At 63.4% G+C, this 112,137-nt stretch carries 107 protein-coding genes and 2 tRNA genes (1 of these 109 only partly in view); 54 read left to right on the top strand and 55 right to left on the bottom strand.

Annotation, left to right across the window (positions count from 1 at the left end):
- Positions 1–238, bottom strand: the 5' portion of a protein-coding gene (locus tag BKY26_RS05660) for a 5-carboxymethyl-2-hydroxymuconate Delta-isomerase (RefSeq protein ID WP_071689420.1). Its footprint begins 95 nt before the window's first position; only the first 238 of its 333 coding nucleotides appear in the window; its start codon is at positions 236–238; the stop codon falls past the left edge of the window.
- A gap of 12 nt (positions 239–250) precedes the next feature.
- The gene (locus tag BKY26_RS05655; RefSeq protein ID WP_071689419.1) at positions 251–988 is read right to left on the bottom strand and encodes an N-formylglutamate amidohydrolase; all 738 of its coding nucleotides are present in this window, start codon (positions 986–988) and stop codon (positions 251–253) included.
- A 143-nt stretch (positions 989–1,131) separates the two neighbouring features.
- Here BKY26_RS05655 and pyk point away from each other — a divergent pair, with 143 nt between their 5' ends.
- The 5 genes from pyk (at position 1,132) to BKY26_RS05630 (ending at position 4,634) form a co-directional block, all read left to right on the top strand.
- Positions 1,132–2,577: a pyruvate kinase gene (gene pyk, locus BKY26_RS05650; RefSeq protein WP_071689418.1), complete on the top strand. Its 1,446-nt coding sequence runs from the start codon at positions 1,132–1,134 to the stop codon at positions 2,575–2,577.
- Positions 2,574–2,804 carry a hypothetical protein gene (locus tag BKY26_RS05645; RefSeq protein ID WP_071689417.1) on the top strand — a complete coding sequence of 77 codons (231 nt, stop codon included), beginning with the start codon at positions 2,574–2,576 and terminating at the stop codon, positions 2,802–2,804. Before pyk ends, BKY26_RS05645 begins: the two co-directional genes overlap by 4 nt.
- Before the next feature lie 111 nt (positions 2,805–2,915).
- Positions 2,916–3,116: a 50S ribosomal protein L35 gene (rpmI, locus tag BKY26_RS05640; protein WP_071689548.1), complete on the top strand. Its 201-nt coding sequence runs from the start codon at positions 2,916–2,918 to the stop codon at positions 3,114–3,116.
- A gap of 12 nt (positions 3,117–3,128) precedes the next feature.
- A complete protein-coding gene (rplT, locus tag BKY26_RS05635) occupies positions 3,129–3,491 on the top strand; it encodes a 50S ribosomal protein L20 (RefSeq protein WP_071689416.1) in 363 nt (120 codons plus the stop codon).
- A 123-nt stretch (positions 3,492–3,614) separates the two neighbouring features.
- Complete coding sequence (locus BKY26_RS05630; RefSeq protein WP_071689415.1) at positions 3,615–4,634, top strand: NAD-dependent epimerase/dehydratase family protein; 1,020 nt, start codon at positions 3,615–3,617, stop codon at positions 4,632–4,634.
- 6 nt (positions 4,635–4,640) lie between these two features.
- Here BKY26_RS05630 and BKY26_RS05625 read toward each other — a convergent pair whose 3' ends face one another.
- The 3 genes from BKY26_RS05625 to BKY26_RS05615 are packed head-to-tail and all read right to left on the bottom strand — an operon-like array spanning position 4,641 to position 6,153.
- Positions 4,641–5,177, bottom strand: coding sequence for a GNAT family N-acetyltransferase (locus BKY26_RS05625; RefSeq protein WP_071689414.1), 537 nt, complete (start codon positions 5,175–5,177; stop codon positions 4,641–4,643).
- A gap of 20 nt (positions 5,178–5,197) precedes the next feature.
- Positions 5,198–5,518, bottom strand: a complete 321-nt coding sequence (locus BKY26_RS05620) for a DnaJ family domain-containing protein (RefSeq protein WP_071689413.1) — start codon at positions 5,516–5,518, stop codon at positions 5,198–5,200.
- Positions 5,515–6,153, bottom strand: a complete 639-nt coding sequence (locus BKY26_RS05615) for a hypothetical protein (protein ID WP_071689412.1) — start codon at positions 6,151–6,153, stop codon at positions 5,515–5,517. The genes BKY26_RS05620 and BKY26_RS05615 overlap by 4 nt, the downstream gene beginning before the upstream one ends.
- A gap of 305 nt (positions 6,154–6,458) precedes the next feature.
- On the opposite strand from BKY26_RS05615, the gene BKY26_RS05610 reads away from it, so the two are divergent.
- Positions 6,459–7,379, top strand: coding sequence for a LysR family transcriptional regulator (locus BKY26_RS05610; RefSeq protein WP_071689411.1), 921 nt, complete (start codon positions 6,459–6,461; stop codon positions 7,377–7,379).
- Between the two features lie 2 nt (positions 7,380–7,381).
- Here BKY26_RS05610 and BKY26_RS05605 read toward each other — a convergent pair whose 3' ends face one another.
- From BKY26_RS05605 to BKY26_RS05570, 8 genes are all read right to left on the bottom strand, one after another.
- Positions 7,382–8,494: a dimethylsulfoniopropionate demethylase gene (locus BKY26_RS05605; protein ID WP_071689547.1), complete on the bottom strand. Its 1,113-nt coding sequence runs from the start codon at positions 8,492–8,494 to the stop codon at positions 7,382–7,384.
- 17 nt (positions 8,495–8,511) lie between these two features.
- Positions 8,512–8,853, bottom strand: coding sequence for a hydroxyisourate hydrolase (locus BKY26_RS05600; protein WP_071689410.1), 342 nt, complete (start codon positions 8,851–8,853; stop codon positions 8,512–8,514).
- On the bottom strand, positions 8,850–10,580 hold the full coding sequence (locus BKY26_RS05595; RefSeq protein WP_071689546.1) for a thiamine pyrophosphate-binding protein: 1,731 nt from the start codon (positions 10,578–10,580) through the stop codon (positions 8,850–8,852). The genes BKY26_RS05600 and BKY26_RS05595 overlap by 4 nt, the downstream gene beginning before the upstream one ends.
- Positions 10,581–10,597: 17 nt before the next feature.
- Complete coding sequence (locus BKY26_RS05590; RefSeq protein ID WP_321184865.1) at positions 10,598–11,716, bottom strand: alpha-hydroxy acid oxidase; 1,119 nt, start codon at positions 11,714–11,716, stop codon at positions 10,598–10,600.
- A gap of 173 nt (positions 11,717–11,889) precedes the next feature.
- Positions 11,890–13,923 carry a dipeptide ABC transporter ATP-binding protein gene (locus tag BKY26_RS05585; RefSeq protein ID WP_071689408.1) on the bottom strand — a complete coding sequence of 678 codons (2,034 nt, stop codon included), beginning with the start codon at positions 13,921–13,923 and terminating at the stop codon, positions 11,890–11,892.
- Between the two features lies 1 nt (position 13,924).
- A complete protein-coding gene (locus BKY26_RS05580) occupies positions 13,925–14,809 on the bottom strand; it encodes an ABC transporter permease (protein WP_071689407.1) in 885 nt (294 codons plus the stop codon).
- A gap of 5 nt (positions 14,810–14,814) precedes the next feature.
- Positions 14,815–15,762, bottom strand: coding sequence for an ABC transporter permease (locus BKY26_RS05575; protein WP_227434941.1), 948 nt, complete (start codon positions 15,760–15,762; stop codon positions 14,815–14,817).
- Between the two features lie 86 nt (positions 15,763–15,848).
- Positions 15,849–17,330, bottom strand: a complete 1,482-nt coding sequence (locus BKY26_RS05570; RefSeq protein ID WP_071689545.1) for an ABC transporter substrate-binding protein — start codon at positions 17,328–17,330, stop codon at positions 15,849–15,851.
- Between the two features lie 280 nt (positions 17,331–17,610).
- Here BKY26_RS05570 and BKY26_RS05565 point away from each other — a divergent pair, with 280 nt between their 5' ends.
- The gene (locus tag BKY26_RS05565) at positions 17,611–18,258 is read left to right on the top strand and encodes a Type 1 glutamine amidotransferase-like domain-containing protein (protein WP_071689405.1); all 648 of its coding nucleotides are present in this window, start codon (positions 17,611–17,613) and stop codon (positions 18,256–18,258) included.
- Between the two features lie 104 nt (positions 18,259–18,362).
- Here BKY26_RS05565 and iolG read toward each other — a convergent pair whose 3' ends face one another.
- Together iolG and BKY26_RS05555 are read right to left on the bottom strand one after the other, a co-directional pair.
- Positions 18,363–19,376 carry an inositol 2-dehydrogenase gene (gene iolG / locus BKY26_RS05560; RefSeq protein WP_071689404.1) on the bottom strand — a complete coding sequence of 338 codons (1,014 nt, stop codon included), beginning with the start codon at positions 19,374–19,376 and terminating at the stop codon, positions 18,363–18,365.
- On the bottom strand, positions 19,373–20,974 hold the full coding sequence (locus BKY26_RS05555) for a GMC family oxidoreductase (RefSeq protein ID WP_071689403.1): 1,602 nt from the start codon (positions 20,972–20,974) through the stop codon (positions 19,373–19,375). Before BKY26_RS05555 ends, iolG begins: the two co-directional genes overlap by 4 nt.
- Positions 20,975–21,138: 164 nt before the next feature.
- Here BKY26_RS05555 and BKY26_RS05550 point away from each other — a divergent pair, with 164 nt between their 5' ends.
- Complete coding sequence (locus BKY26_RS05550; RefSeq protein WP_071689402.1) at positions 21,139–22,842, top strand: extracellular solute-binding protein; 1,704 nt, start codon at positions 21,139–21,141, stop codon at positions 22,840–22,842.
- Positions 22,843–22,905: 63 nt separating this feature from the next.
- Here BKY26_RS05550 and BKY26_RS05545 read toward each other — a convergent pair whose 3' ends face one another.
- Positions 22,906–23,898, bottom strand: a complete 993-nt coding sequence (locus tag BKY26_RS05545; RefSeq protein WP_083431330.1) for a sugar ABC transporter substrate-binding protein — start codon at positions 23,896–23,898, stop codon at positions 22,906–22,908.
- Positions 23,899–24,171: 273 nt separating this feature from the next.
- On the opposite strand from BKY26_RS05545, the gene BKY26_RS05540 reads away from it, so the two are divergent.
- From BKY26_RS05540 to BKY26_RS05525, 4 genes are read left to right on the top strand one after another with little or no spacing between them, the layout of a single operon-like run.
- The gene (locus BKY26_RS05540) at positions 24,172–25,125 is read left to right on the top strand and encodes an ABC transporter permease (protein WP_071689401.1); all 954 of its coding nucleotides are present in this window, start codon (positions 24,172–24,174) and stop codon (positions 25,123–25,125) included.
- The gene (locus BKY26_RS05535; RefSeq protein WP_083431329.1) at positions 25,122–26,093 is read left to right on the top strand and encodes an ABC transporter permease; all 972 of its coding nucleotides are present in this window, start codon (positions 25,122–25,124) and stop codon (positions 26,091–26,093) included. The genes BKY26_RS05540 and BKY26_RS05535 overlap by 4 nt, the downstream gene beginning before the upstream one ends.
- 2 nt (positions 26,094–26,095) lie before the next feature.
- Positions 26,096–27,604 carry a sugar ABC transporter ATP-binding protein gene (locus BKY26_RS05530; protein ID WP_227434939.1) on the top strand — a complete coding sequence of 503 codons (1,509 nt, stop codon included), beginning with the start codon at positions 26,096–26,098 and terminating at the stop codon, positions 27,602–27,604.
- Between the two features lie 9 nt (positions 27,605–27,613).
- Positions 27,614–28,729 (top strand): Gfo/Idh/MocA family protein, encoded by a 1,116-nt coding sequence (locus BKY26_RS05525; RefSeq protein WP_071689399.1) that lies wholly within the window; start codon positions 27,614–27,616, stop codon positions 28,727–28,729.
- On the opposite strand, the gene BKY26_RS05520 is transcribed toward BKY26_RS05525, so the two are convergent.
- The 4 genes from BKY26_RS05520 to BKY26_RS05505 all read right to left on the bottom strand — a co-directional run bounded on the left by BKY26_RS05520 (position 28,719) and on the right by BKY26_RS05505 (position 37,564).
- A complete protein-coding gene (locus BKY26_RS05520) occupies positions 28,719–30,467 on the bottom strand; it encodes an ABC transporter substrate-binding protein (protein WP_071689398.1) in 1,749 nt (582 codons plus the stop codon). The genes BKY26_RS05525 and BKY26_RS05520 overlap by 11 nt on opposite strands.
- 214 nt (positions 30,468–30,681) lie before the next feature.
- Positions 30,682–35,220 (bottom strand): glutamate synthase large subunit, encoded by a 4,539-nt coding sequence (gene gltB, locus BKY26_RS05515; RefSeq protein WP_071689397.1) that lies wholly within the window; start codon positions 35,218–35,220, stop codon positions 30,682–30,684.
- Between the two features lie 64 nt (positions 35,221–35,284).
- Positions 35,285–36,004 (bottom strand): hypothetical protein, encoded by a 720-nt coding sequence (locus tag BKY26_RS05510; RefSeq protein WP_083431328.1) that lies wholly within the window; start codon positions 36,002–36,004, stop codon positions 35,285–35,287.
- A gap of 126 nt (positions 36,005–36,130) precedes the next feature.
- Positions 36,131–37,564, bottom strand: coding sequence for an NAD(P)-dependent oxidoreductase (locus BKY26_RS05505; protein ID WP_071689396.1), 1,434 nt, complete (start codon positions 37,562–37,564; stop codon positions 36,131–36,133).
- A 232-nt stretch (positions 37,565–37,796) separates the two neighbouring features.
- On the opposite strand from BKY26_RS05505, the gene BKY26_RS05500 reads away from it, so the two are divergent.
- The gene (locus tag BKY26_RS05500; RefSeq protein WP_071689395.1) at positions 37,797–38,600 is read left to right on the top strand and encodes an undecaprenyl-diphosphate phosphatase; all 804 of its coding nucleotides are present in this window, start codon (positions 37,797–37,799) and stop codon (positions 38,598–38,600) included.
- Here the strand turns inward: BKY26_RS05500 and BKY26_RS05495 are convergent.
- Positions 38,597–39,583, bottom strand: a complete 987-nt coding sequence (locus BKY26_RS05495) for a complex I NDUFA9 subunit family protein (RefSeq protein WP_071689394.1) — start codon at positions 39,581–39,583, stop codon at positions 38,597–38,599. The two genes, BKY26_RS05500 and BKY26_RS05495, sit on opposite strands and share 4 nt — an antisense overlap.
- A 179-nt stretch (positions 39,584–39,762) precedes the next feature.
- Here BKY26_RS05495 and BKY26_RS05490 point away from each other — a divergent pair.
- From BKY26_RS05490 to BKY26_RS05450, 9 genes are all read left to right on the top strand, one after another.
- Positions 39,763–39,849 (top strand) — tRNA-Leu (locus BKY26_RS05490).
- Positions 39,850–40,068: 219 nt separating this feature from the next.
- Complete coding sequence (locus tag BKY26_RS05485; RefSeq protein WP_071689393.1) at positions 40,069–41,067, top strand: AraC family transcriptional regulator; 999 nt, start codon at positions 40,069–40,071, stop codon at positions 41,065–41,067.
- 121 nt (positions 41,068–41,188) lie between these two features.
- Entirely contained in the window at positions 41,189–41,476 is a 288-nt protein-coding gene (locus tag BKY26_RS05480; RefSeq protein WP_071689392.1) for a DUF1330 domain-containing protein, read from the top strand.
- A gap of 186 nt (positions 41,477–41,662) precedes the next feature.
- Positions 41,663–42,490: an NmrA family NAD(P)-binding protein gene (locus tag BKY26_RS05475; RefSeq protein ID WP_071689391.1), complete on the top strand. Its 828-nt coding sequence runs from the start codon at positions 41,663–41,665 to the stop codon at positions 42,488–42,490.
- Positions 42,491–42,555: 65 nt separating this feature from the next.
- Complete coding sequence (locus BKY26_RS05470; protein ID WP_071689390.1) at positions 42,556–43,065, top strand: anthrone oxygenase family protein; 510 nt, start codon at positions 42,556–42,558, stop codon at positions 43,063–43,065.
- 253 nt (positions 43,066–43,318) lie between these two features.
- Positions 43,319–44,593 carry an MFS transporter gene (locus BKY26_RS05465; RefSeq protein WP_071689389.1) on the top strand — a complete coding sequence of 425 codons (1,275 nt, stop codon included), beginning with the start codon at positions 43,319–43,321 and terminating at the stop codon, positions 44,591–44,593.
- Between the two features lie 71 nt (positions 44,594–44,664).
- Positions 44,665–45,729 carry a phenylalanine--tRNA ligase subunit alpha gene (gene pheS, locus BKY26_RS05460; protein ID WP_071689388.1) on the top strand — a complete coding sequence of 355 codons (1,065 nt, stop codon included), beginning with the start codon at positions 44,665–44,667 and terminating at the stop codon, positions 45,727–45,729.
- 527 nt (positions 45,730–46,256) lie between these two features.
- Positions 46,257–46,670, top strand: coding sequence for a hypothetical protein (locus BKY26_RS05455; protein WP_071689387.1), 414 nt, complete (start codon positions 46,257–46,259; stop codon positions 46,668–46,670).
- Complete coding sequence (locus tag BKY26_RS05450; protein WP_071689386.1) at positions 46,667–47,419, top strand: type 1 glutamine amidotransferase; 753 nt, start codon at positions 46,667–46,669, stop codon at positions 47,417–47,419. Before BKY26_RS05455 ends, BKY26_RS05450 begins: the two co-directional genes overlap by 4 nt.
- Here BKY26_RS05450 and BKY26_RS05445 read toward each other — a convergent pair.
- Positions 47,416–48,045, bottom strand: a complete 630-nt coding sequence (locus BKY26_RS05445; protein WP_071689385.1) for an META domain-containing protein — start codon at positions 48,043–48,045, stop codon at positions 47,416–47,418. The two genes, BKY26_RS05450 and BKY26_RS05445, sit on opposite strands and share 4 nt — an antisense overlap.
- Positions 48,046–48,192: 147 nt before the next feature.
- Here BKY26_RS05445 and pheT point away from each other — a divergent pair, with 147 nt between their 5' ends.
- A complete protein-coding gene (gene pheT / locus BKY26_RS05440) occupies positions 48,193–50,613 on the top strand; it encodes a phenylalanine--tRNA ligase subunit beta (protein WP_071689384.1) in 2,421 nt (806 codons plus the stop codon).
- 92 nt (positions 50,614–50,705) lie between these two features.
- On the top strand, positions 50,706–51,152 hold the full coding sequence (locus BKY26_RS05435) for a YtoQ family protein (RefSeq protein ID WP_071689383.1): 447 nt from the start codon (positions 50,706–50,708) through the stop codon (positions 51,150–51,152).
- Here the strand turns inward: BKY26_RS05435 and pdxR are convergent.
- Positions 51,122–52,546 carry a MocR-like pyridoxine biosynthesis transcription factor PdxR gene (gene pdxR / locus BKY26_RS05430; RefSeq protein ID WP_071689382.1) on the bottom strand — a complete coding sequence of 475 codons (1,425 nt, stop codon included), beginning with the start codon at positions 52,544–52,546 and terminating at the stop codon, positions 51,122–51,124. The genes BKY26_RS05435 and pdxR overlap by 31 nt on opposite strands.
- A gap of 84 nt (positions 52,547–52,630) precedes the next feature.
- Between pdxR and BKY26_RS05425 the strand changes: the two genes are divergently transcribed.
- Complete coding sequence (locus BKY26_RS05425; protein ID WP_071689381.1) at positions 52,631–53,278, top strand: pyridoxamine 5'-phosphate oxidase family protein; 648 nt, start codon at positions 52,631–52,633, stop codon at positions 53,276–53,278.
- On the opposite strand, the gene BKY26_RS05420 is transcribed toward BKY26_RS05425, so the two are convergent.
- Positions 53,279–53,977 carry a glutathione S-transferase family protein gene (locus BKY26_RS05420; protein WP_071689380.1) on the bottom strand — a complete coding sequence of 233 codons (699 nt, stop codon included), beginning with the start codon at positions 53,975–53,977 and terminating at the stop codon, positions 53,279–53,281.
- 121 nt (positions 53,978–54,098) lie between these two features.
- Between BKY26_RS05420 and mscL the strand changes: the two genes are divergently transcribed.
- The gene (gene mscL, locus BKY26_RS05415) at positions 54,099–54,539 is read left to right on the top strand and encodes a large conductance mechanosensitive channel protein MscL (protein ID WP_071689379.1); all 441 of its coding nucleotides are present in this window, start codon (positions 54,099–54,101) and stop codon (positions 54,537–54,539) included.
- On the opposite strand, the gene BKY26_RS05410 is transcribed toward mscL, so the two are convergent.
- Positions 54,536–54,868, bottom strand: coding sequence for an AzlD domain-containing protein (locus BKY26_RS05410; protein ID WP_071689378.1), 333 nt, complete (start codon positions 54,866–54,868; stop codon positions 54,536–54,538). The genes mscL and BKY26_RS05410 overlap by 4 nt on opposite strands.
- Positions 54,865–55,560, bottom strand: a complete 696-nt coding sequence (locus BKY26_RS05405; RefSeq protein ID WP_071689377.1) for an AzlC family ABC transporter permease — start codon at positions 55,558–55,560, stop codon at positions 54,865–54,867. Before BKY26_RS05405 ends, BKY26_RS05410 begins: the two co-directional genes overlap by 4 nt.
- 112 nt (positions 55,561–55,672) lie before the next feature.
- On the opposite strand from BKY26_RS05405, the gene mobA reads away from it, so the two are divergent.
- Positions 55,673–56,281: a molybdenum cofactor guanylyltransferase MobA gene (gene mobA, locus BKY26_RS05400; RefSeq protein ID WP_071689376.1), complete on the top strand. Its 609-nt coding sequence runs from the start codon at positions 55,673–55,675 to the stop codon at positions 56,279–56,281.
- Between the two features lie 170 nt (positions 56,282–56,451).
- On the opposite strand, the gene BKY26_RS05395 is transcribed toward mobA, so the two are convergent.
- From BKY26_RS05395 to argH, 5 genes are all read right to left on the bottom strand, one after another.
- Complete coding sequence (locus BKY26_RS05395; protein ID WP_071689375.1) at positions 56,452–57,081, bottom strand: MSMEG_1061 family FMN-dependent PPOX-type flavoprotein; 630 nt, start codon at positions 57,079–57,081, stop codon at positions 56,452–56,454.
- Between the two features lie 169 nt (positions 57,082–57,250).
- Positions 57,251–58,279, bottom strand: coding sequence for a hypothetical protein (locus tag BKY26_RS05390; RefSeq protein WP_071689374.1), 1,029 nt, complete (start codon positions 58,277–58,279; stop codon positions 57,251–57,253).
- A gap of 36 nt (positions 58,280–58,315) precedes the next feature.
- Positions 58,316–58,786, bottom strand: coding sequence for a transcription elongation factor GreA (gene greA / locus BKY26_RS05385; protein ID WP_071689373.1), 471 nt, complete (start codon positions 58,784–58,786; stop codon positions 58,316–58,318).
- Positions 58,787–58,903: 117 nt separating this feature from the next.
- On the bottom strand, positions 58,904–59,050 hold the full coding sequence (locus tag BKY26_RS05380; protein ID WP_071689372.1) for an argininosuccinate lyase: 147 nt from the start codon (positions 59,048–59,050) through the stop codon (positions 58,904–58,906).
- On the bottom strand, positions 59,047–60,438 hold the full coding sequence (gene argH / locus BKY26_RS05375) for an argininosuccinate lyase (RefSeq protein ID WP_071689371.1): 1,392 nt from the start codon (positions 60,436–60,438) through the stop codon (positions 59,047–59,049). Before argH ends, BKY26_RS05380 begins: the two co-directional genes overlap by 4 nt.
- 28 nt (positions 60,439–60,466) lie before the next feature.
- Here argH and BKY26_RS05370 point away from each other — a divergent pair, with 28 nt between their 5' ends.
- Positions 60,467–61,027, top strand: coding sequence for a TlpA family protein disulfide reductase (locus tag BKY26_RS05370; protein ID WP_071689370.1), 561 nt, complete (start codon positions 60,467–60,469; stop codon positions 61,025–61,027).
- Positions 61,028–61,112: 85 nt separating this feature from the next.
- Here BKY26_RS05370 and BKY26_RS05365 read toward each other — a convergent pair whose 3' ends face one another.
- Complete coding sequence (locus BKY26_RS05365) at positions 61,113–61,700, bottom strand: DNA-3-methyladenine glycosylase I (protein WP_071689369.1); 588 nt, start codon at positions 61,698–61,700, stop codon at positions 61,113–61,115.
- Positions 61,701–61,826: 126 nt separating this feature from the next.
- On the opposite strand from BKY26_RS05365, the gene BKY26_RS05360 reads away from it, so the two are divergent.
- The 4 genes from BKY26_RS05360 (at position 61,827) to BKY26_RS05345 (ending at position 66,110) form a co-directional block, all read left to right on the top strand.
- A complete protein-coding gene (locus BKY26_RS05360; RefSeq protein ID WP_071689368.1) occupies positions 61,827–62,660 on the top strand; it encodes an EAL domain-containing protein in 834 nt (277 codons plus the stop codon).
- Positions 62,661–62,828: 168 nt separating this feature from the next.
- Complete coding sequence (locus BKY26_RS05355; RefSeq protein WP_071689367.1) at positions 62,829–64,004, top strand: acetyl-CoA C-acetyltransferase; 1,176 nt, start codon at positions 62,829–62,831, stop codon at positions 64,002–64,004.
- A 162-nt stretch (positions 64,005–64,166) separates the two neighbouring features.
- Positions 64,167–64,892, top strand: a complete 726-nt coding sequence (gene phbB / locus BKY26_RS05350) for an acetoacetyl-CoA reductase (RefSeq protein ID WP_071689366.1) — start codon at positions 64,167–64,169, stop codon at positions 64,890–64,892.
- Between the two features lie 273 nt (positions 64,893–65,165).
- Complete coding sequence (locus BKY26_RS05345; RefSeq protein WP_071689365.1) at positions 65,166–66,110, top strand: transcriptional regulator GcvA; 945 nt, start codon at positions 65,166–65,168, stop codon at positions 66,108–66,110.
- Between the two features lie 27 nt (positions 66,111–66,137).
- Here the strand turns inward: BKY26_RS05345 and BKY26_RS05340 are convergent, their stop codons facing one another.
- From BKY26_RS05340 to BKY26_RS05330, 3 genes are all read right to left on the bottom strand, one after another.
- Positions 66,138–66,302, bottom strand: a complete 165-nt coding sequence (locus BKY26_RS05340) for a YdcH family protein (RefSeq protein WP_071689364.1) — start codon at positions 66,300–66,302, stop codon at positions 66,138–66,140.
- A gap of 113 nt (positions 66,303–66,415) precedes the next feature.
- Positions 66,416–67,168 carry a tRNA1(Val) (adenine(37)-N6)-methyltransferase gene (locus BKY26_RS05335; RefSeq protein WP_071689363.1) on the bottom strand — a complete coding sequence of 251 codons (753 nt, stop codon included), beginning with the start codon at positions 67,166–67,168 and terminating at the stop codon, positions 66,416–66,418.
- On the bottom strand, positions 67,169–67,387 hold the full coding sequence (locus BKY26_RS05330; protein ID WP_071689362.1) for a putative signal transducing protein: 219 nt from the start codon (positions 67,385–67,387) through the stop codon (positions 67,169–67,171).
- 54 nt (positions 67,388–67,441) lie between these two features.
- Here BKY26_RS05330 and BKY26_RS05325 point away from each other — a divergent pair, with 54 nt between their 5' ends.
- Positions 67,442–68,443 (top strand): polyprenyl synthetase family protein, encoded by a 1,002-nt coding sequence (locus BKY26_RS05325; protein ID WP_071689361.1) that lies wholly within the window; start codon positions 67,442–67,444, stop codon positions 68,441–68,443.
- Between the two features lie 6 nt (positions 68,444–68,449).
- Here the strand turns inward: BKY26_RS05325 and BKY26_RS05320 are convergent, their stop codons facing one another.
- From BKY26_RS05320 to BKY26_RS05310, 3 genes are all read right to left on the bottom strand, one after another.
- Positions 68,450–69,280 carry a 4-(cytidine 5'-diphospho)-2-C-methyl-D-erythritol kinase gene (locus BKY26_RS05320; RefSeq protein WP_071689360.1) on the bottom strand — a complete coding sequence of 277 codons (831 nt, stop codon included), beginning with the start codon at positions 69,278–69,280 and terminating at the stop codon, positions 68,450–68,452.
- Positions 69,277–70,971 (bottom strand): tetratricopeptide repeat protein, encoded by a 1,695-nt coding sequence (locus BKY26_RS05315; RefSeq protein WP_071689359.1) that lies wholly within the window; start codon positions 70,969–70,971, stop codon positions 69,277–69,279. Before BKY26_RS05315 ends, BKY26_RS05320 begins: the two co-directional genes overlap by 4 nt.
- Before the next feature lie 109 nt (positions 70,972–71,080).
- Positions 71,081–72,730, bottom strand: coding sequence for an electron transfer flavoprotein-ubiquinone oxidoreductase (locus BKY26_RS05310; protein WP_071689358.1), 1,650 nt, complete (start codon positions 72,728–72,730; stop codon positions 71,081–71,083).
- A gap of 173 nt (positions 72,731–72,903) precedes the next feature.
- Here BKY26_RS05310 and BKY26_RS05305 point away from each other — a divergent pair, with 173 nt between their 5' ends.
- Positions 72,904–73,209 (top strand): DUF2834 domain-containing protein, encoded by a 306-nt coding sequence (locus tag BKY26_RS05305; protein WP_071689357.1) that lies wholly within the window; start codon positions 72,904–72,906, stop codon positions 73,207–73,209.
- 136 nt (positions 73,210–73,345) lie between these two features.
- Here the strand turns inward: BKY26_RS05305 and BKY26_RS05300 are convergent, their stop codons facing one another.
- Positions 73,346–74,323, bottom strand: coding sequence for a quinone oxidoreductase family protein (locus tag BKY26_RS05300; protein ID WP_071689356.1), 978 nt, complete (start codon positions 74,321–74,323; stop codon positions 73,346–73,348).
- A gap of 134 nt (positions 74,324–74,457) precedes the next feature.
- On the opposite strand from BKY26_RS05300, the gene lysA reads away from it, so the two are divergent.
- Entirely contained in the window at positions 74,458–75,723 is a 1,266-nt protein-coding gene (lysA, locus tag BKY26_RS05295; RefSeq protein ID WP_071689355.1) for a diaminopimelate decarboxylase, read from the top strand.
- A 43-nt stretch (positions 75,724–75,766) separates the two neighbouring features.
- Positions 75,767–78,298 carry a TIGR02302 family protein gene (locus BKY26_RS05290; protein WP_071689354.1) on the top strand — a complete coding sequence of 844 codons (2,532 nt, stop codon included), beginning with the start codon at positions 75,767–75,769 and terminating at the stop codon, positions 78,296–78,298.
- A gap of 6 nt (positions 78,299–78,304) precedes the next feature.
- Here the strand turns inward: BKY26_RS05290 and BKY26_RS05285 are convergent, their stop codons facing one another.
- Positions 78,305–79,051 (bottom strand): zinc-ribbon domain-containing protein, encoded by a 747-nt coding sequence (locus tag BKY26_RS05285; protein WP_071689353.1) that lies wholly within the window; start codon positions 79,049–79,051, stop codon positions 78,305–78,307.
- 149 nt (positions 79,052–79,200) lie between these two features.
- Here BKY26_RS05285 and BKY26_RS05280 point away from each other — a divergent pair, with 149 nt between their 5' ends.
- The 3 genes from BKY26_RS05280 to BKY26_RS05270 are packed head-to-tail and all read left to right on the top strand — an operon-like array spanning position 79,201 to position 81,496.
- Positions 79,201–79,878 (top strand): cell division ATP-binding protein FtsE, encoded by a 678-nt coding sequence (locus BKY26_RS05280; RefSeq protein ID WP_071689352.1) that lies wholly within the window; start codon positions 79,201–79,203, stop codon positions 79,876–79,878.
- Positions 79,875–80,777, top strand: a complete 903-nt coding sequence (locus BKY26_RS05275; protein ID WP_071689351.1) for a cell division protein FtsX — start codon at positions 79,875–79,877, stop codon at positions 80,775–80,777. The genes BKY26_RS05280 and BKY26_RS05275 overlap by 4 nt, the downstream gene beginning before the upstream one ends.
- Positions 80,774–81,496, top strand: coding sequence for a lysophospholipid acyltransferase family protein (locus BKY26_RS05270; RefSeq protein ID WP_071689350.1), 723 nt, complete (start codon positions 80,774–80,776; stop codon positions 81,494–81,496). Before BKY26_RS05275 ends, BKY26_RS05270 begins: the two co-directional genes overlap by 4 nt.
- Positions 81,497–81,498: 2 nt before the next feature.
- On the opposite strand, the gene BKY26_RS05265 is transcribed toward BKY26_RS05270, so the two are convergent.
- Positions 81,499–82,590 (bottom strand): Gfo/Idh/MocA family protein, encoded by a 1,092-nt coding sequence (locus BKY26_RS05265; RefSeq protein WP_071689349.1) that lies wholly within the window; start codon positions 82,588–82,590, stop codon positions 81,499–81,501.
- Between the two features lie 3 nt (positions 82,591–82,593).
- Positions 82,594–83,304: a GntR family transcriptional regulator gene (locus BKY26_RS05260; protein ID WP_211267989.1), complete on the bottom strand. Its 711-nt coding sequence runs from the start codon at positions 83,302–83,304 to the stop codon at positions 82,594–82,596.
- A gap of 94 nt (positions 83,305–83,398) precedes the next feature.
- Between BKY26_RS05260 and BKY26_RS05255 the strand changes: the two genes are divergently transcribed.
- The 4 genes from BKY26_RS05255 to BKY26_RS05240 are packed head-to-tail and all read left to right on the top strand — an operon-like array spanning position 83,399 to position 86,872.
- Positions 83,399–84,553 (top strand): LLM class flavin-dependent oxidoreductase, encoded by a 1,155-nt coding sequence (locus BKY26_RS05255; protein WP_071689348.1) that lies wholly within the window; start codon positions 83,399–83,401, stop codon positions 84,551–84,553.
- Positions 84,550–85,446 (top strand): aldo/keto reductase, encoded by an 897-nt coding sequence (locus tag BKY26_RS05250; RefSeq protein ID WP_071689347.1) that lies wholly within the window; start codon positions 84,550–84,552, stop codon positions 85,444–85,446. Before BKY26_RS05255 ends, BKY26_RS05250 begins: the two co-directional genes overlap by 4 nt.
- Positions 85,443–85,955: a flavin reductase family protein gene (locus BKY26_RS05245; RefSeq protein WP_071689346.1), complete on the top strand. Its 513-nt coding sequence runs from the start codon at positions 85,443–85,445 to the stop codon at positions 85,953–85,955. Before BKY26_RS05250 ends, BKY26_RS05245 begins: the two co-directional genes overlap by 4 nt.
- Entirely contained in the window at positions 85,952–86,872 is a 921-nt protein-coding gene (locus BKY26_RS05240) for an alpha/beta hydrolase family protein (protein WP_071689345.1), read from the top strand. Before BKY26_RS05245 ends, BKY26_RS05240 begins: the two co-directional genes overlap by 4 nt.
- On the opposite strand, the gene BKY26_RS05235 is transcribed toward BKY26_RS05240, so the two are convergent.
- Positions 86,869–87,597 carry a GntR family transcriptional regulator gene (locus BKY26_RS05235; protein WP_211267988.1) on the bottom strand — a complete coding sequence of 243 codons (729 nt, stop codon included), beginning with the start codon at positions 87,595–87,597 and terminating at the stop codon, positions 86,869–86,871. The two genes, BKY26_RS05240 and BKY26_RS05235, sit on opposite strands and share 4 nt — an antisense overlap.
- 115 nt (positions 87,598–87,712) lie before the next feature.
- On the opposite strand from BKY26_RS05235, the gene BKY26_RS05230 reads away from it, so the two are divergent.
- From BKY26_RS05230 to BKY26_RS05190, 9 genes are all read left to right on the top strand, one after another.
- Positions 87,713–88,762: a Gfo/Idh/MocA family protein gene (locus BKY26_RS05230; protein WP_071689344.1), complete on the top strand. Its 1,050-nt coding sequence runs from the start codon at positions 87,713–87,715 to the stop codon at positions 88,760–88,762.
- A complete protein-coding gene (locus BKY26_RS05225) occupies positions 88,759–89,766 on the top strand; it encodes a Gfo/Idh/MocA family protein (protein WP_071689343.1) in 1,008 nt (335 codons plus the stop codon). Before BKY26_RS05230 ends, BKY26_RS05225 begins: the two co-directional genes overlap by 4 nt.
- Positions 89,763–90,827 (top strand): Gfo/Idh/MocA family protein, encoded by a 1,065-nt coding sequence (locus tag BKY26_RS05220; RefSeq protein WP_071689342.1) that lies wholly within the window; start codon positions 89,763–89,765, stop codon positions 90,825–90,827. Before BKY26_RS05225 ends, BKY26_RS05220 begins: the two co-directional genes overlap by 4 nt.
- A 175-nt stretch (positions 90,828–91,002) precedes the next feature.
- Positions 91,003–92,199, top strand: a complete 1,197-nt coding sequence (uxuA, locus tag BKY26_RS05215) for a mannonate dehydratase (RefSeq protein WP_071689341.1) — start codon at positions 91,003–91,005, stop codon at positions 92,197–92,199.
- A 62-nt stretch (positions 92,200–92,261) separates the two neighbouring features.
- Positions 92,262–93,530 carry an ABC transporter substrate-binding protein gene (locus BKY26_RS05210; RefSeq protein ID WP_071689340.1) on the top strand — a complete coding sequence of 423 codons (1,269 nt, stop codon included), beginning with the start codon at positions 92,262–92,264 and terminating at the stop codon, positions 93,528–93,530.
- Between the two features lie 77 nt (positions 93,531–93,607).
- Positions 93,608–94,630, top strand: a complete 1,023-nt coding sequence (locus BKY26_RS05205; protein WP_083431326.1) for a carbohydrate ABC transporter permease — start codon at positions 93,608–93,610, stop codon at positions 94,628–94,630.
- Positions 94,631–94,691: 61 nt separating this feature from the next.
- Positions 94,692–95,696: a carbohydrate ABC transporter permease gene (locus tag BKY26_RS05200; protein ID WP_227434937.1), complete on the top strand. Its 1,005-nt coding sequence runs from the start codon at positions 94,692–94,694 to the stop codon at positions 95,694–95,696.
- Positions 95,696–96,709, top strand: coding sequence for an NAD(P)-dependent oxidoreductase (locus BKY26_RS05195; RefSeq protein WP_158514303.1), 1,014 nt, complete (start codon positions 95,696–95,698; stop codon positions 96,707–96,709). The genes BKY26_RS05200 and BKY26_RS05195 overlap by 1 nt, the downstream gene beginning before the upstream one ends.
- 13 nt (positions 96,710–96,722) lie before the next feature.
- On the top strand, positions 96,723–97,811 hold the full coding sequence (locus BKY26_RS05190) for an ABC transporter ATP-binding protein (protein ID WP_071689337.1): 1,089 nt from the start codon (positions 96,723–96,725) through the stop codon (positions 97,809–97,811).
- A gap of 177 nt (positions 97,812–97,988) precedes the next feature.
- Here the strand turns inward: BKY26_RS05190 and BKY26_RS05185 are convergent.
- The 8 genes from BKY26_RS05185 to BKY26_RS05150 form a co-directional block, all read right to left on the bottom strand.
- A tRNA-Gln gene (locus BKY26_RS05185) sits at positions 97,989–98,063 on the bottom strand.
- Positions 98,064–98,137: 74 nt separating this feature from the next.
- Positions 98,138–99,460, bottom strand: a complete 1,323-nt coding sequence (locus BKY26_RS05180; protein ID WP_071689539.1) for a mechanosensitive ion channel family protein — start codon at positions 99,458–99,460, stop codon at positions 98,138–98,140.
- A 139-nt stretch (positions 99,461–99,599) separates the two neighbouring features.
- On the bottom strand, positions 99,600–101,096 hold the full coding sequence (locus BKY26_RS05175; RefSeq protein WP_071689336.1) for a phosphomannomutase/phosphoglucomutase: 1,497 nt from the start codon (positions 101,094–101,096) through the stop codon (positions 99,600–99,602).
- Positions 101,097–101,114: 18 nt separating this feature from the next.
- The gene (gene kdsA / locus BKY26_RS05170; RefSeq protein WP_071689335.1) at positions 101,115–101,948 is read right to left on the bottom strand and encodes a 3-deoxy-8-phosphooctulonate synthase; all 834 of its coding nucleotides are present in this window, start codon (positions 101,946–101,948) and stop codon (positions 101,115–101,117) included.
- Between the two features lie 3 nt (positions 101,949–101,951).
- Positions 101,952–103,610, bottom strand: a complete 1,659-nt coding sequence (locus BKY26_RS05165; protein WP_342714890.1) for a KpsE/RkpR family capsule polysaccharide export protein — start codon at positions 103,608–103,610, stop codon at positions 101,952–101,954.
- Complete coding sequence (locus BKY26_RS05160; RefSeq protein ID WP_071689333.1) at positions 103,594–104,253, bottom strand: ABC transporter ATP-binding protein; 660 nt, start codon at positions 104,251–104,253, stop codon at positions 103,594–103,596. Before BKY26_RS05160 ends, BKY26_RS05165 begins: the two co-directional genes overlap by 17 nt.
- A gap of 278 nt (positions 104,254–104,531) precedes the next feature.
- Positions 104,532–105,563, bottom strand: coding sequence for a permease (locus BKY26_RS05155; RefSeq protein ID WP_071689332.1), 1,032 nt, complete (start codon positions 105,561–105,563; stop codon positions 104,532–104,534).
- Positions 105,556–105,894 (bottom strand): ArsR/SmtB family transcription factor, encoded by a 339-nt coding sequence (locus BKY26_RS05150; protein WP_071689331.1) that lies wholly within the window; start codon positions 105,892–105,894, stop codon positions 105,556–105,558. Before BKY26_RS05150 ends, BKY26_RS05155 begins: the two co-directional genes overlap by 8 nt.
- 159 nt (positions 105,895–106,053) lie before the next feature.
- On the opposite strand from BKY26_RS05150, the gene BKY26_RS05145 reads away from it, so the two are divergent.
- Both BKY26_RS05145 and BKY26_RS05140 read left to right on the top strand, forming a co-directional pair.
- On the top strand, positions 106,054–106,647 hold the full coding sequence (locus tag BKY26_RS05145; RefSeq protein WP_071689330.1) for a uracil-DNA glycosylase family protein: 594 nt from the start codon (positions 106,054–106,056) through the stop codon (positions 106,645–106,647).
- Positions 106,644–107,432: an SseB family protein gene (locus BKY26_RS05140; protein ID WP_071689329.1), complete on the top strand. Its 789-nt coding sequence runs from the start codon at positions 106,644–106,646 to the stop codon at positions 107,430–107,432. Before BKY26_RS05145 ends, BKY26_RS05140 begins: the two co-directional genes overlap by 4 nt.
- An 88-nt stretch (positions 107,433–107,520) precedes the next feature.
- On the opposite strand, the gene BKY26_RS05135 is transcribed toward BKY26_RS05140, so the two are convergent.
- Genes BKY26_RS05135 through BKY26_RS05120 form a run of 4 tightly spaced genes read right to left on the bottom strand, consistent with a single transcriptional unit; the run spans position 107,521 to position 112,076 of the window.
- Positions 107,521–108,453 (bottom strand): 2-hydroxyacid dehydrogenase, encoded by a 933-nt coding sequence (locus tag BKY26_RS05135; protein ID WP_071689328.1) that lies wholly within the window; start codon positions 108,451–108,453, stop codon positions 107,521–107,523.
- Between the two features lie 10 nt (positions 108,454–108,463).
- The gene (rodA, locus tag BKY26_RS05130; protein ID WP_071689327.1) at positions 108,464–109,603 is read right to left on the bottom strand and encodes a rod shape-determining protein RodA; all 1,140 of its coding nucleotides are present in this window, start codon (positions 109,601–109,603) and stop codon (positions 108,464–108,466) included.
- On the bottom strand, positions 109,600–111,546 hold the full coding sequence (gene mrdA, locus BKY26_RS05125; protein WP_071689326.1) for a penicillin-binding protein 2: 1,947 nt from the start codon (positions 111,544–111,546) through the stop codon (positions 109,600–109,602). Before mrdA ends, rodA begins: the two co-directional genes overlap by 4 nt.
- Positions 111,543–112,076, bottom strand: a complete 534-nt coding sequence (locus BKY26_RS05120; protein ID WP_071689325.1) for a hypothetical protein — start codon at positions 112,074–112,076, stop codon at positions 111,543–111,545. Before BKY26_RS05120 ends, mrdA begins: the two co-directional genes overlap by 4 nt.
- Positions 112,077–112,137: the final 61 nt, after the last annotated feature.

Here is a 112,137-nt window from a genome sequence, read left to right as displayed (position 1 = left end):
CGCATCGTGCAAGGGCGGCCTTGGTCGGCTCATCCCGGCCCGGCAGCAGCGACAGGTCCGCATGGGCGAAGCTCTGCGGCTCGGTCCCGATGCGCCAATGGGGGCAGGGCAGGGTGCGGATTTTCAGGCTTTCAGGATGCGGAATGGCCTCATGGGCGGCCAATGCCTGAAACAGGGCCTCACACAGCGCCTGATCCACCGCGACATTGGCAGAATGTTGAAGGGTCAGATGGGGCAACTCGGGGTCCTCTCAGCAACCGGCATCGGTTAACGCGCCGTCCAGAATCGGGGCCAGACGCTGGCCCCAGTGTTCCTGCTGTTCCGGCGTGGCAATCAGATCATTCCGCAGCTCGATCAGCACATGGGGGCGGCCGGGCACGGTCCCGTGGCGGTCCATGCTGTCGCCGGGCAGGTGGCCGGAATAGGGCTCGTTGTCGCCCACATAGATGTCGGCCTCAGCCCGCAGGCGGTCCAGCAGCGGTGCCGCCAACCGGTCATCCTCGGCATAGAGCACACCCACATGCCATGGCCGCATCTCGCGCCCCTTGAACTGGGGGGTGAAGCTGTGGACGGCGCAGACAACCGTATCACCGCGCCGCGCCGCCAGTCCGGCCAGCGCATCGTGATAGGGCCGGTGAAAGGCCGCTAGCCGCCGTTCCTGCTCTGCCGCATCGGCCCCCCGGTTCGCGGGGATGATCGACCCGTCATAGAGCTTCATCAGCACCGTCGGGTCATGTTCCCCGCGGTTGGGGTCGATCACCAGACGCGAGAAATCCGACAGGATCACCGGCGCGCCCATTTCCCGCGCCAAGGCCCGGGACAGCCCCGCCGCGCCGATATCATAGGCGATATGACGGTTCATATCCTCATCCGGCAGACCCAGAACGCCGCCGTTCACACAGTCGGGCACCCGGTTCGAGGCATGGTCGCAGGTGATCAGCCAACGAGAGGCGCGGTCATGCCCTTCGATGTGGAAAGGGGCTGTCATTTCCGTGTTATCCTTCATAGACAAAAGGGACATATGACAGGTTAGACGCGAGTGCCAGTTGTCATGTTCCACGAATTGGGACATAAGGGCCGCAACACGAATGCTAGCGCTAACATAAGCCGTAGAGAAACGAGGGTCAGACCATGAAAAGCCAGCGTAACGTCAAGATCGTGGCGACCCTCGGGCCCGCATCGAACGATTATGAGATGATCCGCGCCCTGTTCGAGGCCGGGGCCAATGTGTTTCGCCTGAACATGAGCCATGGCGACCACGAGGAGATCCGAGCGCGCCACACGATCATCCGTCAGGTGGAGAAAGACACCGGTCGCCCGATTGCCATCCTGGCCGACCTTCAGGGCCCGAAACTGCGCTGCGGCGTCTTCGCAAATGGCCCCTACGAACTGGAAGACGGTGCCCCGTTCCGCTTCGATCTGAACGAGGCCGAGGGCGACCATACCCGCGTACAACTGCCCCACCCCGAGATCTTCGCGGCGTTGGAACCGGGCTCGACCCTTCTGGTCAATGACGGCAAGATCAAGCTGCAGGTGGAAGATTGCGGCGCGGATTTCGCCAATTGCAAGGTCATCGCGGGCGGGTCCATCTCCAACCGCAAGGGCGTGAACGTGCCGGATGTGGTGCTACCGCTGGCGGCCCTGTCCGAAAAGGATCGCAAGGATCTGGAGTTTGTCTGCCAGCTTGGCGTCGACTGGCTGGCGCTCAGCTTCGTACAGCGCGCAGCCGATGTCGAGGAGGCCCGCGGGTTGGCCAAAGGCCGCGCCGCGATCCTGTCCAAGATCGAGAAACCAGCGGCGGTGAAGGCCTTTGACGAGATCCTCGCCGCTTCTGACGGGATCATGGTCGCGCGGGGCGACCTGGGGGTGGAACTGCCCGTGCAGGCGGTGCCGCCGATCCAGAAACGTCTGGTCCGGGCCTGTCGTGCCGCCGCCAAACCGGTGATCGTGGCGACCCAGATGCTCGAATCGATGATCGAAAGCCCGGTCCCCACCCGCGCCGAAGTCACCGACGTGGCCAACGCCATCTATGAAGGCGCCGATGCGGTGATGCTGTCCGCAGAAAGCGCCGCCGGGGGCTTCCCGATCGAGGCGGTCACCACCATGACCAATGTCGCCATCGAGGTCGAGGCCGACCCGACCTATCGCGACATTATCGAATCCAGCCGCAAGGTGGCGCGGTCCACCGTGGCCGATGGCATCGTTTCCTCGGCCCGTGAAATTGCGGAAACAACCGATATCAAGGCAATCTGCTGCTTCACCCAGTCCGGCGGCACCGCCGCGCTGGTGGCCCGCGAACGCCCGCGCGTTCCGATCATCGCCATGACCCCGATTGTAGATGTGGCCCGCCGCATGTGCCTCACTTGGGGTATGAACTGCTATCTGACGGGCGAACTCACGCGCTTCAAGATGGCCGTGACTTCTGCGGCGCGGGCCGCGCGCGATGCCGGTTTTGCCAACGAGACAGATTTTATCGTCGTTACAGCCGGTGTGCCCTTTAACGTGCAGGGCACAACGAATATCATCCGCGTCGCCCCCTGTGACGAGCGGTTGATCATGTCGACCGATATGGAATGATCCTGAGCCCCGACATCCTGCTGACCCTCTCGACCTTGGTGATCCTCTTTTCGATCGCCTCGGCCCTGTCGGTCTGGTCGGATGGGGAGTTTCCGACCGTAGCCCTTGGCGCGTTGGCGGCGGGTGTTGGCGTGTTCGTCTATGCCTACTGGTCGCTCGACGACCCGCAGGGCTGGCGCGAAGTGCCCGATGCCTTCATCTCGGTCCTGTCACGTGTGATGAACTGACCCCCTTGCCTTGTCCCCGGATTGCCGGTAACAGACGCGCTCCAACCGGTGCGGCCGGCCGAGAGGCATGCCGAGTCGCGCCAGAACGTAGCCAATGAACTGGAGACGAAAATGCCCAAGATGAAGACCAAGTCGAGCGCCAAGAAGCGCTTCAAGGTCACGGCTTCCGGCCGTGTCAAAGCAGGCCAGGCAGGTAAGCGCCACGGCATGATCAAACGGACCACCAAGTTCATCCGCACCGCGCGGGGAACCACGATCCTGTCCGCCCCTGACGAGAAGATCGTCAAGGGTTACATGCCCTACGCACGCTAAGGAGGCCTGACAATGTCCCGAGTTAAAGGCGGCACCACCACCCACGCCCGTCACCGCAAGATCGTCAAGGCCGCCAAGGGCTATTACGGTGCCCGCAGCCGCAACTTCCGCACCGCGACCCAGGCCGTCGACAAGGCCAACCAGTACGCGACCCGCGACCGCAAGGCCCGCAAGCGTCAGTTCCGCGCCCTGTGGATCCAGCGGATCAACGCCGCCGTCCGCGCCCATGACGAATCGCTGACCTATTCGCGCTTCATCAACGGTCTGGCGCTGGCCGGTATCGAGGTGGACCGCAAGGTTCTGGCCGATCTCGCCGTGCACGAGCCCGAAGCCTTCGGTGCCATCGTCGATCAGGCGAAAGGCGCGCTGGCCTAAGCTGGCCCGCAGCTGAGAAACAGAAAGCCCCGGCAGGTTCGATCCCGCCGGGGTTTTTCTTTGCCAGATACGCTATCCCGCGCCTAGACTTGCCACTTAGGGTTGCACGGAAAGGGGGGCGTCATGGGCAAGGTTCTGGTGACGGGGGCGAATGGTCATGTCGGCTACAATCTGACGGCAGAGCTTGTGCGGCGCGGGGCGGATTTGCGGGTCTCGGTCCGCGATGCGGATGATCCCGCGAAGTCAGACCCGCTCCGGGCGCTCGGGGTACAGGATGTCGTGTCGCTCGACGTGCAGGATGCCGACGGGTTCCGCGCTGCCACCGAAGGGATCGACCTGCTCTACCATGTCGCCGCGACCTATCGCTATGTCACCTCCGGCGCGGACGCGGATGCGCAAATGGTCCGCGACGCGGTCGAAGGGGCAACAGCCGCGATCCGGGCGGCGGCTGCCAGCGGCGTGCGCAAGGTTGTGCTGACCTCATCCACCGTCACCCTGCCGCTCGGCACCTCGCCCGACGACAAGAAGACCGAAGCCGACTGGACCGAAGATCTGAGCGTCCCTTACATCCGCGCCAAGACCCTGGCCGAGAAACGGGCCTGGGACCTGGCGGCGGAGCTTGGCGTGAACATGGTCGCCGTCCTGCCTGCGGGCATCTTCGGCGGCACCTTCCACAAACCGACGCAATCCACCGATTTCATCGAGGCCATTGCAAAGGGGGCGCTGCGTATGGGCTCGTTCAAGGGCGTCATGCCCTTTGTCGATGTGCGTGACGTGGTGGACGGGCATATCCGGGCGGCGGAACAGGATGTGTCGGGCCGGTTCATCCTCTGCAATGACCGGTTCCCGAGCTTTGATGAGATCATCGACATCCTGCGCGCCCAGGGAATGCGCGTTGGCCGTCCGCTGATGACGGTGCCCCTGTTCATGTACCCGATCGCCCCGCTGATGAACCGCATGACCAGCCGCCTGATCGGGGCGCCGCCATTGATTACGCCAGAGTTCGTGGCGCTGAACCGGGGCCGCTATTTTGCCTCGTCCAACCAGCGGGCGAAGGATGTGCTCGGCTGGCAGCCGAGCGTCAGCACCGACACCAGCATCCGCGATACGATAGAGGAACTCCGGCGCATCGGGCGGCTCTGAGATCTGTCACCAATAATCGGGCTTGTTCAGGGCCGCCACGCAGGAAGATGGCCCCTTCAGCGGTGAGAGATCCGCCCCAGACAGCGACTGACCGATCCAGCCTTCAGGGTGGCTCAGTGGCAGGGGCGGCGGGGCCATCTCTTCTGTAAGGGCTTGAAACCCAACTCGTCCGTAAAACGCCGGATCGCCATAGGTGATGGCCACGTCAATCCCCTCGGCCCGAAGCGCGTTCAGCCCATGCGTGATCAATGCCTGCCCCACGCCCTTGCCCTGCGCCGCTGTCGCCACCGCGACCGGGGACAACAGCATCACACGGCGCGGGTCTTCGGGGTAGGTCAGCCGGGTAAAGCAGATGCAGCTGAGCAGCTGACCCGCGTCAGAGGCCGTGAAGACGCGCAATTCCTGCGCCGGTGTCTTCAGCAATTGTTGCACCAGCCCCCCGATCAGCGCGCCTTCCTCCGCCCCTTCAGAGGCGGCAAAAGTGTCTGTGAACAGCGCTACAATGGTGTCCGCGCTGAACGCGCGTCCGTCCGACAGGTCCATGTCAGCCCTCTCTCCTGATGCTAGTCATGGCGCATGTATTTGCGCCGTGCTTCCTGTTCAATGTCGAGCCTCAGTCGAACGTCGGCCAATTCCCGGACGATCGCTTCACGCTCCGCGCCCTCCGGGGTTTCCCTCAGCTTCGCTGTCAGGGTCTCCACCTGTTTGCGCAGCTCGATCTCGCGCGGGACAACGCCCGCCTCATGCATGATCCGAAACCCTGCCGCATCGGCGCTCTCGCCGGTCTCCGGCTTCAGGGGCTTGCCCGCCCCTTTCAGGTCATCGAGCTGCCCTTCGGCCTCGGCCTTGCGGATCTGATGCTCGGCCAGCTTGTCCCATCTCATGACGGGCTGTCTTTCAGGGCCGTCGCTTCCGCGGTGATCAGTGTCGGGTTGCATTCCTGCGCATGGGCGGCGCGCAGCCTGTCACGATCCACGCCGTAGCGCCTTTCAAGCTCTGTGCCGAGCACCCGATCGAAATAGTCCACGTCCCTGGCAAAGCGCGGGAAGGACAGCGTCACGACCGGCACTTCAGCTGCAACCAGAGGTTCCAGCGTGCGGTAAAACTGCTCGGCCAGAACCCAATGCTGGTTCTCGGCCTGATCGGTCTTCCAAAGCCCGCCCGGTGCCATGTCCGGGTCTTCGCCCGCCGCGATTGCCCGCTCGCGCACCTGTCGGCGGCTGTTGGCGGCAGAGCCAAGCTCTCGCATCGGGATGATGGCCAGTCCGACCGGAAACCAGCTTTCGGCCAGAAGCTGCGGCAGCACATCCACGATCTGCGGCGATTTCACTACCAACGGCAGCTTGTCCACGTTGTGCCGCCTGACAGGCTTTTCCAGCCCGGCGCGGCCGAGGTTCTCTTCCACGCCTTTGAAGCGGCGCGGTTTAAAGCCGGTGTCCATCCCCGCCACAGTCAGAATGCGCACCAGCAGGGTCGTGCCCGCGCGGCCAGTGCCACAGATGATGATCTTGGGGTCCATACCATGCCCTTCTGCCTGTCGGGGCCGATGGTGCGAAATTCCGTGCGCCCCTGCAATCGCCAAACCTGTCACGACGCCTGGGATTTGCGCAAAGGGCACAGTCGGGCACACCAGCATGGCTTGCAGCCAGAGCGCGGAGCACGGTCATCATCTCCCCCGGTAGCGGCGTTTATCCCGGAAGGTTGTTCTGTTTTGTTGACAAGTTGCATTTGGTATTTCTATGAAAATCCAGCAAGCATACGAAAAATGACTTGATCATGACCGCGTCCCTTGCAATCGCTGTCGCAAGATACAGGACCCAAGACATGAATCTGCGCCAACTGGAGGCATTTCGGGCCACCATCCGTTGCGGGTCCATCACCGGAGCTGCCGAGATGATGCATGTCTCGCAACCAAGCGTCAGCCGGCTGATCGCGGATCTGGAACGGTCCGTCGGCTTTGCCCTCTTCCAGAGAAACGGACGAGGGCTGATCCCGACGGTAGAGGCGCGGACGTTCTATCAGGCTGTAGAAGGCATGTTCGTGGGGGTCGACCGGCTTCAGGATCTGGCCGACAGCATCCGCACGACAAGCGGGGGCGTCGTTTCGGTTGGCACGATTCAATCGATTTCCACGATTGAACTGCCGCGCGCCGTCAACAGTCTGATCCAGAGATATCCAGATATCCGTGTGATGATCCACGCCCGCAATACCCCGGCCATTCTGGACGCGGTGCAGCTGCATCAGTTCGATCTGGGCGTGGTCGGGCGGCAACCGCCCTATGACGGTGTGGAAACCCTTTTCCAGACGGCCGCACCCTATGTTTGCCTCATGCCCGAGGATCATCCTTTGGTGGGTCTGGCCGGTCCCGTCGACCTGGAAATCTTGGCCGAGCAGGAGGATTTCGTGACCTTCGGCGGTGCCTTCCCCGATGCCATGATGTCGATGGACAGCAGCCTGTCGCAAAAGCTGCAATCCCGGTCCCGACTGTCTTCGACCAACATGCCCGTGGCGGCAGCGCTGGTGCGCGAAACCGGGGTGCTGGCGATTGCCGATCCCTTTTCGGCGGAACAGGCGGTGCGCATGGGGGGGGTGGCCTTCCGCCCGATCCTGCAGAACCTGACCTACTATGTCTCGATTGTCTGCGGGGGCCGCGCGCGGCTGTCCCGCCAGGCCGCCGAGTTCTCCGATATTCTGGCCGAACAGCTTGATCAGCGGGTCAAGCTGGCCAACAGCTTTGCAAGCTGATCCTAGACCATCGGCAGCGGAACGATCTCGCCCTCGCGGTCCATTCCGTCAGGGGTGAGCACGCGCACCACCTGGCCGATGTCCCAGTAGCCTCTGTCAATCAGGGACAGGCCCACGTTCTGGCAAAAGCGCGGCGACCAGATGCCCGACGTGATCTGACCGACCTGCCTGTCGCCCACCATCACCGGCCACGGGATGGAACAGGTGGGAACCGGCCCGCCGTCAAAGCGCAGCCCGCGGATTTCCCGTGAAACGCCCTTGTGCGCAAGGTCTTGCAATGCCGCCAACCCAAGGCAACTCACGGACCCGTCCAGCTTGCAGAACTTGGCCAACCCCAGTTCCAGCGGAGAATTCTGGCGTGTCATCTCGTTGCCGTAGGAAAACATTCCACCCTCGATCCGCTCGATCAGGTTGGGGCAGCCAGGGGTGATGTTGAACGCCTGACCCGCCTGCCAGATCCGATCCCACAGGGCCGGGCCGAGATGCCCGCCTTCAAGGTAGATCTCGAAGCCGCCCTGTCGGGAATAGCCGGACCGGGCAATGATCTGAGACGTGCCTTCGACGTCGAACCGGGCGAATTTGAAGAACCCGACCTCGCGGATGCCGTCCCCGAAGATACGGGCCATCAGGTCTTCGGCCTTCGGTCCCTGCACGGCCAGCGGCGACACGTCGGGTTCCTCGATCTCCACCTGCATCCCCGCACCAATCGCCAGCCCGAGCGCGTAAAGCAGCACATCGCTGTCGGCGATGGACAGCCAGAACCGGTCCTCGGCCAGTTTCAGCAGCACCGGGTCATTGACCAGCCCGCCCTTGTGATCGACCAGCGGCACATAGAGGCAATCGCCAACCTTCGCGTTCGAGATATCGCGGGGGGTCATCCATTGCACAAGCCGTGCGGCATCCGGGCCGCTGATCTGCACCTGTCGCTGGCAGGAAACGTCCCAGATCTGCACGTGCTCTCGCAGGTGCCAGTAATCTTCCTCGACGCTCGGTTGGAACGCCTTGGGCAACAGCATGTGGTTGACCACGGAAAAGCCGCGAACCCCGACGGCTTCGACGCGATCCGTATAGGGGGTGCGCCGGATGCGGCGCGACATGTTCAGACCGTCGGACATGGAATTGGCCTTATTGATCAGCGCGACCACCAATGGGCGCTGCTGTTGGGGGACAGGATGACCGGAAGGTGATAGCGCCCGTCCGGGTCGGGCATATGAAGGCGCAGGGCAATCTGTTGTACAAGCGGCGATGCGCCCCTATCGGCCCAATAGGGGCCGGTTGCGAAGCTGAGCTCGTAGAGATCGCCGGGATCGGCACTGGTCAGATCAACCTGCTGGCTCAGCCGCCCGCCCTCGTCGGTATCGACGCTGAACAGCTGCTCTGGCGTGCCGGTGATCCGGGTCAGCGTCACCCGCACGCCACCGGCATGGGTGCCGTCGAGACCGCTGAGTGTATGGGTGGACACAGTCGCGCTCATTCGATTGACGCCTTGTCGCGTTTGTCGGATGTGGCGGCCACGATCGGGCTTATCACGCCCCGGCATTTCACGTTTATGCAGGCCGTCTTGCCGCTGGCTATGGCGCGCCTCAGGGCCGGGGCAAGCTCTTCGCGCCGCGTGACCAGTTCGCCATGCCCGCCCAACCCCTCGAACATCGCGTGGAACGGAATATCGCGGAAATCGGTGGCGAAATGGCGGCCATTCGCAAAGAGACGCTCTTGCTGCTGCGAAATGCAGTCCAGCCCGCCATTGTTGTCGATCACCACCACGATGGGGCGGTTTTCCTGAAAACAGGCCTCGATGGACAGGCCGCCCGACAGGAACGCACCGTCGCCCGAGACCAGAACCACCGTTTTGTCGGGATGCACGCTCTTGGCCGACATCGCGAAGGACACGCCGACCCCGAGCAGGCTGTAATTGCCCGGATGCAGGATGCCACCCAGTTTCCGGCCACGCTTGGCGGCGATGTTGGTGGCGATCTCGTTCCAGAAATGCGTGTTGCCGCCATCGAAGACCAGCCAATCGCCATCCTGCATTTCGGCCTGAACATCGACGGCCAGTTGCAGAGGGTGCATCTTGCGGCCCTCAGTAATGTCGCGGGCGTGCTCCTGGTCCAGATGGTCGGTCCATTCCTGCACCCATTCGGCGCGACGCTGCTGTTGCAGGGCAAACCAGCTGTCCCAGCTTTGATCAATCCCCGCCAGGGCGTCGAGAAACGCGCCGGGATCGGAGAGCAGCGGCATGTCGGCGCCGTGGTTGTAGTCCAGCTCCTCATGGCTGCCATTCACGCAGATCAGCGTGGTCCCCGCCGGAATGAAAGGCGGGTTTCCGAAATTCATCTGGTTGTCCAACCGGCAGCCGACCATCACCACCACGTCCGCCTCGTGGATTGCGGGCTTTGACGGGTGGAACTGGTGGAAATCGGCCAGCCCGATATAGCACTCGGTTTCCTCACCCAGGTTCTTGGTGTGATAGGGCACGTTGTAGACCGGAATGCGCAGCTTGTTGCCCGCCGCGGCCAGGTTCCTTTCGGATTTTGACCACCAGACGCCGTGCCCTGCGATAATCACCGGGCGTTCGGCGCGCCTGATCCTGTCCAGCACCGGCGCAAGCGCCGCAGGGTCCGGCCAGGCGCGGGGCACCGGTTGCGCGGTGCGATTGAAAGGGCGTTCATCCCGGCCCGCATCCTCGTCGAAGGACGAGAACATGATATCGACCGGCAGGCTCAGATGCACCGGGCCGGGATAGCCTGTGGTTGCGGCCTTCCAGGCGCGGTCGACGAATTCACTGATGCGGTTGCCGTCGACGATCTGTTCGGAATACTTGGTCAGCGGCGCAGCAATCGCCACATCGTCGATCTCCTTGAACCCGCCAGCGCCTTGTCGTTTCAGGGTCGAGGACCCGGTGACGAAGATGACCGGAGACCGCTCGCCCCAGGCTTCCAACATCGCCGGAACCGCGTTGGCAAAGCCTTCCGGCCCCACAAGGCAGAGCGTCGGCTTGCGGGTGATCCGCGCGTGCCCGTCCGCAAGATGACCGGCGATCTGTTCATGCGGGCAGTTGATCACAGGCATCTGGCATTCCATGAAGCCTTCCAGCGCCGGGTTGCAGAACCCACCCGCAAGGGTAAAGGCATGCTCCACCCCCTTTTCCTTGAACGCCCGGGCCAGCAAGGCGCCGCCCCTGATCTGATGCTTGGCTGTCATGTTCTGTTCCATGTCTTTCAATAGGCTGTCAGGGCGGTCCGCGCCGCCGGTTTTGGCTTGGGCATGTCTGAAGCGTCGGCAAGGATCCCGGCATTGACCGAACTGATACCGGTCAGGCCCACTTGCGCCAGCGTCAGGCTGGTTTCCTCGGCCAATATGCGGATCAGGGTGTCGAGGCCGTGCGCGCCCTCGGCCCCGAGCGCGTAGAGCAGCGGGCGCCCCAGCATCACGAAATCCGCCCCAAGCGCCAAGGCTTTGACGATGTCTTCGCCATTGCGCAGGCCGCTGTCGAAGATCAGCGGATAATCGGGGCCAACCGCCGCACGAATGCGCGGCAGCAGGTCGATGGCGGCAGGCACGCTGTCCAATTGCCGCCCGCCATGGTTCGAAACCTGGATCGCGTCAACCCCCGCCGCCTGGATGCGCCGCGCATCCTGGTTGGAACCGACGCCCTTGACGATCAGCCGTCCCGGCCACAGGTCGCGCAGACGATCCAGAAACGCCCAATCCGCCCCGGCGCGGCTGGCGCTGCGGTCAAACCTGGTGGCCGTCGCGCTGGTCGAGAAATTGCGCGGCTCCGGCGCGCCATTCCACAGCATCGAGAGGGACCAACTCGGATGGCTGGCAAAATCCCACAAAAGCCGGGGCGTCATGCGAAACGGCATCTGGAAGCCGTTGCGTAGGTCGCGGGTGCGGCGCGCCACCTGCGGGACATCCACGGTCAGGATCAACGTGTCATAGCCCGCCGCCTTCGCACGATGGACCATATCCAGCGATTGCTCCATCGACGCGCCGACATACAACTGAAACCACGCATGATCCCCGGCCCAGTCCCGCATCTCCTCGATAGAGCTTGATGCCGCAGAAGACAGGCAGAGCGGAATGTCGAAGCGGCTTGCCGCGCGGGCCAGCGCCCGGTCGGCGTCGGGATGGGTCAGGTTGCACATGCCCATGGGCGCGATCCCGAAGGGCAGGCCATGCCTCCGCCCCAGAAACCGGGTTTCCAGACGACGCGCGCCGACATTTTCAAGCACACGCGGTTGCAGGGTGATCTCGTCAAACCGGGTCTGGTTGCGGGCGGTCGCCACCTCGCGCCCCGCCGCGCCTTCGATGAAATCGAAGATGACGCGCGGCAGGCGTTTCTGCGCGATCCTGCGGGCATCCTCGGTGCAGAAGATGCGAGATCGGTCGGTGTCGGTCGGACGGGCGATGGCGGCCCCCTGTCAGCTCTGCGGTTTCATGCCAACACCTTAGACCGGCTGCAAAAATCCGGGCCAATCGAAATTGATCCGGCACCTATGCAGGCAGGCTATGAATCGGCATGTTGCTGCCGGTGCAAGTCGTCCAGCGGGATGTGGCATCGGATTGCGTGGCCATCGTCGCGGGTCTGCCACGGGGGGGTGTCGGTGTCGCATTTTGCGCCGATCTTGCGCGGGCAACGGCGCTGGAACGGGCAGCCCTTCGCGGGTGGCGACAGCTCGATCACGTCATCGGCGGTCAGCTTGGGCACGGTGTCGGGGTCGGGCTCCAGCACGGCACCAAGCAGCACCTCGGTATAGGGATGCGAGGGCAGCGCGTAGACTTCAGCCGACGGCCCGATCTCGCACAGCCGCCCCTGATAAAGCACGGCAACCCGGTCCGACAGCGCCCGCACCACGGCAAGGTCATGCGACACGAACACATAGGTCGTGCCCTGCGCCGCCTTGAGGTCGTTCAGAAGTTCCAGCACCGCCGCCTGAACCGACACGTCGAGCGCCGATGTCACCTCGTCGCAGAGCACAAGGTCCGGGTTTGCCGCAAAGGCGCGGGCAACGGCGACGCGCTGCTTCTCGCCCCCCGACAGCTGGCTCGGCAATCGGTCGAGATAGTGGCCGCCAAGGCGGACCCGTTCAAGGATCTCGACGCAACGATCCTGCAAGGCGGTGCCGGACAGGCCGAAATAGAGCTTCAGCGGCTGTTCGAGGATTTCCGCGATGGTGTGGCGCGGGTTGAGACTGTCGTCAGGGTTCTGGAAGATCAGCTGGATGCGGCGCAGGTGATCGGGGCCGCGCTGTTCGACGGATCGCGGCAGCGGCGCGTCGCCGTCGAAGCGGATCTCGCCATCTGCGGGCGGTAGCAGCCCGGCGATGGTTTTCAGGATCGTCGACTTGCCACTGCCGGACTCGCCCACCAGCCCCAGTGTCTCGCCCTTCGCGATACTGATCGTGATGTCATCGACAGTGGCAGGCCGCGTATCCTCGCGCCCGCGCAAGCGGTCCAGAATACCCGGCTTGGAATAGCGAATTTCCAGATCCTGAAGGGACAGGACGGGGGCGGTTCCCGCCTCGGCCCGCGCGGCGTGATCGCCCTGAGAGCTCATCGGCAGAGTGTCGGCCCGGTCGGCATGGTGGCAGCGCACCGGCGCGCCCCCCGGTCCGGGGGCAAGCATCGGCCGACTGGTTCGGCACAGGTCGCTGGCCAGCGCGCAACGGTCCACGAAAGCGCAGCCATCGCCCGCGCCGCCCGGTGCCGGGGGACGGCCGCCAAGGGCCATAGGCAGATGCGGATCGCTGAGTTTGGGGATCGAGGCCAGAAGGCCGCGTGCATAGGGGTGCGTCGGCGCGGTCAGCACCTGCCGGGCGCTGCCCTCCATCACCACCTCGCCCGCATACATGACCACCACCCGATCACAGACCCGCGCAATCGCGCCAAGGTCGTGGCTGACATAGACCATCGCCATGCCGGTTTCGCGCGCCAGATCGCGCAGAAGTTCGAGGATATGGGCCTGCGTGGTGACGTCCAATCCCGTTGTCGGCTCATCGAGCAGAAGGGCGCGCGGCTCGCCCGCCAGCGCCATGGCGATGGCAACACGCTGCTGCTGCCCGCCTGACAATTCATGCGGATAGCGGCGGGTGATCGCCTGCGGATCGGGCAGGCGCACCTGCCCCAGAAGCTCCAGCACACGGGCGGGAAATTGCGCCGGGTCAAGCCGGCTGTGCAGGCGCAGCGCCTCGGTCAGTTGCGCGCCGATGCGCAGGGTGGGCGTCAGCGACTGGCCCGAATTCTGCGGGATCAGCGCCAGATGTCCGCCACGCAGGCTTTCCAGCTCTTTGCGACTCAGGGCAAACATGTCGTGACCTTCGAACGTGGCGCTACCGCCCAACACCCGAAGCCCGCGTTTGAGATAGCCCATGGCTGCCAGCGCCACGGTGCTCTTGCCCGATCCGCTTTCGCCGACAAGGCCGATGCTTTCGCCGGGTCGCACGGTCAGCTCGATGTTGCGCAGGACCGGCAGGGTGTGCCCGGCCCGGCCGGTGAAGCCGATGGACAGGTCAGACAATTGAATCACGGGAGTATCGGTCATGTCACACCGGGGCCTTCTGTGCGCGGTCGATGCCAAGCGCCTTGGCCAGCGCGTCCGCCGTGAGGTTGATGCCGATGATCAGCGTCGACAGCGCGATGACTGGCCCCAGCACGCCCCAGGGCGCGAAGGACATGAAGCCGCGCGCGTCGGCGATCATCAGCCCCCAGTCTGGCGTCGGCGGTGACACTCCGAAGCCGAGAAACGACAGCGACGAAAATGCCAGCAGCATCCACGACCAGCGCATTGCGCCTTCCACCATCAGCGCATCGAGCACGTTGGGCAGTAGTTCCTTGCGCATGATCGTCATGCGGCTCTGCCCGCGCGCGCGGGCGGCGGCAACGAAATCGCGCGCCACCACATCATGGGTCGCAGCGCGGGCGATGCGGATCACGGGGATGCCGTAGAAGAAAGCAAGCGTGGGGATCAGCACCTCGATCCCGGTGCCGAAGGTCACGATCAGGACCAGCATCTTCAGGATCCACGGCAGCGACAGGAAAGCGTCGACGAAGCGCATCATAACCTCGTCCACTCGCCCGCCGATGAGGCCAAAGAAGATGCCCACCATCCCCCCCCAGGCCACGGCAATGGGCGTGGCGATACCGGTGACCAGAATGGCCTCGCGCCCGCCCTGGATGGTGCGGCTGAACACATCGCGGCCCAGGTGGTCGGTGCCCAGAAAATGCACGCCGTCCGGCCCGGTCAGCATCATCGCGGCATTCATCGTGCGATAGTCGAAGGGCGCGATATAGGGGCTGATTACGGCCAGGATCAGGTGAAACACCACCAGGCAAAGACCGACCGCGCCAGAGGGGCGGGACATGACATCGCGCAGCACCGACAGGGTGCGGCCAAGGCGCGAATTCTGCGGGATCGAGGCAAGGCTCATGTCCGTCATTTCCTCGTGTAAAGGGTGCGCAGGCGCGGATTGGCGACCATGGTCAGCAAGTCGGCGGTCAGGTTCACGCCGACGTAGACCGTGGCCACAATCAGCGCGATGGCCTGCACCACCGGTAGGTCACGGTCGGAGATCGCATCGATCATCATCCGGCCAAGGCCCGGATAGTTGAACACCACCTCGATCACGACGACGCCGCCCAGTAGCCAGGCAATGGTCAGCGCCACCACGTTGATCGCGGGCAGCAGCGCATTGGGCAGCGCGTGGCGGAAGACCATGCGCCAGTAGGGCACGCCCTTCAGCGTCGCCATCTGCACGTAATCGCTGTTCATCACCTCGATGACCGAGGAGCGGACGGTGCGCAGGATATGAGCTGTCATCACCATGGCCAGCACCACCACGGGCAGGATGATCTCGGGGAAAAACTCGGATGCGGGCGCATTGGCCGAGGTCAGCACGATGCCCGGCAGCCATCCAAGCCAGACCGAAAAGACGAGGATCAGCACCGTGGCAGAGACGAATTCGGGGATGGTCATGGCAAAGATCGCGCCAGTCGACAGCACAAGGTCGACGGGCCGGTCGCGCCAGAGGCCCGACACGACACCAAGGAAGATGGCGGTCGGCACGCCCACGATCAGCGCGCAGGCGGCCAGCAGCAGCGAATTCTGTAGCCGCGCGCCAACCATTTCGGCGATGGACCGCTGGCCATTGGCGGACACGCCCAGATCGCCACGCAGCGCATCTGACGCCCAATCGAGGTATCGCACGACGGCGGGCCGGTTGAGGTCCAGTTCCTCGCGGCAGTTTTCAAGCACGCGCCCCTGCGCTTCGCGTTCGAGGAAGGCGGTGCAGGCGTCGCCGGGCAGGATCTCTACGCCCGCAAAGATGATCATGGAGACGATGGCCACCGTGATCGCACCCAGAAACAGGCGCCGAAGAAACATCTGCAGCATCGTTGTGCCACCCGCCCTTTAAAGAAAGAAGCTCCTCCGCCCCGGTCTAGCGGGGCGGAGGGCATGGTTTCAGCCGATCACTCGTCGACGGTGATCAGATGCCACCGCACGGCGTCGTTCTTGACCTCGTCAAGATTGTGCACGCGCGAGGACACGCCGACCAGACGGGTCACGTGATAGGGGATCAGCGTGCCGGCGGTTTCCTGAAGATGTTCCTGCGCCTGAACATAGAGCGCGCGACGGGCTTCGAAATCCAGCTCGCGGCGGGCGGCGGCCAGCAGGGCGTCGAAAGCTTCGTCCTGATAGAAGGATTCGTTCCAGCGCGCCGTGGACAGGTAGATTTCATGCAGGGCCTGATCCGCGGGCCGTTCGTTCCAGCGGGTGGCCGACACATCTTCATGCATCCAGACCTCGGACCAGTAGCCATCGGTCGGGGCCTGAACCACGTTCACGCGAATACCGGCAGCGGCGGCCTGCTGCTGATAGGCGACGGCCAATGTCGGCCATGTCGGCTCCAGCGTGGCGACATGCACGTCGATGTCGATGCCGTCGGGGTAGCCCGCCTCGGCCAGCAACGCACGGGCGCCCTCGATGTCCTGCGGGCACGACAGGTCGGCACGATACTGGTCGTTGGGCTCTACCGGCGTGTCACAGGCGACGATGCCGCCGCCGCCAAGCACCAGATCCACCAGTTCCTGACGATCCGCAACCATCCGCACCGCCTGACGCACGCGCAGGTCGTTGAAGGGTTCCACATCGGTGCGGAACACCAGACCGCGCCAGTTGCCGGTCGGGATTTCCTGAATGGTGAACCGGTCAGAGTTCTGGAACATCACGCTTTGCTGTGCGGTGATCCCGCGTTCCATGTCGATCTGACCGCCAAGCAGCGCCTGCAGGCGGGCCTGACCATCGGGAATGCCGATGATCTCCATCCGGGCGACGCCGGGCGCACCTTCCCAATAGTCGGGGTTGGCGACCAGAACGGTTGTGCCTTCCGCGTCGAAGGTTTCAACCATGAAGGGGCCGGTGCCGATGCCGGTGGTGGCGATCGTATCGCCTGAACCTTCGGGGATCATCCGCAGCCGGTAATCCATCAGCTGCAAGGGCAGGTCCGCGAAGGGCGTGTCCAGCGTGATCTGAACGGTCATGTCGTCCAGCGCCTCGACCGCTTCGATCATGGCGATGGCGGACCGGGCAGGGCTGTCCATCTCGGGGTCGAGCACGCGGTTCAGCGAATAGAGAACATCGGCAGCTTCAAAGGTGGAGCCGTCATGGAACGTCACGCCGTCGCGCAGGCTGAGCGTCCAGACCGTGGCGTCCTCGTTCGCCGACCATTCAGTTGCCAGATCGGGGCTTGGGCGGCCATCAAGGCCGGGGCGCACCAGACGGCTCATGATCTTTTCGGTGATCTGGAAAATCCGCCCGTTCGAGATCGGGTCGAGGCTGGATTGTGCGCCAAAGCCATATTCATGCGCCTGACGGAAGGTTCCGCTTTGCGCCATGGCCATGGGGCTGGCCAGCAGCACGGCCGCCGTCGCTAGTGCAATTATTCGTTTCATGTCTTCCTCCCTTGTGCGGCATTTGATCGGGTCCGGCGCCGCCAGGCCGAATAAGCGATTGTTCTTGTCAGTGCCGTTTTCCGTCAAACCGAAAGAAAGGCGGTCATGGATACAGAAAACTTCATCTATAGTCGAAATCATCGCCGGTGGTCCCGACCGAAAGTGTCAAAGGCCGGGCGGGATCAGACAAATTCGTTTTTCTCGGGAACGTATGTGTCAAACGAATACATACGTAGACCAAGCCGTGCTAAACCGACGCTGGCAAACGAAAAGAGGCAACATGCACGGCAGCTATCATGTCATAGCAATAGGCGGTGGAGGCTTCACCCATGGCGAGGATCCAGAGCTTGATCTGTTCTGCCTGAAGGGCCTGCCGGACCGGCCACGCCTCGGCTTCATCGGGGCCGCATCACAGGATGACCCGGTCAAGATTGCCCGGTTCCACATGCGGTTTGCGGATCTGGCGGGGTCATTGTCGCATCTGCCCTTAGGCGCCAGTTCTGCCGAGGCTTCGGTATGGGTCGCTTCTCTGGATCTGATCTATGTCGGCGGCGGCAATACCGCCCGACTTGTCAGCCATTTTCGGGAAACGGGCATTGCTGACGTGCTGGCGGAGGCTACTGCGAAAGGCACTGTGCTGGCCGGGGTCAGCGCAGGGGCGGCCTGCTGGTTCGACAAGGTGCTGACGGACTCGCTCGGAAACGGATTGCGTCCGATGGACGGTTTGGGGATCGTGCCGGGTTCCTGCTGTCCGCACTATTCCACGGAACCCCTTCGACAAACCGCGTTTCCCGAGGCCATCGCGCGGGGCGATCTGCCCGAGGGATATGCCATTGACGACGGTGCAGCCATCCGCCTGATCTCGTCAGGGGAAGCGGAGGTCTTCTCCGCCCGCATGAACGCCGGTGCAAGGCGGCTGCCCAAGTAGGCGCCGATTGAGGGCCGCCTTGCGGGATGATCCTGCACTTCCGGAAAATGGCGTCGCGCTCTGCGGCATTTGACGGGCAATCACTGCACCGGGCCAGCCAGATGTTAGCCGCCGTAAATTGGCTGAACCGCAACACCGTCCCGCGCCGACTGCGCACAGGCCAGCGCGATGGCAAGCGCGGCGCGCCCGTCCTCGGCAGTGCTGGAGGGTTCGCGCCCCTCGGTTACTGCCGCATGGAACTCGTCCAGCGCGTTGTAGAAGGACTGGTCATAGCGTTCGAGGAAGAAGTGTTTCAGCGGCTTCCTCGCTTCGGTCGCGGTGCCGTTCCACCGGACAAGCGTGTCGTCGCGGTGATTGCGGGTCTGCACCATGCCCTTTTCGCCAAACGCCTCCAGCCGCTGATCGAACCCGTAGGAACAGGCGCGCGAGTTGTTGATATGGACCAATGCACCAGAGGGCATGGTCATGGTCGTCATGGTCAGGTCGAAATCACCCTCCGCCCCGATCCGGGGGTCGAATTTGCAGCTGCCGGCGGCATAGACCTGAACGGGCCTCTCGCCCGCGATCCAGCACAGAAGGTCGATATCGTGGATCGTGGCATCGACGAAATAGCCGCCCGAGGCACGCACGTAGTCGATCGGCGGGGGGCTTGGCTCGCGGCTCCAGCTCATCAGCATGTTGAGCGGGCCGACTTCGCCCGCGCGCACCGCCTGTTGCAGCATCGCGTTGTCGGGGTCGAACCGGCGGTTGAAGCCGAGCATGAAGGGCACAGGGTGCGATCTCAGCGCTTGCATGGCGCGGTCCACCCGTTCCAGCGATTGGTCGAGCGGTTTCTCGCAATAGATCGGTTTGCCCGCCGCCGCGACACGCTCGATATAGTCCACATGGGTATCGGTCGGGGTCGCGATCACCACCGCATCGACGTCCGGATCGGCCAGCACCGCGTCGAGATCGTCCATCGGTCGCCCGCCATAAAGCGCAGCGGTCTTTTGGGCGGATGACATGCGCGGGTTATAGATCACCTCCAGCCGCAGGCCGGGATGGGCATTGATCTTGGGACCGTAGACATGGGCCATGCGACCCGTGCCCATCAGGGCGATGCCAAGTTCCCGTGTCATGCGCGCCCCCTGAGGTCTTCCAGAATAATCGCCGCCGCCTTCTCCCCGATCATGATCGAGGCCGCGTTGGTGTTGCCGGTCACGATGCGCGGCATGATCGAGGCATCGGCCACGCGCAGCCCTTCGATACCATGCACCTTGAGGCGCGGATCGACCACGGCGCTATCATCCACCCCCATCTTGCAGGTGCCCACGGGGTGCAGCAGGGACAGGCCGTTCTGACGGCAATAGGCAAGCAGGTCTTCGTCCGACTGCACATCCTTGCCGGGGGACAGCTCATTTTCCACGCAATCCGACATCGGCGCGGTCTGCGCAATCCTGCGCCCGAACTTCAGCCCCGCCAGCGCCGCGCGGTGGTCGGCCTCGTCCGCGAAGAAATTGAACTGGATTTCCGGTGCTTTCGCGGGGTCCGGCGCGGTCAGCCGCACATGCCCGCGCGAATTGGGGCGCATATGTTCGGCCAGGATCGTGAAGCCGGGGAACGGGTGCGGCTTCAACTGCTCATCCGTGCACCAGGCCATGAAAGTCACCATCATGTCGGGGCGGTCAATCTCCGACCCTGAACAGATGAAGGTATTGGAATAATTGCCATTATCGGCGAACGGTCCGGTGCGGAACAACAGCCAGCGCAGCAGTTGCAGCCCGCCCTTCAGCTTGTTGTTGTAAAGGTCGTTAACCGTCATCCGCACGGTAGACCGATACTCCGCCCCGATGCCGAAATGGTCCTGCAGGTTCTCGCCCACGCCTTGCAGGTCGTGCTGCGTCTCAACGCCATGCGCCTGCAACAGAGCACCGGGTCCGATGCCCGAGAGTTGCAGGAGTTGCGGGGAGTTGAAGGTGCCGCCCGACAGGATGATCTCATGCCGCGCTTTGGCCGAATGGGTGCCGGACCTGTCCGTCCACGTCACGCCGGTCGCGCGCTTGCCGTCCAGATCCACCCGCTCAACCATCGCATGCAGGCGCAGGTCGATATTGCGTTTGGCGGGGCCGCGCAGGTAGCCCGCTGCCGTGCTCCAGCGTCTGCCGTTCCGTGTCGTGGTTTGGACGTAGCCGGTGCCTTCCTGTTGCGCGCCGTTGAAATCATCGTTGCGGGGCACGCCCAAAGCCTCTGACGCCGCGTGGAACGCCTCGCCAAGCGCATGTTCGGTACGGATGTCCGAAACGGAGACCGGCCCGCCAGCGCCGTGGAAATCGTCGGCGCCCCGTTCCTGATCCTCGCAGGATTTGAAATAGGGCAGCACCCCGTCCCAGCCCCAACCGGTGCAGCCCGCCGCTTCCCATCCGTCGAAATCCTGAGGCTGGCCGCGCATGTAGATCATGCCGTTGATCGCGCCCGTGCCGCCCAGAACTTTGCCGCGCGGCTGGAAGAGTTGCCGCCCGTTCAAATGCGGCTCCGGCGCGCTTGTGTAGCACCAGTTCACGGACGGGTTCGCATAAAGCAAAGAATAGCCAAGCGGGATGTGAATGAAGGGATTGCGATCCTTGCCGCCCGCTTCCAGCAGCAACACGCTATGCCCCGCCTCTGCCAGTCGCCCGGCCACGGCACACCCGGCAGAGCCAGCGCCCACAACGATGAAATCATAGCTCTCAGCGGTCATTCGGTCCTCCCCGACCGCGCATTTGACGGCCCTTGGCCCAACTGTGTCACAGGGGCCGGTCTGGCCGGAACGTCACAAATGTCAGGATTGGACAAAACTCCTGTGCCGCGAGAGGGCGGAGTGTGTTTTGTCAGAATTGGATATTTCGCAAGGAGGGGCCTGGCGTGACCCGGCAGGAGATGCTGCGCATTCTGTCCTTCATGGACGAAACCCGCGCGATCACGGAAAAACGGACAGAGCTTTCGGCGACGGACGCGCGCTGGAACATCATCGCCTATGCCATGCGGCGGCATCTGGAGGGCAAGCTGCTGACCATCACCTCGGCCGCGATGGCTGCCGATGTGCCCTATGGTACGGCGATGCGTCGGGTGAACGAGTTGCTGGAGACCGGCTTTCTGCTCAAGCGGCCACGGTCGAAGACCGGCAAATCCTTCTCGCTTCACCCCACCCGCAAGCTGATCGAGGAGTTCGAAAGCTTCGCCATGCAGCTCAAGGCAATGGTGGGCAACACCTTCGGCTTTGCCAATGGCGATGGCGCGATGGAGGATTTCTATTTCGGCGGCTACTACATGGCCTCTCGCATCCTGCCCTATCCGAACGCGATGCGCGAAGGGGTGGGCTATGACCGCACGATCCGGCTGGCGGTGCCCGTCGATCCCACATTCGAGACCATCCGCCAACGCGCACAGGAACTTGGCGGCTTTCTGGGCACCAAGCTGGAGGTGGTGAATCTCACGCTGGACGATCTCCACACCGAGATCATGGCAAATGCGGGTCGCGAGACCTCGGATTATGACGTGGTGGCCGTGGATCTTCCGTGGATCGGGCAACTCGCGGAAGAACGCGTGATTCAGCCGCTGGACGAGATCATCGCCCGCAACCGGTTCAACCCGTCCGATTTCCATCCTGCGGCTTACAAGGGATCGTCCTGGGCGGGCAGCCAATATGCCTTGCCGATCCAGCCCACGGCAGAGCTATTGTTCTGCCGGTCCGATCTGTTTGCCGATGCCGGCCTGTCGATCCCCGAGACGACGGAAGAGGTTCTGTTCGCCGCGAAACTTCTGCACCGGTCGCGGATGAACCTGTCGGGCATCGTGATGAATTTCAAACGCGGCACGCCGGTCGCGCATACCTTCATTCAGACCCTGGCCAGCTACGGCCAGCCCGTGATTGACTTGCCACGGGTGGGGGAGGATTTCGATTTCGGCGCGCTGTCGGGCGAAAACTATCGCCCGCTTCTGAACAGCGATGCGGCGCGTGCAACAGCCGAGTTCCTGCTGGAACTGCGCAGTTATGCCCATCCCGACAGCCTGAAATGCGATTGGGACCGACGGATTCGAATCTTTACCGAAGGCCACGCCGCCATGTGCTATGGCTGGAGCGTCCGGGCCCGCGCCTTTGAACTGGACGAAACCTCGCCCGCGCATCAGAACGTGGCCTTCGCACCGCATCCGCATGGGCCGGGCGCGCGCACCGTGTCACCGATCGGGGGCTTTTCGCTGGCGTTGCCGCAGGGGCTTTCGCCCGCACGGGAACGGGCAGCATGGCGGGTCATGGAATACCTGACCCGGCCCGAGGTGTTGAAATGGTATGTCCAGCACGGCAACCTCAGCAGCCCGCGGTTTTCCACCAGCGCCGACCCCGAGGTGCAGGCGAAAAGCAGCCTTCTGGGCCGGGTGGACGCGATGGAGCGGCGCGGTGAGTTGCAGACATGGCCGCGCCCGCCGATCCCGGAATTCAGTGACATGCTGAGCGTTCTGGGGGACGAGATCTATCGGATGCTGCACGGAGACAGCAGCGTAGAGGAAACGCTGACCCGCGCGCAGAACCGGGTGGACGCGATCATGCGGGAAAACGGGCGCTATTGAGAGCACAAGAAAAGGGCGCGCAGCGTTTCCGCCGCGCGCCCCTTTTTTATGTGTCAGGTTCGATTACCAGGTCGGGCGTTCGAACTCGGTCACGTTTTCGGGCGTCACCATCGGGGTCTCGATCCCCTGCAGCGCCGGAACCTCGATGCCATTGGCCACGCGGATCGCCGTCTGAATGGCAAGGATTGCATCGTCAATCGGCGACTGCTTGTTCGATCCCTGATGCCAGCCTTCCTGCATCGCGTCCCAGCCTTCGCCGAACTGATTACAGGTCACGACCGCGACTTCGCCCGGCTCCAGGCCCGCGCCTTGCAGCGCGCTGATCACGCCAAGGCCCATGCCGTCATCGAAGGCATACACGCCGTCGATCTGGTCGCCATACTGGGTCAGGAAGGTTTCCATCACGGTCTGGGCGCGTTCACGGTTCCATTCCGCTGTCTGGCTGTCCAGAATGGTGATTCCCGGGTATTCATCGGCGATCCGGTCGAGGAAGCAGTTGCCGCGCAGGATCGACACCGTGTAACCCGGAGTGCCTTCGACGACCACGATATTGCCTTCGCCGCCAAGCGCTTCGGCCAGCATGTCTGCGGACTGTTCGGCTTGCAGGCAGTCATCGGGGCCGGTGTGACCGACGATGTAGCGCCGCCCCGCCTCGCCAATGGGCGAGTTCGAGGTGACCACCGGAATACCCGCGCGATAGGCCGAGCGGATCGCCGGAATCAACGCGTTCTGCGAGGTGGGCCAGACCACGATCGCGTCGGGGTTCTGGGAAATCATGTCCTGGATCTGGTCGAACTGCACGGCCGGATCGCCCTGCGGGTCCATCACGGTGGCCTGAATGCCAAGCTCTGCCGCGTATTCCTCGGCTGCCTGTGCATACATCGCCTGATAGGCGTTGGACCCCGGATACAGAACGGTGATGCCGATCCGCGTTTCCGAAAGCGGCTGCTGAAGGTCTCCTCCCAGCCAGTCCGGTGCATCCTGAGCCATTGCCATGCCCGCGGTCATCGCCGCTGCCACCGCAAGGCCAAAGCCCCTTGTCATCAGTTTCGTCATTTCTTTCCTCCCTTTTCGCGCCGCATCTCGGTTTGCCCTTTGGCAACGGGGCGTCGCGGCCTGCGCCCTTTCAACACCCCTGATCATGAGCCGAGGGCACAAGCGTTCAACGCGCGACATGTCCAAATCTGATTTTCTTGACCGCCCCTACGGGGACTTCACGGGGACTTCGTCGCGCGGCAGATCGGGGCCGAATAACCAGATTGGATTTATTGGCGCTGTCTGCGGGCCGAGCCCTTCGCCTACCGTTCGAAACAGGGAGGAATCGTGACAATGCAGACAGAGGTGAAGGCGTTCCTGCGTCGGCATGGGCTTTTGGCGGGGTTCGGGCTGTTCCTGATCTCGGTCGCCCTCAGCGCCGATGCGTTCCTGACGCCGGGCAATATTTTCGACGTCCTGAGACAGGTGTCGATCACGGGCGTCATGGCGGTCGGCGTCACCTTCGTGGTGATCACCGGGCGGCTGGATCTGTCGGTCGGATCGCTTCTGACCCTGCTGACGGTGATCGTGGTCGACCAACACAACACGTCCGGCCCGGCCATGGCCATCCTGATCACGCTTGCGGCGGGGATCGGGGTTGGCATGTTCAACGGCGTTCTTGTCGGCCTTGTCGGGCTGAACGCCCTGATCGTGACGCTGGCGATGCTGTCCTTCCTGCAGGGGCTGGTGCTGTTCTATTCCGGCGGCTCGAACGTGAATGTCCAGAATGCACAGACCACGTGGTTCGCGGTATTCGGGCGGCACGACCTGCTTGGCGTCCCGGTGCCTGCGCTGATCTTCCTTGTCACGGCAGTGATCGCGGCCTTCGTCCTGAACCGCACGGTTTTCGGCCGCCAGGTCTTTGCGGTGGGCGGCAATGAAACCGCCAGTCGCTTTTCCGGCATCGCATCGCGCTGGACGGTGTTCTGGGCCTACGCGCTTTCCGGGCTGACCACGGCCATTGCCGCAGTCATCATGGGCAGCCGCGTGATGGGCGCGCAGAACACCATCGGTCAGGGCTACGAACTGACCGTTCTGGCGGGCGTGATCCTTGGCGGCACATCCCTGCTTGGCGGGTCAGGCAGTATCTGGCGCACGGTTCTGGGCATCACCATGCTCGGATTTATCCAGAACGGACTGCTTCTGCTTGGCTTTCCCTATTACATTCAGTGGCTCGTCACCTGGGCGGTCATCATCCTGGCTGTCTGGATCGACCTGGGTGCCAAACGCGGGAGGATCTTGGCATGAGCGCGACCACATCCATCACCAAGGCAGGCGGTCACAGCAGCGTCACACGCCTGTTGATGCGCAACCACATCTGGGTGTTCCTGGCGCTGACCGTCGTGGTGTTTTCCGCCTCCAGCCCCTATTTCCTGACGGTCAACAACCTTGGCAACGTGCTGACGCAGGCGGCCTTCATTGGCATCCTTGCCATCGGCATGACCATGGTGATGATCGACGGGGAAATCGACCTGTCGGTCGGCGCGATCCTTGCGCTCGCTTCGGCGCTGGCCATCGGGTTGCAGGATCATATCGGCATCTGGCCCGCGGTCTTCGTGGGCTTGCTGTCGGGGGCCGCGCTTGGCTTTCTCAACGGGACTCTGGTGGCGCTGTCGGGGATGCATTCCTTCATCGTCACGCTTGGCGGGCTGATCGGGATTCGGGGGCTGGTCTTCATCTATACCGGCGAAGACGCCCTGATGGTCAGCGATTTCAGCTATACGGACTACCCCGAGATCTACCTTGGCCCGGTGTCTCTGACTGCGATGATCTTCATCGCACTGGCCCTGTTCTTCCAGTGGGTTCTGTCCAGTACCCGCCACGGGCGTGAAACCTACGCCATCGGCGACAATATCGACGCGGCCCATGACGCAGGCATCAATATCAAGCGTCACAAGATCATCAACTTCACCCTCTGCGGCGCGCTGGCTGCGGTTGCGGGTATTCTTCTGTCGATGCGCCTTGGCACCGCTGAACCCAATGCCGGCAAGGTGTGGGAGCTTTGGACGATCATCGCCGTGGTGCTTGGTGGCACCCGGTTGCAGGGCGGATACGGCAGCATGTGGATGACCATCGGCGGCGTGTTGACGCTGGCCGTTCTGCGCAACGGGCTGCGGCTGCTCAACACCCCGAACTATGTGGAGCTTATGGTAATGGGTACGGTCCTTGTCCTCGCGCTGCTGATCGACAAGCTTCTCAGCCGGCAGGAGGCATGACCATGGCAAACCCGATCCTGACGCTATCCGGTATCACCAAGACCTTCCCCGGCGTCGTCGCGCTGGACAAGGTCAGCTTCGATGTGCGCCCCGGTGAAGTCCATGCGCTTGTGGGGGAAAACGGCGCGGGCAAGTCAACGCTTATGAAGGTGCTGGCAGGGCTCTATCATCCCGATGCGGGTGAAATCATCTACCAGGGCCAGCCCGTCCAGATCGACAATCCTTTGGCCGCGCGCGAAAAGGGCATCCTGCTGATTCACCAGGAACTGTCGCTCTCGCCGGAACTGTCGGTGGCCGAGAACATCTATCTGGGCGCGTGGCCCACCAATGCGCTTGGCGTGCTGAACAAACGCAAGCTGCGCCGCGATGCACAGGCGGCGCTGGACGCAATGGGATGCAGCTTCGGCCCCGATGACCGGGTCGGCACGCTGTCGGTTGCCATGCAGCAGATGGTGGAAATCGCCCGGTCGCAGGCGTTCAGTGCCAACGTGGTGATCTTCGATGAACCCACGGCCTCGCTGACCGATACCGAGAAGGACCAGCTTTTCACCACCATCCGGGGGCTTCAGGCACAGGGGGTGGGGATCGTCTATATCTCTCATAAGATGGATGAAATCTTCGAGCTGACCGACCGCATCACCGTACTGCGCGACGGCCAGGTGCAGGGCACGGTGACCACGCGGGAGACCGACGCCACCGCCGTCACACGAATGATGATCGGCCGCACGCTGGAAGCCTATTTCCACAAGGCCGACAGCAGTTTCGGGGACGAGGTTCTTCGCGTTGACGGGTTGAGCCTGAAGGGCCAGTTCGAGGATGTAAGTTTCTCGGTCCGGCAGGGCGAAGTGCTTGGCTTTTACGGGCTCGTCGGCGCGGGACGCTCCGAGGTGGTCGAAACGCTCTTCGGCATCCGCAAGGCCGACCGGGGCACGCTGCAATGGCACGGCGAGGAAATCCCGCTGCCGTCACCCCGGCAGGCCATCGACCTTGGCATGGCGCTTGTGCCTGAAAGCCGCAAGGAACAGGGGCTGGTGCTGATGATGGGGGGGATGGAAAACACCACCCTGCCGCATCTGGCGAGCTATGCCAGGAACACCGTCATGGACCGGGGCAAGGAACGCGCGACGTTCGATGAATACAAGGATGCGCTGTCGATCAAGACAACGGGGCCGGAACAGGCGGTCGCCACGCTTTCTGGCGGAAACCAGCAGAAATTCGTGCTGGCCAAATGGCTATGTGCCGGGCCGAAGCTGATCATCCTCGATGAACCCACGCGGGGGATCGACGTGGGGTCGAAATCGGCCATCCACACGCTGATCGCGAACCTCGCGGAACGGGGGCTTGCCGTGATCGTGATCTCCTCGGAAATGCCCGAGGTTCTGGGCGTCAGCCACCGGGTGCTGGCAATGGCCGAGGGGCGGCTCGTGGGCGAATTCGAGGGCGAGGCGATGACAGAGGAAAACCTGATCGACGCGGTGTCACATCACCTGGCACGGCCAGCGGCGGAGTAGGAGAGCAATATGGGCAAGCAGGAGATTGGGGTCGGTTTGGTCGGGTCCGGCTTCATGGGTCGGTGCCACGCCAATGCCTTTCGGGCCGTGGGCGGGCTGTTCGACCTGCCGCTGGAGCCGAAGCTGAGCATTCTGGCGGACGCGACCGAAGACCTCGCGCAGAGGGGCGCGGCGGCGCTTGGCTTTGCGCGCTCTACCGCCGACTGGCAGGCCCTTGTCGATGACCCCGAGGTTGGCATCGTGGCGATCACCGCCCCCAATGTCCTGCACGCGCCGATTGCGCTGGCGGCCATCGCAGCGGGCAAGACCGTCTATTGCGAAAAGCCGCTGTCGACCACCGCTGCCTCGGCACTGGAGATGACCGAGGCCGCCGAGGCCGCAGGTGTCACGACGCTGGTTGGCTTCAACTTCCTGCGCAACCCGATGATCCGGCTGGCACGCGACATCATCGCGGGCGGAGAGATCGGCGAGGTCACGGGTTTTCGCGGGCGGCACGCGGAGAACTACATGGCGAGCCCCGACGCGCCCCATTCCTTCCGCACGGATCCGGCAGGGGGCGGGGCGCTGGCCGATATCGGCAGCCATATCACCTCCATGGCGCGGTTCCTCATTGGCCCGATCAGCGAGGTGCAGGCCGATTGCCGCACGATCTTCCCCACGCGGCCCGTCTCCCCGGGTAGCGCCGAGCGTGCGCCCGTGGAGGTCGACGACATGACCCACGCCCTTCTCCGCTTTGAAAACGGCGCGGCGGGCAGCATCGAGGCGAACTGGGCCGCGACCGCCCGCACCATGGATCTGTCTTGGGAAATCACTGGAACCAAGGGCGCGCTGGCCTTCAGCCAGGAGAACATGAACGAACTGCTGCTGTGGTCCGGTGCGGCGGGGCGCAGCGGTTACACCCGCATCGAATCCGGTCCCGCGCACCCGCCCTATGGCGCGTTCTGTCCCGCACCGGGCCATCACCTCGGCTTCAACGATCTCAAGGTGATCGAAGTGGCGGAGCTGATTGCCGCCCATGCCGGGCAAGGCAGCTGCGGCCCCGATTTCCGCGAGGCGTACGAGGTGCAGCGCACCATCGAAGCGATGCAGGAAAGCGATCGGACGCGGGGTTGGGTCAGTCTCTGACAGCCTGATCCCGCACCATCGTCCTTTCACATCTGGCCTGCGCATCGCGCAACGCGGCACCCGGCTTCTTGTTGCGCAGCAGCATCGTGTGAATCTCTTCGCCTAGAATTCGCACCAACGTGTTCAGTTGGGGCACCGCAGGCCGCGGCCATGTCTGCAACTGGCCCGCACGGGCCAGCTTGTCCACCGTGGCAATGACCGGGCGATCATGGGCGACGGCGGGATCGTTGCAGACGCTGAAGCGGGAACTGACAAGGCTGCCATTCTCGATATACAGCTTGGTCGCAGCGGCGGATGTCAGGGTCTGCGCCGCCTGCTTGACCGCCGCGAACCGGCTGTCCTTGAGGTTCGCGGGCAGGCAGATATTCCACCCCCCAAGCGGCGCGATCGGGCGCTGGCCGGGTCCAGAGGGATGCGGCAGATACCCGGTCCGCCCACAGGCGGGCGAGGTCGGGTCGTTCTCGATGATCGGCAGGATCTGGGTGTAGCAATAGCCCATGGCCGCCTGTCCCTGCGCATAGCATTTGGCACGTTCATACCATGACATCTGCAACACATTCGGAGGCGAATAGGTCAAAAGTTCCACCAGAAACTCCGCGGCCTCCAGCGCCTTGGGCGCGGTCAGCATTGGGACGAGGTGTTCAGGCCCCAGATCCTGCCCGCGAAACCCGTCCCCCATTGGCGGCAGGTTCAGCACCGGCTGGCCGAAATCGGCCATCAGCATCATGAAGGTCGTCCCCACTGGCGTGCCGCGCGCGCCGTTCCAGCAAATGCCGCTGCGGTCAATCTCGGGGCGGTGAAGGGCGCGGGCACAATCGAGCATTTCAGCCAGCGTCGCGGGTGGGGCCAGGCCGGCCTCTGCGAACAGGTCGCTGCGATAGATGAACAGCTCTGGCGTGGTCTGCACCGGAAGACCGTAGAGCGTTTCCCCGCGCAGCGCGGTAGACAGCGCCTCGGGGTGGAAATCCATGTACTCAAGGGAACTTCCCGGCCCCATCTGGTCTATCGGCCGGATTGCCCCGGCGCGGATCAGCTCTTCCATCCAGCACAGGTCGCAGGTGATGATGTCATAGCGCGACACCGGCCGGGTCATGTCTTCGAGGATTTCCTCGTGCAGCCGGTCGATGGACAAGGCCCGCACCGAAAGCTCTACCCCGAAATGCAGCTCGAACTGACGTTTGAGCTTTTGCATCGCCATGAAGGTGGCGTCCGCATGCAGCAGCACCCGCAACCCGCCGGGCAGGTCCAGCTTTTCCGACAGAACCGGCAACGGGGCAACAGCGGCAGAGGACAGGTAGGAGGCACCGAAGAAGTAGTCGGTATCCTCTTCCAGCCCAAACACGGTGCCAAGCAGGGCCTTCATCCGGCGCACATAGTTCAGCCAAGCGTCGATAAGCATGGGCGTGGGATGCAGCGAAAAGGTCTTGCCGCTTTTCGTGCGCGGACGTTTCGCGATCAGGCCACGGTCAACCATGTCCTCGATCAGGCGATGCGCGGTTCCGCGCGCCAGCCCGGAACTGTCGATCAGCGACGAGGGCGTTTCCATGCGCCCCCGCAGATGCGACCGGACAAGCTGCACCATGATCGGCACCTCGCGGGCGGGCATGTCGAGCCCGAGGCAATCTTGCGTTTCATCCAGAAAACGGCTGACGAAATCGAGAAAGCGGTCCAGCTCGTGGCCCGACATGTCGCTGAAGAACCCGCCCGCGCGGACCCCGTGCCGTTCCGTGAGTTCCATTTTCGTCACTTTGTCGGCCCTCCCGTGCCGGACCCTGTGCGATCATGGTACAGTACAGGTCGGATCAACGCCGGTCACGAGGTGGAAATTCCAGATTGGACAAATCGCGCCTGCGCATGCAGCACGCGATAAATGCCGCCCGGCCCCCGAGTGGGGGCCGGGCGGAAAACGCCGGTCAAGATTGGGGACTGCCCGGCCATTGCCGGACGTCTGGTCACTCCGCCGGAACGGCCTTTTCCTCGATCCCGAGGGGATGGGAAATCTTGTTCAGCATCTCTTTCGGGCAGACCTGAAGGAAGTTCGCCTTCTCCTCCTCCCAGTGCTGCAGGATATCCGACGCCTTGCGCGATCCGGTCTCGGCGGCGTGGCGCGCCACGAGGCCGTGCAGCTGGTCTTCCCAGTGATCGACCGTGACCGGGCAGGTCACCAGTGTCTCAAGGTTCATGTTCTCCAGCGCCGTGCCCTCGGGGTCATAGAGATAGGCCATGCCGCCTGTCATACCGGCCCCGAAATTGGCCCCGATGGATCCAAGGATCACCGCAACCCCACCGGTCATGTATTCACAACCGTTGGACCCGCAGCCCTCTATCACCACCTTGGCGCCAGAGTTCCGCACCCCGAACCGCTCCCCGGCGCGGCCAGCGGCGAAGAGGTAGCCATCGGTTGCGCCGTACAGAACGGTATTGCCGATGATCACGTTATCCTCTGCCTTCAGCGGGCTGACCTGAGCGGGCCGCACAACAATGGTGCCCCCCGACAGGCCCTTGCCCACATAGTCATTGGCATCGCCCGACACTTCCAGCTTCAGCCCTGGCGCCGCAAAGGCCCCGAGCGACTGCCCGGCAGAGCCTTCCAGCTTCACCGTCAGGTGGTCGGGCTGCAACGCGTTGCGCATCCCGAAATTCTTGACGATGTGGCTACTGGTCCGCGTGCCGATGGTGCGCAGGGTGTTCTGCACGGCGTAAGACAGCTGCATTTTCTCGCCATCCTCAAGGAAGCGGTGCGCATCCTTGACGATCTGCGCGTCCAGCGTGTCCGGCACTGCATTCCGTTCACGGTAGCGGTCGTAGACGATGTTCTGCGACCCATCGACGGTGATCAGCAGCGGGTTGAGGTCGAGATCGTCCAGATGGGCAGAGCCACGGCTGACCTGGCTCAGCAGATCGGCCCGGCCAATAACCTCATCCAGCGACCGCGCGCCGATGCTGGCCAGCAGTTCCCGCACTTCCTGCGCGTAGAAGGTGATCAGGTTCACCACCTTGTCGGCATTGCCGGTGAATTTGGCGCGCAGGCTTTCATCCTGGGTGCAGACGCCCACCGGGCAGGTGTTCGACTGGCACTGGCGCACCATGATGCAGCCCATGGCGATCAGCGCGGCGGTGCCGATGCCGTATTCCTCGGCCCCCATCATCGCGGCCATGACGATATCGCGCCCCGTGCGAAGCCCCCCATCGGTGCGCAGCGTCACGCGGCCCCGAAGGTTGTTCATCGCCAGCACCTGATGCGCCTCGGTCAGGCCCATTTCCCAGGGCAGACCGGCGAACTTGATCGAGGTTGCAGGGCTGGCCCCGGTGCCGCCATTGTGGCCCGAGATCAGGATCACATCGGCCTTGGCCTTGGCCACGCCGGCGGCAATGGTGCCAACGCCCGAGGACGCCACCAGCTTCACCGTTACCTTGCAGCGCGGGTTGATCTGCTTGAGATCATAGATCAGCTGCGCCAGGTCCTCGATGGAATAGATGTCGTGGTGCGGCGGCGGCGAAATCAGGGTCACGCCCTTGGTGGAATGACGCAGCCGGGCAATCAGGTCGGTGACCTTCATGCCGGGCAGCTGGCCGCCCTCGCCGGGCTTGGCACCCTGCGCGACCTTGATTTCCAGCTCTTCGCAGTGGTTGAGGTACTCTGCGGTCACGCCGAACCGGCCCGACGCCACCTGCTTGATCTTGGCCGATGGGTTATCGCCATTGGGCTCCGGCACGAAATGCGCCGGGTCTTCCCCGCCTTCACCGCTGTCGGACTTGGCACCGATGCGGTTCATGGCGACGTTCAGCGTCTTGTGCGCCTCGGGCGACAGCGCGCCCAGGGACATGCCCGGCGTCACGAAGCGCTTGCGGATCGAGGTGATGCTTTCCACCTCTTCGATCGGGATCGCCTTGCCAAGCGGCTTGATGTCCAGAAGGTCGCGCAGATGAATCGGCGGGTTCGCCTTCATCTTGGCCGAATACTGCTTCCACATCTCGTAGGACGCGGTGTTGCAGGCCATCTGCATCATGTGCATCGTCTGCGCTTCCCAGGCGTGTTTCTCGCCCGACCGGCGCGCCTTGTAGAAGCCACCGATGGGCAGAATGTCAGTCTGGGACAGCCAGCCCTTGGCGTGCACTTCCTCGGCCTTCTTCTGCAAGCCGCTGACCCCGATCCCCGAGATGCGGGAAATCATGCCGGGGAAGTATTCCGCCACCATCGCACGGGAAAGGCCCACGGCCTCGAAGTTCAGACCACCGCGATAGGAGGAGATCACCGAGATCCCCATCTTCGCCATGATCTTCAGCAGCCCCTGATCAATCGCATTGCGATAGCGCGCCATGGCTTCGGTCAGGTTGCAGTCCAGCAACCCCCGGTCGATCCGGTCGGCAAGGCTGTCCTGCGCCAGATAGGCGTTCACCGTGGTCGCGCCCGCACCGATCAGAACGGCGAAGTAATGCGGGTCGATACACTCGGCAGACCGCACGTTGATCGAACAGAAGGTCCGCAGCCCCTGTTTGGTCAGCCAGCTATGCACGGCGGAGGTTGCCAGAATCATCGGCATCGCGATGCGGTCTTCGTTCTGGCCCCGGTCGGTCAGCACCAGATGGCCCGCGCCAGAGCGCACGGCATCTTCCGCCTCAAGCCGGATACGCGCCAGTTCTTCGCGCAGCAGGCCCTGCCCGCCACCGGCGGGGAAGGTGCAGTCGATATTCACCACGCTGTCGCCGAACTGGGTCAGCAGTTCCTCGAACTGGGCGTTGGTCACGAAGGGGCTTTCCAGCACGAGGATTTCGGTCTGGCTGCTGTCTTCGTCCAGCACGTTCTTGAGGTTGCCGAAGCGGGTCTTCAGGCTCATCACCCGGTATTCGCGCAAGCTGTCAATCGGCGGGTTGGTCACCTGGCTGAAGTTCTGGCGGAAGAAGTGGCTGAGCGGCCGGTATTGTTTCGACAGCACGGCGGAGGGCGTGTCATCCCCCATCGAGGCCAGCGTTTCCTTCCCATCCTCGGCCATCGGCGCAAGGATCTGTTCAAGCTCTTCGATGCTGTAGCCCGCCGCGATCTGGCGCTGGCGCAGCTCGTGCCCGCTGAACGCCGCCGATTCCGTCAGGCCTTCGGTCTGCTCGCCAAGGTCCACGACCTTTTCCACCCAATCGCCGAAGGGGCGGCTTGCGGCGAGCGCATCTTTCATCTCGGTGTCGTGGTAAAGCTTCGCCTCGGCCATATCGACGGCAATCATCTGCCCCGGCCCAAGCGCGCCTTTCTCGACCAGACCGGCCTCGTTCACCGGCACCATCCCGGCCTCGGACCCCGCAATCAGCAGCCCTTCACCGGTTACCACGTAACGCATCGGGCGCAGCCCGTTCCGGTCCAGCCCGGCACAGACCCAACGGCCATCGGTCATGGCCAGCGCGGCGGGGCCGTCCCACGGCTCCATCACGCTGTTGCAATAGGCATACATATCGCGCCACGCCTCGGGCAGTTCGGTCGAGGTCTTGGACCAGGCCTCTGGCACCAGCATCGTCTTGGCCATGGGCGCATTGCGGCCCGCGCGGACCAGCACTTCGAACACGGAATCGAGCGCCGCCGAGTCCGACGACCCGCCCGCAACGATGGGTTTGATATCCTCGGCAAGCTCCCCGAAATAGGACGACGCCATGCGGATTTCATGGCTCTTCATCCAGTTCAGGTTGCCCTTCAGCGTGTTGATCTCGCCGTTATGGGCCAGCATGCGGAAGGGCTGCGCCAGCCACCACTGCGGGAAGGTGTTGGTGGAATAGCGCTGGTGATAGATCGCAAAGGCGCTTTCGAACCGCTCGTCCTGAAGATCGGGGTAGAACTCGCTGACCTGCTCGGCCAGCATCATGCCCTTGTAGATGATCGACCGGCAGGACAGCGAACAGAGGTACAACCCGCTGATCCCGGCGGCGGCAGCCGCCTTTTCGATCCGGCGGCGGATGACGTAAAGCTCGCGCTCAAACGTTTCCTCATCCACGCCCTTGGAGTTCGAAATCAGGATCTGCTCGATCTCGGGCCGCGTCGCGTTGGCTTTCTCGCCCAGACAGGTCACATCCACCGGCACATGACGCCAGCCATAGATGTAGTAGCCCATCCGCAGAACTTCGCTTTCCACGATGGTCCGGCAGGTCTCCTGCGCCCCGAAATCGCTGCGCGGCAGGAAGACCTGACCGACCGCCATCAGCGCATCCATATCCGGCTCATGGCCCGTACGACGGATCTGGTCATAGAAGAACGAGGCCGGGATCTGCACATGGATGCCCGCGCCGTCACCGGTCTTGCCATCGGCATCGACCGCGCCCCGGTGCCAGATCGCCTTCAGCGCGGTGATCCCCGCTTCAACAACCTGACGGGTCGGTTTCCCATCCAGCGACACGACAAGGCCGACCCCGCAGGAGGAATGCTCTTCCTCCTCGATATACATGCCGTTCTCGGCCATCCACTTGCGCTTGGCCTCTTCGGCGGCGACCCAGTCTTGATCGAATTTGGTCATTTGGGCTTTCCTTCTACGGGGGATCGGGCCGCGGCCCGTCCGGAATTCAGGTTGGCGGGGAACCTCATGACATCATGTCCCCGCAGTCATAAAGCGGCGTCGCGCTCAGGAATCCGGGCTCGCCCGGTTCGGCGAACTCCATGGGGGAGTTGTCACTTTCGCGCGTTTCGCCATTGGGCAGGGTCGTCACTTCGACTCCGCCGAAGAACATCCGCCAGTCTTCGCTGACGAACTGGCCGCCCTCGACGCGGCGCGGGCCTTCGCCCAGGTCGTATTCATAGGAAAACTGGGTGCGGTTCAGAATGCGCCCGTCGATTTCCACCGTCTCGCCGGTCAGCCGGTCGAATCCGGTATAGTCGCGCTGAATGCGCTGACCCGCACCATTTTCATGGATGGTCGAGAAAGACATGGAATCGGTGCCGGTCGCAAAAAGATCGGTGATCGAAGCGGGATCATCCTCTGGCTGGATCAGCGTGTTCTGCGCACCGCTGCGCAATTCATAGGACAGCAGCCAGCGGAATTCGGCATCGGTGAAGGACAGGTAGAAGGGCCCGTCCTCATCCATCGACAACCGCCAATGCGTGCCTTCGGGGTCACCCTCGCAGGTCCAGTTATGGGACACCACGCAGCCGCGAGATTGCGTCGTCAGAAAGGCGGTGCATCCGGGCGGCGGGGTCACCGTCGGGCCTTGCTGAGCCTGAGCCTGAACCGGAACGACAGAGCCCGCCGCGACCGAAACGGTAAACGCGGTGGTGAGGAGGTAACGATTGATCAAGCATACCATGTCAGCAGTCCTTCCCTAATTCCGTTCGGCCCCGAGCCGTATGTCTTCAAATTCCTTATCCTGTCTGCACAGGGCGTGTACGGGGGGTGTACAGGGGGTGTACGGGTGGCACCCCCAGTTTTTGGCCTATTCCGCCGCCACACCCGCGCTTACGGCGAGTTTCGACAGGATGTCCTCTGCCGCCTCGCGCCCGTCCCGAATGGCCCAGACCACAAGGCTTGCCCCGCGCTGGATATCACCCACGGCATAGACGCCCGGCAGGTTGGTTTCATGGGTGCGGAAGTCGGCCTTGACGGTGCCCCAACGGGTCACCTCCAGCTCGGGCGTGTTCCACAGGGCAGGCAGGTCTTCGGGCTCGAACCCGAGCGCCTTGATCACCAGATCAGCCTCTTCCACATAGTCGGCGCCGTCCACCACTTCGGGGCTGCGGCGGCCCGAGGCATCGGGCTGTCCAAGGCGCATCTGCTGCACCATGACGCCCGACACCGGGTCGCCGGCAAAGCCCTTGGGTGCGGTCAGCCAGACAAACTCGACGCCCTCTTCCTCCGCGTTCTGCACTTCTCGCTGAGAGCCGGGCATATTGGCGCGGTCGCGGCGATAGAGGCACTTCACGCTTTCCGCGCCCTGCCGGATCGCGGTGCGCACACAGTCCATCGCGGTATCGCCACCGCCGATCACGACGACCTTCTTGCCCTCTGCGTTCAGCTCGCCCGACTCGAATTCCGGCACGCTGTCACCGAAGGACAGGCGGTTCGATGCGGTCAGGTAGTCGATTGCCCGTACAATGCCCGTGGCACCCGAACCGGGGCCAGCCAGATCGCGGGTCTTGTAGACGCCGGTGGCGATGACCACAAAATCATGCTTCTCGCGGATCTCGGTAAAGCTGATGTCCTGCCCCACGGTGCAGTTCATCACGAAGGTGATGCCGCCCGCTTCCAGCTGCTGATTGCGGCGCATGACCACGTCCTTTTCCAGCTTGAAACCGGGGATGCCATAGGTCAGCAGCCCGCCCGCGCGGTCGTAGCGGTCATAGACCGTGACCTGCAGCCCGGCGCGGCGCAGCATGTCGACCGCCGCCAGCCCGCCGGGGCCCGCGCCGATGATGCCCACGCTCTCGGCGCGTTCCTGCGCGGGGCTGATCGGCTTGACCCAGCCCTGTTCCCACGCGGTGTCGGTGATGTATTTCTCGACCGAGCCGATGGTCACGGTGCCGTGGCCCGATTGCTCGATCACGCAATTGCCTTCGCACAGGCGATCCTGCGGGCAGATGCGGCCGCAGATTTCCGGGAAAGTGTTGGTCGCCTGGCTGATCTCATAGGCTTCCTGCAACCGTCCCGTCGCGGTCAGGCGCAACCAGTCGGGGATGTTGTTGTGCAGGGGGCAATGGGACTGGCAATAGGGCACGCCGCACTGGCTGCAGCGGCTGGCCTGTTCCTCGGCCTTGGCGGCAGCGTATTCGCCGTAGATCTCGTTGAAATCATGCGCGCGCTCCGCGGCAGAGCGCTTCTCGGGCATGGACTTGCCCACGGTCACGAATTTCAGCATCTTCTCAGCAGCCATGGCGTGCCTTTCCGGTTCCTTTGGGATCAGCTAGGAAGGCCCCTATAACCAAGCTCTCAGGACATGAAAAGACAGCAATGCTGACCTATTATTCAGAAAACAGTGCTGCTCACATGCCCAATGGGCACCTAGCCTGTGAATATATGTCACAAATACTGACATATAAGCTAAAAAACAGCGTTTTTTCAAGTAGCTACATGCTCATCTCTCATCCAACGCACGGATCGCGACTATGACACTGTTTCATTTATTTATCGTTGCCGTGATCCAGGGCCTGACAGAATTCTTGCCGGTTTCTTCCTCCGGGCACCTGATTCTCCTGCCCGAACTGACGGGCATGGCGGACCAGGGTCAGGTGATCGACGTCGCCGTTCACGTCGGAACGCTCGGGGCCGTGGTGCTCTATTTCTGGCGCGATGTAAGGGCTGCGGTAATCGGGTTGGGTCACCTTGCTACCGTGCGGCGCAACACTGGCGAGGCCCGGTTGGCAATGGGCCTGATCCTCGCGACAATCCCCGTCATCCTCTTCGGGCTGGCCCTGAAACTCACCGGTCTGGACGACTCGCTGCGGTCGATGACCGTAATCGGCTGGACCATGCTGGTCTTCGGGCTGGTCCTGTATTGGGCCGACCAAAAGGGGGCTGAAGGGCTGGAGGCCCAAAACTGGACCCCGCGTCATGCCCTGATCATGGGTCTGTGGCAGGCGATTGCCCTGATCCCCGGCACCTCCCGGTCTGGCATCACCATCACCGCGGCCCGGTATCTGGGATATGAACGCCACGACGCCGCGCGCCTGTCGATGCTGATGTCGATCCCGACGATCCTTGCCTCTGGCGTGCTGCTCGGGGCGGAAGTCATTGCCACGGCAGACGCAGAGGCCGCAAGAAACGGCGCGATTGCCGCCGCCATGGCCTTCGTTGCGGCACTGGCGGCGCTGACCTTCATGATGCGGCTGCTGCGCAGCGTCAGCTTCACCCCATATGTGATCTACAGGGTGATCCTTGGCGTGATCCTGCTGGTGATCGCCTACACTTAGGTGTTGCGCAGGTTACGGGCGCTGTCCTGAAGGGCGGAATACTGGCCACCGGGGCGATAGACCCAGAGGTATTCTGCCAGAACCGCGTCCATATCGGTGGGATCGATCCCCAGATCGGCAAAGCCCCTGGCCCCGTCCGACACCACGTTGTCCCGGCGCAGCTGGCGCAGCTGGTCGCGGGTCAGAATACCATTATGGATCAGCCCCACGGTCAGCGCCTGCACCGCGCCAAAGCCGAAGGCCATGACCGAGCCGACCCAGAACGGCAGGTTCACGATCAACCGGCGGCGGCGGATCACACCCAGCATTTTGACCATCAGGTCATGCAGGGTTTCCACATCGGGGCCACCCAGTTCGTAGACACCGGCCTCGGCCTGACCCAGCACACCCGCAACAGCGGCCTTGGCCACGTCATCGACATAGACAGGCTGGAACCGCGAATTGCCACCGACCAGCGGCAGGACAGGACCAAATTTCGTCATCTTGGCGAAGCGGTTGAAGAACTCGTCCTCGGTCCCGAAGATCACGGAGGGGCGCAGGATCACGGCACCGGGGAAATGCGTCTGCACGGCGGCCTCACCCTCGGCCTTGCTGCGGGCATAGTCGCTGTCGGACTCGGCATCGGCCCCGATGGCGGACAAATGAACAAGCTGGCAAACACCGGCCTCAGCCGCCAAACGCGCAATACGCGCCGCGCCCTCGGTCTGAACGGCCTCGAAGCTGTTCTTGCCCCGCTCGGTCAGGACGCCCACGCAGTTCACCACCGCATCGGCCCCGGCAATCGCGGCGGCGACAGAGGCATCATCGCGGATATTGGCCAGAATCGGTTCGACCTGCCCGACGGCACCATAGGGGCGCACGAAAATCGCTTCGTTCGGGCGGCGCACGGCGACGCGCACGCGCCAGCCTTCCTTGGCCATGCGGCGCGCGATGTAGCGGCCCGCGAATCCAGACCCGCCAAAGATGGTCACGAGTTTCGACATGCCTAGTCCCTCCGGTCTCGAGTTCGCGCCCGTGATACGCGGCCAAACCTTGCAGGACAAGGCGCAAATCGTCCCGGCAGGGGGCGGCAGAACCGCCCGCCCGGCAAGAAATCATTTTTTTGCATCGAGGCCCGTTGACAGTCCCCGGCAGTGGCGATATCTGCCCCGTCACGACACCTGCCCAGGTGGCGGAATTGGTAGACGCGCTGGCTTCAGGTGCCAGTGACCGCAAGGTCGTGGAGGTTCGAGTCCTCTCCTGGGCACCAAAGTCCCCCGACAAATTATTGCATTAGATGCGTGGTGTTAGGTGTGGCTTATCTGTCCCTCGCTTGCATCCGCCTTCTCACGCACGTCGTGCGCTAGAATCCTACCCGCCGGATGCGCAAGCACTTCCGTTTGCCGCCGCCGGCACTTGGAACCCGGGTGAAGCGTGCCGCGCTTTCGCTAGGCTTGGATCGCGCTTCAGACCGGATTAGTCTTGCACCATGGGTCAGGTAACGTCTCTTTTTGCCAGAAAGGTTGTGGGCGTCGCGGGTAATGCCGTCGATGCCCGGACGGTGCTAGACTCCGTCGGTCTGGATGTCGATGGCCCGCTAGACCCTAAACGGATGCTCGATGACGATGATTATTACGGCATGATCGAGCTGATGGCTGAGCAAATGGATATAACGCCTTTGCCATTGATTGTTGGCGAGGCGATGCGAACCGACGAGTACGGCGCGCTTGGCCTTGCGTGGAAGGCTGCGCCCAATTTGCTTGGCTCTTTCTCTCGTGTGGCACGGTATTGGCGCCTTTGGACCAGCGTCACGCAATACGAGTTGATGCAGACCCCTCGGGGAATGCTGTTTGTGCAGCGTCGGGAAGGCGTCCGCCGACTCGGCCTGCGCATTTCGGTTGAGGCGACAATGGCGAGCGCCGTCTCGCTCGGCCGGCAAGTATCACCGCGCCCGTTTTCACCGATCGAAGTCTATTTCCGGCATCCGGCGCCAAGGACAATCGAACATCACGAAGCCTATTTTGGTTGTCCCGTGCATTTCGGTGCGGACAGGGATGCGATGCTTCTGTCCCATCAGTCCCTTTCCGAGCCGAATATCCTTGGGGATGAAGGCATCACGGCGTTTCTCGTTTCTCACCTTGATCAGGAACTGGCGCAGATCGACGATACGCCCGCCTTGCATACACAGACCAAGGGCGAAATCGCCCGCGCGCTGAGTGAAGGCCTGCCCAAGATGGGAGACATCGCGCGCAGGCTGGGCCTGAGCGCCCGATCCTTTCACCGACGCCTTGCCGAACATGGTCTCAGCTTTCAGACCCTGACCGAAGAAACCCGGCGCGAGATCGCCACGGCCATGCTGCAGGAAGAACGCTATTCGCTGTCCGAGATCGCGTTCCTCACCGGGTATTCCGAGCAAAGCGCCTTCAACCGCGCCTTCAAGCGATGGATGGGCGTGACACCGGCGGCCTATCGGAAATCTCTTGGATAAGGGCCTTGCGACACGCCCCATTGGCGGCGGATGTCAAAACCTTGGCAGCCGCGGTGAATACCGGTGCCCCTCGGGCGGTCTAATTCCTGGTCATCATCAGCTTGATCCAAGGAGACAGAACATGACCGCACTTATCGTTGCACGTTTCGACGTAAAGAATGCCGACAAGATGGATGCCTATGCCACTGCGGCGGGTCCGACCGTGCTTGCCCATGGGGGTGAGTTTGTTGCCATTGGTGACAAGGTCAGCGCGCTGGTCGGGGACGAAAAAAAGCACTCCATCGCCATTGTCAGCTTTCCCGACGCCGCCGCGGCCAAGACATGGTTTGCCTCGCCTGAATACACCGCCTGCAAGCCTCTGCGTGAAGAAGCCGCGGACATGCAATTCACGCTGTATGAAACCGAATGAACACATCAGGTCAGAGTGACCGAGAAGGACGGCGTTGGGCATTCCAGCGCCGTTTTTCTTTTGTGGCAACATCCTGCCCGCGATCCGATTGGCAGCGGATGTCAAAACCATGGCAGGCGCAGTCAATACCCGCAGCCCCCGGTCTTTCTAAACCTTGGTCATCAACCAGACCCAAGGAGACAGAACATGACTGACCAACCCATTCTCGTTATCGGTGCCACCGGAAAAACCGGCTCCCGCGTTGCCAGCAAGCTCGAAGCAAAAGGCGTCGCCGTGCGGCGCGGTGCCCGGCGGTCCGAGACCCCCTTCGATTGGGAAGACCCAGCCACATGGGCACCCGTTCTGGCTGGCGTTTCCAAAGCCTATGTCACCTATTTCCCCGACCTGGCCTTCCCGGGTGCTGTCGAGAAGCTGGAGGCCTTTACCAAAGTTGCACGCGAAAGCGGGCTTCAACACATCGTCCTGCTGTCCGGCCGCGGCGAGCATTTCGCCACCCTGGGCGAAGAGATCGTCCGCAATTCGGGCCTGCCCTATACCATCGTGCGGGCGGCCTGGTTCGCGCAGAATTTCAGCGAAGGATATCTGCGTGACCCGATCCTGGGCGGCGTTCTGCCAATGCCCGGCGGTGACATCAAAGAGCCAATCATCGACATTGACGACATCGCCGACGTGGTGGTCGCGGCCCTGACGGAAGACGGGCATATCGGCGCGCGCTACGAAGTCACCGGCCCGCGCCTGATGACATTTGCAGAGATGGCCGAGGTGCTGTCCACGACGCTGGATCGTCACATCCAGCATATCCCGATTACGTTTGAAGACTTTCACGCCAATGTCGCGGCCGCCGGTGGCGACTTCGTGGCCGAGGTCTTTACGCAGATCGCCCGCGAAACGCTGGATGGACGTAACGCCCACACGGCAGATGGTGTCGAGCGCGCCCTGGGACGCAAGCCTCGCGACTTCACCGAATTTGCGCAGACCGCAATGACCGCAGGCGCCTGGTCTGCCGCCGCCTGACCCTCACAATTCGCGGCTGGAGGCATCGCTGTCCTGCCGCGCCACCCCAATCAGGAGTTCCGACAATGTCGACTGCTTTCTACTTTCTCATGCAATTCTCAATCCTCGCCTATGCCCTCGTGGGCGGCGTGTTCCTGGCCTTTTCCGATTTCATCATGCGGTCGCTCGCGCAGACCGGCGGCCATGGCGGCGTCGAGGCCATGCAAGTCATCAATCGCGAAGTGTTTCGCTGGGTCTTCATGACGCTGTTTCTTGGCATGGCTGCCGTTTCGGTCGCCGTCGCGGCTTATGGTGGCTTTGGGCTCACGGGCCCGGCGGGGGCGCTGATCATGGCGGCCGGGCTGGTCTACCTGATCGGATGTTTCGGCGTCACGGTTTTCTTCAACGTTCCCATGAACGAAGCCCTTGCCGGGATGGAGACGACCTCGGGCACCGCACGCGAGTACTGGATGCAGACCTACGTGCCGTGCTGGACCTTCTGGAACTCCGTTCGGACGGTTGCCTGCGTTGTGTCCGCCGCGCTGCTTCTTCTGGGGCTTCTCTGGATGACCCAATCGCAGTCAACGACCGCGTGATGCGCATTCTCAACACGGCAGTGCGTGCCGTTCACGCGCTGCCCGAACACTCCGGGTGACACGTGGCAAGAGCAACACAGGGGGGGCACCACGCACATGAAGATCCTGAAAAGGGTCAAGACCCTCGTGCTGCAAGTCGGGCTTTCTCATGCAGTGGTGTTCAGAGATCCGCTCTTCAACTTGGAAGGCTGACCGACACAAAACCGTGACGGCTCTTCTTTCCCCAAACCGTGAATGGCCCTAGTCTGACCCCATGTATCGCCAGCTCGTTCCCATCAGTGCCCTCCTCCTCGGTTCGGCCCTTCTGCTGTTCGCGGGTGGCATCAACAGCCTGATCCTGCCCGTGCGCGGATCGGCCGAGGGGTTTTCCACCGCCGCGCTCGGCTTTCTGGGCACCGGATGGGCCATCGGTTATGTCCTGGGTTGCCTCTACATCCCGCGCCTCGTGGCCTCGGTCGGCCATATCCGCACCTTCGGGGTGATGTGCGCCGTCGCCTCCATCGCCATTCTCAGCCAGGCTCTTGTGGTCGAGGCCTGGGCCTGGATCCCGGTGCGCGCGGTTTCGGGCTTCAGCTTCGCGGGCGCGGCGATGATCGTGGAAAGCTGGCTCAATGACCGGGCCGAGCCGACCACGCGGGGCCGCATCTTCGCGATCTATTCCATGGTCAACCTCGCGGCCAGCACGGCGGGCCAGATGGTGATCGCGCTTGGCGACGCGTCGGGCTTTCTGTTCTTCGCGCTTGGCGCGATCTTCTACAGTCTCGCGCTGATCCCCACGGCCATTTCCACCTCGCAGACGCCTGCGCCGCTGACAACCGTGCGGCTTGACCTGCGCGCGCTGTGGCGCAACTCGCCCGTCGCTGTGATGGCGGTCTTTCTTGTGGGCATCTCGAACGGGGCGTTTGGCACGCTCTCGGCGGTTTATGCCGACCGGGTCGGGCTCGACCTGTCCTCAATCGCGCTCTTTGCCAGCCTGCCGGTGTTGGCGGGCGCGGTGGCGCAGATCCCGTTCGGCATCCTCTCGGACCGGATGGACCGGCGTAAAGTTCTGGTGCTGACGGGCCTTCTGGCGCTTGCCGCCGACGGCACCTTCGCCCTGTTGCAGCCGACCGACCAGATGCTGAACCTGATCCTCGCCAGTGTCTTCGGCGCGGCGATCTTCGCCATGTACCCGATCATCGTGGCCCATGCGAATGACCACGCGCCGCCGGGCACCTCGATCCAGGTCTCGGGCGGTCTGTTGATGGTCTATGGTCTCGGGGCCATCGCCGGACCGCTACTGGCGGGCTGGGTCATGGGGCCGCTCGGGCCGCGCGGGCTGTTCATGACTACCATTGCCGCGCATGTGGTGATGATTGCCTTCACGCTCTGGCGGATCAGCCGCCGCGCCGCCGTGGCCGAGGAAGACAAGGGCGATTTCCAGCCCTCGGTCCCGGCCCGCATCACCACACCCGAAACCGCCGTGCTGCAGGATGGTGAGGATGAGGCCGAGCCGCTGCCCTCCGAAGACCCCCCCGAAACCCCCTGACAGGCGTTCCCCGCTTGCATTCCGCGCCCCCTCTGGCTAGCAGTCTTGCCGAAGCGACGAAGGGCGAGACCATGGACGATTTGCGCGAAAAGTACCTCAAAGCCATTGCCGATGTGGCCGATGAGGCGGGGCTGGAGGATCTGCGCGTGCAGGCCCTTGGCAAGAAGGGTGAGATCAGCCTGCAGATGCGCGAGTTGGGCAAGATGACGCCCGAGGAACGCCAGGTCGCGGGTCCGGCGCTGAATGCGCTGAAGAACGAGGTCAATTCCGCCATCGCCGCACGCAAGGCCGCCCTTGGCGATGCTGCCCTGAACGAACGGCTGCGCGGCGAATGGCTCGACGTGACGCTGCCCGCCCGCCACCGCCGTCAGGGCACCATCCACCCGGTCAGCCAGGTCACCGAAGAGGTCACCGCGATCTTCGCCGATATGGGCTTCGCCGTCGCCGAAGGCCCGCAGATCGAAACCGACTGGTATAATTTCGACGCGCTGAACATCCCCGGCCACCACCCCGCGCGGGCCGAGATGGACACGTTCTATACGCACCGCAAAGAGGGCGACAATCGCCCGCCCCACGTGCTGCGCACCCACACTTCCCCGGTGCAGATCCGCTACATGGAACAGCACGGCACCCCCTGCCGCGTGATCGCGCCGGGCCGCGTCTACCGCGCCGATTATGACCAGACCCACACGCCGATGTTCCATCAGGTCGAGGGGCTGGCCATCGACAAGGACATCTCCATGGCGAACCTGAAATGGGTGCTGGAGGAATTCTTCTCGGCCTATTTCGGTGCCAAGGTCAAAACCCGCTTCCGCGCGTCCCACTTCCCCTTCACCGAACCCTCGGCAGAGGTCGATATCCAGTGTTCCTGGGAAGGCGGCACCGTGAAGGTGGGCGAGGGCGACGACTGGCTGGAGGTGCTGGGGTCGGGCATGGTCCACCCCCATGTGCTGCGCTCCGCCGGGGTTGATCCGGACCAGTGGCAGGGCTTTGCCTTCGGCATGGGCATCGACCGGATTGCCATGCTGAAATACGGCATCCCGGATCTGCGCGCGTTCTTCGATTCAGATCTGCGGTGGCTGAGGCATTACGGCTTTGCCGCGCTCGACGTGCCGGCGGTGCATTCGGGGGTGTGAGGTCCATTCCGTCAAGTGGTTCGGTTGGATGGGTGTTCACCCGATACTGCCGTGAATAACTCAACCGCGCGGAATCAAGGCCGTCAGGCCGCCGCGCATCGCCGGGCCGCCCCCCGGCACGGCGATTTGACTGCCACCTCCGCGACGCTCCGATCTCACGCGGAACTGGCCAACATAAACCGCCCCGCACCACCGCGGGGATCGCCGCACCGCGGCCCGCCAATGCGCGGTTTCGACCCCTGACACCCGCACTCCCTCCGATCCATCGCACCCACCTCTCACCCCGCGCGGAGGAAGGGCCTTCGAAGGCCCTTTCAAAGAGGTTTCGAAACCTCTTCCCCGCGCCAGCGGACAGGGCGCGCCCCAAATCCGAACCCGTCCCCAAATCGCCGTTTCGTCTGCACAGGGGGTGTACGGGGGGTGCACGGGGGGTGTACGCATGGCACCCCCCTCTTTTCGGGCATTCCGCGCTTTGCCAAACCCGCATCCCGCGCTAGGCTTCCCCGTCCCCAACCCGGAGCCTGACCATGCTGAAATCCCTCACCGCCGCCGCCCTCTCCCTGACCCTCGCCACCCCTGCGCTGGCCGATGAGGTCTGGTCCTCCGAGACCGGGGAAATCGTCTATCTCGCCGATGAATACGGGGCCGCGATCCTCAGCTTTTCCGACTATGGCGGCCTGCCGGGAGAGCTGGTTTTCCCCGGTCTTGCAGGCAATTTCACCGATCGCGGCGTGCATCACGGCTACTGGGTCGGCCAAAGCGACATGCAATGCGCCGCAGCCCTTGGCCGCCCCGGTGGCATGACCAGCCTGACCTGGGGCCGCGCCGTCATTGCCTTTGATGAAATGGGCTTTCCGTCCGCCTTCACGGTGCTTCTGGGCGATTGCGACGAAGACCTGACGCGGTCGCTCCGGGCCGAGCCCATTGTCGGTGGCCAATGAAGATCCTGATCGTCGATTCCAATCCGCCCGATCTGCCCATAGATGATGTGCAAACCTTTCAGGAGGTTTTGCAAGCCGTTGATCCTGCGATGGAAATCACGGTGATCAACCCCTATGCCGATCCCGCAGTGCGCCCGGATCTTGAGGGCGTGGACGGTGTGATCTTCACCGGATCGGGCGTGGATTGGGGCGTGGATGACCCCCGCGCCGAGCCGCTGCGCGCCGTGGCCCGCGCGGTGTTTGATGCCAAACGCCCCGCCTACGGTTCCTGCAATGGCATGCAACTGGGCGCGTATATGTTCGGCGGTGCGGTCGGCACCTCGCCCAATGGCCGCGAAGACGGGCTTGCGCGGGATATCCGGCTGACCGACGCGGGCCGCGACCATCCCTTTCTGGCGGGGCGTCAGGATGGCTATGCGGTGCCGTGCGTGCATCGCGACGAGGTCACGCGCCTGCCACAGGGCGCGGTTTTGCTGGCGGGCAATGCCCATTCTCCGGTGCAGGCCTTTGCCTATGAACAGGACGGGCAGCGGTTCTGGGGGGTGCAGTATCACCCCGAGATATCGCCGCGCTTGATGGCCACGATCCTGCCGCATGTAGGGGACTACCCGGAGGCGATGTGCGAGGCGTTCCGACGGGCCGAAACAGATGCGGGCGCGGCCCGCCAACTGGGGGCCGCGCCCGGTGATTTGCAGCCGAATCAACGGGTTACCGAGATCCGGAACTGGCTGGCCAGCCTGTCTGCTTAGGGCGCGTCAACGCGCAGAGCGAACTCGGCCAGCTTGTCGCCTTCTCCATCCAGCAGCACCAGCATCTCGGGCCCCATGGCCACGAGCGAGGCGCTGTCCAGAACCCGCATGAAGGCGTTTTCCAGATCGCCCAGGGGACCAAGGCAGCCCATCTGGGTCATGCCGTATTCCGCCGAGGAGATCGTGCCGTCATGCATGGTCAGCTCGCCAAAGATGCGGTTGCAGCCGGCATAGGCGCTGAACGAGCCGTCGATATCGACGTTGAACTCGGTCACGGCCAGAAGTTCCGGGTCAAACACCAGCGGGTTGGCTTCGTCATCCATGATCTCGGCCAGGGTCCAGTCGCCTGCAAAGGGGATGGGCTCGGCCTCTTCCACCAGAACCGGCGGTTCCAGCGGCAGATCGGGGGCGGGGCGGTCAAGCAGGGCAGCCTGCGGAAACCGCTCTGCCGCCATCTCACGGATGAAGGCCTCGGCCATGCCGAAGGCGGACCCTTGCGGCATGGGATGCGCAAAGGCGGAGGGGCCGGGGAAATGACCCTGCTGGATGATCACCATGTCCGCATGGGCAGCGGGCGCGGCGAGAAGGGCCGCCAAAGCGGCGGCACGGAACGTAAGGGGGCGCATGAATTCTCCTTTCAGTTGGGGTGCAACCCCCGCATCATCGCTTGTGGGTCGGTTCCGAATGGCTCAGGGTTCAATCTGCGCCCGCCGCTTCCATTCCGCCCGCAACTGCGCTAAGCGCGGGCGGGACAGACGCAAGGGACGAAAACGATGAAATTCACCCTCTCCTGGTTGAAGGACCACCTGGACACCACCGCCTCGCTCGATGAGATCTGCGAGGTGCTGAACGATATCGGGCTGGAGGTCGAAGGGGTCGAGGATCGCGCCTCGCGTCTCAAGGAATTTACCCTCGCCAAGGTCACCCATGCGGAAAAACACCCGGAGGCCGACCGGCTGCGCGTGTGCAAGGTGGAGACCGACGAAGGCGAGATGCAGATCATCTGCGGCGCCCCCAATGCGCGCGCCGGGATCACCGTGGTTCTGGCCAAGCCGGGCAGCTATATCCCCGGTCTCGACATCACCATCGGCGTTGGCAAGATCCGTGGGATCGAGAGCTACGGCATGATGGCGTCAGAGCGCGAGCTGGAACTGTCGGACGAGCATGACGGCATCATCGAGCTGCCCTCGGGCGAGGTGGGTGACCGTTTCGTCGACTGGCTGGCCGCCAATGACCCGGCCAAGGTCGACCCGGTGATCGAGATCGCCATCACCCCCAACCGGCAGGACGCGCTTGGCGTGCGCGGCGTGGCCCGCGACCTGGCCGCGCGCGGCCTTGGCACGCTGAAGCCGCTTGATGACGTGACCGTACCGGGCCAGTTTCCTTGCCCGATTGGGGTCAGCATCGACACCGATACGCTGGACGACTGCCCGCATTTCACCGGCCGCCTGATCAAGGGCGTCAAGAACGGCCCCTCGCCCCAATGGTTGCAGGACCGGTTGCGCGCCATCGGGCTGCGCCCGATCTCGGCCCTGGTCGATGTGACGAACTTCTTCACCTACGATCAGAACCGCCCGCTGCATGTCTTCGATGCAGACAAGGTCAAGGGCAACCTGCGGGTGCACAAGGCTGCGGGCGGTGAGACGCTGGTCGCTCTGGACGACAAGGAATACACCTTCGCCGCTGGCCAGATTGCCATTTCCGATGATGAAGCTGTGGAAAGTATCGCGGGCATCATGGGCGGCGATCCGACCGGCTGTACCGAAGAAACGGTCAATGTCTTCCTCGAAAGCGCATATTGGGACCCGATCCGCACCGCCTATACGGGCCGCGACCTGAAGATCCATTCCGACGCGCGCTACCGTTTCGAACGCGGCGTGGACCCGGACTACACCCTGCCGGGGCTGGAAGCGGCGACCAAGATGATCCTCGATCTGTGCGGCGGCGAAGCCTCCGAGGTCGTGGAGGCGGGGGCGGCCCTCCGGACCGCAAGAGCCTATTCCCTGGACACCGCGCGGGTGATCAGCCTTGTGGGCATGGAGATCCCGAAAGAGGAACAGGCGCGCATCCTGACTGCGCTCGGCTTTTCGGCCACCGGCGCGGGCGATGTGCTGGAGGTCTGGGTGCCGTCCTGGCGGCGGGATGTGCAGGGCGAGGCGGACCTTGTGGAAGAGGTCGCGCGGATAGCCTCGCTGACCAAGCTGGAACCGCAGCCGCTGCGCCGCCCCAAGCCCGGCGTACCGAAGGCCGTGCTGACGCCGATGCAGCAGCGGGAACGTGCGGCGCGGCGAACCGTGGCGGCGCTTGGCTACAACGAATGCGTGACCTACAGTTTCATCGACAAGGCCTCGGCGGCACTGTTTGGCGGCGGCACGGATGACGTGATGCTGGAGAACCCGATTTCCAGCGAGATGAGCCATATGCGCCCTGCGTTGCTGCCGGGCCTGTTGCAAGCCGCCGCCCGCAACCAGGCGCGCGGGTTCATGGACCTGGCGCTGTTCGAGGTCGGCGCGGCCTTCCATGGTGGCGAACCCACGGAACAGCATCTGCAGGTCGCGGGCCTGCTGATCGGCCAGAGCGGCCCGCGCGATCCGCACGGGTCCCGCCGCGCTGTCGATCTCTTCGACGTGAAGGCAGATGTAGAGGCAGTGCTGGCCGCCATGGGCGCGCCTGCCAAGGTGCAGATCCTGCGCGATGGCGATGGCTGGTGGCATCCGGGCCGTCACGGGCGCATTTGCCTTGGCCCGAAGAAGACCCTTGGTGTGTTCGGCGAACTGCACCCCAAGGTGCTGGCGGAGATGGATGTGAAGGGGCCGGCGATGGCCTTCACCCTGTTCCCTGAGGAAATCCCCATGCCGCGCAGCGCTGGCGCGAGCCGGGGCGCGCTGGACATGGCTGATCTGCAGGCGGTTGAACGCGATTTCGCGTTCGTGGTCGATGCGGGCGTTGAGGCGGTGAACCTTGCCAATGCGGCTGCAGGGGCTGACAAAAAGCTGATCGAGGATGTGCGCATCTTCGACGAGTTCACCGGCGAGAGGGCCGAGGCGCAGATGGGGGCGGGCAAGAAATCCGTCGCGCTGAGCGTCCGGATGCAGCCGCGTGACAAGACGCTGACCGAAGAAGAAATCGAGGCCGTGGGTGCGAAGATCGTCGAGAAGGTCGCGAAAGCCACGGGCGGGGTGCTGCGGGGCTGACAGGTTTCGCCGCGCGTCGCGCGTCGATCCGCGGGGGGCGCTGCCCCCCGGACCCCCCGAGGTATTTGGGCCAAGATGAAAGGGAGATCGCAATGCTGAAAGTCTACCTGTCCGGAGAGATCCACACCGATTGGCGCGAGCAGATTGTTGCGGGGGCCGAGGGGTTGGACGTGGTGTTCTCTGCGCCTGTTACGGACCATGAGGCCAGTGACGATTGCGGTGTGGCGATCCTGGGCGCGGAAGCGGACAAGTTCTGGCATGACAACAAGGGCGCCAAGCTGAATGCCATCCGCACCCGGCGAGGGATCGAGCAGGCGGATGTGGTCGTTGTGCGCTTCGGTGAGAAATACAAGCAGTGGAACGCAGCCTTCGACGCGGGCTATGCGGCGGCGCTTGGCAAATCGGTGATCGTGCTGTCGATGCCCGAGCATCAGCATGCGCTGAAAGAGGTGCATGCGGCAGCGCTGGCGGTGACGTCCGAGCCACGGCAGGTGGTCGAGATCTTGCGCTACGTTCTGACGGGCGCTTTGCCATCCTGAAGCACGCAGGCGAGGCGCTGAACGGCGTCTTCCAGCTGGTCTGTTGAAAAGCCTGCATATCCCAATACCAGCCCCTGCGGGCCGTCGTCCCCCGGCCAATAGGCGGAAAGGGCGCGGAGGGTCAGGCCGGCATTCGTAGCGCGCCGTGCAATCTCGGCGTCGCTGATGCCTGAAAGCGCGGGCCCGAGGCGGCAGACGAGGTGCATGCCGGACGGGTCCGGATCCGCGCGCAGGTGGTCGGGCAGGTGCTGGGACAGGGCCGAAAGCAGCACCTGCTGCCGGTCCGCATAGACCCGGCGCATCCGGCGCAGATGGGTGGCGAAGGCGCCGCTCTCCATGAACTCCGCCAGTGCCGGTTGCGGTACCAGCGAGGCGCGCGGGCCGGTTTGCGCGAGCGCCCTTCGAACGGGGTCGACCAGCGGCGGCGGCAGCACCATGTAGGCCAATCGCAGGGCCGGAGAGATCAGCTTGGAGAAACTGCCCACATAGATCGTCTGCCCTGCCCCGAGCGACATGAGCGCGGGCAGGGGGGTGCCGGTGTAGCGAAACTCGCTGTCGTAATCGTCTTCGATGATCCAGGCGGTGTTGCGGGTGGCCCAAGATAGAAAGGCCAGACGGCGGGGCAGGGGCATCGTGTGGCCCAATGGGTAGTGACGCGAGGGGGTGATGATGGCGGCACGGGCCGCTGTCGTCTCTGGCAGTAGGGCGCCGCCCTCATCGACCGCCATGGGCACCAGGGAAAGGCCAGCCCCTGACAGGGCGGCCCGCATCGGGGCGAAGCCGGGTTGCTCGACCAGGACCCGGTCACCGCGCGTCATCAGGCTGCGGGCGAGGAGTTCGAAGGTTTCGGTCGCGCCCGAGGTGATCACCACCTGCCCCGGATCACAGTCGATCCCGCGCCATGCCTTGAGGTGGGCGGCGATAGCTGCGCGCAGGGCGGGCCAGCCAAGCGGGTTCGGGGCAGAGAGCAGATCGGGATGCGGGTGCCGCCACGCCCGGTCGAGATGGCGCGCCCAGGTTGCGTGGGGCAGCAGCGTCATGTCGGGGATGCCGGGGTGAAAGGGCCGGTAGGGCTGCGGCGGGTCGGGTCTGGGCAGCGGGGTCGGATCGGGTGGTGCCAGATGTGGCAGGTCCTTTGCCACGAAGCATCCGGCGCCCTGTTTGGTTTCCAGATAGCCCTCTGCCACCAGCTGATCCACTGCGGTGAGGGTGGTCTGGCGGGACACGGACAGATCCTTTGCCAATTGGCGGCTTGCGGGCAGGCGCGCACCGGGCGGGGCCTGGCCTGACAGGATCAGGCGGCGCAGGGCCTCGGTCAGCTGGATATGCAGCGGCTCTGTCGTGGTTCGGTCGAGGCTGATGGCCAGCAGGGCTGCATCCAGATTGGTCTGCATCTATTCAGTATAATTGGATATTCAGTGCAGACCAATTGCATGGCACATCCCCCCTGACAAGTCAGTTTTCAGGAAAGACGCACCATGACACTGGAGATCACCCCGCGCACCCGCCTGCGCCGGTCCCACGAACGCGGGCATTTCGACCGGAACACCATCAATGCCATCCTCGACGCGCAGCCCATGTGCAGCGTCGGCTATGTGATCGACGGGCTGCCCTATGTGACGCCCACCTTTCAGTGGCGCGAGGGCAATCACGTCTATTGGCACGGCTCCAGCGCCAGCCGGGCGATCCGGGCCAGCAAGGGGGCGGAGGTTTGCCTGACGGTCTCGATTCTCGATGGGTTCGTGATGGCGCGGTCGGGTATGCACCACTCGGCCAATACGCGGTCGGTGATGCTATTCGGCGCGGCCTTCGTGGTGCCGGATGACGACAAGGAGGCGCGGCTGTCGGCCTTCATCGACGGGCTCTGGCCGGGGCGGGCGGCGCAGCTCAGGCCGAACACGGCGCAGGAACTGAAAGCAACGACGGTTCTGGGGATGGAGATCGCCGAGGGCAGCGCCAAGATTCGTACCGGCATGCCGGTCGATGATGACGAGGACTATGCCTTGCCGATCTGGGCCGGGGTGATCCCGATGGAAACGCGGGCCGGTCCCCTTCAGCCCGACCCGCAGAACCTGCCGGGGGTGGAGCCGCCCGCGCACCTGACCGATTACCGCTGGAAGGCGTGATCAGTCGCGCGGCGGCGTGACCAGCCCGATCTGCACGGCGGGTCGGGCCAGGAACCGGTCCAGATAGGCGATACAATTGGGGAAATCCCACCATCCCACGGCCTCTCTCGCGCCATACATATCGAGGATACGCAGCCAGGGGCCGGTGGCGATATCGGCGATGGAATAGTCCCCACACAGCCACTCGCGGCCGTCCAGACGCTGTTCAACCACGGACAGCAGCCGCCGGGTTTCGGCGATGTAGCGATCCTTGGGGCGCTTGTCGTCGATTGCCTTACCGTCCCCGCGGTAGAAATACCCAAGCTGCCCGAACATCGGCCCGATGCCCCCCATCTGGAACATCAGCCATTGCAGGATATCAAGCCGCTCCGGGGTGCTGCTTCCGATCAGCTTGCCCGTCTTTTCCGCCAGATAGATCAGGATCGCCCCGCTTTCGAACACGCCAACGGGCTGTCCGTCGGGGCCATCGGGGTCGATGATCGCGGGGATCTTGCCATTGGGGTTGAGCGTCAGGAATTCAGGGCTCTTCACGTCCTCTGGTTTCAGCGTGACCTTGTGCGCCTCGTAGGGCAGGGCCAGCTCCTCCAACGCGATGGAGATCTTGACGCCATTGGGCGTGGGAAAGGCGTAAAGCTGGATCGCATCGGGGTTGGTGGCGGGCCAGCGGGCGGTGATCGGGAAACGGGACAGATCGGCCATCGGGTATCCTGTTTGTCGCTTGAAGTCTGTCGGATTTCTCAAGACAAACAACTGAAGATTGTGTCAATTATTCTTCACCATCGGGCAGAGCGCCCGCAATTGTACAAAGGGAAGCAGGACAATGCTGAAAGAGTTCAAGGATTTCATTGCGCGCGGCAACGTCATGGACATGGCTGTCGGGATCATCGTCGGCGCGGCGTTCACCGCGATCGTGAAGTCACTGGTCGATGACCTGATCCAGCCATTTATCGGGCTGTTCACCGGCGGGATCGACTTTTCCAACCTGTTCTACACCATGGGCGGCGGCGACTATGCCACGCTGGAAGCCGCGCGAGAGGCCGGGGCCGCGACCTTTGCCTATGGGGCCTTCATCATGGCGATCATCAATTTCCTGATCATCGCCTTCGTGGTGTTCATGCTGGTGCGCTCGATCAACAAGATCAAGGAAGCCGCCGAGAAGAAGGAAGAAGAAGCCGCGCCGGAGCCCGCTGCCGATCCCGGCCCGAGCGAGCTGGATATCCTGATCGAGATCCGCGACTCGCTGAAAGCGCGCGAAGGTTAAACCCCAAGAGCCTGCAGGGCGAAGAGCGCCGCAAGCCCGGTTGCAATCGTGGCGATGGCGTTCTTGGTCCAATAGCCCACGGCAAGGGCAAGAATGGCGGCGGTCAGGCGGGCAGGGTCCGTTTGGCCGCCGGTTGCGTTTGGCCACAGTACCATGGGTGTGACAAGCGCGGGCAGGATCGCCACGGCGGTATAGCGCAGGTGGCGCAGCAGCCAGTCGGGCAAGTCCCGGTCGCCAAGGAGGCCGAGAAAGGAAAAGCGGATCGTGAAGGTGCCCACGCCGAGCGCCACGATGATGGTCCAGATGGTGGCGTCGCTCCACCCCGTCATTTCGCCATCCTCCGTTCCAGCTCGGCCCCCACGATCATGCCGCCCGCGCCCGCCAACAGGATCCACAGGCTGTAGGGCACCCCTTGCAGCAGGATCGCCAGGATAATCGCGGTGACGGCAGCGGCCACATGCGGCAAGGTGCGCAGCGCCGGGGCGAAGAAGGACATGAAGGCCACCGGCACGGCAAAGTCGATGGACAGTCCTGCCGGGATCGAGGCCCCAAGCACCGCACCGATCCAGGTGGCCAGGTACCACGGAAAGCAGATTACGGTGGCGGTGCCCATGTAGAAGCCGACCTTCTCGGACAGCGTCAGGGCAGGCTTCGCCTCGTATTCCATATGCGACAGCGCATAGGTGCCATCGACGTTGAAATAGGCAATGAGGATGCGCTGCCAGCCCGGCGCAGGCCCCAGATGCGGGGCAAGGCTGGCCGCATACATGGCCATGCGCAGGTTCACGGCCAGGGCCGAGGCCAGTACAATGAGCGTCGGCGCCTGTTCCTGCATCAGCTGCACGGCGGTGAACTGGGCCGCGCCCGCGATGATGACCACGGAAAAGCCCATGACTTGCGCCAGGTTCAGCCCGGCCTCGGTCCCGACGACGCCGAACAGCATCCCGAACGGGGCCACGACCAGAAGGAAGGGCAGGGCCGCGCGGATGCCGCGCCAATAAGCAGTGGTGGAGCTTGCCATGAGAGAGCCTTAGGATAGAGCCTGATACCGCCATTACCGGGGCTGAGGCGAAGAAGCAAATGATGGTCTGTGATCCTGACCTATTCCGTCACGTGATTTCCGCGGGGCCGTCATGAAACAACCCGTCGGTGTGATCCTGGCCGGGGGGCAGGCGACCCGCATGGGCGGCGGCGACAAGGGCCGCTTGCTGCTTGGGGGACGGTCGCTCCTGTCCCGCGTGATCGAGCGGACCGCGCCCCAGGTTGCGGCCCTTGCGCTGAACGCGAATGGGGATCTGACACGCTTCGCCGACCTTGGCCTGCCCGTGTTGCCCGATCCGGTCGCGGGCTACCCCGGCCCCCTCGCTGGAGTGCTGGCGGGGATGGAGTGGGCGGCGGCTCAGGGTGCCGATCATGTGGTGAGCGTGGCCGCCGACACCCCCTTCCTGCCCGAAGACCTCGTCCCGCGCCTGCTGTTGGCGGCTGAAGGAGGGGCACCCGTCGTGCTCGCAAGCAGCGTTGTCGAGGGGCGAGAGATGCGCCACCCCACCTTCGGCCTGTGGTCGGTTTCTTTGCGAGACGCCTTGCGGGAGGCGTTAGACAGAGGCGAACGCAAGGTCGGGCTGTGGGCCGAACAGCAGGGTGCGGTGCTGGCACGGTTCCCATCCGGCCCCGTGGACCCGTTCTTCAACATCAACACGCCGGAGGATTTGGAGCGGGCGGAGGAATGGGGGGAGCGGTGAGTGAGTGCTCAAGGGTGACAGAACCCTGACAAATCTACCTCGGTTCTGCCGGGGGGTTATGTCTCTGCCAACAGCTTGATGTCAGGTCGGGCAGATGGTCGTGCCAAAAACGACCATTTTTGACACGCAGGTCGTGGCAAGGGGTTTTTGGCAAACCTTTGATACCAAGATCAGTACAGTCGTGTTTCCCGATCTCGATCATGGTTGCCCTGCACTTGTTCGAGGGATTCTTCAGTATCGACGGTTGATTTGACCCACTGAGCCAAGCTGGGTGCATCCTGTGCATGTTCCCATGTGTCAGGTGACCAGAGCTTCGAGCGAACCAACGACTTCGAGCAGTGCATGAAGACCTGTTCCACATCGACCACCAGAACGAGGTCGGGCAGCCGCCCGTTGATTTCGAAGCGTTCGCGCAGTGCTTCGTCAGCGGCAATGCGTCCGCGCCCGGCGATCCGTAGCGTTTCCTTGTGGCCGGGAACGAGGAACAACACCCCAACCCGGTCATCAATCAAGAGGTTCTCGAAGGTATCCGCGCGATGATTTCCTAGCCGGTCAGGCACGAGGAGAGTCTTGTCATCGTACACATGCACAAAACCTGGCGCGTCACCTTTCGGGGAGACGTCGTGACGGTCTTCAACACCAGCCGAGGAAATGATTACGTAAGGCGATCGAGCAATGAACTCCCGCGCCACGTCGTTGACGCGGTCGAGGTCTTTCTTGCTTGCATTGCCCTTCCACTCCGGGATGATCTCTCGGAGCCTTCTCTGGCTCGTTACGGGGTCGGACAATTCAAGCGGCATCCAGCTCTCCTACGATTTTCAGACGAGTTTGCTGAATTACCGCGCACTTGTCACGCGGCGCGCTGATTTGGACAGAACTCAACCATTGCTGTCACTGGCGGAAACCACCGTTTTTGCCGTTCCCCCTACCAGTAATGATCTGGCTATCAGAACCACCCAACACCCCAAATCAATCAAACGTCCCGGTCACCCGGCCGAGCAGCATGAAGGCGCGGGCGGTGCGGGTTTCGGACATCTGGGCGATCTCTTCGTCCGTGGCGTTCTGCTCGAAGTCCACCAATGTGCGGTCGAACTGGCGCAGGAAATGGTGGACCGCGTCGCGGAAGACCGGGTCTTGCTTCATCCGGCCCGCTGACAGGGCCAGCGAAGACCGGTCGCGGATACCGCCAAGCGCCGCCACCGCCTTGCCGCGATCGCCCTTGGCGAAGCGCCGCCACATTTCCGGCTTGGCGCGGTCGGGGCGCAGGTCATCCATGTAGATGCCGTCCTGTGACAGAAGTGTCAGCGCGTCCTGGCTGGCGCGGATGAGCTTCTTGGTGGAGGGATCCTGAAGCGCCCGGCGCAGGGTGCGGAAGCCTTCCTTGTCGTGCTCGTTTTCCGGGAAATTCAGCGCCTTGATGAAATCAGCGATGGAGATCGGATCGTCCAGAGCCTCTGCCGGAGTGCCAAAGCCGAAGCTTGGCTGTGGTGTCTCGGGCTGCGGCGCCGGGTGAGCCACGGCAGCGCGGTCTTCGGCGGGTTCCACCGGTTTACGCAGGCTGGTGAAGGTGGCCTGGGCCGGTTCTGCACTGCGCTGCGCCTCGACGATCTCGGTCAGCTTGGCGACAAGGGCGGGCTTGATCTCGACCGCATGCCGCTGCTGCTGCGCCACATAGGCGGCACGCATGGCATCTATGGCGCTTTGCAGGCGGGCGGCTTCCTCTCTCATGATCTTGGCGGTCTTGGCGGCAGAGGCCGCGACCCAGATCAGCGCAATGGGCATGAAGATCGCCATCATCAGCATGGTGACTTCCAGGGGCGTGCCGCCAAGCCCCGCGAAGGCCGACAGGTCGGTGCCGTAGAAGAACCACGCCACGCCAGCAAGCCAAAGCGCCGAAAGCACCAGTGCCATGACCTCGACCGTCGTGATCCGCGGGGTCATGCGTTCCTGAGAGTAGATGCCCAGGTCCAATGAGGTCGGGTGCTTTTCGTCTGCCATAACCACCAAGTTCCGCGTAGAGGCAGCGCGATGATACTAGATGTAGGAGATCTTGACGATCTCGTAATCCTTGCTGCCGCCCGGCGTCTTCACCTCGACACTGTCACCTTCCTCTTTCCCGATCAAGGCGCGGGCGAGGGGGGAGTTGATGTTGAGCAGACCTTTTTCGATATTCGCCTCAGCCTCGCCCACGATCTGGAAGGTTTTCTCCTGCTCGGTGTCCTCGTCGACCAGTTCCACGGTCGCGCCGAACTTGATCGCCCCGGACAAGGTTTTGGGGTCGATGACCTGCGCGAGGCTGATCAGCCCCTCCAGCTCCTTGATGCGGCCCTCGATGAAGGACTGCTTTTCACGGGCCGAGTGATATTCCGCATTCTCCGACAGATCCCCGTGCTCGCGCGCCTCTGCAATGGCGGCGATGATGGCCGGGCGTTCGACGGTCTTGAGCGTCTTGAGTTCGGCGTCGAGGGCTGAATAGCCCGTGGGGGTCATCGGAATCTTGTCCATAGGATGTACGCTACTGTCCCTGTGTTATGCGGCGTCTCAAGGCTTGGACGATATGGGGCCTCAGCCCGCAGTTCAACGGCAAAGGTGATAATAATGGCTGCGAAAACTCGGGCGGCGTCAGTTGCCCCCCGCAACCCCGATCTCGACGGTCCCACTGATCGAAATGCCGGGCTCCGGGCGCGGTTCCGGGTGGGTGGGGCTGCCATCGACGCCGCAGGCGGTCAGAAGGGCCGTGATCATCAGGGCGGGGATCAGGCGGGTCATGCGAGGGCTTCCTTCCAGCGGGTGATTTGCGCGCGCACCTGAGCGGGTGCCGTGCCACCATAGGACATTCTTGACGCAACGGAATTGTGCACGCCCAATACGTCGAACACATCGGCGGTGATCTGCCCATTGACGGACTGCATGTCGGCAAGGCTCAGGTCCGGCAGGTCGCAACCCTTGTCCTCGGCCAGCTTCACGAGCGCGCCGGTCACGTGATGGGCATCGCGGAACGGCATGTCGAGCACGCGGACAAGCCAGTCGGCAAGGTCAGTCGCGGTGGAGAAGCCGGAGCCTGCCGCCGCTTCCAAGTTAGCCACGTTCGCGGTCATGTCGCGCACCATGCCCTCCATCGCGGCAAGCGCGAGGGCGAGGTTGTCGGCGGCGTCAAAGACCTGTTCCTTGTCCTCCTGCATGTCCTTCGAGTAGGCCAGCGGCAGGCCCTTCATGACAGTCAGCAGCGCCACGTTGGCCCCGAGGATGCGCCCGATCTTTGCGCGGATCAGTTCCGCCGCGTCAGGGTTCTTCTTCTGCGGCATGATCGAGGAGCCGGTGGAAAACCGGTCGCTTAGCGTCACGAAGCGGAATTGCGCGGAGGACCAGATCACCAGCTCTTCCGCCATGCGGGAAAGGTGCATGGCGCAGATCGTGGCGGATGACAGGTACTCCAGAGCGAAGTCGCGGTCGGACACGGCGTCGAGCGAGTTCGCCGCAGGCCGGTCAAAGCCAAGCGCCGCCGCCGTCGCCTCCCGGTCGATGGGGAAAGACGTGCCCGCCAGAGCCGCCGCGCCCAGGGGACATTCGTTCATCCGCTTGCGGGCGTCTGCGAAGCGCGAGCGATCACGCGCAAACATCTCCACATAGGCCATCATATGGTGGCCCCAGGTGACAGGCTGCGCCGTCTGCAAATGGGTAAAGCCGGGCATGACCCAATCCGCCCCGGCCTCGGCCTGCCCGATCAGCGCCTGCATCAGCGCCGTCAGCCCCGCCATGGCCGCATCCATCTGGTCGCGCACCCATAGCTTGAAATCCGTCGCCACCTGGTCATTCCGGCTGCGCGCGGTGTGCAAACGGCCAGCAGGTTCGCCCACGATTTCTTTCAGCCGCGATTCCACGTTCATGTGGATGTCTTCCAAGGCCGTGGAAAACTGGAAGGTGCCACCCTCGATCTCTGACAAGACCGTGAGCAGCCCTTCCCGGATCGCTTCCGCATCACTATCAGTGAGGATACCCTGAGCGGCCAACATGGCCGCATGAGCACGAGACCCGTCGATGTCCTGTTTTGCCAATCGCTTGTCAAACCCGATCGAGGCGTTGATCGCCTCCATGATCGCGTCCGGTCCAGCGGCAAAGCGGCCGCCCCACATTGCGTTCGAGCTCTTGTTCGACATGGATCCGTATAACCCCGGAGGAAAGTGAATGTTCCGTCTTGTCCGACTTGCCCCGCTCTACATGGCCTTGTGCCTGGGTGCAAATGCCGTTGCTGCCGACGGGGTTGAGGATCTTCTGGCCGGAGACATGCGTGCCATGGTGCTGCATGACGAGCCGCAAGCGGTGCCCGGGGTCAGCTTTACGGATGTGGAAGGCACCGAAATGACGCTGGCGAGTTTCGAAGGCCGCTTCGTGGTGTTGAACTTCTGGGCGACGTGGTGTGCGCCGTGTCGGGAGGAGATGCCGTCGCTGAATGCGCTGCAGCAGCAGTTGGGCGGTGATGAGTTTGCCGTTGTGACGATTGCCTCCGGGCGCAATCCGATCCCTGCGATCAATCGGTTCTTCGAAGAAGAGGGCGTAACAGACCTGCCCGTCTATCTCGACCCGCGCCAGACCATGTCGCGCCAGATGGGGGTGCTTGGTCTGCCGATCACGGTGGTGCTGAACCCCGAGGGGCAGGAGATCGGGCGCCTGCGCGGTGACGCGGATTGGGCCAGCGACGAGGCGATTGCGCTGCTCACGGCCTTGATGTCTGGCGAAGACGGGTGATCGGGGCGCGGGGAAGGGCTTTGGAAAGCCCTTGAAAGCGCCTTCGAAGGCGCTTGGCACGGCGCTTCGAAGCGCCGTTGTTGCGCTAGATGTCCGCGTTGCGTGCCAGGTCCGCCACGCGCGCATGGCACGGGCAGGTCACCATGTGGTCATTCACCATCCCAACCGCCTGCATGAAGGCATAGACGATGGTCGGCCCGCAGAACTTGAACCCGGCCTTCTTCAGGTCCTTCGACAGCCGCTCGGAAGTCGGGGTCGAGGCCGGGACCTGGTTCATCGCCATCCAGCGGTTCTGAATGGGCGATCCGCCCACATAGCTCCACAGGTAGTCCGAAAATCCCTGCTCGGCTTCGATCCGCTGCCACGCCCGCGCGTTCCCGATGGTCGCCTCGATCTTGCCGCGATGGCGGATGATGCCCGTGTCCTGCAACAGCCGCTCAACCTCCGGTTCACCCCACTCCGCGATCACGTTCGGATCAAACCCGGCGAAAGCCGCGCGGAAATTCTCCCGCTTTCGCAGGATCGTGATCCAGGCCAGCCCGGCCTGAAACCCGTCGAGAATCAGCTTCTCGAACAGCGCCCGGCTGTCCCATTCCGGCACACCCCATTCCTCGTCGTGATAGGCAACGTATAGAGGGTCGGTTCCGGGCCAGGTGCAGCGAGTATCTGCCATCCTCTTGTCCTCCATGGGGAAAATGCGATGAGTCGGCTTTTCTCCAAATTAGAACAAAATGAGAAAATTCACCATGGCTTAACTGTTGCGGCTGCATGGTGGCGCGGTCTGTTGAAGGAGGCTGCCATGCGGGGGCGCAAGCGTAGGAAACTCGTTGATGCGGGTCAGGAAAGCCCATTGGATTTCGCGGTGCAAAGCCGGGACCGGAACACCATGACCATGGTGCGCGAGGCGCTGGACCGGGGCGATGCGGTGCTGGCCTATCAGCCGGTCGTGCAGGCCGCGAACCCGCAGACCGTGGCCTTCTACGAGGGGTTGATTCGAATCTTAGATGAAACCGGCCGGGTCATTCCCGCCAAGGAGTTCATGGGGGCTGTCGAAACACAGGAACTGGGGCGGGAAATCGACTGCGCCGCGCTGCGCGCCGGGCTGCGTGCGTTGCGCCAGACGCCGTCGCTGCGCCTGTCGATCAACATGTCCGCCCGGTCGATCGGCTATCCGAAGTGGAAGCAGATCCTCAATCGCGGGTTGTCCTCCGATCCCAAGATCGCTGAACGCCTTATCCTGGAGATCACGGAAAGCTCTGCCATGCAGATGCCGGAACTGGTGACCACCTTCATGTCGGACCTGCAGGACAAGGGCATTGCCTTCGCGCTGGACGATTTCGGCGCAGGCTACACCGCCTTTCGATATCTGCGGGAATTCTATTTCGACATCGTCAAGATCGACGGCCAGTTCGTGCGCAACGTCCATTCCGATCCCAACAATCAGGTTCTGATGGAGGCGCTGATTTCCATCGCCACCCATTTCGACATGTTCACCGTGGCGGAAACCGTGGAAAACGGGGCCGAGGCCGGGTGGCTCGCCCAATCGGGAATCGACTGTCTTCAGGGGTATTTCTTCGGGGCGCCGAGCCTGACCCCGCCCTGGCTGGCGGACAAGGCGGCCACCGGCACCTGACCTTCCGTCAGCACAATCACCGATTGATCAGCACTGCAGCATGAGACACCGTGTCAGTTGTGACGTATACAAAGGGACACTATGACCCTGCGTAACCGCAACCTTTCCGTCGCGCCGAGTCGGGCCCGCCCGTCCGGATGACTCGAAGAAATCGAAAAGGGATCTGACATGACCAATGTTGTCATCGCCTCCGCTGCCCGGACTGCCGTCGGCAGCTTCCTCGGCTCCTACGCCAACACCCCCGCCCATGACCTCGGAACCGTTGTTCTCAACGCTTTGGTCGAGCGCGCGGGCGTAGACAAATCCGAGGTCTCGGAGACCATTCTCGGTCAGGTTCTGACTGCAGGTCAGGGCCAGAACCCCGCTCGTCAGGCTCATATCAATGCGGGCTTCCCGCAGGAAAGTGCGGCCTGGGGCATCAACCAGGTCTGTGGCTCGGGCCTGCGGGCCGTGGCACTGGCCGCGCAGCATATCATGTTGGGCGACGCGTCCATCGTGGCCGCTGGCGGTCAGGAAAACATGTCGCTTTCGCCCCATTGCGCTGCGCTGCGGCAGGGCCAGAAAATGGGCGATATGAAGTATATCGACACCATGATCCGCGACGGGTTGTGGGACGCGTTCAACGGCTACCACATGGGGCAGACCGCTGAAAACGTTGCTGAACAGTGGCAGATCAGCCGCGACATGCAGGACGAATTCGCAGTTTCCAGCCAGAACAAGGCCGAAGCCGCCCAGAAGGCCGGCAAGTTCGCGGATGAAATCACGCCCGTGACGATCAAGACCCGTAAGGGTGACATCATCGTCGACAGCGACGAGTACATCCGCCACGGCGCCACCATGGAGGCCATGCAGAAGCTGCGCCCGGCCTTCACCAAGGACGGGTCCGTCACCGCTGCCAACGCCTCCGGTCTCAATGACGGCGCAGCCGGTGCCCTGCTGATGTCCGCTGACGAGGCCGAGAAACGCGGCATCGAACCGCTGGCGCGCATCGCCTCCTACGCCACCGCCGGTCTCGACCCGCGGATCATGGGCGTCGGCCCGATCTACGCGTCCCGCAAGGCGCTGGACAAGGCGGGCTGGAAGGTTGAGGACCTCGATCTTGTGGAAGCCAACGAAGCCTTTGCCGCACAGGCCTGTGCCGTGAACAAGGATATGGGCTGGGATCCGGCCATCGTGAACGTGAACGGTGGCGCCATTGCCATCGGCCACCCGATCGGCGCCTCCGGTGCGCGCGTCCTGAACACGCTGCTCTTCGAGATGCAGCGCCGCAATGCCAAGAAGGGCCTTGCAACACTCTGCATCGGTGGCGGCATGGGCGTGGCGCTTTGCGTCGAGCGTCCGTAATCGTCAGGGGCCAGTGAAAACATAACAAGGGCGCCCGCAGAGGCGCCCTTCTTCTTCAGGGATCTTCGCAGCTGCGGCAAAACAACCGCGAAACAATATTGCGCACACCGCAGCAAATGAATAACAGAGTTACCAACCGAACACACCAGATTGGAGAAGACCATGGCAAAAGTTGCACTCGTCACCGGCGGCACCCGCGGCATCGGTGAAGCCATTTCCAAGGCGCTCAAGGCCGAAGGCTACGAGGTCGCCGCCACCTATGCCGGCAATGACGAAAAGGCCGCCGCCTTCACCGCCGAAACCGGCATCAAAACCTACAAATGGGACGTGGCCGACTACGATTCGTCCGCCGCTGGCATCGCCCAGGTCGAGGCCGATCTTGGCCCCGTCGATGTCGTTGTCGCCAATGCGGGCATCACCTGGGACGGCTTCTTCCACAAGATGACCCCTGAACAGTGGAACAAGGTCGTTGCCACCAACCTCACCGGTGTGTTCAACACCGTGCGCCCGGTGTGGCCCGGCATGCGGGAACGCAAATTTGGCCGCGTGATCGTGATCAGCTCGGTCAACGGGCAGAAGGGTCAGGCCGGTCAGGTCAACTACGCCGCGACCAAGGCCGGTGACATCGGCATCGTCCGCTCGCTGGCACAGGAAGGCGCGCGCGCTGGCATCACCGCCAATGCCGTCTGCCCCGGCTATATCGGCACCGAAATGGTCCGCGCGATCCCCGAGGAAGTGCTGAACAAGAACATCATCCCACAGATTCCCGCCGGCCGTCTGGGTGAGCCGGAAGAGATCGCGCGCTGCGTTGTGTTCCTGGCCTCCGATGACGCGAGCTTCATCAATGGCTCGACCATCTCGGCCAACGGTGCACAGTTCTTCAGCTAAGCGCTGTAACCCCGCAACACAGGCCCTTGCCCTTCCGGGCAGGGGCCTTTTTCATGCCGCCGCCCAAAGAGGGCCGATAGGAGGTCGCGAAAGGCAACCCCGCGCGCTTCATGGGCTGCGTCGATGCCATCGCGGATGGCTTTTTGTGTGGTCGCTTCGTACATCTTGCGGTTCCTCTTGGAAGAAATTTTTAACTAAAATCAATCTATGGACGAGTTATTTTCCATACAAACGAGACTTTACGGACCTTCAGATAAGTTTTACTTAACCGACATGCCTGATCGCCTTCCCCCGCTGACTGCCCTGCGTGCCTTTGAATCCGCCGCGCGCCATCTGAGCTTTGCCAAGGCCGCGGAGGAGTTGAACGTCACCCCCGCCGCGCTCAGTTTTCAGATCAAATCGCTGGAAGAGCATCTGGGTGCCCCCCTGTTTCACCGTCTGAATCGTGCGGTAGACCTCACGGAAGCGGGCCGACACCTTGCCCCAGGCGCGACGGAGGGGTTCGCAACACTGAGGGCCGCATGGCGGGTCACGCAACGGCTGACCGACCAATCCAGCGTCACAATCACGGCGGGGCCAGCCTTTACAGCCAAGTGGCTGGCACCGCGCATGTTCCAGTTTGCCGAGGCACATCCAGATATCGAGCTACGCTTCACTGCCTCCCTCAAGCTGATGGATTTTGACCGCGATGAGGTAGATGTCGCCATACGGTTCGGAAAGGGCAGGGATGACGGGCTTTTCTCCACGCCGATCCTGCAGGATTGGGTGACTCCGATGATGTCACCTGAAATGGCCAAGCGCATACGCACATCCGAGGATCTGGCGAACGCGACCTTGCTTCACATGGACGATGTGACGGACCTGTCGTCCGACGCGAATTGGTCGGTCTGGTTTCGCGCCGCAGGATTGGGGGTGCCGACAAAACGGGGGCTTCGGTTCAGCCATCCGGATCACGCCATTGACGCCGCCGCCACCGGGGCGGGTGTCGTGCTTGGGCGGATCTGTCTTTCGGAGCGTGATTTGCGAGAGGGGCGGCTGGTCGCCCCGTTTCCAATTGCCTTGACCACGGATTCTCATTTCCGGTTCCTGTGTCCGAAAGGATCAGAGGAAAGACCGCAGATCAAATCATTCCTGACGTGGGTTCTGGATCAGGCCAAGGATATGGACCGGTTTTCGGAGGGCCGGGTTCTGGTCAGGGCGGCGGATGTGCCGGGCTGACGCCGCACATCCGCTTTGGTCATGGGATCAGGCGTCGAGGCGCGCGATCTCTTCCTTGATGCGGAGCTTCTGCTTTTTCAGCTCCTGGATGTCGATGTCACTTGTGCCGGGGCTTCGTTGGTATTCTTCGACTTTGCGCGAGAGGGTCTCGTGTTTCTTCCTGAGTTCCTGAAGATGAGCGCCTACCGACATTCAATGTCCTCCTCTCTGATGTGTAACGTCCGTATGACAAGCCAAGCACAGGTCGCGATTCATGTCACGCAAAGCCTGCATGAAATTGTCGGAAACCTGCGGACACCCGCCGATCAGACCCAGGGCAGTGGCGCGGCGTCGCGGAGGATGGACCGGGCGAAGGGCGTGAAATCGTCGCCATCTTCCCGGTGATCCGGCCCCGAATGCAGGACCAGCGGCGGCAGCAGGGTAAAGGGCGCGCGGCCGCCTTTGCGGGCTTTCACCAGCACCCGGCTGGCGGCACGGCCTTCGCGGCCAGCAAGAGGGCGAAGGATGATGGAGCCTAGGCGCGGGGCCATGGCAGCCAGCATGTCCGGCAGCCGGTCAGCGGCCTGGATCATCGTCAACCAGCCCTTGGGGGTCAGCCTGCGGGCCGCGACATCGACCCACTTCTCCAACGGGGTTTCCTCGCGCAGCGCCGCCTCGCGTCCCCTGTCGCGGGCCGAGGTGCCACCCCCGGCGGGGTAGTAGGGCGGGTTGGCGATGACGTGGTCAAAGTTTTCCTGCCGAAGATTGGCGGGCAAGTCGGTCAGGTCAGCGGTGAGGATGCGCGCCTCGGGCCCCAGATTGCGTCGGGCGAGTTCAGCGTATTCCGATTGCCGTTCCACGCCGGTCAGGGTCAGGCCGTGAACGCGGGCCGCAAGGCAAAGGGAGGCCACACCGGCCCCGCACCCAAGCTCCAGCACCGACTGCCCCGGCGTGGCCTCGACGGCCGCGGCCAGCAACACGGGGTCGGTCGCGGCGCGGTAGCCATGGCGCGGCTGCCAAGCATGCACGCGCCCGCCCAGAAAGGCGTCATGGGTCAGCTCCGCCTCGGCGAACCCCATTCAGTCACGTCCGGTCGGGATGCCGTTGTCGCGGATCACACGCTCGGCGGCAATCAGATCCTCGTCGCGCACCATCATCCGGCGCGGCAATACGCCGATGGAGCCTTCCAGCACGCTCATATGGACGTCCATAACGAACACCTCTATATCCTCGCCCGACAGAAGTGCCGAGGCAAAGGCGATGATGGTCGGATCGGTGCTGCGAAGAAGTTCTTTCATGGTAGGGCAAATAAGCCTACGACGCCCCAATGTCGAGAGAAGGAAGACCTCCGGATGACCCTCGCTGACGCCGCCACAAAACCGCATGACCGTTTGCGCGAGCATCTGGCCGAGGATATGGAGGCGGTGAATGCCCTGATCCGCACGCGGATGGCGTCCGATCATGCGCCCCGAATTCCCGAGGTGACGCAACATCTGGTCGAGGCGGGCGGCAAGCGCATCCGGCCGCTGATGACGCTCGCGGCGGCGCGGCTCTGCGGGTACGATGGCACCGACCACCAGAAGCTGGCGGCAACGGTGGAATTCATCCACACCGCGACGCTTCTGCATGACGACGTGGTTGATGAAAGCGAACAGCGGCGCGGACGGCCCACGGCGAACCTGCTGTGGGACAACAAATCCTCGGTGCTGGTGGGCGATTACCTGTTTTCCCGTTCCTTCCAGTTGATGGTGGAATGCGGGTCGCTGCGAGTGCTGGATATCCTCGCCAATGCGTCTGCCACGATTGCCGAGGGCGAAGTGCTGCAAATGACCGCCGCGCAGAACCTGTCCACGCGCGAGGACACCTACCGGCTGGTCATCCGGGGCAAAACGGCGGCTCTGTTCGAGGCGGCGACCGAGGTGGGCGGCGTCGTGGCGGGGGCATCTGACGCGCAGGTGTCGGCTCTGGCGCGCTATGGCGATGCGCTCGGGATGAGCTTTCAGATCGTCGATGACCTGCTCGACTTCGGCGGCACATCCGGCGCGCTTGGCAAGAATATCGGGGACGATTTCCGCGAACGGAAACTGACGCTGCCGATGATCAAGGCGATTGCCAAAGCCGACACGGAAGAACGCGCTTTCTGGCAGCGGACCATCGAAAAGGGGCGTCAGGAAGAGGGCGACCTCGACACCGCCCTGACCCTGCTGCGCAAACATGGCACTCTGGAAGAGACGCGCGTCGAGGCGCTGCGCTACCGGGATGAGGCGAAAGCCGCCATCGCAGAGCTGCCCCCGCATCCGCTGCGCGACATGCTGGCCGATCTGGCGGATTTCGTGGTGGAGCGGGTCAGCTGAGCCCGTTCAGCCCGTCTGAATTGCGGTGTCCTGAACCCACCAGCCGGGCTGTGCGCTGCTGATGACACGCGCGGCGTCTGCGGCCTGACCTTCTGTTTCAAACAGTCCGAAACAGGTCGCGCCGGACCCGCTCATCCGGGCAAGTGCAGTGCCGGTATTTCGCAACAGGGTCAGGGCTTCGCCGATCTCTGGTGCCAGGGCGCGCGCAGGCGGCTCCAGATCGTTTCTCTGCCGAGACAGCCATTCCGTGAAACTGTCGACCCCGTCCCAATCGGGTGGGTCCATTGGCGCATTCTGCTTGCTGGTCAGGCCCCGAAAAACCGCGCCTGTCGGGACAGCAACCCGCGGGTTGACCAGAACGGCGTGCAGGCAGGGTATCGGCGGAACCGGTGAAAGGATCTCGCCGATCCCTGCCATGCGCTGCGGTGCCAGCGACAGGCAGACCGGAACATCGGCCCCGAGTGTCAGCACTGACGCCTTGTCGGGTCGCGGGCAGTTCCATAGCCGCGCCAGACCCCGCAGGGTGGCGGCGGCATCTGCCGACCCCCCGCCGATCCCGGCCGCGTGGGGCAGGTGTTTTTCCAGAGCGATCGCCGCCCCGCGCCCGGCCCCGAACAAGGCCGCCGCACGCAGGATCAGGTTGTCTGGCCCTGTCGGCACACCCTCCGCCATCGGCCCCGTCACGGACAGGGACAGATCCGGGCCGGGGGCAAACCGCAGCCGGTCTCCGACCCCCGCGAAGACGACGAGCGAGTCGAGCAGGTGATAGCCATCCGGCCTCTGCCCGGTCACATGCAGCGCAAGGTTGATCTTCGCCGAGGCGTCTTCGCAGATCACGGGTTGGTCTCGGCCTCTTGGGCCAGGACGGCATCCAGCCCCAGGTCCAGTTTCAGCCGAATGCGGTCGGCTTCTTCCGGTTCCGGGTCGAAGGACAGGGCGCGGCTCCACTGGAACTCCGCCTCGCGGAAGCGTCCAACCATCCAGTAGACATCCCCCAGGTGGTCGTTGACGATCGGATCGTTCGGCAGCAGCTCCACGGCGCGTTCCATGGGGGCCACCGCCTCCTCGAAACGGCCTAGCCGGTAGAAGACCCAGCCAAGCGAGTCGACGATATAGCCGCTGTCGGGTCGCGCCGCGACGGCCCGCTCGATCATGTTGAGCGCTTCATCGAGATTGCGGTTCTGTTCGACCAGGGAGTAGCCCAGATAATTCAGCACATTCGGCTGTTCCGGCGACAGTTCCAGCGCGGCACGGAAATCGGCCTCCGCCTCGTCCCACATGTCGCTGCGTTCATAGCTGATCGCACGGGCATAAAGCAGGAACCAATAGCGCTGCTGGTCAAGCTCCACCAGATTGACGGCGTCGCTATAGGCCTCGATCGCTTCCTCGAACCTTTCCTCACGCCGCAGCGCGTCGCCAAGCGCGGTGTGGACGGCGGCCAGGTTGTCATAGTCGCGCGCCAGGGCGTGCAGAACCTCGATGGCGGCATCCTCGCGGCCCTGCTGGAACAGCGCTTCGGACCGGCCCATTTCGGCCTGCACGAAGAGCGGGCTTTCGCGCGGCACCATTTCATAGCTGTCTTCGGCCATTTCATATTGCTCTGCTTCCGACAAAATGTCGGCAGCCAGAATTGCCGAATGGATATGGCCGGGATCGACCGCATGCGCGGCGCGGGCATAGATCAGCGGCAGGGTGGTCCCGGCCTCGGTGCCAAGGGCGCGGGCAAGAGAGAAAAAGACCTCTGCCATACCTTCCTCGGGTGTGATGATGAAATCATAAGGACGGGTTGGGTCGGCTTCGATCTCGTCGCGCAGAACGAACAGGGTCTCGTCGGCATTCTGGCTGAGCGCAAGGTTCAGCAGTTGTAGCGCGTCCTCGGTCCGGTCCAGCTGCACGAGGATCTGCGCATGGGCCTGAACGCTTCGGGTGCTGAACTGCAGTGGCCCGTAGACCTCGCCGGACAGGATCGCATCCGCCCCCTCGAAATCCCCGACAGAGGCCCGTGCAAGCGCGTATTGATAGGGAACCAGCCCTGCCACGGGGCTGTTGCTGTCGATGATGGCTTCAAAGGTCGCGCTCGCGCGGCTCATGTCGCCCTCTGCAAGATAGAGCCATGCTTCGAGAAGCGGATCGACCAGGGGACCGGCCCCTGTCATCTCGACGGCGGCGGCGCTGGCCCCGGCCAGATCCCCTGCACGGATTCGCGCCACCTGTTCGATGAGGTTCGCGAAATCCCGGTCGAACGAGCCCTCGTCAACCCTGTTCGCGTAAGATGCGGCCTGGTCCCAGACACCGATCGCGGCAAGCGCCAGCATGGCATCGGCCAGAATTGCCTGGTTGTCCGGGTCGGCGCGCAACACGCGCTGAAACTGGATGGCGGCTTCCCGGTGGTCGCCCGACAGGGCCGCGCTGCGGGCGGCAAGGTAGGCACCGGCCAGTCCGGGTTCCAGGGCGACCGTGTTCTGGGCCATTGCGGGGGCAGACAGGCCGAGACCAAGGATCAGCGCCAGACGGGAAAGGGTTTGCATCGAATGCTCCTGCTCAATCTGGAACAGAGATTAGGTGCGCCATGCCCGGGAAGCAATGCGGGGCGCCCTGTTGGACGCCCCGTTTTTTCGGTTCCTGTCAGGGAAGTGATCACATGTTGGGGTAATTCGGCCCGTCGCCGCCCTGCGGGGTGACCCAGGTGATGTTCTGGCTGGGGTCCTTGATGTCGCAGGTTTTGCAATGCACGCAGTTCTGGAAGTTGATCACAAACTCCGGCTTGCCGTCCTTCTCGACCACCTCGTAGACGCCCGCCGGGCAATAGCGCTGCGCCGGTTCCGCGTATTTCGGCAGGTTGACCGAGATCGGCACGCCCGCATCCTTCAGATGCAGGTGCGCGGGCTGGCTTTCCTCGTGATTGGTCATCGAGAAGCTGACATTGGTCAGCCGGTCAAAGCTGATCTTGCCGTCGGGGCGCGGGTATTCGATGACCTTGTGCTTGCTGGCCTCCTCGGTGGCCTCGGCATCTGTCTTGCCGTGCTTGAGCGTCCCGAAGAAGGAGAAGCCGAAGAGGTTATTCGTCCACATATCCAGCCCGCCAAAGACGAGCGAGGCGGTGAGCCCCCATTTCGACCACATCGGCTTGACGTTGCGCACCTTCTTGAGGTCCTTGCCGATCGGGCCGGTCCGAACCTCGGTCTCATAGCTGGTCAGTTCGTCGCTGCTGCGGCCCGCGCTGATCGCCTCATAGGCCGCCTCCGCCGCAGCCTTGCCCGACAGCATGGCGTTGTGGTTGCCCTTGATGCGCGGCACGTTGACCATGCCCACGGAACAGCCAAGCAGCGCGCCGCCGGGGAAGACCATCTTCGGCATCGACTGATAGCCGCCTTCCGAGATTGCCCGCGCGCCATAGGCGATGCGCTTGCCGCCTTCCAGCAGGTCCGCAACCATCGGATGATGCTTGAAACGCTGGAATTCCATGTAAGGGAAGAGGTGCGGATTCTTGTAATTCAGGTGCACCACGAAGCCCACATAGACCTGGTTGTTTTCGAGGTGGTAGATGAACGATCCGCCGCCTGCATTGGACCCGAGCGGCCAGCCCATGGTGTGGGTGACCGTGCCCTCGCGGTGCTTCGCCGGGTCGATCTCCCAGATCTCTTTCATGCCGATGCCGAATTTCTGCGGCTCGTGCCCGTGGGAAAGGTCGTATTTCGCGATGACTTCCTTGGCGAGCGATCCGCGAACCCCTTCGGACAGGAAGACGTATTTGCCGTGCAGTTCCATCCCCGGCTCGGTGTTCTCACCGATGCTGCCGTCAGCCTCCAGCCCGAAGACACCGGCAACGACGCCCTTCACCTCGCCATTGTCGCCATAAACCAGTTCGGAACAGGCCATGCCCGGGAAGATCTCGACGCCCATCTCCTCCGCCTGCTCGGCCATCCAGCGGCAGACATTGCCCATGGAGACGATGTAATTGCCGTGGTTGTTCATCAGCGGCGGCATCGGGAAGTTCGGCACCCGCAGCTGGCCTGCCGGGCCAAGGACGTAAAAGTTGTCCGACGTGACCGGGGTGTTCAGCGGCGCGCCCTTTTCCTTCCAGTCAGGGATCAGAGCGTCCAGACCGCAGGGGTCCAGCACAGCGCCAGACAGGATATGCGCCCCAACCTCGGAGCCCTTTTCCAGCACCACCACGCTGAGGTCGGCATCGAGCTGCTTCAGACGGATCGCAGCCGACAGGCCAGCCGGCCCCGCCCCCACGATGACGACGTCATATTCCATCGACTCCCGTTCGATCTCGGACATTCCTGAATTCCCTCTGGTTCGACGCCCCCAAGCGCCAAGAATTTCGGTTCGCGATGGGGTAACGCGGCCCGCGTTCCGCGTCAATTGCGACGCAACATCACTTTGCCTTTCGGCGTCGCAGGCTAACTATGTTTCGTCGCCCCTTGGCCATGTCTCGCAAAAAGGAGTCCAACATGACGCCGACCCGCTTGCTGTTTCTCGCCCTCGCGATTCTCGGAACGATCCTACCGATGCGCTACTTCCTTGCCTGGTTTCAGGAAAACAGCTGGTCGATCATGGCGATGGTCGAGGCATGGCATGTCAATGCCGCCACCTCTGGTCTGGTCTGGGATCTGACCATCGCCGCGCTGGCGCTGACACTCTGGGTGCTGATCGAGACGGTGCAGCAGCGCAACTGGTGGGCACTGATAGCAGTCCCCGCCACCTTCTGCATCGGGGTCAGCTGTGGCTTGCCGCTCTACCTGGCGCTGCGGCGCTGATTCCGGATCAGGGTTGCCGGGCGCTGTCGGCGTCTTCGGGGTCGCAGTACGCAAGATACCCCGATCGGATTGCGCGTCCGGCCCATCACATGCGAGCCGGGAAAAGGCGCTTCGAAGCGCCTTCCCCGCGCGTTGTTCAAAGCGTCAGGATCGTCGATCCGGTGGTCTTGCGCGCCTCCAATGTGCGATGCGCCTCGCCCACATCTTCCAGCGGGAAGCGTTGGTCGATGCGGATCGTCACATCGCCCGCGACGACCTTCTCGAACAGTTCGCTGGCCATCTGCTGGCAGGTCGGTCCATCGGCGATATGGGTGAACAGGGTCGGTCGGGTGATCTTGAGCGATCCTTTTTGCCCGAGGATGCCCACCGAAAAGGGCGGCACCGGACCAGATGCATTGCCGAACGAGATCATCATCCCGAGCGGGCGCAAGCTGTCGAGAGAGCCCTCGAACGTATCCGCCCCCACGGCGTCCATCACCACATCGACGCCCGCCCCGCCGGTCAGCTCTTTCACGCGGGCGACCCAGTCCTCGGTGCGGTAGTTGATACAGTCCGATGCGCCATGATCCAGCGCCAGCTGACATTTCTCATCCGTTCCGGCGGTGCCGATCAGGCGAATGCCCTCGGACCGTGCCCATTGGCAGGCGATCAGGCCCACGCCCCCGGCCGCGGCATGGAACAGAACCGTGTCGCCCGGCAGGATGGGCGTCGTGCGCCGGAAGAGATAGTTCACCGTCATCCCCTTCAGCATCATGGCCGCGCCTTCCTCGAAGGAGATCTCATCGGGCAGGGGGCAAACCTGCGCGGCGGGCATCACCCGCGCCTCGCAATAGGCCCCCGGCGGTGTGGCGGCATAGGCGGCGCGGTCGCCCGGCTTCAGATGCGTCACGCCCTCGCCCACGGCCTCGATTACGCCCGCCGCTTCCATGCCAAGCACATGGGGCAGGGTCATCGGGTAAAGCCCGGTCCGCTGGTAGACGTCGATGAAGTTCAGCCCCACGGCCTTGTGGCGGATCAGCACCTCGCCCGATCCGGGCTGGCCAGGCTCCTGCTCGACAAGTCCGAATTGCCCGGGTCCGCCATGTTCCTCGATCACCATTGCCCTGACGGTCATCGCTTTTCCCTCCCGCGTATGAGACATCGTTGCGACAAGAGCTAGGCGCGTCCCCGGCACAAGTCGAGTAGCTCTTTGAATTATCGCTGCACAATGCTAGGGCGCGGGCGCAGATCGCAGCAAGGCCGGACCCAATGGACCATTTCCTCTACCGCAACGGCATCCTTCATGCCGAAGATGTGCCCCTGCCCGAGATTGCGGCAGAGGTTGGCACGCCCTTCTATGTCTATTCCACGGCCACGCTGACGCGGCACTACCAGCTGTTCAAGGATGCGCTGGACGGTGTGCCGAACATGGTCTGCTATGCGATGAAGGCCAATTCGAATCAGGCGGTGCTAAAGGTGCTGGCAGACCTGGGGGCCGGGATGGACGTGGTTTCGGGCGGCGAATACGCGCGGGCGAAGGCCGCAGGCGTACCGGGGGATCGGATCGTGTTTTCTGGGGTCGGCAAGACGCGTGAGGAAATCCGCGCGGCGCTGGAGGGCGGCATTCGCCAGTTCAATATCGAGAGCGAACCCGAGATGCTGGTGATCTCGGAGATCGCCAGTTCCATGGGTGTCACGACCCCTGTCACCATCCGCGTGAACCCGGACGTGGATGCGCGGACCCACGAAAAGATCGCCACCGGCAAATCCGAGAACAAGTTCGGCATTCCCATTGCCCGCGCCCGCGAGGTCTATGCCCTGGCCGCCAGCCTGCCGGGGTTGGAGGTGATTGGCATCGACGTGCATATCGGCAGCCAACTGGTGGAGCTGGAGCCGTTTGAGATGGCCTATCGGAAAGTGGCCGAGCTGACCCGCGTGTTGCGCGCGGATGGCCATGACATCCGGCGGCTGGATCTCGGCGGCGGGCTTGGCATTCCCTATACCCGCTCGAACGAGGCCCCTCCCTTGCCGCTGGACTACGGCGCGCTGATCAAGCGCAGCGTGGAAGGTCTGGATGTCGAGGTCGAGATTGAACCGGGCCGCTTGATTGCCGGGAATGCCGGGCTGCTGGTGACCTCGGTCATCTATCTTAAGGAAGGCGAGGGGCGGAATTTCCTCATCGTCGATGCGGCGATGAACGACCTGATCCGCCCGTCGATGTACGCGGCCTATCACGATATCGACCCGGTGGTTGAACCCGCACCGGGCACGGAACGCCAGCCCTTCGACATCGTCGGTCCGGTCTGCGAAAGCGGCGATACCTTCGCCAAGGGGCGCGAGATGACGCCGATGGTGGCGGGCGATCTGATGGCTTTCCGGTCCGCCGGGGCCTATGGCGCGGTCATGTCGTCGGAATACAACACGCGGGCGCTGATCCCAGAGGTTTTGGTGAAGGATGATCAATTCGCCGTCATCCGGGCCCGTCCGACATTTGACGAGATGATAAATCGCGATATCGTTCCAGAGTGGCTCTAGGCTGCTCTGGCCCCTGCAAGGGGCGTAACCCGCGAAAGGTCGCATGACCGAACAGACCCCCATCACGCAGGCGGTAAAGGCCCGTCTGGCCTGGCCCCTCAGGCTGACCCGGCTTGGCATCGGGGCAGAACGCTTCGTGCGGGCCTTCTGGCCGGTCTGGACGATTCTGCTGGCCGTTGTGGCGGCGCTTGCCTTTGGTGCTGCCGATGCCCTGCCGCCCGCCGCGCTGATCGGCGGCTTGTCGCTGAGCGGTCTGGCGTTGCTGTGGATGCTTGTCAGGGGCCTGCGCACGTTCCGGTTGCCCTCTCGTGCCGAGGCGATGGACCGGCTGGATCAGACCATGCCGGGGCGTCCGCTGACGGCGCTTGCCGACCACGCAGCGATCGGGGCGGGCGACGCCCAATCCATGGTGGTCTGGCAGGCGCATCAAGCCCGCATGGCCGAACGCGCCGCCAATGCCCGTGCGCCGGAGCCGGACCTGCATCTGAACGACCGCGACCCTTATGGGCTGCGCTTCATGGCGGCCACGGCGTTTGCGATGGCGCTGCTTTTTGGCACGCTCTGGCGGGTGGCCGATGTGGGCGACGCCATGGCCGGCGCGCCGCAACTGCCCGCGGACGGAGGCCCAAGCTGGGAAGGCTGGGTCGAACCGCCGCTCTATACCGGGCTGCCGTCGCTCTACCTAAACGACATCGTGGCCGAAACGTTCGAAACCCCCGTCGGATCGCGCATCACGCTGCGGCTCTATGGCGAGGCGGAACAGATCGGCATCAACCAGACTTTGCAGGCCGAGATTTCGCCACCCGATCCGGCCAGCCTGTCCCGGCAGATCATTGTCGAACAGAGCGGTGAGCTTTCCGTCGGCGGCCCCAACCCGCGCAGCTGGCAGATCGTCATGCTGGCCGACCGCGCGCCGACTGTACAGTTGGCAGAGCCTGTTTCGGGGGTGCCGCCAGGGGCCTTCCAGATGACCTATTCGGCCGAGGATGACTATGGCGTCCGCGGCGGGCAGGCGATCCTGACACTTTGGCCCGAGGCCGCCGACCGCCGCTACGGGCTGACCGTCGATCATGAGCCGCGCGAGGCCCTGGTGCTCGACCTGCCCTTGCCCTTCCGGGGCGGGCGCGAGGAGTTTTCCGAGGCGCTGATCGAAGACCTCTCGCAGCACCCTTTCGCCAATCTGCCCGTGCGGCTGGAACTGACAGTCGAGGATGACGCGGGCCAGACCGGGCAAAGCATGGTGGAACTGGACCGGCTGCCCGGGCGCCGCTTCTTCGACCCGATTGCCAATGCGCTGATCGAAATGCGTCGCGATCTGCTGTGGTCGCGGGAAAATGCGCCGAGGGTGGCGCAGCTTTTACGGGCGATCACACACCGGCCTGACGAGTTCTTCGATGATGAAGAGGTCTATCGGCAGGTGCGCTCGGTCATTCAGCGGCTGGAAGCGGCTGTCGACGGGATCTCCACCGAGACCCGCGACGAGGTGGCCCAGATCCTCTGGGATGCGGCGATAGCGCTGGAAGAGGGTGATCTGTCGGACGCTCTTGAACGGCTGCGCCGCGCACAGGACCGGCTGGCGGAGGCCATGCGCCAGGGGGCCAGCGACGAAGAGATTTCGCAGCTCATGCAGGAACTGCGCGAGGCAATGCAGGACTACATGCAGGAGCTTGCCGATAACATGGAACCGGGCGATGGCACCGACCAGCCCGACCAGTCTGGCGAGACCATGGAAATGTCCATGGGCGATCTTGAAGAGATGATGCGCCGCATCGAAGAGCTGATGCAGCAGGGCCGTATGGCCGAAGCGCAAGAGATGCTGGATGCCCTGCGCCAGATGATGGAAAACATGCAGATGGCCGAGGGTGGTGATGATCCCAACGGCCCGCGCAGTCCCGGACAGCAGGCGATGGAGGGCTTGCAGGATACCCTGCGCGGTCAGCAGGGGCTGGCCGATGAGGCGTTCCGCGATCTGCAGGAAAGCTTCAACCCCAACAGCCCGCGCCCCGATCCGGGCGAAGAAGGACAGGACGGCAACCAGCAAGGCGGCCAGCAGGGCGGCGAGAATGACGAAGGCAGCCTTGCAGAACGTCAGCGCCAATTGCTGGAGCAGTTGCGCGAACAGGCCCAGAACCTGCCCGGACGCGGCACCGAGGACGGCGAGGAATCGCTCCAGCAGCTGGAAGAGGCGGGCCGCGCCATGCGCGATGCCATCGAGGAACTGGAGCGCGGTGATCTTGCCGAGGCGCTGGATAGCCAGTCAGAGGCGATGGAGGCGCTGCGCGAAGGCATGGAGTCGCTCAGCGAGGCACTGGCGGGGGATGAAGGCGACGATCCCGGTCAGGGTCAGGCCGATGGCAATATGCAGGCCAACCGCCCGCTGGAAGATCCGCTCGGGCGTCAGGCCGGAAATTCCGGCGCGTTTGGGTCGGATGAAAGCTTTGAACAGCGGGAGGAGGCCTTCCGCCGCGCCCGCGAATTGCTCGATGAGATCCGCCGCCGCTCGGCGGAACAGGATCGCCCGGATGTGGAGCTGGACTATCTGCGCCGTCTTCTGGACCGGTTCGCGGCCCAGTAGCCCGGCCTAGTTGCCTGCCGAGTCGGCCAATTGGCTGGCCAGCGACTGCACAAGATCATCCAACTGGAAGCGCAGTTGATCGACCTGTTCCACATAGGGGGTCAGGACCGGTTCTGCCTGCGGAAGCGCGGCGGTGATCTCAGGCGCGAAGGCATAGGCCCCGATGGCAACAGCGGCCAGAATCAACACCAGCATGAACCCGGTACGGAAGCCCCGGCGGCGACGCGGGCGGACATCCATCGAGTCGATATCGGTTGTGTCGCGGTCGCTGCTGCTGCGGTCGGAGGTGGCGCGCAGGGTGGAGTTGATCTCTTCGATATCCGGCAACAGGTCACGCCTGCCCTGGCGTTCGGCCCGCCCGCTCTCTTCGGCGACCATCTCTCGGATCGCGGCGGCGTCCTCGTCATCCTCGTCATCCGGGTGCGGCAGGTCTGCCTCGATCGCGCGTGTGGCCGGGGGCGGGCTGTCGAGCGCCATTTCCTCCTGTTCTTCCACCGGCGCGGCGGCGCGGCGCAACTGTTCCTCGCGCTCGCGCTCTTCGCGCAGGATGTCGCGCAGGGCCGGGTCCAGATCGCGCCGGGGGGCAACGGCGGCAGCGGCAGGGGCGCTCTCGGGTTCTTCGACCCGTGCCCGATTGCCGGGCTGAAACCAGGTGGTCGCACAGTTGGAACATTGCACATCGCGCCCCTCTGGCGGGACCAGAGAGTCGTCCACCTCATATCGGGCGCTGCAATTGGGGCATGTGAGACGCATGGTGTTCCTCGTTCCGTCGCCCGGCAGGCGGCATCCGCCCGACTCTAGCAACGGGCATCCGCCATTCCAAGCCATTGCATGGGGTTACGATTGCATGAAAGCCCCGGGTGAGGCATGACGGTCTCAGCACTGAGGGACGGAGCAGACCAGTGATCGAGTTGCAGGACGCCGCCTATGGCTACGGGGGCGGGTCGCTATTGTCGGATATCAACCTGCGGCTTGCGCCGGGGTCTTTCCATTTTCTGACCGGACCTTCGGGGGCGGGCAAGACGACATTCCTGAAACTCTGCTATGCCGATCTGCAAGCCACCTCTGGCCGCGTGACGCTGTTTGATCAGGACACCAGTGAGATGAGCCGGGATGAGATCGCGCATGCTCGGCAACGGATGGGCGTCGTGCATCAGGATTGCGAGTTTCTCGATCATCTGCCGCTGTCTGAAAACATCGCGCTGCCCCTGACCGTGGCGGGGCGCGGCGGGGTGGAGCAGGACGGAAACCTGTCGGAACTGATGGGCTGGGTGGGTCTGTCGGCCCGCGCCAATGCCCTGCCGCCGGAACTGTCGGGCGGGGAAAGGCAGCGCGCGGCGCTGGCGCGAGCGGTCATTACCGACCCTGACGTGATCCTGGCGGATGAACCCACGGGCAATATCGACTGGGAGATGTCGCTGCGCCTGCTGCAATTGCTGGTGGAACTCAATCGCATGGGCAAGACGGTGCTGATCGCCACCCATGACCTTGCCCTGATCCGCGCGGCCAAGGCGCAGGTCTCTGCCCGTGTGCTGCGCATTGCCAGCGGGCGGCTGCAATTGGCGGGTGCGGATCTATGAGCGCGCTGTCAGGTCTGCTGGATATTCTCAAGGGCGATGCGCAGGCCGACCGCGTGGTGCCCCGGCGCGGCCATTCGGTGCGGCTGACGCTGTTCACCTCGGGCGCGATGGCCTTCCTTGCGGTCTTCGCGCTGGCCTTGTCGCTGGCCTCGGGTCGTCTGGCCGATCGCTGGTCGGAGGCGCTGGCACGCAGTTCCACCATCCGCATATCGGCCCCCGCCGCGCAGATGGAGGCGCAGATCTGGGCGGTGCTGGAGGTGCTGGAACAGACCCCCGGCGTTGCTTCTGCCCGGGCGCTGACCGAACAGGAACAGCGTGACTTGCTGGAACCCTGGTTCGGCCCGGACCTGCCGCTGGAGGATCTGCCGGTTCCCCGGCTGGTCGAGGTGATCGAAACGGCAGAGGGCTATGACCCCGACGGGTTGCGTCTGCGACTTGCCGCGGAAGCCCCCGGCGCGGTGCTGGACGACCACACCCGCTGGCGCAGACCGCTGGTGCGGGCGGCGGAACGGTTGCGGTCACTTGGCTGGATATCCATGGCGCTGATCCTCGGGTCGGTCGCGGCCATGGTCACGCTGGCCGCGCAATCGGCGCTGGCCGCCAACGTCAAGGTGATCCGGGTGCTGCGGCTGGTGGGCGCGCGGGACCATTACATCGCGCGGGCCTTCGTGCGACGTTTCACGTTGCGTGCCCTGACCGGGGCCACCGTGGGCACTGCCCTTGGCATGATTGCCATCGCCCTCTTGCCAAGCGCGCAGGAGGAGGGCGGATTCCTGACCGGGCTCGGCTTTGCCGGGCTGCACTGGCTCTGGCCGCTGACCGTGCCGATCCTGTCCGCGATCACCGCCTTCTGGGCCACCCGCGCCGCCGCCTTCAAAACCCTAAGGAGCCTGCCATGATCCAGTGGACCCGCTCGCTGATCTTCATCGGCCAGATGTATCTGATGATGTTCCTGATGGCGATCTTCTTCACCCCTTGGGCGATCGTTCAGCGGAGCGCGGCCTTCACGGCGGTGCACACCTATTGCCGGTGGGTGCGCTGGACGGCGAGCTGGATGGTCGGGCTGAAATCCGAAATCCGGGGCACGCCCCCGACGGGCGAGGTGCTGATCGCCGCCAAGCATCAGAGCTTTTTCGACATCATCCTGATCGTGTCCGCCGTGCCGCGCCCCAAGTTCATCATGAAATCCGTCCTGCGCTTTGCGCCGATTCTCGGGTGGTACGCCAAGCGCATCGGGTGCGTTCCGGTGGATCGGGGCAAGCGTGCGCAGGCAATTCAGCAGATGGTCGAGGGCGTGAAATCGGGTGCGCAGGAACCGGGCCAGCTGATCATCTATCCGCAAGGCACCCGCGTCGCGCCGGGCGCGGATCGGCCCTATAAGATCGGGACCGGAGTGCTCTACGAACAGACGGGCCAGCCCTGCGTTCCCGCCGCCACCAATGTGGGCGTCTTCTGGCCGCGCCACGGCATTCTGCGCAAGCCCGGCCTCGCGGTGGTGGAGTTCCTGCCGGTGATAAACCCGGGCATGGAAAAAGACGCGTTCATGGCCGAATTGAAGGAGGTGGTGGAAACCCATTCCGACCGGCTGATGGCTGAGGCCGGGTTCCCCGCCTCCTGATCTTATAGCAGAACGGCCTGCCCCGTCGCCGCCGATTGCTGTGCGGCAAGGCCCATGCGCACCGCCCAGGCCCCATCGGACAGGGACACATGCGGGCGGCCGCCCGTGCGGGCGGCATCCGCGAAATACTTGTGCTGGTAGTAGGTGGACCCGTTGTGGTCGCCAGCCTCCAGCAACTCGGGGTCGACGGGAATATCCAGCTCTCGCGGGCCTTTCGGGTCACGTGGGCTGACGATCAGCTTGGGCACCGGCGGGGCGCCCAGATGCTCGGGCCAGAAGCGGCCCGGACCAGGCACGAGGGCCTCGATCTTGCCGGTGGGGCCGACGGCGGAAATCTCCTCCTGATAGCGGCTGCCCTCGGCGAACATGCACAGTTCCAGCATCGCCCGTGCGCCATTGGCGAAATCGACGATGACATAGGCATTGTCCCAGATATCGGGCGTCTTCCCGTTGTAGCGTTCGTCCAGATGGTTCACCGCCTGCCCGCCCGAGGCCATCACGCGCACAGGGTCCGATTTCAGCAGCAAGCGCATCAGATCGAAGAAGTGGCAGCACTTTTCGACCAGTGTGCCGCCGGTCTGATGGTTGAATCGGTTCCAGTCGCCCACCTTTTCAAGAAACGGAAAGCGATGTTCGCGGATGGTCAGCATGCGGATGCCGCCGGTGGCCTCATCTGCCTGTTCCAGCAGGGCGGCAATGGGGGGCATGTAGCGATATTCCATCGCGACCCAGAGGAGCTGCGGGTAAGTGGCCTGCAATCGCGCAATCCGCGCTGCATCGGCGGGGTCGGTGTAAAGCGGCTTTTCCACGAGGATCGGCAGGGCACGCAGGCGGGCGATTTCCTCCAGCTGTTCCACGTGCCGGAAGTTGGGCGAAGCGATGAGCAGCGCGTTCACCTCTTCCATGGCCAGAAGATCGGCGATGCTGTCCGCGAAGCGCAGGCCGGGCACCAGTTTCGCGGCCTCTGCCCGCATGCCGGGATCGGGCTCGTAGATCGCCACCACCTCGGCCCCGTCAATGAGCGCAATATTGCGGATATGTTCCTGGCCCATCATGCCGCAGCCGATGATGCCGTAACGCAGGGGAGAGTTCATGGATTACCTCATGCGGGCGACGTAACGCGCCACGTTGCTGTCGAACCAGTTGCGAGAGACCTCGGCGATGCTGCCGTCGCGCGCGCGGCTTTGGCGTTCCACCAGCCCGCAGGGCGCGCCGGGGCGCTGGCCGAACGCGTCGGGGGCCCAATCGGGGCAGGGGGCGACGCCGACCTGGTCCTCGTAGCCGGTGATCCACAGGTCGAGTGTTTCGCGGTAGTACATGTAAAGCGAGTGCAGCAGGTCATCGGGCGCGAGCTGGTCCGCATAGCTGGCATCGAGCCAGATTTCCTCGACCGCTGCCGGTTTGCCACCGAGGAATCGCATCCTCCGAATCCTGTGCGCCGCGATTGATGCACCGAAAGCGGGCAGATCGGCGGGCTTGTCCATCCGCGTCACATCCAGCACCGTCGCCGTGGGCAGCCCGCCGCCGCCGACCAGTTCCAGTCGGAAAAGGGCATAGATGCCCTCAGGCGTCGTCTTCGATCTTATATAATTACCAGACCCTTGCCGCCGCTCCAGCAAGCCCCGATTTTCCAGCTCCGATAAAGCTTTCCTGAGGGTTCCGACCGAGGTGTCGAGCGACTTTGCCATCTCTCGCTCGGGCGGCAGACGACTGCCATCCAACAGCCGCCCTGCTGCGATGTCGCGGATTAGCATCTCGCTGATTTGCAGGTAGATCGGCAGGGCACCGCCGGGTTTATTGGGGGGCAAAGCCGCCTCCTGTAGAAGAATTGATACATTATTGATCTACTCATTGGCGAATGCTACGCAAGAGGAAAATGATGTATCCGGGAGGAATGTTTTCATGACCGTGGTCCCCGTCACGTCAGCCGATCTCGATGCCGCCGAGGTATCGTGGTTCGCGGCGCTCTGTTCCGACGATTACCAGTTCCTGGGCGTGCCCGACGGCGACCTGCGGTCGAGCTGGGAGCATTGTTCCGGGATCTTGAAGGAAGCCGAACGCCAGGGCTTCCGTAACATCCTCTGTCCGTCCTCCTACCAGGTGGGTCAGGACACGCTGTCATTCGTGGCGGGCTGCGCGCCGATTACGGACCGGATCAACATGCTGGCCGCCGTGCGTTGCGGCGAGATGCAGCCGATCATGCTGGCGCGCACTATCGCCACGCTCGACCACATGCTGAAGGGGCGGTTGACAGTCAACATCATCAGCTCCGACTTCCCTGGCGAGGTGGCCGACAGCAAGCTGCGCTATCAGCGGTCGCGCGAGGTGGTCGAGATCCTGAAACAGGCCTGGACGCAGGACGAGATCAACCACGAGGGCGAGGTCTACAGCTTCAAGGGGCTCACCACAGACCCTTCGAAGCCCTACCAGACCGGCGGCCCGCTGCTCTACTTCGGCGGCTATTCTCCCGACGCGCTGGAGCTGTGCGGCCAGCATTGCGATGTCTACCTGATGTGGCCCGAACCCAAGGACAACCTCGCAGAACGGATGAAGGCCGTGAACGCGGTGGCGGAGCGCTATGGCCGGACACTGGACTATGGCCTGCGGGTGCACATGATCGTGCGCGATACCGAGGCCGAGGCGCGGGAATATGCCGATTACATCGTGTCCAAGCTCGATGACGAATATGGCAAACTGATCCGCGACCGGGCGCATGATTCCATCTCGCTCGGCGTGGCACACCAGGCCAAGGCGCGGGAGCTTGCCGACAAGTTCGGTTATGTGGAGCCCAATCTCTGGACCGGCGTGGGCCGGGCGCGGTCGGGCTGCGGGGCGGCCTTGGTCGGGTCGGTCGATCAGGTCCTGACCAAGATCGAAGAGTACAAGAAGATGGGCATGCGCGCCTTCATCTTCTCGGGCTATCCGCATCTGGAGGAGTGCAGGATCTTCGGCGAAAAGGTCATGCCGCATCTGACGACATGCTCGCTGCCGCAGGAATATGGCCGCGTACCCAGTGAAACACCGATGACGCCGCTTGGCGCGGGAGAGCGCAAATGACCGAACGACTAAGCCTGTCCGGCCAGTTGGACATCAGCCGCCTTGTCTATGGCATGTGGCGCGTCGCTGATGATGCCGATACTTCGCCCGCCCATGTGCAGGCCAAGATCGAAGCCTGTCTCGATCAGGGCATCACAACCATGGATCAAGCCGATATCTACGGCGACTACGGCGCTGAAGAGGTGATGGGGGCGGCCCTGCGGGCCGCACCCGCACTGCGCGACCGGATCGAGATCGTCACCAAATGCGATATCGTCGCCCCGATCGGGAAGTACTCGGACAAGCGGGTGAAATACTACGACACCTCCGCCGCCCATATCACCGCGTCGGTCGAGGCGTCGCTGGCTAACATGGCCACGGACCGGATCGACCTTCTGTTGATCCACCGGCCCGATCCTCTGATGGACCACCATGAAACCGGTGCGGCGCTGGATGCTCTTGTCGCCTCCGGCAAGGTCCGCGCGGTCGGTGTGTCGAACTTCAAGCTCAATGACTGGACGTTGCTGCAATCGGCGATGACAACACCGCTCTGCACCAATCAGGTGGAGGCGAGCGTGCTGCATTTCGCCCCCTTCATAGACGGCGATATCGCCTGGATGCAGGAACGCAGCATTCGCCCGATGGCATGGTCGCCGCTTGGCGGCGGGCGTCTTTTTGGCGAAGACGGCGCTGCCGTGCGCGCGGTGCTGGACCGGATCGCCGCAGAACAGGGCGTTGATGCGACTGCGGTGGCCGTGGCATGGCTGCTGGCGCATCCGGCCAAGCTTGCCCCGGTCATGGGCACCAACAATCTGGACCGGATCCGTGCGATTTCCGACGCGGCGCGGGTCGAGATGGACCGCGAAACCTGGTTCGAGATCCTGACCGCAGCCTGGGGGAGCGAGGTGCCATGACCATGCAGGACGGCATGAGCCATTTCAGCCCCGGCCCCGATATGGGACGCGAGCTGCGCAGCGCCCTTTCGCGGTTCGGAACCGGCGTGACGATTGTTACGACGTCCACGGATGCGGGTCCGGTGGGGATCACGGCCAACAGCTTCTCGTCCGTGTCGCTCGATCCGCCACTGGTGTTGTGGTCGGCCTCCCGCGCGTCGCGGCGCTATCCGGCTTTTCGGGAAGCCGAACACATGGCGATTCACGTTCTGGCGGAAAACCAGATGGATCTGTGCCGGGCCTTTTCGGCCTCGGCACATGCGTTCGATCAGGTGGATTGGCGTGAAAGCGAACGCGGGGTGCCCCTGTTGCAGGGTTGCCTCGCGCGGTTCGAATGCGAGCGCTACGCCGAATATGATGGCGGCGACCATGCGATCCTTGTGGGTCGGGTGCTGAAAGCCTCGGTCCGTCAGGGTCTGCCGCTTCTGTTTTATGGCGGGCAGTTCGGCCAGTTCGCGGTTGGCGCATGACAGGCGCGGCCCTGCGGGATCGGCTGGCAGGGCTGCTCGGGGCGGGGTTTCCCGGGCCGAATTTCCGCAAGGTCACGGTGCAGGGCCGCAGGCAGTTCGGGGACTGGGTGCTGGACGACCTGCTGTTTGAGACGGCGGGGGGCGTGCCGGTTCCCGCCCTGTTCCTGCGCCCGCCTGACGGGCAGACGCCGGTCCCGGCCCTGGTCTACTGTCATGCCCATGGCAATCGCTACACCATGGGGCGGGAGGAACTGATCGAGGGTAGACCGTCGCTGCAAGGCCCCTACGCCGCCGACCTGGAGGCGCTTGGGGTGGCGGCGCTGTGCATGGACATGCCCTGTTTCGGGACGCGGCAGCTGCCTGGGGAATCTGCCCGTGCCAAGGCGGCGCTGTGGCGGGGGGAAACGCTGTTCGGGCAGATGCTGGCGGAGCAGATGGCAGGGCTGAGCTTTCTTGCGGATCATCCTGTGGTGGATCGCAACAGGCTCGGGGCACTGGGTTTTTCCATGGGCAGCACGCTGGCCTGGTGGCTGGCGGCGATGGATGAACGGGTGCGCGCGGCCTCGGCGCTGTGTTCCTTCGCCGATCTGGAAAAGCTGGTGGATCTGGGGGAGCATGACGGCCATGGCACCTACATGACCGTGCCGGGCTTGCTGCCCGTTGCGCGCAGCGGGCAGATTGCAGGCCTGACCGCGCCGCGTGCCTTGCAGATCTGCGTGGGCTTGAACGACTGGTCGACGCCGGAGGGAGCCTTCAACCGGGGACGGCAGGATCTGGAAGCGGCCTATGGCGGCAGGCAGGGGCTGGAGTTTCACATCGAGCCGGATGCAGCGCATGAAGAAACCCCGGCGATGCGCGCGGCTGTGTTGCGGTTTCTGAAGCGGCAGCTTGTCGACGGGCGAGGCCGAGACAGCTAGTCGTCGGACAGGTCGAAAAAATCCCGGTTGGCCTCGATCATCCCGGAAAGCGTGGACAACACATTGCGAAGGTGGCGCCGCATACGGTCAAGTGCCTGGCCGGAATAGGCGTTTCGCACCGCGTCGAGAATGCCCTCATGTTCGGATAGCAGGCGCGACATATGCGCGGCGTCGTTAAGTGCCAGCACACGAAGCCGGTCAAGCGCAGCTTTCTCCCGGATCAGCAGCCCGCTTATGCGCTCAAAGCCCGTGGCCTCGGCCAGCATGGCGTGAAACCGGTCATCCAATGCCTGAAAGGTCAGCTTGTCATCGGCCCGCACCGCCGCGCGTTGTTGGGCAAGGTTGTCGTCCAGCGCAGCAAGGGCCCTGTCCGAGATGCCTTCGGAACACAAACGGTCGACCACCGCCACTTCCAGGGCTTCGCGCAGGAACTGGGCGCCCCGGATCTGATGTTCGGACAGCTTGGACACATAGGTGCCACGGCTTGGCCAGGTGACGACAAGCCCGTCGTCACGCAGTTGCGCAAAGGCTTCTCGCACAGGTGTGCGGCTGGCCCCAAACAACTGACCAACCTCGTTTTCCGAGATCATCGCCCCCGGCGCGATCTGCATGTTCAGAACAGCAGATTTCAGGGCAGAAGCGATCTGCTCGGCCGCCGGGCGTGACAGGTCAAGGGACGCCACAGGCAGGGAAGACGCATCTATGGCGGCCGATTTCCGTTTCAATACTCGCTCTCCATTCGTGGGGGCTTTGGACCAGTATACCGGTATGTAAAGTCATTGACAACCGGGTTCCACCTATGACTATCTGCCCGGGCTGTGTATCGAAAGGGTCACTTCAATGCTGAGTGCATCGCCGAAACGCGTGGTTCTGATCGGTGCGGGAATGGTGGCGCGAACCCATGTTGCAGCCTGCGCCGATGCCGTTGGCGTGTCCCTCTATGGCGTACAATCCCGGACCGCGGAAAAGGCCCGCAATCTGGCAGAAATGGCGCAATCACGGGTCGGCCACCCCGTCCGGGTGTTCCATGATCTTGGCACGGTTGCAGCGGATCCGGACGTCGATTTCGCAATCGTCCTGACGCCACCCAATGCCCGTGCAGACATCATTCGCCCGCTGGCCGAGGCGGGCAAACATATCCTGCTTGAAAAGCCCATGGGCCGAAATGCGGACGAAGCACGGGAGGTCGTGACGATCTGCCGTGACGCGGGTGTGACGCTTGGCGTGGTGTTCCAACACCGCATGAGAGAGGCGTCGCGCAAGGCCGCGCAGATGATCGCCGCGAACGATCTGGGTGCGCTCGGTCTGGTCGAGGTTTCGGTGCCTTGGTGGCGGGAGCAAAGCTATTATGACGAACCCGGTCGGGGCAGCTATGCCCGCGATGGCGGCGGCGTCTTGATCAGCCAGGCGATTCACACGATCGACTTGGCTTTGTGGCTGGCCGGTCCGGTTGCATCCGTGCGTGCGATGGCCGCCACGACCAGATTCCATCGGATGGAGTCCGAGGATTTCGTTATTGCCGGGCTGGAATTCGCAAGCGGGGCTGTCGGGTCGCTCGTTGCCAGCACGGCCAGTTTCCCCGGCGGCGCCGAATCCATCACGCTGCATTTCGACCGGGCCAGCCTGCACCTTGAATCCGGGGAACTGCGCGTGAGCTGGAGAGACGGTCGTTCCGTTGTGTTCGGCGCGGCAGGCGGCACAGGGGGTGGGGCCGATCCCATGGCCTTTACCCACGAATGGCATCAGGGCGTGATCGAGGATTTCGCCGCTGCCCTGATCTCGGGCCGGCCTCCTGCCATCACCGGCAAGGACGCGCTCGCTGCCCATGATCTTATCGATGCAATCACCACATCCGCGAGAACCGGCGGAGTAACGGAGTTGACCACATGACCGCCCTACGCTTTGCCGCCATTGGCATCGACCACCGCCATATCTACGGAATGGCCGCGAACATGATCGCCGCAGGGGCCGAGTTTGCCGGGTGGTGGACCGAGGGTCACCCGGGCACCGAGGCGGGCTTTGTTGAGCGTTTTGCCGATGTTCCCCGCGCAGACAATGTTCAGGCCCTGCTGGACGATCCCTCCATCAACCTGATCCTGCTGTCCGGCATTCCGCGTGACCGCGCGGAAATGGCCATTCGCGCGATGCAGGCGGGCAAGGACGTGCTGACCGACAAGCCCGGTTGTACGACGATGGAGCAGCTCGACGCGATAAAGGCAACGGTGGCCGCGACGGGCCGCATCTGGTCCATCGATTTTTCTGAGCGTTTCGAGGTGCCAGCCGTGACCCGCGCGGCTGAACTTGTGGCTGAGGGCGCCATCGGGCGTGTCATCCAGACCCTAGGGATCGGGCCGCATCGGCTGAACCGGGACACGCGGCCGGACTGGTTTTTCGACCGAGAGGCCTATGGCGGGATCATCACCGATATCGCCAGCCACCAGATCGACCAGTTCCTGTATTTCACCGGGTCGACTGACGCCGAGGTCACACTGGCCAGCGTTGCCAACTATGCCAACCCGAACGATCCGGGCCTTCAGGATTTCGCTGAACTCGCCCTGCGCAGCGATCAGGGCCATGGCTATATCCGCGTGGATTGGTACACGCCCGACGCCCTGCCCACATGGGGCGATGGACGGCTGACCATTCTCGGGACAGAGGGCTATATCGAGCTTCGCAAATACGTGGATGTCGGCAGCGAAGGGACGGATCATCTGATCATCGTGAACGGAGACCGGTGCGAAAAGATTGATGCATCCGGGGCGGACCTGCCCTTCTTTTCGCGCTTCGTGGCCGATCTGCGCGACCGGACGGAAACGGCGATGACGCAGGCCCATGCCTTCAAGGTTTGTGAACTGGCACTCAGGGCGCAGGCCATGGCCGAAGCCAACCCATGATCCGCACCGCAATCATCGGCGCGGGCATCGGGGCCGAACATCTCTCAGGCTACCGCGCGTTGCCAGACCAGTTTCAGGCGGCTGTCATGTGCGATCTGGACACTGCGCGGGCAATGGCGGCAACCGGGGGCGATCCGGCGATTTCGGTCACCGGAGATCTGGAGGCCGTCCTGGCCGATCCGTCGATTGACCTGATCGACATCTGTCTGCCGCCGCACCTTCATTTCCCGATTGCCGTTCAGTGCCTTGAGGCAGGCAAGCATGTGATCTGCGAAAAGCCGATTGTCCGGTCTCTGGATGAGGCCGACCGGCTGACGGCGATGGCGAAGACCTGCGGCAAGTCGGTGTTCCCGGTGTTCCAGTATCGCTATGGCCGCGCCATGGCGCAGCTACAGGCGCTAGTCGCTGCTGGTCTGACGGGCAAGCCATTCGTGGCTAGCCTTGAGACGCATTGGAACCGCGATGCCGCGTATTATGCCGTTCCCTGGCGCGGGACATGGGCCGGGGAATCCGGTGGCGCGCTGTTGGGCCACGCGATCCATGCTCATGACCTGCTGTGCAAGGTGTTCGGGCCGGTTGCCGAGGTCACGGCGCTGACGGATACCCGCGTGAACCAGATCGAGACGGAAGACTGCGCCGCTCTGGCGTTTCGGATGCAGAATGGGGCGCTGGCGACCAGTTCGGTCACGCTTGGTGCCGGGAACGACACCACCCGCCTCCGTTTCTGTTTCGAGGGCGTCACCGCCGAAAGCGGTTCAGCCCCCTACAGCCCGGCACAGGACGAATGGCGGTTCATCGCGCGCGCGCCCGTCGCACAGGCAGAGGTTGATTCTGTCGTGCAACAGGTTCCGCATGGCCATGCGGGGTTTGCCAGATATCTTGACGCGGTCGCAGATGCGTTGACGGGCCAGGGCGGCATGGAAGTCACCCTCGAAGATGGGCGGAGGTCAATTGAACTGGTCACCGCCATCTATCGCTCAGCAAGAGAGGGCGGGCCGATCAAGCTGCCGCTTTCAAGCGGTTCCCCTTGTTACACTGGATGGATGCCGGGCAGTCGCTGATGTCCCGACGGGCAGGGCGAGCAATCGGGGAAAGCCCGCGCCAGAAGGCGTGATCGGGGCAATAAGCGCGACCGGCACTGTCCTCTGACCTTAATTGGAGCCTTGTAAAAAAGGTTTGCGTGGGGATGAGTAATAATACTAGTATACCGGTATGAGGGCTTGGGAGAAGGACTAGATGCGGCGAACTTGGAGATGGTTTGGCCCACACGACAAGGTTTCCTTGGCCGATGCGATGCAAGCGGGTGCCGAGGGTATCGTTTCGGCCTTGCATCATGTCCCGCCCGGTTTGCCGTGGACAGTTGAGGATATCCGAGAAAGGCAAAGCCAGATCGAGCTGGGGTCCAACGGCGCAATGGCGTGGGATGTTGTCGAGAGCCTCCCGGTTTCCGAGGCCATAAAGACCAGATCGCCGGATTGGGGTGCCCACATTGCCGCCTATCGCGCGTCGATCGAAGCGCTGGCGGCCAGCGGAATCGAGACGATCTGCTACAATTTCATGCCAGTCCTGGACTGGACCCGCACGGAGCTTCGCGCGCCGTTGCCGTCAGGTGGCACCGCGATGCGGTTCGATCTGGCCACCTTCGCGGCGTTTGACATTCACATTCTGGCCCGCCCCGGTGCCAAGGAGGCCTATGCCCCCGAGATCGTTCAGGCGGCAGCCGACGTCATGGCCGGAATGGACGACGGAACCAAGGCTGCGCTCAGCCAGGCGGTCGTCTCGGGCCTTCCAGGGGCGGCCGAGCACTGGACGCTGGAAGACGTGCGTGCCGCGGTTCAGACCTACGCCGCGTTGTCGCCCGACGTTCTGCGCCAGACCCATATCGATTTCCTGTCCGAGGTCGTGCCATTGGCCGAACGGCTCGGGGTGCGCCTGTGCTGTCACCCCGATGATCCGCCCTTTTCCCTGTTGGGGCTGCCGCGCACCATGTCCACGCTGGAGGATTACGAGGCCGTTCTTGGCGCTGTTGACAGCCCTGCCTTCGGGGCGACGTTCTGTACCGGATCTCTTGGCGCGCGTTCTGACAATGATTGCGTGGCGATGGCCCGGGCGCTCGCGCCCAGAATACACTTCGTTCACCTGCGCAACGTCACCCGTGATTCGGAGGGAGCACCGTGCAGCTTCATGGAATCAGAGCATCTGTGCGGTGATGTCGACATGGTCGGTGTGATCGACGTGATCCTGACCGAGGAAGCGCGGCGGCGCGCGGAGGGGCGCGCGGATGCAGAGATACCGATGAGACCGGATCACGGTCAGGACATACTGACCGATATCGGGGCGGGCGCACAGCCGGGTTATCCGGCCGTTGGACGCCTGAAAGGCATGGCAGAGTTACGCGGTGTGATGGCGGCCCTTTCACGACAACCGGCGTGAGATGCGGAACACGAAGAGCAGGACAAAACGAAAGTACGATCAACCATCCTAGGGAGGAAACAATGAGAAGATCACTGAAACTTATGGCGGCAAGCTCGCTCTTTGCGCTTGTTGCGGGGGCGGCGTCGGCACAGACCGAACTGCGCATGATGTGGTATAACGACGGCATCGAGGGCGAGGTCATGCAGTCGATCCTCGACCGGTTCGAGGAAGCCCATCCCGAAATCAGCGTCACGCTTGACGTGGTGCCCTATCAGGCGGTTCTGGAATCGCTGCCGATCCAGCTGGCGGCGGGCAACGGCCCCGACATCGCCCGCGTGACCGATCTTGGCGGGCTGTCAGAGTACTACCTCGACTTGCGGCCCTACGTTCAGGACCCGGAATACTGGGAAACCAATTTCGGCCCGTTCCTTGACTGGCTTGATCCCGATGGCGATGCGATCAACGGCTTCATGACGCAGCTGACCGTGACCGGGCCTTACGTGAACCGGACCCTGTTCGAACAGGCCGGTGTCGACCTGCCGGGTGAAGGCGCGACCTGGGAAGACTGGGCCGCTGCCGTCAACGAAGTGGCCAGTGCGCTCGACATTCCGATCCCGATGGCGTGGGACCGGTCCGGGCACCGTGTTGCGGGGCCTGCCATCGCGCAGGGCGCCCAGATGTTCGACGCGGATGGCAACCCGGCGCTGGTCGATGAGGGTCTCCAGCGCATGGCGCAGCTTCTCTACGATTGGCACCAGGACGGCACCATGTCGCTGGAGCTTTGGGGCTCGGTTTCCGGGTCGTCCTACCTTGGCGCGAACGAGGATTTCGCCAACGCCAACGTCGTGATGTACATGTCCGGTTCCTGGCAGATCCCGCAGTTCGCATCCACCATCGGTGATGCGTTCGACTGGTGGGCCGTGCCCGCGCCTTGTGGCCCGGCAGCCTGTACCGGGATGCCCGGTGGTGCCGCGCTGGCAGCGATCGGCGATACCGAACACCCGGAAGAGGTCGGCATCCTGATGGATTACCTCGCGCAAGAGGAAGTTCTGGCCGAGTTCTATGGCCGGACGCTGTTCATTCCGGGTCACCTCGGCCTTGCCTCGAGCGGGATCGACTTCGACACGGATGATCCGCGCGCAGCCCATGCGCTGGCAACCTTCGCCGGGGCAGTTCCGAGCATCTCTCCGGTGGCGTTCGCCCTTCAGGGTTACCCGTCCAACCGCGTGATGTTCAACGCTCTGATCTCTCGTCTGAACGAGGCCATCGTAGGTGAACTGACCCTCGATGAAGCCTATGCGCGGATGGAAGAAGACATCGCAAACCAGCTGGCCGAAAGCGACCGCTGAAGCGTCTGATCCGATGATCGGCTGGCCCTGCCTGACTGGCGGGGCCGGTCACCCCCTGAAGAGAATGGAAGCTTCCCATGGCCCATGCGGATGACAAGGCGACCGGGATCGGCGATGTGCTGCAAAACGTGGTGGCATGGCCCATCCGCATCCTGTTCAAGCTGATCGACTATCCCGTCACGGCAATTCAGAACGTGATTGGCATCCGGCGCATGCCGTGGCTCTTCCTGCTGCCGAACCTCGCCTTTTTCGGCATGTTCGTGATCATTCCGCTGTTCATGAATTTCGCCTATTCGCTGACCGGCGGGACCGAGCTGTTCATCAGCGAGCGTCCCTATACCGGGGGCGAGCAATACGGCTTCCTCTTCGATTGCGACAACTATGCCGATCCGATCAGTTGCCGAGAGGACAGATTCTGGAAAGGAATCTTCAACACTGCAGTGTTCATCTTCTTCCAGGTCTCGTTCATGGTGCTGTTCTCACTGATCACGGCACTGGTCCTGAACCGAGAGATCCGCGGGCGGGGCTTCTGGCGCGCGGTGTTCTTCTTCCCGGTGCTGCTGTCGCCGGTGGTCGTTGCGCTGATCTGGAAATGGATCCTGCTGCGCGATGGCATCCTGAACGCATTCCTGATCTCGATAGGGCTGGACCGCATCCTGTTCTTCGTCAGTCCCGAATGGGCGATGTTCTGGGCGGTGTTCGTTTCGATCTGGGCGCATATGGGCTTCTACACGCTGATCCTGCTGGCTGGCCTTCAGGCGATCCAGCCCGATCTCTACGAGGCCGCCGAGATGGACGGCACCAGCAAGGAGCGCGTCTTCTTCCGCATCACCCTGCCGCTTCTGTGGCCCAATATGCTGGTTGTCATCGTGCTGGCGCTGATCAAGGGCGTGCAGGTCTTCGATGAGGTCTACGTTCTGACCGGCGGCGGTCCCGGCACCGCGACGCAGTTCATCGTGCAATACATCTACAACACCGCCTTCACCAACCAGGTGCAGAATTTCGGCCTTGCCTCTGCCGCCTCCATGGTGCTCGGCGTGGTGCTGTTCGTCCTGACGCTGACACAACTGGCCGCAACCCGGAGACGCGACAATGACTGATGCGACGCAATCCCCCCGCTCGGTCAAGACCCTCCTTGGAGCCCGTCGCGGCCGCGGCAAAATGCATTGGACCGACGTGTTTACCTATTGCTACCTCGGCTTCGGGCTGTTCCTGATGTTCGCGCCGGTGGTGTGGCTGGTTCTGTCCTCGTTCAAGACCCCGGCGGGCTTGCAGGAATTTCCGCCGACCTTCCTGCCGCTTGGGCAGATATCGGTCGAGGTTGAGGGCTATGAAGAGCCGCTGTTGCTGTTCGACGTGACGATGGAAGATGGCAGCGTCCAGCAACTGGCCCAGGTCCGGCGGATCGGCATCATGGCGCAGATGGTGGACCCTGAAAATCCCGGTGAACGCCTGCAAATCCCGATCGCGACGCGCGAACCCGTGCGCGAGATGCGCATGGCGTGGGAGAACTACCGCGATCCGCTGGAGCGTTTCAATTTCATGCGCTACCTGTGGAATTCCGTGATCGTGACTGCGGCGGCCACGATGGTCACGCTGCTGATCAACTCCATGGCGGCTTACGGCCTGTCGATCTACGAATTCCGGGGGCGTAACGCGATCATGTTGTTCGTGATCGGTACGCTGATGATCCCGATCACGGTGATCCTCGTCCCGGTTTACCTCGTGGTTACGAACCTTGGCATGATCAACTCGCTTTGGGCGGTGATCCTGCCCGGTGCGGCGACACCCACGGGGGTCTTCCTGCTGCGCCAGTACATGCTGACGATCCCGCGCGATCTGATCGAGGCGGCTCGGATGGACAAGGCGTCGGAATGGCAGATCTATTGGCGCGTGGTGATGCCCTTGGCGATGCCTGCGGTGGCGGTGCTGGCGATCTTCTCGATCATGTGGCGCTGGAACGAATTCCTCTGGCCGCTGATCGTGCTGAACCGGTCCGAGGTCTATACGCTGCAAGTCGGGCTGAACGCCTTCCAGGGCGAGTTGGACGTGCAGTGGCACTACATCCTTGCCATGACCGTCGTCACCCTGATCCCGGTCGTGATTGTCTTCGCCTTCCTGCAACGCTTCATCACCACCGGCATTGCCTCTTCAGGGATGAAATGATGAGTGACACACCGCTGATCTTCATGGATCCGTTCCCGCGGAATGAGGCCATGGTCTACACCCCCGACTGCGCTGATGCGCTGGCCGGGATGGGCCGGGTTGTCGCCCATTGGGGCAGCCGCGCGCCGGATGATCTGGTGGAGGAGCATCTGTCGGACATGACCGTTCTGATTGGTCAGACCGCGATGCCCAAGGAACGACTGGACCGCGCCCCGAACCTGCGCGCCATCCTGAACGTGAAGGCCAATTGGGAGCCGAATATCGACTACGCCGAGTGTCACGCACGCGGCATCCACGTGCTGAGCGCCGCACCCGCCATGGCCCCCGCCGTGGCCGAGTTCTGCATCTGCCAGTCCATCAGCCTGCTGCGCGGTCTGCACCGGGCCGACGGGCTGTTCCGTGCAGGGCAGGAAGCCTATGGGATTGGCGGCAATGGCGCGGCGGAGAGCCTCTACGGTGCGACCGTTGCGTTAATCGGCTACGGTAATCTCGGTCGGGCGCTGGCCCCGCTGCTGCGTCCATTTGGAGTGCAGTTGCTGGTGCACGACCCATGGCTCTCTGACGGCTACCTGGCAAGCGAAGGTTTGCAGCCCGTATCGCTGGACGACGCCCTGGCCAAGTCGGACGTGATCTTCCTGCTGGCGGGCGTGACCTCGGACAACGAAGGATTTCTCGACCGCAGGAAATTGTCGCTGATCCGACGCGATGCCTGCGTTGTCCTCGCCTCGCGCGCCGAGATCGTGGATTTCGACGATTTCCTCGCCATGGCGGGCGAGGGGGCCTTCCGCGCCGCCGTCGATGTTTTCCCGGAAGAACCCGTCCCCGCCGGACATGTCTGGCGCGACACGCCCAATGTTCTCTTTTCCGCCCATCTGGCCGGGGGGCTGCGCGCCTCTTATGCCCGCATCCGCGAGATGATGCTGGACGATATCGGTCAGATCCTCAAAGGCCTGCCTCCCCTGCGGATGCAGAAGGCCGATCCGCAATTCGCCGCCAAGATGCGCAGCCGGTAACGAAAGACACGCCATGACCGAAATCCATCTCAAGAACGTGCGGAAATCCTACGGCGACGTGGAGGTGATCCACGGTATCGACCTTCAGGTTCATTCCGGGGAGTTCTGCGTCTTTGTCGGCCCCTCCGGCTGCGGCAAGTCCACCCTGTTGCGGATCATCGCGGGGCTGGAGGACATCACCTCTGGCGATATCGAGATTGATGGCACCGTCGTGAACCACAAAGGCGCCGCGGATCGTGGACTGGCCATGGTGTTCCAGTCCTATGCGCTTTACCCGCATATGACGGTCTACAAGAACATGGCGTTCGGTCTGGAAAACTCCAAGATGCCGAAGGCGGAGATCGACGATCGCGTGCGCAAGGCGGCGGAGCTTCTGCAGATCACCGACTACCTCAATCGCAGACCCAAGGCCCTGTCAGGTGGCCAGCGTCAGCGGGTTGCCATCGGTCGCGCCATCGTGCGGGACCCAAAGGCGTTCCTGTTTGACGAACCCCTGTCCAATCTGGATGCGGAACTGCGCGTGACGATGCGCAAGGAACTGTCGGCGCTGCACGCGAATATCGGCGGGACCATGATCTACGTGACTCACGATCAGGTCGAAGCGATGACGCTGGCCGACAAGATCGTGGTCCTGCAAAAGGGCGTGGTGGAACAGGTTGGCCCGCCGCTCGAGCTCTACAACAAGCCCTGCAATGCATTTGTGGCCGGTTTCATCGGATCGCCCCGCATGAACATGTTCCAGGGAATTGCCGTGCGAGACGAAAACGGGCTGGCATTGAATGTCGGTGGTGCGCTTGTGGCCATACCGGATGTTCCGGCCCTTCAGGACGGCGACAAGGTCACGCTAGGAGTCAGACCCGAACATATCGCGGTGCATGCGGATCACAGCGGCGAGCTGTCCGCGTCTGTCAGCGTGACAGAGCAACTGGGCGGCGAGACCTATCTGTATTGCGACGCGCCGGGGTTGCCGCAGATCACGGTCCACCAGGGCGGCCAGTTGCCCTTCCAGCGGGGCCAGGCCCTGTCGCTGAGCTTCGACCGTGCCCGGATGCATATCTTCGATGCAGACGGCAAGGCCGTGGCAAACGGGTTGTCGACATAGGCGGGCCGGGACTGAACCGGCGCTTGGGTGTCTAGCGTGCCCTTCTGAACCGTTTCGCGCGCGATCGACAGGACATGCGGGCATTCGGCACAAAAAGCCTATCTGCTTTCGCAGCAGCCCTTTCAGGTGCGCACGCCATTCATCGTGGCGCACATTGTCTCGATTTCGGTAAGTGATTGGCTGGGGTGGTAGGATTCGAACCTACGGTACACGGTACCAAAAACCGCTGCCTTACCGCTTGGCTACACCCCAACCGTGACGCGCTAGTTACGCCGCCCGCCGCGCGGGATCAAGACCTTTCGGTCAAAAAATCCGGTCCCGTTCGACTATTCCTGCGGGGCCTCTCGGGTCAGAAGATCGTCATGCGCCGTTTCGGCCCGTTCGGCGTCTACAATCCGTTGCAATTCCTGCATATCCTCGGCGTGAACCGGCATGGCAACAACCGGTGCGACCTCGTCCCGCGCGTCTCCGGGGGCTTGGGCGCTTTGGGCCGGGGCGGGGCGAATCGTTGAATCGGTGATCAGGCGATAGGTCGGTTCCGGCAGGGTGATACCCGCCTCTTCGAGGCGAGCCTTTGCCAGCCGGATCGCCTCGCCTCGTGCCATGAACAGGCCGGTTTCGTGCTGCTTGACCCAACCGGCGGCGGTGATGGTGATGTTGCTGTCGCCCACCTCCTCAACCCAGGTCGAGGGGCCGGGAGTTTGCAGCAGGTAGGGCAGTTCGTTCAGTGCGCCAAGGATGATTTCCTGCGCTTCGGCGATATCGGCATTCGCGTCGACCCCGAGGGTGAAGGTGAAGCGGCGTTCATCGTTGCGGGTATAGTTCACGATCCGGGAACTGAAGACCTTGGAATTGGGGATGCGGATGTGGTTGCCATCGGGTGACAGCAGAATCGTGGCGCGGCTCGTCAGGCGGATGACGTGGCCGGTGTCGCCTTCGATTTCCACCAGATCCTTGGGCCGAAAGGGTTGACGCATGGACAGCATGATGGAGGCGATGAAGTTTTCCACGGTGTCCCGGACGGCGAAGCCGATGGCAAGGCCCACGATCCCGGCGGCCCCGAGAATGGTGGAGAGAAGCGCTGTCAGGTTCAGTAGGTCGAGCGCAAGGACAACGCCCAGGACGACGAAGAACAGGCGCACGATCTGGCGGTAGATATCGGCGATGAAGGCATTTGGGGCCATCCGGTCCCACGGGTTTTTAAGGCGGGCGATCAGGTAGCCGGCCCAGACAACCAGAAGGCCGGCGAAGACCGCAACCAACAGAAGCGGCAGGAAGGCGATTGTCTGTTCCAGCCTGTTCCAAAGCCGCTCGACGGCGGGGGTCAGGCGCTCGACCACATCCGTGGTCTCGCTCACCTCGTTTTCGATCGCAACGACGCCCTCGACCCGCGCAACCAGGCCGGTCAGCGCCTCTGCGGTGGCCGCGTCCAGCGTGGTGCCGCGCAGCGTGACGATGCCGTCCGAGACATAGACAGCGACATTTTCATACCCGTCGAGCTGGTGAATGATTTCACGGATGCGCACAGCGATGGCGGCATCTTGCTGCACGGAGTTTTCGACGGAAATGGTGGTGTCCGGTTGCGTGGCCTCCTGCGCTTGGGTGATCAGGGGTATGGCGAGGAACAGCAGGATCAGGAAAAGGCGCATGGCATATCTCGAATGGAAAGGGCTGCCGAAAGCGTAATGTGCTTCGGCAGCCCAAGAAAGCGTGACATTGCGGCGGGGCGGGCGAAAATCCTTGCAAGGATTTTCCAAGGATCTTGCAAGATCCTTCCCCGCGCCCGTGTCAGATGGTTTGGTCGTAATCGCCGACGCCGGGTTCCGTGCGGATCACCGCATCGAGGTCGTGGAAGATCGCGCGCAATTCATCCTCGCTTTCGGGGCTTTCACAGACGACCACGAGGTTGGGTGTGTTGGACGAAGCCCGCACAAGACCCCAACCGCCATTTTCCAGCATCACCCGCGCGCCGTTCACCGTGACCACATCGACGATCTTCTGACCGCCAAGCGACCCACCCTCTGAATGGCGCGCGACCAGCTTCTCGACCAGCCGATCCAGCACATCGTATTTCTCGGTATCCGCGCACCAGGGCGACATGGTGGGCGAGGAATAGGTGACCGGCAGCGCGCGGCGCAGGTCGGCCATGGACATGTCCGGGTTGCGATCCAGCAGTTTGCAGATCTCCACCGCGACGCGCATGCCGCAGTCGTAACCGCGGCCAATGGGTTCGGCGAGGAAGTAGTGGCCCGACTTCTCGAATCCCGCCAGCGCGCCCAGTTCATGAACCCGGCGCTTCATGTGGCTATGACCGGTTTTCCAGTAGTCGGCCTTCGCGCCCTTGGCTTTCAGCTCCGGGTCCGAGGCATAGAGCCCTGTCGATTTCACATCGGCCACGAAGGTCGATCCGGGGTAAAGCTTGGCCAGATCACGGGCCATGATAACGCCCACCTTGTCGGCAAAAATCTCCTCGCCCTCATTGTCCACCACACCACAGCGGTCGCCATCCCCGTCGAAGCCGAGCGCAAGGTCCGCGCCGCTTTCCGTCACCGTGGCGGACATGTCGTGCAGCATCTCCATCGCTTCGGGGTTGGGGTTGTAGTTGGGGAACGTGTAGTCGAGCGCGTTGTGGGAAGGGACGACCTCAACGCCCATCCGTTCGAACAGTTCCGGCGCAAAGGCCGAAGCGGTGCCGTTCCCGGTCGCGCAGACCACGCGCAGTTTGCGGGTCATCTTGAAGTCACCCACCAGGTCATCGAGATAGGCTTCGCGCACCCCTTCAACGAACTCATAGCCGCCACCGGGCCGCGCCACCCCTTCGCCACCCAGAACGATGTCGCGCAGCCGGGCCATTTCCACCGGGCCATGTGTCAGCGGGCGCTGAAAGCCCATCTTGACCCCGGTCCAGCCATTGGGGTTGTGGCTGGCCGTGACCATGGCCACGGCGGGCGCATCCAGATGAAACTGCGCGAAATAGGCCATGGGGGACAGGGCAGGACCGATATCCTTTACCTGGATGCCTGCCTGCATCAGCCCCAGAATCAGCGCGTTTTTCACCGACAGGGAATAGTCGCGGTAATCGTTGCCCACGGCGATCACCGGATCAATCCCGGCCTCATGCATCTGGGTGCCAAGGCCGAGACCGAGCGCGGTGATGCCCGGCAGGTTGATCTCATCGGGGAACTTCCAGCGGGCATCATACTCGCGGAAGCCCGTTGGCGCGATCATCGGGTCACGCAGAAAGGCCCAGGTGTTCTGGGTGACGTCGGAATGGGGTTTGGTCATGAAAGGCTCCGTAAGATCTTAGAGTCGAATCGGATCGGCTTTTGCCAGCCGATCGAACTGCATCAGACTGTTCACAAGGGTCTGCATCTGGGTCAAAGGGATCATGTTCGGACCGTCAGAGGGGGCATTGTCCGGGTCTTCGTGGGTTTCGATGAAGACCGCCGCAATGCCAAGCGACACGGCCGCGCGCGCCATCACCGGTGCGAATTCCCGCTGACCGCCGGAGGATCCGCCCTGTCCGCCGGGCTGCTGCACGGAATGGGTCGCGTCCATCACCACCGGATAGCCGGACTGCGCCATGATCGGCAGTCCGCGCATATCGGCGACCAGGGTGTTGTAGCCAAAGCTGGTGCCGCGCTCGGTCAGCAGCAGGCGGGTATTGCCGGTGCTTTCCAGCTTGCTGACCACATTGGCCATGTCCCATGGGGCCAGGAACTGACCTTTCTTGACGTTGATCACCGCCCCGGTTTCACCTGCGGCCAAGAGCAGATCGGTCTGACGGCACAGGAAGGCTGGGATCTGAAGGATGTCGACGGCCTGGGCCACTGGCGCGCATTGCGCCTCGGAATGGATGTCGGTCAGCACCGGGCAGCCGAATTCGGCGCCGATCTTGGACAGGATGGTCAGACCCTCGTCCATGCCGACCCCGCGCTTGCCGCCAAGGCTGGTGCGGTTGGCCTTGTCATAGCTTGCCTTGAACACGTATTGCGCACCGGCTTTTTCGCAGGCGGCGACCATCTGCTCGGCAATCATCCGGGCGTGGTCCAGCGTTTCCAGTTGGCATGGACCGGCAATGACCGTCAGGGGAAGGTCATTGCCGGTGGTGATCTTTCCGATCGAAACATGTTTCATGGGTTAGGCGGATACCTGTTCTCTTAGGATGGAGGCCGTCATCGACAGCATCAGGTAAATGCCAGAAAAGATCAGGAAGGCAAGCAGCGTGTTTTCCAGCTTGCGCGGGAAGGCAGCCTCGTCCGGGGCCACCGGGTTCACGCTGATGGTCAGGTAGAGCGACTGCCGCTCGGCTTCCAGCCGGGCCCCTTCAAGGGCCTGCAACGCCTGGCTCAGCATCAGTTGGCGGGTTTGCAGATCGGCCTGTGCCACGGCAAGTTCCGAGCTGATGCGCGCCAGCGAAACCTGGCTGCTGGCATCCTCGGTCATCGAGGACCGTAGCTCCTCGATCAGGGCCTCCAGCCGGGCAATATTGCGTTCGGCCACTTCCACGCGGGTCTGGTTCGGGCGGTCGACCGACAGCAGTTCATCCAGGCGCAAACGTTCGTTCTGCAACTGGATCTCGAAGGTGGAGATCTGGTTGAACAGGGCCCCCACTTCCGCTTCCGAGCTCAGGATACCTGTCTGTTCTTGCAGGTTCACCACGCGCAACTGTGCAGAGGCCAGCGCGTCCTCGGCGGCGTCATAGCTTTCGCGTGCCCCGGCCATCTGGTCATCGCGCAGGCGGTGCGACATCTGGTCGACGCGTTCCTCGGCATAGCGCAGAAGCGCCTGAGAGAAGGCTGCCGAAAGCTGCGGGTCAGCGGCCAGAACCTCCATCCGGACCATGCCCTCGGTCGGGTCGTATCCGATGGTCAGGTTGCGTGAATAGAGCGCGTAGAGGTCTTCGGTCGAGGCATCGGGAGCCAGTCGGTTCAGCGGGTCGATATCAGGGGCCGAGAAGTGCTCTCGCAGGCCCAGTTCCTCGTCCAGCAGCAGCATCGCCTCGCGGCTTTCGAGGAAGCTTTGCACCGCAATGGAATCCTGGACCGTGGCAAAGGTGGTGCCGCCAAGCAGCCCCCCAAGGCCGCCTGCCGGGCTGGCACTTTCGGCTTTCTGGATCTGGAACAGGGTGGTGGTCGCGTACATCGGCGTCGCGACGTTGTAGTAGTAATAGCCCACCAGCATCGTCGGCAGCATCACGAAGGCCATCAGCCGCGCGAACAGCAAGAGCAGCCGCTTGCGGCGACGGGCGGCGATATCGCGCTGCATGCGCAGGATTTCCTGCGCGCGGGCGGCGTCGTCCAGCGTCGGCGGGGCCATGGCCGGGGCGGTCTGCGGGGCGGCGGCGGGAACGTTCGGTTGGCGGACGGTTGCGGGCAGGCGCGGCTGTGCCTCGGCGCGCTGCTGGCCGTCATTGACCACAAGTTCCAGCATGTTGGACCGTTCGAACGGGTCGATCCCCTGCCGGCGCAACAGCCGCACCGCGTCGAAATCCGACGCCGGTTGCAGCCCGTGTTTCTGCGCGGTCCGCCGGGCCATGCGCAACTGGCGGCCCGTCAGCCCCTCGGATCGGATCGCGGCAAGCTCTTCCTCGATGGACATGCCCTGCGTCTGTCGCTGAGCGGGTTGTTGCGGGGATGCGGACTGCCCGGCCGGTGCGCCCGCCGTCGGGAACCGCATGTTGCCAAACCCGTCATCCGTCGGTGCGTCGAGCGAGTCGTCGGCCACGCGGCGCGTTTCCCCCGCGGGGGCCGTCGGACCGGTGCGCCGGATGCGGAATTTCTTACCCCTGGGTTTCATAGTCATAAAGTCTCTTAGCCTCTTCGAGAGAGTCGAACTGGTAAAACTGGCCATCCTTCAACACGGCGGCGCGTCTTGCGAATTTTTCCAGCGTTTCCGCCTGGTGGGACACGATGATGACGGTTGCCGATTTCAGGCGTTCCGCAAGGATCGTGCCCGCCTTGCGGTTGAAATTGGCGTCCGTCGTGCGCGGCATGCCTTCGTCGATCAGGTATATATCGAATTCCAGCGCCAGAAGCAGCGAAAACTGGAACCGGGCCTTCATGCCTGCGGAATAAGTGCCGAGCGGACGGTCGAAATATTCCTCCAGATCGCAGACCCACCGGCAGAACGCTTCTACATAGTCCGGGTCAAGCCCATAGAGCTGTGCGATGTAGCGGCTGTTTTCCGTGGCGGACAGGTTGGGAATGACCCCACCCATGAAGCCAAGCGGGAAGGAGATGCGGCAAGCGCGGGTGATCTCGCCCTCATCGGGCTTTTCCAGCCCGGCCATCATGTTGATCAGTGTCGTCTTGCCGGTGCCGTTCGGGGCCAGAATGCCAAGCGATTGCCCCATCTCGACACGGAAAGACGCCCGGTCCAGGATGACCTTGCGCTGTGTGCCCGTCCAGAAGGACTTTGAGACATTCGAAAACTCGAGCATGTTCGCCCTGTATTGCTGCCATGTACGGCCCCGATTCAGGAGTTCAGGGCTTCTATCGGATAACCTATCTATCCATTTGGGCGCTATTATGTCCGTTGGGGCAACGATTTCAAAGCTCTTCGGGTGAAATATGACAGGATTGCGTCATTTCTCCTAACAAATCACCCCCAAGGCCGGGGCAATGGGGGCGTGTTCTTAATGTTTGCGGGCTGGATGGCCCCTTCCAAACGCTGCGCGAAGGGTTGCAACGGATCACGGAAGGGACCGTTTCAGAGGCTTCAAGCGATGAATCCCCAGCTCAGACCGGCAAGAATGGCGCCGACCACGGCAAAACCAAGGTAGGCCGCGAAGATCTTGGGTTTGACCAGCGCCCAAACCGCCACCGCCGCAGGGACGCAACTGACACCACCCGCGATCACGAAGGCCATGGCCGCGCCGGGGCTCATCCCCTGGTCCAGCAGGCCCGCGATCAGCGGAACCGCGGCATAGCCGTTCAGATAGGCCGGTGCGCCAAGGATTGCGCCAAGCAGGATCGGGCCGATGCCGTTGCCGCCAAGTGCGGTGCCGATCCACTCGGCGGGCACGTAGCGGATCAGCAGCGCCTGCAACAGGTAGGCCAGCAGCAACCACTTGCCGAGGAACAGCAGGTTGTCCCATGCAGCGCGGGCAAACAGGGCCCTGCGGTCTGCCTCCTGCCAGAAGCGCCAGTTGAGGCTCAGTTTCTTCGTGCCGCAGCAGGATCCGCAGCCCGTCGGCGTCTGTGCCTTCAGCGGGTCCGCGAGCAGCGCGGTACCAGACAGCAGCATCAGGCTGAAGCCACCAAACAGGCCGATGGCAATGGCCGCCACGGTCTTGGCCAGGGCGAAGTCAAAGCTGATCGCCCCCGCCGTGATCGCGAACATGGCCGGATCCATCAGGGGGGAGGCCAGCCAGAAGGCCATGACCGCAGACAGGGGCGCACCGGCTGCCAGCAGGGCGGCGACAAACGGGATGACCTCGCAGGAACAGAAGGGCGACAACCCGCCTGCGAGTGCCCCCAGAACGATCATCCGGACCTCGCGCCCCTCGAACGCGCCTTCCAGCAGCCGCTCTGACCCGGTTGCACGCATCACGCCAATGGCGGCAACGGCGAACAGGATGAACGGGCCGGTATGGGCAAGGCTGGAGAAAGCTTCGGCCATCGAGGGGACGAAGGCCGCCCGATCCAGCAGGAAAATGGCCAGGGCGATAGCAACGCAGGTCAGCAGCACCTTGTCGAAGCGGGACCAAAGACCGCGCAGCGGGGCAGGGGATTGCGTGAGATCAGCCATGATGGGCTCCTTGACTATGGCCGCCCTGATCGGCGCAGCATTCCTGCAACAGGTAGTCCGAGAGGCGGCGGATCTCGTCATAATCCACCGCGCAGATGATCCGGCGTCCGTCGCGCCGCTGCTGTAGCAGACCGGCGGACACCATTTGTTTGAGATGGTGGGTCAACACCGATCCGGTGATCCCCACGGCCTCACCCAGTTCCCCGATCGGCAGCCCCTCCGGCCCCGCGCGAACAAGCCGCCGCAAGATGGATAGCCGTTGCTCCGACCCAAGCGCCGCAAAGGCAGAGGCCGCGAATATGAGGGCGGGGGGAGGATTGCTCTGTTTCATAATTCTATAATTATAGAAATAACGAAATTTTGTCCACCCCCAAGCGCGCAAGGTTTTTCGGCGTCGGTGCTCCCTGCACGATTCCAGCCATGGGCGCCGTCGGGTCGGTACAGCAGGCCGGCCCTTTCCTTTCCGGTCGCATCGCGCTTTCCTGCCGGTATGAGCTTTGATCAACTGACACAAGAGATCACCCGCTGCCGCCTTTGCTCCGACCGCTTTGCGGCAACTCAGACGGCCCATTCGCCCCGCCCGGTGCTTTGGGCAGGGCCTAGCGCGCGGCTTTTGATTGCCGGGCAGGCACCGGGGATGCGGGTGCATCGGTCAGGCAAACCCTTCACCGATCCGTCAGGGAATCGGTTGCGCCAGTGGATGGGGGTGGATGAGCACGTCTTCTACGACCGCGAGCGGGTCGCGATTGTTCCCATGGCCTTCTGCTTCCCGGGATATGACGCGAAAGGCACTGATCTTCCACCGCCGCCGATCTGCGCAAGGACATGGCGCGGTCGGGTGCTGGAGATGCTGCCAAAGATAGAGCTGACGCTGCTGATCGGGGGGTATGCCCACGGCTGGCACCTGCCGGGCAAGGCCACTGTCACCGCCCGCGTAGCAGCCTGGCGCGACCATGCGCCCCGCGTGATCCCCTTGCCCCACCCGTCCTGGCGCAATACCGCGTGGATGAAGCGGAACCCGTGGTTCGAGGCAGAGCTTCTGCCCGCCCTGCGCGCCCGCGTCCTGGAGGTGCTGAAGCCATGACCGAGACAACCCCGATTGACACCGCGCTTGCCGCGATGAATGCCGCGCCCGAGGATGATGCAGCAAGGCTGCGCTTCTACGAGCGGTTGGCAGATAGCGAACTGTTCCTCGCCCTTGCGGAGGACGCGGGGGGCGATGAGATTACCCCGCAGGTCTTTCCTGTTGAGGATGCCAGCTATGTGCTTGTTTTCGATCGCGAAGAACGTCTTGCCGAGTTTGCCGAGGGCAGCGCCCCCTATGCGGTCCTATCGGGCCGGGGCTTGGCGGCGATGGTGGCGGGGCAGGGCATTGGATTGGCGGTGAACCCCGGTGCCGAGGCTTCGATCCTCGTGCCGTCCGAGGCGGTGGACTGGCTTGCCGCGACCCTTGCCGAAGCTCCGGACGAAATCGAGGAAACGCCCGAGGAAATCAGCGCGCCTGTCGGATTGCCGGAGGCGCTGATCACGGCGTTGGACGCAAAACTTGTTACGGCTCAGGGACTTGCGCGGTTGGCGTACCTGTGTGGCGTGACCTATTCGGGCGGTCGGAAATCGCATTTGTTGGCTTTTGTCGATCCGGTTCCGGGGGCGGAGCCGGCTTTGGCGCGGGCGGCGGGAGAGGCTTTGACGTTCTCGGGAATCGAGGCCGGGGTGATGGATGTGGGCTTCTTTCGGGCGTCCGATCCGGTCTGCGCATCGCTGGCGAAAACAGGGCTTCGCTTTGATCTGCCAGAGCCGGAAAGGGCGGAACATGTGCCGGGCGCCGCGCCGGGGATGGATCCGGGGAAGCCACCGAAACTGCGCTGATACCGGGGATTTGGCCGGTCACCCCGCGTGCACCCCCTGTACACCCCCCGTACACCCCCCGTGCAGACAAAACGCGGTTTTTCCGTGCTCAGTAACCCGCGGACCTGTCCACGAGATGCAGAAGGGGCGCGCCGGATTGGGACCGCCGGATGTTCTCGGCGATGACCTCGGCGGCCGTTTCGGGCCGGGTTTCCGACGCGATATGCGGGGTGACGGTGACCTGTGGATGATGCCAGTAGGGGTGAGCCGCGGGTAAGGGTTCCACCCGGAAGACATCGAGCGTCGCATGGGCGATCTGGCCATTGTCGAGCGCCGCCAGCAGCGCGTCATCGTCGATCAATGGGCCGCGTCCGGGATTGATCACGAAGGCCCCGCGCGGCATCGCGGCCAGGGTGCGGGCATTCAGCGTGTTCTGGGTGGCGGGCGTATCAGGCAGGAGGAGCACCACGATCTCGGCACTGGACAGGCAGTCCATCAACCCATCTTCCCCGTGAAAGCAGGTCACGCCGGGAATGGACTTGGGACTGCGGCTCCACCCGGTCACGTTGAACCCAAGCGCCAGAATCGTCTCGGCGCAGGCTGTGCCAAGCTCTCCCAGACCCAGGATCGCCACCGTCCGGTTGCGGGCGAGCGGCGGCGCCACCGGATCCCACAGGCCCGGTGCGCCGGTGATATGGGCATCCATCCCCAGATGATAGCGCAGCACATGGCCGGTCACCCATTCGCGCATCCCCTCGCGCAGGCCGGTATCGACCATCCGGCAGAGCGGCACGGTGATCGTGGGATTGCCGATAATCTTTTCCACCCCGGCCCAGAGGCTGAGGATCGCCTTTAGCCGGGGGAAGCCCGAGAAATTCTGAAGGTCGCTGTTGGGGGCATACACGATGTAATCGACCTCGTCCGGGGGGGCGTCGGTCACCACGCGGAACTCCGTGAAACCGGCAGCGGCAATGGCGCGGTTGAGCGGGGCCTCGTACTCGCCCCAACTGTCCGGGCGGGCGGCGAAGAGAATGGTCAGCATGTCAGATCCTTCAGCGGGGGCGGTGCACATGTGCTGACTGAACCAACCCGAAAGCGGCCATGAGCACAAGCATCGCCGAGCCACCATAACTGACCAGCGGCAGCGGCACCCCCACGACGGGCACCAGCCCCATCACCATCGACATGTTGATGGCGAAGTAGAGGAAGAACGTGGCCGTCACCCCAAGCGTCACCAGCGAGCTAAAACGGTCCTTCGTCTGGATCGCGGTGACGATGCAGAAGAGCAGGATCAGCAGATAAAGCCCCAGAAGCGAGGCCGCGCCGACGAAGCCGAATTCTTCGGCCAGCGTGGGGAAGATGAAATCGGTCTGCGCCTCTGGCAGGAAATCGCCCCGGATCTGGGTGCCCTGCATGAAACCCCGGCCCGTCCAGCCGCCGGAGCCGAGGGCGATCTGGCTCTGGGTAATGTGGTAGCCCGCGCCGAGCGGGTCCGAGGACGGGTCGAGGAATGTGTCGATGCGGCGATACTGGTAGTCCTGCAAAAGCTGCCAGGCGGTGCCGCGAGAGGCAAAGACGGCGGTGACGATGCCACCTGCCGAGGCGATGACGGCTGCGAAATAGGCCCAGTGGACGCCCGCGCAGAACATCACCGCCGCGCCGCCCACAAGGATCAGCAAGGCGGTGCCGAGGTCAGGCTGAATGAAGGTCAGGAAGGTCGGCAAGAGGATGATCGCGACCGGGATCAGCACGTAAAGCGGACGCGAGACCTTGCGGATATCGAGCCAGTCGTAATAGGCGGCCAGCAGCATCACCACGGTGATCTTGGTCAGTTCCGACGGTTGCAGGCGCATGAAGCCCAGGTCGATCCAGCGCTGTGCGCCCATGCCGACGGTGCCGAAGAACTCCACCATCAGAAGCAGGATCAGCGACAGGCCATAGGCCAGCGCCGAGACATTGCGCCAGAACCAGATAGGGGTGAAGGCGACGATCATCATGGCGGTGAGGCCGAGCGTAAAGCGCTGCATCTGCGGCCCCGCCCAGGGGCGCATGGACCCGCCCGCGACAGAATAGAGCATCAGGAAGCCCACGCAGGCCACCGCCGTCAGCAGGAGGATCAGCGCCCAGTTCAGGTACAGCACCTTGCGCAGCCCCGTCGGCGTGGCCTTCTGGGTGTATTCAAGATAGCTCATGCCCGGACCCGGCCCGTGCTGCGCAGGATCTCCAGCGGCAGCAGGTCCATGTTGTCATGCATCTCTTCGATCTCGCGTCGCAGACCCACCGGGTAAGCCGAGAGGGGCGGCAGTTCGCCATACATGGCGCGCAGCAGCAGATCGCGGGCAATGGGGGCGGCCACGGCCGATCCGCCGCCGCCATGTTCCACCACGACGCTGACCGCGTAGCGCGGGTTTTCGACGGGGGCGTAGCCCACGAAGAGCGCGTGGTCGCGGCGCTCCCACGGGAGATCCTCGTTGGCGGTGACCCCGGCCTCCCGTTCGGCGGCGGTGATGTTGCGGACCTGACTGGTACCGGTCTTGCCGGCGATCTCGTAACCCTCTTCGGTGACGCGCGCGCCAAAGGCCGTCCCCCGGCGGAAATTGGTCACCGACCACATGCCCTGGCGGATGACGTCAAGATGCGCGGCGGGAATATCCATCTCGGCGAAGGAATCCATCCGTCGATTGACGCCGTTCAGGGTGCGGACCAGTTGCGGCAGGATCTGCCGCCCGGTGGCCAGGCGGCTGGTCATGACCGCAAGTTCCAGGGGCGAGCTGAGCACCAGCCCCTGCCCGATCGAGGCGTTGAGCGTGTCGCCTACCACCCATTCGCTGCCCCGGTTGGCCAGTTTCCATTCCCGAGACGGGATCAGCCCCGACGCGACACCGGACAGGGGCAGGTCGTGGCGCATCCCAAGCCCGAGACGGCGGGCCATGGCGGCAATCGCCTCGATCCCGACCCGTTGCGCCAGATCATAATAATAAACGTCACAGGACTGGGACAGCCCGTCGACCATGTTCATGCGCCCGTGACCGCCCCGGCGCCAGCAGTGGAAGCGGCGGGTGCCCAGTTCCACGAAGCCGTTGCAGGTGATGGTTTCCTCTGGCTCGATCACCCCCGCCTCCAGCCCGGCCAGCGCGGTGACCATCTTGAAGGTGGAGCCCGGCGGATAGAGGCCCTGCACGGTCTTGCTGGCCAGCGGGCGATAGGGGTTTTCCGTCAGGCTGCTGTATTCGGCGACCGAGATGCCGCGCACGAAGAGATTGGGGTCGTAGGACGGCGAGGAGGCCAGCGCCAGCACCTCGCCGGTCTCGACCTCCATCACCACGGCAGAGGCGCTTTCATTGCCAAGCCGGGCCTGTGCATAGTTCTGCAAGCCGGTGTCGATGGTCAGTTGCAGGTCACCGCCGGGAACGGGCGCTTCGCGGTCCAATTCGCGCATGACGCGCCCGGCGGAGTTCACCTCGACCCAGAGATTGCCCGCCTCGCCGCGCAGATCCTGTTCCATCCGCGCCTCGACCGCGTAGCGACCCACCTGGAAATCGGGGGTTTGCAGGATCGGGTCGGTGTCGCCGGTACTTTCCAGATAGTAATCCGAAACCGGGCCCACATAGCCCACGACATGGGCGAAATCGGCGCCGAACGGGTAGATCCGCGACAGGCCCACCTCGGGCGTGATGCCGGGCAGGGCCGGCGCATTGACGGCGACCGAGGCGAATTCGTCCCAACTGAGCCGGTCGGCCAGTGTCACGCGCACATGCGGCGCGCGGGCCATCATGTCTTCGCGGGCGCGGTTCAGCGAGGCCATGTCGATATTGATGATATGCGACAGCCGGTCCAGCACCGCGTCCACATCCTCGACATTCTCGCGCACCATCACCACGGTGTAATTCTGTTCATTGTCGGCCAGAAGCTGCCCGTAGCGGTCATAGATCAGACCGCGCGCGGGTGGCAGCAGGTCGATGCGGATGCGGTTTTCCTCGGCCAGCAGGCGGAAATCATCGGCGCGTTCCACCTGAAGATAGCGCATCCGGGCGGCGAGGATACCACCTGTCAGCAGCATGAAGCCGCCCATGATCATGGACCGCCGCGTGATCTTGCGGGCGCTGTCCTCGGCTTCTTTCTGGGATCGTTTCATGGCCGCCCGGGCTCTGATTCCACTACCGGCAACTTATCCAGTCCCAAGGCGAATTTCGAGACCAAGACAACCAACGGGTAGATCACGATCGTGGCAAGCCCTTCCATCAGCGATAGGCCAAGGCTTGGCTGATCGGCCAGCAGCACCCAAAGGATCAGCCGCTGCCCGAGAACCATGGCCAGAATACAGCCTGCAACCATGCCCCATTCAAAGAGAAACGGGGTTTCCGCGATCCCCGCGCGGCGGTTGCGCAGGTATTCGCTGGCCCCGATGGCGAGCGCGGTCCACAGGCCCGGCGGACGTTGCAGCAGGAAATCGCCGAGCAGCATCAGAAGCAGGATCAAACCGACCGGAACCGCCATGGGCTGGCGCAGCACCCAGGCCAGCGTGAGGCAGAGGATGAAGTCGGGGCCGGGCAGGCCCGGCGTGCCGGTTTCCAGCGGCAACAGGCGGTAGAAGATGATGGCGAGGCCAAACAGGACATAGATGGCCCGATAGCCCCAGATCCGGCTTTGCGCGTCCTCACCCATCGGTGGCCTCGTCCGGGGGGGCGGTTTCGGCGGTGGCCTCGGGGTCGGGGGCTGTCTCCTC

The organism is Nioella sediminis, assembly GCF_001879695.1.
Classification (GTDB): domain Bacteria; phylum Pseudomonadota; class Alphaproteobacteria; order Rhodobacterales; family Rhodobacteraceae; genus Nioella; species Nioella sediminis.
Note: the sequence above shows the minus strand (reverse complement) of the source record. Positions and strands in the feature narration are given on the sequence as shown.

Bases quoted from the DNA above. Each gene is read 5' to 3' on its own strand.
- BKY26_RS05630 (WP_071689415.1), top strand. From the start codon at position 3,615: ATGGGCAAGGTTCTGGTGACGGGGGCGAATGGTCATGTCGGCTACAAT.
- BKY26_RS05425 (WP_071689381.1), top strand. From the start codon at position 52,631: ATGACACTGGAGATCACCCCGCGCACCCGCCTGCGCCGGTCCCACGAA.
- BKY26_RS05520 (WP_071689398.1), bottom strand. From the start codon at position 30,467: ATGGAACTCACGGAACGGCACGGGGTCCGCGCGGGCGGGTTCTTCAGC.
- BKY26_RS05625 (WP_071689414.1), bottom strand. From the start codon at position 5,177: ATGGACCTGTCGGACGGACGCGCGTTCAGCGCGGACACCATTGTAGCG.
- BKY26_RS05240 (WP_071689345.1), top strand. From the start codon at position 85,952: ATGACAGGCGCGGCCCTGCGGGATCGGCTGGCAGGGCTGCTCGGGGCG.
- iolG (WP_071689404.1), bottom strand. From the start codon at position 19,376: ATGACACGGGAACTTGGCATCGCCCTGATGGGCACGGGTCGCATGGCC.
- BKY26_RS05120 (WP_071689325.1), bottom strand. From the start codon at position 112,076: ATGGGTGAGGACGCGCAAAGCCGGATCTGGGGCTATCGGGCCATCTAT.
- BKY26_RS05180 (WP_071689539.1), bottom strand. From the start codon at position 99,460: ATGCGCCTTTTCCTGATCCTGCTGTTCCTCGCCATACCCCTGATCACC.
- BKY26_RS05155 (WP_071689332.1), bottom strand. From the start codon at position 105,563: ATGGCTGATCTCACGCAATCCCCTGCCCCGCTGCGCGGTCTTTGGTCC.
- BKY26_RS05230 (WP_071689344.1), top strand. From the start codon at position 87,713: ATGCTGAGTGCATCGCCGAAACGCGTGGTTCTGATCGGTGCGGGAATG.
- BKY26_RS05360 (WP_071689368.1), top strand. From the start codon at position 61,827: ATGCGGGGGCGCAAGCGTAGGAAACTCGTTGATGCGGGTCAGGAAAGC.
- BKY26_RS05380 (WP_071689372.1), bottom strand. From the start codon at position 59,050: ATGACCCGCCTGATCCCCGCCCTGATGATCACGGCCCTTCTGACCGCC.
- BKY26_RS05605 (WP_071689547.1), bottom strand. From the start codon at position 8,494: ATGTCCGACGGTCTGAACATGTCGCGCCGCATCCGGCGCACCCCCTAT.
- BKY26_RS05345 (WP_071689365.1), top strand. From the start codon at position 65,166: ATGCCTGATCGCCTTCCCCCGCTGACTGCCCTGCGTGCCTTTGAATCC.
- BKY26_RS05285 (WP_071689353.1), bottom strand. From the start codon at position 79,051: ATGCGTCTCACATGCCCCAATTGCAGCGCCCGATATGAGGTGGACGAC.
- BKY26_RS05195 (WP_158514303.1), top strand. From the start codon at position 95,696: ATGAGTGACACACCGCTGATCTTCATGGATCCGTTCCCGCGGAATGAG.
- BKY26_RS05140 (WP_071689329.1), top strand. From the start codon at position 106,644: ATGACCGAGACAACCCCGATTGACACCGCGCTTGCCGCGATGAATGCC.
- BKY26_RS05390 (WP_071689374.1), bottom strand. From the start codon at position 58,279: ATGGCAGACGAAAAGCACCCGACCTCATTGGACCTGGGCATCTACTCT.
- BKY26_RS05585 (WP_071689408.1), bottom strand. From the start codon at position 13,923: ATGACCGATACTCCCGTGATTCAATTGTCTGACCTGTCCATCGGCTTC.
- BKY26_RS05255 (WP_071689348.1), top strand. From the start codon at position 83,399: ATGACCGTGGTCCCCGTCACGTCAGCCGATCTCGATGCCGCCGAGGTA.
- mscL (WP_071689379.1), top strand. From the start codon at position 54,099: ATGCTGAAAGAGTTCAAGGATTTCATTGCGCGCGGCAACGTCATGGAC.
- BKY26_RS05445 (WP_071689385.1), bottom strand. From the start codon at position 48,045: ATGCGCCCCCTTACGTTCCGTGCCGCCGCTTTGGCGGCCCTTCTCGCC.
- BKY26_RS05620 (WP_071689413.1), bottom strand. From the start codon at position 5,518: ATGAGATGGGACAAGCTGGCCGAGCATCAGATCCGCAAGGCCGAGGCC.
- BKY26_RS05485 (WP_071689393.1), top strand. From the start codon at position 40,069: ATGGGTCAGGTAACGTCTCTTTTTGCCAGAAAGGTTGTGGGCGTCGCG.
- BKY26_RS05500 (WP_071689395.1), top strand. From the start codon at position 37,797: ATGACACTGTTTCATTTATTTATCGTTGCCGTGATCCAGGGCCTGACA.
- BKY26_RS05205 (WP_083431326.1), top strand. From the start codon at position 93,608: ATGGCCCATGCGGATGACAAGGCGACCGGGATCGGCGATGTGCTGCAA.
- BKY26_RS05475 (WP_071689391.1), top strand. From the start codon at position 41,663: ATGACTGACCAACCCATTCTCGTTATCGGTGCCACCGGAAAAACCGGC.
- BKY26_RS05275 (WP_071689351.1), top strand. From the start codon at position 79,875: ATGAGCGCGCTGTCAGGTCTGCTGGATATTCTCAAGGGCGATGCGCAG.
- kdsA (WP_071689335.1), bottom strand. From the start codon at position 101,948: ATGAAACATGTTTCGATCGGAAAGATCACCACCGGCAATGACCTTCCC.
- BKY26_RS05600 (WP_071689410.1), bottom strand. From the start codon at position 8,853: ATGAGCGCGACTGTGTCCACCCATACACTCAGCGGTCTCGACGGCACC.
- BKY26_RS05555 (WP_071689403.1), bottom strand. From the start codon at position 20,974: ATGACCGCTGAGAGCTATGATTTCATCGTTGTGGGCGCTGGCTCTGCC.
- BKY26_RS05305 (WP_071689357.1), top strand. From the start codon at position 72,904: ATGACGCCGACCCGCTTGCTGTTTCTCGCCCTCGCGATTCTCGGAACG.
- BKY26_RS05325 (WP_071689361.1), top strand. From the start codon at position 67,442: ATGACCCTCGCTGACGCCGCCACAAAACCGCATGACCGTTTGCGCGAG.
- BKY26_RS05365 (WP_071689369.1), bottom strand. From the start codon at position 61,700: ATGGCAGATACTCGCTGCACCTGGCCCGGAACCGACCCTCTATACGTT.
- BKY26_RS05405 (WP_071689377.1), bottom strand. From the start codon at position 55,560: ATGGCAAGCTCCACCACTGCTTATTGGCGCGGCATCCGCGCGGCCCTG.
- BKY26_RS05310 (WP_071689358.1), bottom strand. From the start codon at position 72,730: ATGTCCGAGATCGAACGGGAGTCGATGGAATATGACGTCGTCATCGTG.
- BKY26_RS05495 (WP_071689394.1), bottom strand. From the start codon at position 39,583: ATGTCGAAACTCGTGACCATCTTTGGCGGGTCTGGATTCGCGGGCCGC.
- mobA (WP_071689376.1), top strand. From the start codon at position 55,673: ATGAAACAACCCGTCGGTGTGATCCTGGCCGGGGGGCAGGCGACCCGC.
- BKY26_RS05580 (WP_071689407.1), bottom strand. From the start codon at position 14,809: ATGAGCCTTGCCTCGATCCCGCAGAATTCGCGCCTTGGCCGCACCCTG.
- greA (WP_071689373.1), bottom strand. From the start codon at position 58,786: ATGGACAAGATTCCGATGACCCCCACGGGCTATTCAGCCCTCGACGCC.
- BKY26_RS05250 (WP_071689347.1), top strand. From the start codon at position 84,550: ATGACCGAACGACTAAGCCTGTCCGGCCAGTTGGACATCAGCCGCCTT.
- BKY26_RS05565 (WP_071689405.1), top strand. From the start codon at position 17,611: ATGCACGGCAGCTATCATGTCATAGCAATAGGCGGTGGAGGCTTCACC.
- BKY26_RS05225 (WP_071689343.1), top strand. From the start codon at position 88,759: ATGACCGCCCTACGCTTTGCCGCCATTGGCATCGACCACCGCCATATC.
- pdxR (WP_071689382.1), bottom strand. From the start codon at position 52,546: ATGCAGACCAATCTGGATGCAGCCCTGCTGGCCATCAGCCTCGACCGA.
- gltB (WP_071689397.1), bottom strand. From the start codon at position 35,220: ATGACCAAATTCGATCAAGACTGGGTCGCCGCCGAAGAGGCCAAGCGC.
- BKY26_RS05470 (WP_071689390.1), top strand. From the start codon at position 42,556: ATGTCGACTGCTTTCTACTTTCTCATGCAATTCTCAATCCTCGCCTAT.
- BKY26_RS05210 (WP_071689340.1), top strand. From the start codon at position 92,262: ATGAGAAGATCACTGAAACTTATGGCGGCAAGCTCGCTCTTTGCGCTT.
- BKY26_RS05645 (WP_071689417.1), top strand. From the start codon at position 2,574: ATGATCCTGAGCCCCGACATCCTGCTGACCCTCTCGACCTTGGTGATC.
- BKY26_RS05160 (WP_071689333.1), bottom strand. From the start codon at position 104,253: ATGCTCGAGTTTTCGAATGTCTCAAAGTCCTTCTGGACGGGCACACAG.
- pyk (WP_071689418.1), top strand. From the start codon at position 1,132: ATGAAAAGCCAGCGTAACGTCAAGATCGTGGCGACCCTCGGGCCCGCA.
- BKY26_RS05150 (WP_071689331.1), bottom strand. From the start codon at position 105,894: ATGAAACAGAGCAATCCTCCCCCCGCCCTCATATTCGCGGCCTCTGCC.
- rpmI (WP_071689548.1), top strand. From the start codon at position 2,916: ATGCCCAAGATGAAGACCAAGTCGAGCGCCAAGAAGCGCTTCAAGGTC.
- lysA (WP_071689355.1), top strand. From the start codon at position 74,458: ATGGACCATTTCCTCTACCGCAACGGCATCCTTCATGCCGAAGATGTG.
- BKY26_RS05145 (WP_071689330.1), top strand. From the start codon at position 106,054: ATGAGCTTTGATCAACTGACACAAGAGATCACCCGCTGCCGCCTTTGC.
- BKY26_RS05245 (WP_071689346.1), top strand. From the start codon at position 85,443: ATGACCATGCAGGACGGCATGAGCCATTTCAGCCCCGGCCCCGATATG.
- BKY26_RS05575 (WP_227434941.1), bottom strand. From the start codon at position 15,762: ATGTTTCTTCGGCGCCTGTTTCTGGGTGCGATCACGGTGGCCATCGTC.
- BKY26_RS05190 (WP_071689337.1), top strand. From the start codon at position 96,723: ATGACCGAAATCCATCTCAAGAACGTGCGGAAATCCTACGGCGACGTG.
- BKY26_RS05525 (WP_071689399.1), top strand. From the start codon at position 27,614: ATGGGCAAGCAGGAGATTGGGGTCGGTTTGGTCGGGTCCGGCTTCATG.
- mrdA (WP_071689326.1), bottom strand. From the start codon at position 111,546: ATGAAACGATCCCAGAAAGAAGCCGAGGACAGCGCCCGCAAGATCACG.
- BKY26_RS05165 (WP_342714890.1), bottom strand. From the start codon at position 103,610: ATGAAACCCAGGGGTAAGAAATTCCGCATCCGGCGCACCGGTCCGACG.
- BKY26_RS05135 (WP_071689328.1), bottom strand. From the start codon at position 108,453: ATGCTGACCATTCTCTTCGCCGCCCGCCCGGACAGTTGGGGCGAGTAC.
- BKY26_RS05265 (WP_071689349.1), bottom strand. From the start codon at position 82,590: ATGAACTCTCCCCTGCGTTACGGCATCATCGGCTGCGGCATGATGGGC.
- BKY26_RS05480 (WP_071689392.1), top strand. From the start codon at position 41,189: ATGACCGCACTTATCGTTGCACGTTTCGACGTAAAGAATGCCGACAAG.
- BKY26_RS05530 (WP_227434939.1), top strand. From the start codon at position 26,096: ATGGCAAACCCGATCCTGACGCTATCCGGTATCACCAAGACCTTCCCC.
- BKY26_RS05335 (WP_071689363.1), bottom strand. From the start codon at position 67,168: ATGGGGTTCGCCGAGGCGGAGCTGACCCATGACGCCTTTCTGGGCGGG.
- BKY26_RS05615 (WP_071689412.1), bottom strand. From the start codon at position 6,153: ATGGACCCCAAGATCATCATCTGTGGCACTGGCCGCGCGGGCACGACC.
- BKY26_RS05545 (WP_083431330.1), bottom strand. From the start codon at position 23,898: ATGACGAAACTGATGACAAGGGGCTTTGGCCTTGCGGTGGCAGCGGCG.
- BKY26_RS05435 (WP_071689383.1), top strand. From the start codon at position 50,706: ATGCTGAAAGTCTACCTGTCCGGAGAGATCCACACCGATTGGCGCGAG.
- BKY26_RS05200 (WP_227434937.1), top strand. From the start codon at position 94,692: ATGCATTGGACCGACGTGTTTACCTATTGCTACCTCGGCTTCGGGCTG.
- BKY26_RS05510 (WP_083431328.1), bottom strand. From the start codon at position 36,004: ATGGTATGCTTGATCAATCGTTACCTCCTCACCACCGCGTTTACCGTT.
- BKY26_RS05505 (WP_071689396.1), bottom strand. From the start codon at position 37,564: ATGGCTGCTGAGAAGATGCTGAAATTCGTGACCGTGGGCAAGTCCATG.
- BKY26_RS05395 (WP_071689375.1), bottom strand. From the start codon at position 57,081: ATGCCGCTTGAATTGTCCGACCCCGTAACGAGCCAGAGAAGGCTCCGA.
- BKY26_RS05465 (WP_071689389.1), top strand. From the start codon at position 43,319: ATGTATCGCCAGCTCGTTCCCATCAGTGCCCTCCTCCTCGGTTCGGCC.
- BKY26_RS05610 (WP_071689411.1), top strand. From the start codon at position 6,459: ATGAATCTGCGCCAACTGGAGGCATTTCGGGCCACCATCCGTTGCGGG.
- uxuA (WP_071689341.1), top strand. From the start codon at position 91,003: ATGCGGCGAACTTGGAGATGGTTTGGCCCACACGACAAGGTTTCCTTG.
- phbB (WP_071689366.1), top strand. From the start codon at position 64,167: ATGGCAAAAGTTGCACTCGTCACCGGCGGCACCCGCGGCATCGGTGAA.
- BKY26_RS05340 (WP_071689364.1), bottom strand. From the start codon at position 66,302: ATGTCGGTAGGCGCTCATCTTCAGGAACTCAGGAAGAAACACGAGACC.
- BKY26_RS05410 (WP_071689378.1), bottom strand. From the start codon at position 54,868: ATGACGGGGTGGAGCGACGCCACCATCTGGACCATCATCGTGGCGCTC.
- BKY26_RS05540 (WP_071689401.1), top strand. From the start codon at position 24,172: ATGCAGACAGAGGTGAAGGCGTTCCTGCGTCGGCATGGGCTTTTGGCG.
- BKY26_RS05455 (WP_071689387.1), top strand. From the start codon at position 46,257: ATGCTGAAATCCCTCACCGCCGCCGCCCTCTCCCTGACCCTCGCCACC.
- BKY26_RS05420 (WP_071689380.1), bottom strand. From the start codon at position 53,977: ATGGCCGATCTGTCCCGTTTCCCGATCACCGCCCGCTGGCCCGCCACC.
- BKY26_RS05595 (WP_071689546.1), bottom strand. From the start codon at position 10,580: ATGACAGCCAAGCATCAGATCAGGGGCGGCGCCTTGCTGGCCCGGGCG.
- BKY26_RS05570 (WP_071689545.1), bottom strand. From the start codon at position 17,330: ATGAAACGAATAATTGCACTAGCGACGGCGGCCGTGCTGCTGGCCAGC.
- pheT (WP_071689384.1), top strand. From the start codon at position 48,193: ATGAAATTCACCCTCTCCTGGTTGAAGGACCACCTGGACACCACCGCC.
- BKY26_RS05270 (WP_071689350.1), top strand. From the start codon at position 80,774: ATGATCCAGTGGACCCGCTCGCTGATCTTCATCGGCCAGATGTATCTG.
- BKY26_RS05355 (WP_071689367.1), top strand. From the start codon at position 62,829: ATGACCAATGTTGTCATCGCCTCCGCTGCCCGGACTGCCGTCGGCAGC.
- BKY26_RS05450 (WP_071689386.1), top strand. From the start codon at position 46,667: ATGAAGATCCTGATCGTCGATTCCAATCCGCCCGATCTGCCCATAGAT.
- BKY26_RS05290 (WP_071689354.1), top strand. From the start codon at position 75,767: ATGACCGAACAGACCCCCATCACGCAGGCGGTAAAGGCCCGTCTGGCC.
- pheS (WP_071689388.1), top strand. From the start codon at position 44,665: ATGGACGATTTGCGCGAAAAGTACCTCAAAGCCATTGCCGATGTGGCC.
- BKY26_RS05535 (WP_083431329.1), top strand. From the start codon at position 25,122: ATGAGCGCGACCACATCCATCACCAAGGCAGGCGGTCACAGCAGCGTC.
- argH (WP_071689371.1), bottom strand. From the start codon at position 60,438: ATGTCGAACAAGAGCTCGAACGCAATGTGGGGCGGCCGCTTTGCCGCT.
- BKY26_RS05300 (WP_071689356.1), bottom strand. From the start codon at position 74,323: ATGACCGTCAGGGCAATGGTGATCGAGGAACATGGCGGACCCGGGCAA.
- BKY26_RS05175 (WP_071689336.1), bottom strand. From the start codon at position 101,096: ATGACCAAACCCCATTCCGACGTCACCCAGAACACCTGGGCCTTTCTG.
- BKY26_RS05220 (WP_071689342.1), top strand. From the start codon at position 89,763: ATGATCCGCACCGCAATCATCGGCGCGGGCATCGGGGCCGAACATCTC.
- BKY26_RS05370 (WP_071689370.1), top strand. From the start codon at position 60,467: ATGTTCCGTCTTGTCCGACTTGCCCCGCTCTACATGGCCTTGTGCCTG.
- rodA (WP_071689327.1), bottom strand. From the start codon at position 109,603: ATGAGCTATCTTGAATACACCCAGAAGGCCACGCCGACGGGGCTGCGC.
- BKY26_RS05655 (WP_071689419.1), bottom strand. From the start codon at position 988: ATGACAGCCCCTTTCCACATCGAAGGGCATGACCGCGCCTCTCGTTGG.
- rplT (WP_071689416.1), top strand. From the start codon at position 3,129: ATGTCCCGAGTTAAAGGCGGCACCACCACCCACGCCCGTCACCGCAAG.
- BKY26_RS05315 (WP_071689359.1), bottom strand. From the start codon at position 70,971: ATGCAAACCCTTTCCCGTCTGGCGCTGATCCTTGGTCTCGGCCTGTCT.
- BKY26_RS05330 (WP_071689362.1), bottom strand. From the start codon at position 67,387: ATGAAAGAACTTCTTCGCAGCACCGATCCGACCATCATCGCCTTTGCC.